Here is a 110388-nt window from a genome sequence, read left to right as displayed (position 1 = left end):
ACAGAAACCTCTGTCCCGTCCACCGTCAAATCCGCCAGTTCAAACCGCGTGTAGGACAGCCCAAACCCGAACGGGAACAGCGGCGGCACCCCGATCAAGTCGGCATGACGATAGCCAATAAACACGCCCTCCTCATAGCGCACGCGGCCATCCAGCCCCGGGTAGATCTCGGGGTCCTGCGTCTGCGTCACGCCATCCGACCAACGGGCGGGGAATGTCTGCGGCAACCGCCCGCCGGGTTCCGTGCCCAGCAGCACATCGGCAATCGCATTGCCCGCTTCCTGCCCGGGATACCACGCCTGCAAAACGGCAGCGACTTCGCCCAGCCAAGGCATCTCGACCGGCCCGCCGGTCTGCAGCACCACCACGATGTTCGGGTTCACCGCCGCCACCGCCGCGATCAACTCCGCCTGCCGCCCCGGCAGGGTTATCCCTGGCAAATCAGCGCCCTCGGTATCCCAAGACGCATCGCGCCCGACGAACAGCACGGCCACGTCGGCGCGCGCCGCCACCGCAACCGCCTCGGCAATCTCGGCATCGCCAGAGGGCAGACCCAGACCCACCGCCAAGGCCGAAAATGCCAGAGTGTCCGAGGCTTTCGAGGCAAATTCGATCACGATGTCATAGCTTTGCCCCGCCAGCATCGGCAGATCGGCCAAAACCTCGTCGCAGCCTTCCTCGAAAAACGTCGTGCCACGGCTCCAGCTTTGCCAAGCCTCAACCACATCAACCCCATCGACAAACACCCGCGCCAGCCCCGCCGCGCGCAGGCCCAACCGCCACACCCCTGTCGCCGTCGCCTCAAACCGCGTCGAAATCCGCGCCGAGAAATGCGCCGCGTCGACGCCGCCCTTCAACGGGCCAAACCAGAATCCAGTCGCCTCGGGCAGTTCATCGACCGCCGCAGGCTGGCCCGCAAGCTCACGATTGAAAAACATTTCCATTTTCAATGGACCCGGCAAGACCGGTTGGAATTTGCCAATGTCGCAGCCATAGGCATACTCCACCGCGACTCCTGCCGCGACCAAGCCATCATAGGGCGTGACCCGGTAATGCGCGTTCAACTGCGCCGAGCCACCGCCCATAATCTGCGCCACCTTGGCATTCGGCCCAATCACTGCCAGTTTGCCGCCGACAAGCGGCAACACTCCGTCATTCTTCAACAAAACCGCCGCTTCCGCCCCAGCACGCCGGATCAAAGCCCGGTGTTCGGGGCGATCATCGGCGCGCTCCGCCCATTCTGAATGATCCTCTAGCGCCCCTGTCCGTGCCATCAAACGCAGCACATTCAAAGCACGTTCGCGCACCAACTCTGCCGAAACCTCGCCCGCCTCAACCGCTGCAATCAGCTTTGCCCCCCGGTCGCGCGTCGGCCCCGGCATCTCTAAATCCAAACCCGCATTGACCGTTTCAACTGTAGAATGGCTGCCAAACCAATCCGACATCACCACCCCGTCAAAGCCCCAATCGCCGCGCAGCACGGTGTTGAGCAGCCATGCATGTTCGCTGGTGAAAATCCCGCCCAAGCGGTTGTAGCTGCTCATCACCGCCCAAGTGTTCGCCCGCTTCACCGCCGCCTCAAACGGCACCAGATAGACCTCGCGTAAGCTGCGTTCGTCAATTTCAGATGAGATCGAGGTGCGCTCAATCTCAGATTCATTGCCGACAAAATGCTTGATCGTTGCCGCCACGCCCTGCGCTTGCAGCCCGGTGATATAGCTGATCGCAAGCTCTGCCGTCAGGATCGGGTCTTCCGAATAACACTCAAAATTCCGACCATTGGTCTGGCTGCGCTGAATGTTCACCGTCGGCGCCAGCAGCACATGCGCACCTTTCGACTTTACCTCCTCGGCCAAAGCACCGCCGATTTCACGCAGCAAATCCGGGTTCCACGTCGCCCCCAGCGCGATCCCAACCGGAAACGCCGCCGATTTCACCCCGCCAATCAGGCTGCCGCCCCCCCGCGCGCCATTCGGCCCATCAGTGACGCGCAGTTTTGGGACGTTCAGCCGCTCGATGGCGGGAAGGCTCCAGAAATCCGCGCCCGACAGCAGGCTGACCTGCTCGGCCAGCGTCATGGCATCGACAAGATTGGTGATGCGCGCGATCTGGGTCATCATATCCTCCGGGTTGCATGCCTAAGGATTGCAGCCGAGGATGCGAGGTTGCAATGTGATTGTGCGGCGTAGTGGCCAGACGTGAAGAAAGTGTAAATGCGCCCTCGCTAACGTATTGATTTTGCTTAGCGGAAAATCTGTCCACGCGTGGACAGTGCCAAGCGTGACGCCGCGTTTTCAATGACAAACCGCCAAATCACCGCCATCCTGCGCCGAACTCGGAGGACCAAGATGCCCTATCCCCACCTGCTCGCCCCGCTTGATCTGGGCCATATCACCCTAAAAAATCGGGTGCTGATGGGCTCGATGCACACCGGGCTGGAAGAGACCGGCGACTGGAACCGCGTCGCGGAATTTTATGCGACGCGGGCGCGGGGCGGGGTCGGATTGATGGTGACGGGCGGCATGGCCCCCAACCGCGAAGGCGGCGTTTTCCCTGGGGCGGCGGGCCTGTTCACCCCGCAAGATATTCAGAACCACCGCATCGTGACGGACCGAGTTCACCAATCCGGCGGACTGATCGCCATGCAAATCCTGCACGCGGGAAGGTATGCCTATTCGAAAGACTGCGTCTCCGCCTCGTCCATCAAATCCCCGATCTCTCCCTTCCCGCCGCGAGAGCTTGATGAAGCAGGCATCGAAAAACAAATCGTCGACATCGTTACCGCCGCCAACCGCGCCCGTGAGGCGGGCTATGACGGGGTCGAGGTGATGGGGTCGGAAGGCTATTTCCTCAATCAGTTCCTCGTCACCCATACCAACCACCGCGAGGATCGCTGGGGCGGCAGCTTTGAGAATCGGATGCGGCTGCCTGTCGAGGTGGTCCGCAGGGTCCGCGAAGCTGTGGGGCCAGATTTCATCCTGATCTACCGCATCAGCCTGATCGACCTGATTCCCAATGGTTCCACTTGGGACGAGATTGTCACCCTCGCCCGTGCCGTCCAAGCAGCTGGGGCCAGTATCCTGAACACCGGCATTGGCTGGCATGAGGCTCGCGTGCCGACCATCGCCACCTCGGTCCCCCGCGCCGCTTTCGCGCCCCTGACCGCCCGGTTACGACCAGAGGTGTCGATCCCAGTGATCACCTCAAACCGGATCAACACGCCGGAAGTGGCCGAAGCTTTACTGGCCGAGGGGGCTGCCGATATGGTCTCGATGGCGCGGCCGTTTCTGGCCGACCCGGATTTCGTTGCCAAAGCGGCGGCGGGGCGGGCGGATCAGATCGCCCCCTGTATTGCCTGCAATCAGGCATGTTTGGACCATACCTTTTCCGGCAAGCTGACCTCTTGTCTGGTCAACCCGCGTGCCTGCCATGAAACCGTGCTGAGCTATGATCTCGCCGATATTTCGAAGCGGGTCGCGGTGGTCGGGGCGGGGCCTGCGGGGCTGATGACGGCACTGGTCGCGGCCAAGCGGGGGCATCGGGTAACGTTGTTTGACCGGGCTGATCGGTTGGGCGGGCAGTTGAACCTCGCGCGCTTGGTGCCGGGGAAAGAGGAGTTCAACGGATTGGTGGACTGGTTCGCGGCGAGCGTGGCTGAGGCCGGGATTGAGGTGAGGTTGGGGCAGGCTGTTGGGGTCGATGATCTGCGCGGCTTTGATGAGGTGGTGGTGGCCACGGGGGTTAGCCCGCGTGATCCGGGGATTGCGGGGCAAGAGCGGGGGTTGAGTTATAGTGAGGTGCTGCGGGGTGCCCCGGTTGGGCGCCGGGTTGCGGTGATCGGGGCGGGGGGGATTGGCTTTGATGTCGCGGAATTTCTGGTGGCGGGGGGCCATTCGGTGACCGAGCATCCCGAGGAATGGCGGCGCGAGTGGGGGGTGGGGGACCCGGGGGTGACTGCGGGCGGGCTGGCGGAGCCTGCGCCTGACGAGCCCGCGCGGGAGGTTTGGTTGTTGCAGAGAAAGGCCGAGAAACCGGGGCGGGGGCTGGGGAAGACGACGGGGTGGATTCATCGCGCGGCCTTGCAGATGAAGGGGGTGAAGATGTGGGGCGGGGTGAGTTATTTGGGGATCGAGGCCGGGGGCCTGCGGATTTCGAGGGATGGCGTGGAGGAAATCTTGGCGGTGGATCAGGTGGTTCTTTGTGCCGGGCAGGTGCCGGAGCGGGGGCTGGCGGATCGGCTCGCAGAGGTCGGCATTGCCGCCCATGTGATCGGGGGGGCGGATGTGGCGGCTGAATTGGATGCCAAGCGGGCGATTGATCAGGGCGCGCGGTTGGCGGCGCGGCTGTAGGTGTCCACGCGTGGACACCTACAGGTGTCGTATGATTTCAATGGCTTAGCTGGAGGCTGTCAACGGCTTGTTAAGCCTTTCCCGCCGGCAGAATAGCGTCGATTGCGTCTTTCATAGCCTCCATCGGCTGCGCGTTGGACCCCCAAGCCTGCACGAAATTGCCATCCGGGCCGATCAGCACTTTGTTGAAATTCCAGCCGGGAACAAAGCCGGTTGTGTCGCTGATCCATGCGTAGAACGGATGCACGTCGCCCGCTGCGACATGGGCGATGGTGGTCATCGGCAGGGTCAGATTGTAGTTCAGTTCGCAGAAGTCTTTCACCTCGGCTTCGGAGGCGAGTTCTTGGTTGAAATCATCCGAGGGCACCGCCAGCACCACGGCTTTATCGCCGTAAAAGTCGGATAAGGCTTGCAGATCGGCATACTGCGGGGTGTAGCCGCAGAGCGAGGCGGTGTTGACCACCAGCACCGGCTTGCCGCGCCATTTGGCGGTGTCGTATTTTCCGCCATCAATCGAGGTGAACTGGAAGCTGGGGGCGGGATCGGCGGCTTGGTCCATGCGGGCTGCTCCGGGTTGGATCGTCAGCAAGGATGCTGCCAAGAGGGTACTGAATGCAAGTGGGCGTTGCGGTGTCATGCGGGCCTCCGGCGCGGTCATAATTGAAATACGTTTGGATGCAGCGATTGGATCAATCTTTGGCAGGCCGGAGTCGAGACGTTGGGGGCAAGGGAACTGGCAAACATTGCCCTTGTCCAGAGGATTGGAGAAACGTTGCTTTGAGCTCGTCTTGTCATTTGCTTTACGGCAGATCAATGTCCGCTAAGCCGTTGCTGAGCTGCCGTTGGCGAATATAGGAAGCATTATGACTGTTGTTGTCTCTGCCTTGGTCATGGTGTTGTTCGCCAATGCCGTCATCGCTTTTTTCATTGCTTTCTTTTGGCAAGTGAAGGTTATTTTGACTATTTTCGGATCGTCCGATTGGAAAAACGCAAACATTCCTTGGAAAGCGTTAGGTGATCAGAACAGCCCGCAAAAAAAATTCGGACGCTTTTTCGCAGGTGAAATTTTTCCTGAGTTGCGACGGCCGTGGCTAAGAGCAATTACTTATGTTGCTATTAGCTTTGTGGCCTTGTTTTTGGTCGCGGGCTTGGTGAAGCTTCTCGCGCCGGAATATCTTATTTGAAGCCCCGAATTCGTCATATTAGCATGGTGACCGGACACTTGTGTCGTCGCCGGAATCGGCTGCATTATCCCGCATAGCTGACCGCCGCCGCCAAGTGTCATCCTATCGGTCCGCGTCGTGGCAGTACCGACACCGCTTTGCGTCGAGTAGGGGTCGCTGTCCAACAAACTTACATCGCAAAATTCGGCCAGAAGACGCCTTAGCCGCGAATCGTGTCGCCTTTTTGCAAGGTTGGGAACAGTTCGATTACTTCGCCGCCGATGGTGCCGGAGGGGTGTTTGCCCGCGATGATTTCGGCGGCAACGCGGCCGATTTCCAGACGGCAGGCGTCCATTGTTGCCAGTTTGCGCGGCAGACCATCGAGCAGTTCGACGCCGTTGAAACCCGCAAGGCCGATCTGTCCCGGTACATCGAGGCCTTTGTGCAGGCAATAGAGCAAGCCGCCCGCGCCGATCATGTCATTGGAATAATACAGGAAATCGACCTGTGGGCTGCGGGTCAGCACGGCCTCGGTCATCTCGCGGCCTTTCAGCAGGGCCGAGCCGCCGGAGTAAAACTCACGGTCCACGAGGCTTAGGCCTGCTTTCGCGAGCGCTTCTTCAAAGCCTTCCAGCCGTTTGCGGGCGCGGTGATCATGCGGCATCATCGTGCCAAGGAAAGCGATATTGCGATAGCCTGCGGCGATGATCGCCTCGGCCATCTGACGCCCGGCGCGGCGGTGCGAGATGCCGACGGCAGAATCGACTGGAGTGCCGTCGATATCCATGATCTCGACGATCGGAATCCCGGCTTGCGCCAGCATGGCTCGGGCGGCATCGGTATGTTCCAGCCCGGCGATAATCACGCCTGAGGGCCGCCATGACAGCATCTCATACAGCACGGATTCTTCGCGGTCTGGCGAATAATTGGTAACGCCAACAACGGGTTGCAGGCCAGTGTCTTCCAGCGTGTCGGAGATACCCGTCATCACTTCGGGGAACACCATATTCGACAGCGACGGGATGATCACCGCCACCAGATTGACGCGCTGGCTGGCCAAAGCCCCGGCGATTTTGTTCGGCACATAGCCCAAGCGGCGGGCGGCTTCCTGTACCCGCTCACGGGTGCTGTCGGACACATCCCCACGATTGCGCAGCACGCGACTGACGGTCATTTCGCTGACGCCTGACGCCTCGGACACATCGCGAAGGGTCAGAGTGCGGCGTGGCTCGGGGATTGGGGGTTTGCTCAAGGGAATGGCCTGTGAAAGGGTTTCTTCCTTGTTATCGTCTATTCCGCATATGTCCAAGCCCCCGTCCAAATCATTGGCAGAACTCTCCGCCGATGGGCGGGACTGCGCGGCAGATCTCCCAAGATAATGCTTGTTCTGGGGGCGGGGCTGCGATATGTTAGCGGTAACAGCATTCGTGCTGGCGATATTCGGCGCGTCCTGCAAGCTCTCAACCCAGACGCGACGGACCCGAGGGGGAGTGGTGGGCCAAAAGTCACTCCCCCTTAATTTCCCCTTCCTGTGCTGCGCCAAGCCTGTTGCATCTGCGCAGGATTTTTCGCATGTAGGGTCGCGTGACTCCGTAGCTCAGCCGGATAGAGCGACGGTTTCCTAAACCGTAGGCCGCGTGTTCGAATCACGCCGGGGTCACCAAATTGGATAAGCAGCACGGCGGGGCAATGGCGGAGATACGGGCAAGAGCACGACTGAGAGAGCTTTACTTTGGGCGTTCAGTGGTGGCGGTACGATTTCGCTACATGTTGCTTGCGTTCGATCTGACCACGATTGTGTTTCTGATTGCCTCGTCGTTTTCCGGCTATGGGCCTTACGTCAAACTGGTGGACGCACTGTTTGGCGTGATTATATTGGCAGACCTTGTCGCGCGGCTGTGGCTAAGCAAGCGTCCACTGCGCGAGATGTTGCGCTTTTTCAACGTGATCGACGTGCTTGTGGTGATTTCGCTGATCATGCCGTTAACCGGTGAGGGGCTGGCCTTCATGCGGGTGGTACGGATGCTGCGGCTGTTGCAGTCGCATCAGATTTTGAAGCAGTTGCGCCGCGATTTCCAGTTTTTCCGCGACCGTGAGGGCACCATCAAGGCTGCGATCAATCTGACCTGCTTTATCTTTTTCACCACGGCGTTGGTGTTTGAAACCCAGTACGGCATAAATTCGGGGATCCGCAACTATGTGGATGCGGCCTATTTCACCATTGCGACGCTGACCACGACCGGGTTTGGCGATGTGACGCTGGTGGGGCCATTCGGCAAGGTGTTGTCGATTGCCATTATGATCTTCGGGGTGCCGCTGTTCTTGCGGTTGGTGCAGGTGGTGTTGCGGCCCGCCAAGGTGGATTACACCTGCACGCATTGCGGGTTTAGTCGCCATGACCGGGACGCGGTGCATTGCAAGGCTTGCGGCAATCTACTGGCGATCAAGGATGAAGGCAGCGACTGAGCGGTGTAATTGCGTTGGCGGCACGGGACGGCTGCCGCGTAATTACTACACGGCAGCATATCTTGGTTACGCGTCGAGGTGTTCCACGTTCAGCGCGTTGGCTTGGATGAATTCGCGCCGAGGCTCAACAACATCGCCCATCAGTTTGGTGAAAATGTCGTCGGCTTCGGCGAGATCGTCAATCTTGACTTGCAGCAGGGTGCGGGCTTCCGGGTCGAGCGTGGTTTCCCAGAGTTGTTCCGGGTTCATCTCTCCCAAGCCCTTATAGCGTTGCAGGGTCAGGCCTTTTTCGCCTTCGGCGAGGATCGACTTCAGCAGATCAATCGGGCCGTGGACGAGTTGTTCGCGGTCTTTGCGGCTCAGGCGGGCCGGGTCGCGGTAGTGATCGCGGGTTTCGCGCGAGATTGCGGCGAGGCGGCGGGCTTCGCCAGAGCGCAGCACGGCACCATCCAGAGTGCGCAGTTCTTCGACGCCGCGCAGCACACGGGACAGGCGGATGCCGTGGTCTTGGGTGATCCGGCCGCTCCAGCCCTTTTCGTATTCCGGCGCGATCAGGTTCAGACGGTTGGCGACGGTGGTGGCAACGGCTTGCAGATCGGCGTCGGCCTGACCTTGGTCGAAAGCCCCTGCGAGGGCGGCCTGTTCCAGAATACCGCGCGGGTAGTTGGTGGGGAAGCTATCAAGCACGCGGCGGAACTGGCGCGCGCCGTCGATAATGCGGCGCAGATCGGCGCCGGCGATTTCCTCGCCCGTCGGCAGGGCCAAGACGGCGCCTTCAACGCCCATGTCGATCAGGTAATCTTCAAGGGCGGCTTGGTCTTTGATGTAAACTTCGGACTTGCCACGCGCGACTTTATAGAGCGGCGGCTGGGCGATATAGAGGAAGCCGCCCTCGATCAGCTGCGGCATTTGCCGGAAGAAGAAGGTCAGGATCAGGGTGCGGATATGCGCGCCATCGACATCGGCGTCGGTCATGATGACGACCTTGTGGTAGCGCAACTTCTTGATATCAAACTCATCCCGGCCAATGCCGGTGCCGAGCGCTGTGATCAGCGTGCCGATTTCTTGGCTTGCCAGCATCCGGTCAAACCGGGCGCGCTCGACGTTGAGGATCTTGCCTTTCAGCGGCAGGACGGCCTGATTGGCGCGGCTACGCCCCTGCTTGGCGGAACCACCAGCCGAATCCCCCTCGACGAGGAAAATCTCGGCCTTGGAGGCGTCTTTTTCCTGACAGTCGGCAAGTTTGCCGGGCAAGTTCGACACATCCAAGGCGGTCTTGCGGCGGGTCAGTTCGCGGGCCTTGCGGGCGGCTTCGCGGGCCATTGCGGCCTCGATGATCTTGCCGACGATGATCTTGGCGTTCTGCGGGTTTTCTTCAAACCATTCAGACAGCTTTTCGTTGACCATGTTTTCGACTGCCGGGCGGACCTCGGAGGACACCAGTTTGTCTTTGGTTTGGCTGGAGAATTTCGGATCGGGCACTTTCACCGACAACACGCAGGTCAGGCCTTCGCGGGCGTCATCACCGGTGAAATCGATCTTCTCGCGCTTGGCGATGCCCGAAGACTGCGCATAGGCGTTGATGGTGCGGGTCAGAGCGCCGCGGAAGCCCGCCATATGGGTGCCGCCGTCGCGCTGCGGGATGTTGTTGGTGAACGGCAGCACCATTTCGTTATAGCTGTCGTTCCACCACATCGCGACTTCGATCACGATGCCATTGCGTTCGCCAATCATATAGATCGGCTCTGCCATGATCGAGGTCTTGGAGCGGTCGATGTATTTCACGAATTCCTTCACGCCGCCGTCATAGTAAAGCTCGGTGTGCAAAGCCTCGGCGGGGCGTTCATCTTCGATGATGATCCGCACACCTGAGTTCAGGAAGGCCAGTTCGCGCAGGCGATGCTCCAGCGTTTTGAAGCTGTATTCCAGATTGGAAAACGTGCCGTCCGGGATGTTGGTTTTGGCAGCGGCCAGAAAGCGGACCTCGGTGCCGCGCATCCCCGGCGCGGGGCCAACCTCGTAGACATGCACCACACATTCGCCGTGTTCAAAGCGAGCGCGGTATTCGATATCGTTGCGCCAAACCGTCAGTTCCAGCCATTCCGACAGGGCGTTGACGACCGAGACGCCGACGCCATGCAGACCGCCGGAGACTTTGTAGGCGTTGCCGGAATCGTCGGTGTTGTTGAATTTACCGCCTGCGTGCAGCTGAGTCATGATGACTTCGGCGGCGGAAACGCCTTCTTCTTTGTGGATGTCCACCGGGATGCCACGGCCATTGTCGCGCACCGAAACCGAGCTGTCGGCGTGTATTTTTACCGTCACCGCCGTGGCATGTCCGGCCAAGGCTTCGTCAATGCCGTTATCGACGACTTCATAGACCATATGGTGCAGGCCCGAGCCATCGTCGGTGTCGCCAATATACATGCCCGGACGCTTGCGAACAGCCTCTAAGCCTTTGAGAACTTTGATAGAATCTGCGCCATAGGATTCAGGCTTCTTGGGCTCTTCGGCCATGTGGTTTTCACCCCTTGAATTACCTGCGCAATATAGCGGTTCAGGGGGGGGATGTCACGCCTTGGGCACAAGATTTAGCGGTTTGACGCCGCAATCACGACGCCGACGCCGATCAGCAAAATGCCCGAGATCAGGTTGAGTTTGCGGATGCTTTCCGGGCTGGACAGCAGGCGGCGGGCGCGGTCGAGAAACAGCGCGAGGCCGAGGTTGCCCAGCATTGGGACGGCTGCGGAAATCAGCAGAATGGCGGCGATGTCGGGGGCTTTGACGCGCGAGAGATCGAAGAACCCCGGCAGCACGCCCATGTAGAACAGGATGGCTTTCGGGTTGCCGATCACCGCCGCCACCCCCACCGCAAAGCCCGCCCACATGCCGGGTTTGGTCATGCGCCCGTCAGTTGTGGGGGCTACGGCGGGTTTGCGGATCAGCAGGATGCCCATGACGATGAACACCACAGCGGCGACCCAGCGCAGGGCGTGCAGGAAATCGGCATAGACTGAGACGATCCATGTCAGGCCGAAGATCGCCGCCATCGGCCAGATCAGATCGCCCAAGGCGACGCCGATGGCGAGCGGCCAGGCGCTGGCAAAGCCGCCCGACAACGCGCGGGCGGTCAGCGCCACCCATACCGGGCCTGGGATCACCCAAAGCAGCGCCATGCCGCCCGCGTAAAGGAGGAGTTCGTAGAATGTCACGGTCATGGCGCTGGCTTTCTGGTGGTTAATGCGGGGCGGCGGGTGGCGCGCTTAGGACCTGCGATATGCCACCCGTCTCGGTCACGGTAAAGCACTGCGCGCGGGGGCCGAGGCTGTCGAACAGCGCGGCTTCGGTGCCGGTCATCAAGGCTTGCGCGCCCAAGGCGCAGAGTTCGTCATAGAGGGCGGCGCGGCGGGCGGTGTCGAGATGCGCGGCGACTTCGTCCAGTAGCAGGATGGGGGCTGCGCCAAGGTCGGCCGCCAGCGCGCGGGCGTTGGCGAGGATCAGGCTGATCAGCAGCGCCTTTTGCTCTCCGGTCGAGCATTGTTCGGCGGGCACAGATTTGGCGGCGAAGATCGCCGACATATCGGCGCGGTGGGGGCCGATCAGGCTGCGGCCAGCCGCCATATCGCGGCGGCGGTTGTCGGATAGGGCTGTGGCCAGATCGTCGGCATCCTCGCCCGTCAGGGTCAGATCGGCGCGGGGGAAAGCGGTTTCGGCGTTTCGTTGGGCTTGCCTCAGGCGGGTCAGGGCGGCTTGGCGGTTGGCGGTGATCTGCGCGCCTGCGGTTGCCATCTGGGATTCCAGCGCGCCGTACCAATGCGGGTCGGTTATCTGGTCTTTCAACAGACGGTTGCGGTCGCGCATGGCTTTTTCATAACCCAGCACCGCCTCGGCATGATCGGGGGCGAAGGAGAGGGTCATACGGTCGAGGAAGCGGCGGCGGCCTTCGGCAGCCTCAATCCACAAGCGATCCATCGCGGGGACCAGCCACAGCACGCGGGCGATGCGGCCTAGTGCGGTTTGGGTGGTGGCCTTGCCGTCAATGCGGACAGATCGCGTGTCGCCACCTTCGGCCCAAGTTTCGACCTGATGATCGGCGCCAAAACCATGCAGATCGGCGGTGACTTTCCAGCCCAAGGCTTCGGGCTTACGGGCGATTTCATCGGCCGTTGCCCGCCGCAAGCCGCGACCGGGCGACAGCAGTGACACCGCCTCTAGGATATTGGTTTTGCCCGCGCCATTGGGGCCGACAATCGCCACCGGACGGCCATCAAACACCAGCCGCACGGTTTTGTGGCTGCGAAAATGCGAGAGGCTCAGCGCGGTAATAGCCAGACCACTCACGCTTTGGTCATCCTCTGTGCTCAAATATCCTAGGGGTTTGGGGGCTAGCCCCCAAGACGTATTTTACACGCGCATCGGCATGACGACATAGACCGCCGACATATCATTGCCTTCGCGCATCAGGGTCGGATCACCGGAGGAGTTGAACAGGAACACGGCGTTTTCGCGATCCACTTGGCTGGCGATTTCCAGCAGGTATTTGGCGTTGAAGCCGATTTCCAGCCGTTCATCGGAATAAGCTACCGCGAGTTCTTCTTCGGCGGCCCCGGAATCGGGCGCGTTCACCGAGAGGATCAGGCGGTCTTCATCAAGCGACAGTTTCACCGCGCGCGAACGTTCCGACGACACCGTAGCGACACGGTCGACGGCTTTGGCGAATTCGCTGGCGTCGACTTCCAAGCGGCGGGTGTTGCCGGTGGGGATGACGCGGGTGTAGTCGGGGAAGGTGCCGTCGATGACTTTCGAGGTCAGGGTGATCAAGGGTGTCGCAAAGCGGACTTTGGTTTCCGACACCGAAACGGCGATGATTGCGGAATCATCATCGAGCAGTTTCTTCAATTCATTCACTGTCTTGCGCGGCACGATCACGCCGGGCATGCCCTGCGCGCCTTCCGGCAGCGGGGCGTCGATGCGGGCCAAACGGTGGCCGTCGGTGGCCACGCAGCGCAGCACGGCACCGACATCGCCGGTTGAGACGTGCATGTAGACGCCGTTCAGGTAGTAGCGGGTTTCCTCGGTGGAAATTGCAAATTTCGCCTTGTCGAACAGGCGGCGCAGCACCGGGGCGGGGGCTGCAAAATTCGAGGAATACTCGGAGGTCGCCATCACTGGGAAATCCTCGCGCGGCAGGGTGGCGAGGCTGAAAGTGGAGCGGCCTGCGGCAATGGTCAGACGGCCTGTAGCGGCATCTTCGGTCAAAGCCACCAGCGCGCCATCGGGCAGTTTGCGGATGATTTCGTGCAGCATCACCGCCGATACCGTGGTGGCCCCGGCGCGTTCTACCATGGCAGGGGCGCGGTCGACCACTTCGATATCCAGATCGGTGGCGCGGAACGACACCGTATCACCCTCGGCCTCGATCAGCACATTGGCGAGGATCGGAATGGTGTTGCGGCGTTCCACCACCGATTGCGCCTGCGCCAGCGCCTTAAGCAGAGTTGCGCGTTCGATGCTGATCTTCATGTCGTTCCCCTTGGTGGCGCCCCCATGCAGGGACGTCGAAACTATCCGGTTTTGGCCGGTTCACAAGCATTTTCGGGACTTTGAGGGCGATTCTGGAGCAGGTCAAGCCCGCCGGGACCGCCTTAAGCCTGCAACTGGCGCCGCAACAGTTGCAGATCGTCGGAAAGCTGCGAATCGGTGCTCATCAACTCTTCGATTTTGCGCACGCCGTGCATGATCGTGGTGTGATCACGCCCGCCAAAGCGACGGCCAATCTCGGGCAGGCTGCGCGAGGTCAACTGCTTGGCGAAATACATCGCCACCTGACGCGGCCGCGCGATGTTGCGCAGGCGTTTCGGGCCGATCATATCCGACAGGCGGATGTTGTAATGCTCGGCGACTTTGCGCTGAATCTCTTCGATGGTCAGCTTGCGATCGGATGCGCGCAGGATGTCGGCCAGGCAATCTTGCACCAGTTCCAGCGTGATTTCGCGGCCAACCAGCGAGGCAAAAGCGAACAGGCGGGTCAAGGCGCCTTCCAGCACGCGGACATTGGTGGTTATGCGATGCGCGAGGAATTCCAGAACCCCGGTCGAGATCGCCAAGCCTTTGTATTGCTGGCGGTAATACTCGGCCTTTTGTTGCAGGATGCCGAGGCGGAGTTCGTAGTCGGTGGGGTGAAGATCGACGACCAAGCCGCATTGCAGGCGGGATTTGATGCGGTCTTCCAGATCTTTGATCTCACCCGGCGCGCGGTCGGCAGAAATCACGATCTGTTTGTTTTGATCAATCAGGGCGTTGAAGGTGTGGAAGAATTCTTCTTGGGTGGAGTCTTTGCCCGCGATGAATTGCACATCATCGACCATCAGCACATCAACCGAGCGGAACAGCTCTTTGAAATCCATGATCTGTTTGTCGCGCAGGGCTTGCACGAAGCGGTACATGAATTGCTCAGCCGAGAGATACAGCACGCGCAGCTGCGGCTGGCGGGCCTGAAGTTCGTGGGCAATGGCGTGCATCAGGTGGGTTTTGCCCAAGCCGACGCCACCATAGAGGAACAACGGGTTGAAGGTGACCGGGCCACCTTCGGCAACGCGGCGGGCAGCGGCGTGGGCGAGTTCGTTGGGTTTGCCGACAACGAAGCTGTCGAAGGTAAAGCGGGAGTCCAAGGTGGCCCCCGGAAGGTCATCATCCGAGCGGTTACGGCTGGGCTTGGCTGCGCGGGCGGGCTTGTCGGCGGCGAGCGGGGCCACCGGCGCGTTGGCGGCCTGCGTCATCGGCACGAAAAACTCGGTGCGGCCCGCCGCATGGCCTTCGGCGTTCAACAGGCCAAGGATATGGTCGGAATAGTTGCGCGACACCCAGTCGCCGAAAAACGTTGTCGGCACTTCGAAACGTGCGACGCCATTGGTCAGACCAGCCCAGCGCAAGGGCTCGATCCAACTGGTGAAATTGTTCTTGCCGATCCGCTTTGCCAGCGTCTCGCGTACCTTGCCCCAGGCCTCTTGCGTCATTGTCTCGTCTTCCCCAAGCGCCTTTCGGAGACCGATGGCGCTTTCTAGTTGTCCCACGTTCCCACGCGGTTCAGCACGACTGTTTCCACCGGAAAAACACTCAGGTTCGGCAGGTGAAACCACCACGCCTGCTTGAGCGTCCCGGCCCGGTGGCGGGGACAAAATTATGACAACCGCAACCGGGTGACCCGGTGGCTGTGTTTGATGCCTCTGTTGGCCGAATCTCGGCGCAAGCAGTGTAACATTCGGACGGCAAAGGATAATATCAGGTTGTTTTACGCTTGGCTTGGCAGCTGCGCCCCTGATTTTTCTACTTTGACGGCGTCATGTCCCCCAGACGAAGTGAATCGCTTGGGCAAGTTAGCAAGCCGCCGCGGGGCCCTGCAACCGATCTTGTCGCTTGACAGGAGTTTGCTTTCGCGAATCCCCCGGACCGTGCAATTCGGCAACGCTGCGGGCGGAAAGCCACGAAAATCAGAAGTTGGAATCGGCAAGCTGCTTGCGTTTTCGGAAATCAGCACAGCGGTGGCGACCGATTCTGCGGCGGGGTTTCTGTGCGGAAATGCGATAGGGCGCGGCCTTTCGGCGCGCGCCCTATCGTGACGTAAGGTCAACTTGGCTGGTCAGCCGAGCGTCTTAGGCCGCCGGGGTTGCCAGCGCTTTGACGCGCGAGGCCAGACGCGAGATTTTGCGCGATACGGTGTTTTTGTGCATGACACCTTTGGAAACGCCACGGGCCAGTTCAGGCTGTGCGTTTTTCAGCGCCAGAGCGGCGGCGTCTTGGTTGCCGGAAGCCAGAGCCTCTTCAACTTTGCGCAGGAAGGTGCGGATGCGCGAGCGGCGGGCTTTGTTGATGTCTTGACGAGCATCAGCTTGGCGTGCGCGTTTTTTGGACTGGGCAGTGTTTGCCATCGGTATGGTATCCTTGGGGTCAACTCAATTATGTCGCGCAAAAGCCCCAAGGCCCCCTCAGGGATGAAGGGATGATTCTGCCTAGAGCGGGCTCACACGCATGTATCGCAGGCCTATAGGGTAAAGGGCTGCGAAAGGGAACAGCAAATCTACTGCGGCGTCGCGGGCCGTTGACCCTAGCACGCCAGCGGGCGATGTTGACCGCAACGATTGCCCGCTTTGACCGAATGGACCCTTGCCGATGGATATGACCCGCCCGCCCGCTCATCTGTCTGCGACGGCTTTGGCGATGATCGCAAGCCCGGATATCTTCACCAATCCGCGCCGCACGCAGGTCACGCGCTCGGTCTATGACGGCGTGCCGATATTCTTCACGGTGGCCGATCGCAAAGACCGGATTCAGGCGCGCCACGTCAAGGGGCGGTTTTATGAGCCGGAGGAGTTGAAGCTGATCGCGCAGTATTTCCCACGCGGTGGGGTGTTTTGCGATGCCGGGGCGAATATTGGCAATCATTCGATCTATGCGCTGAAGCTGCTGGGGGCCTCGGTGAGCATTCCGTTTGAACCGAATCCGGCGGCTTATGAATTGTTCTTGTCGAATATGATCCTGAATGGGGTGCTGGACCGGGTGAACCTGTCGACGCTGGGCTATGGGCTGTCGGACCGCAGCGATGCGCCGTCGATGAGTCTTGAGGCGCGCGAGAAAAATCTGGGGGCGACGCGGCTGGTGGCCTCGGACGAGGGGCAGATCAGCATGGCCTCGGGCGATGCGCTGCTGGATGGCGCGCGGATTGATTTTCTGAAGGTGGATGTCGAGGGGATGGAGTTGGAGGTGTTGCGCGGCTTTGAGCAGAGCATCGCGGCGTCACGGCCACCGATCTTCCTTGAGGTCGATCACAAGAACAGTGACGCGCTGATGGCCTGGGCCGCGGGGCAGGGTTACGGCGTGCTGGTCGAGGGGCGGTCCTTCAAGATGAACCGCAATGTGTTGCTGGGACCATTGGCGTAGCCATAAGGCCGCCACGACGATGCGCGGCGGCCATTAAGTTGTTGAGGATCAGGCGTTTTCTTTGGTCATCAGGGTTTCGGTCGAGGCGAAGAACATCGCCTGACTGACCGACGAGCGCACCTGTTCTTCGGTGTAGGGCTTGTTGATCAGGAAGGCAGGCTCGGGACGGTGCCCGGTCAGCAGGCGTTCGGGGAAAGCGGTGATGAAGATCACTGGGATCTGCTCAAAGCCACCAAGGATTTCGTTCACCGCGTCGATGCCAGAGGAGGCATCGGCCAGATGAATATCGGCCAAAATCAGATCGGGCATATCCGCCTTGGCCAGCGCCACCGCTTCTTTGCGCGTGCGGGCGACGCCGGTGATCTGGTGACCCATGGCCTCAACGATGGCGATGATGTCCATCGCGATGATGGCTTCATCCTCGATCACCATGACCCGACCGCTGACGGTGCCGGTCATCTCATGTAGGGCGCGCGTGATCAGGCCTTGGGCTTCTTCGGTGTCGATCTGCATGATCGCGCTGATTTGGTCCAAGCTGAAGCCTTCAATGAAATGCAGCAACAACGCCTCGCGGCTGTTCGGGGTCAATTCGGCCATATGTGCTTGGGCCGCGGCAGACAGGCGGCTGTCGGCTTGCGCTACAGGGGCGCCAGAACTGGCCCAAACCATGTGGAACACGTTGAACAGCGCCACTTTCGCATCGCTTGCATCCGCAATCAACGCAGGATCCGCCAAAACCGTTTCCAAAGCGGCCAGCGCATACTGATCGCCGCTGGTTTGATTGCCTGTTAAAGCGCGCGCATAGCGGCGCAAGCTGGGCAAATGCAGGGCGACCAGATCGGAAAGATTTGCGGTAGCGTCATTGCTCATTTTTTTACTCCCTCATAGATTTTCTTGGGAACCAAACGCATGGGCGCGCGTTTGGTTCCCTGAGTAGGACGGGAAATTGTGAAAATGCATAATCAGGGATCGAAACCGGAGCAGGATGGTCAGATTGATCAGATCAAGGCTCAAATCGAAGAAAACCTCAAGCGGGTGTACCAATCGGCGCTGGTCGAGGAGGTGCCGGACCGCTTTAAGCTGTTGTTGCAGCAGTTGAAAGATAAAGAGGCGCAGCAGAACGGGGTGCAGAAATGAACCTCGCTGCGGCTTCGGATATTGATCCGCGCGACCAGTTGGTCGAGCATCTGCGCCCGCTGCGCGCTTTTGCGATCAGCCTGACGCGCAATGTCACGGCGGCGGATGATTTGGTGCAGGAAACCATTCTGAAGGCTTGGGCCGGTATCGACAAATTCCAGCGCGGCAGCAATTTGCAGGCCTGGTTGTTCACCATTCTGCGCAACACCTATTATTCGTCCTTGCGCAAATCCCGTCGCGAAGTTGCCGACCCGGATGGTGCCCATGCCGCCACCCTGAGTGTAAAGCCCGATCACGACGGGCGTATGGCCTTCACCGATTTTCTGCGCGCTTTTGATACCTTGTCGGATGAACACCGCGAGGTGTTGATTCTTGTCGGGGCCTCGGGGTTTACCACCGAAGAAGCCGCCGCGATGATGGGTGTGGCGGCGGGCACGGTGAAAAGCCGGGCGTCGCGGGCGCGCAAGCGGTTGGCGCATCTGCTGGGTCTGGCAGAGGGCGAGGGCATGTTCTCGGGCGTCGATGCCGTCACCGATGCGGTGATCGGGCGGGCTGCGGCCGCGATGGGATGACAGAAGCGGCCCCACCACCGCAGTTTTCTGACGCGCGCCCGCCGTTTTACCAACGGCTTGGCGCGCGCTTGGCGTTGATGGCGGCGGTGGCGATGCTGCCACTGGGGTTTTTGGGTCTGGTGCAAACGCAGGCCGCCAACAGCGAATCCGATCAACGGGCCAATCTGGCGATCATGGATGAAACCACCCGCGCGGCGGCACCGGAGATTCGGCTGATCCAATCGGCGCAGGTGATGGTGGCGACTTTGGCGCAGAGCGTGGGGCCGGTTTTGGCCGATACTGCTGCCTGTCGGCGTTTGATGGCGGCGGTGGCGGCACAAGAGCCTGCGCTGTCTTTGGTGGCCTATGTGCCGCTGTCGGGCAAAATGACCTGCGCCTCGACCGGGAAGGACTTTGATTTTTCCACCAATCCGCGGTTTCCAAGGGTGGCCACGCTGGATCACCCCGGCTTTTCGGTCAACCCGAAGGGGCCGGTTTCGGGGGTTTCGGTGTTGGGGGTGTCGCATCCGGTCTATGATGCCACTGGCGCGCGGATCGGGTTTATTTCGGCGTCGATGCCGCATAAGGCGCTTGAGGATGTTGGCATCGTTGTGGCCGATGCCAGCCCGCGCGACCCTTTGGCTTTGCTGACCTTTGATGGCGACGGCACGGTGCTGACCTCCTCCGTCGGTCTGGGGAATGCACCGTTCAGCGTTCCGATTGACAAATCGCTGCAGGATCTGGCCGCAGGCGGGGCGCAGACATTCCTAGCTCGGACTGTGGGCGGTGAGCAGCGGATTTTCTCGGTGGTGCCGATGGCTGACGGGTTATTCGTGCTGGGGTCATGGAGCCGCGCCGAAAGCGTGATCGTGCTGGGCTATAACATCAGCCCCTATCTGTTTCCGCTGTTGATGTGGCTGGCCGCGATGTGCGTGGCGCTGCTGGGGGCTGAGACATTGGTGGCGCGCCACATGCGGCATTTGGGCAGTGCAATGACCGCATTTGCCGGTGGGGATCGCAAGCGGGTGGTGCTGGATCTGAAGGGCAGCCCGGCGGAGATCATCGAACTCGGGCGGTCCTATGCGGTTTTGACAGAGACCATCCTGCACGAAGAAGCCGAGCTCGAGAACATCGTGCGACAAAAAGAAATCCTTTTGCGCGAGGTGCATCACCGCACCGGCAACAGCTTGCAGCTGATTGCGTCGATCATGCGGATTCACATCCGGCAGGAAAAAACAATCGCAGTGCGCAATATCCTAGAGGGGCTGCATGATCGGGTGATGGCCTTGGCGACGGTGCATATGGGGCTCTATGAGACCGCGGGGCAGAAAGACGTTAAGATGGACGCGCTGTTTTCCGGGGTGATCCGGCAGATCAGCGGCATGGGCAAGCCGACCAGCAAAAGAACGCCGATCGCCACGGATTTTGAGCCGATTCAACTGATCCCGGATCAGGCTGTGCCGCTTGCACTGTTGTTGACTGAATTGCTGGCGGGGATGCCTGCGAGTGAAGCACAGATGGGGCAGGTTGAGGTGTCGCTGCGGCTGTTGGAGGGGCAGCAAAAGGCGCGGCTGCATATCAAAGGTCCGGCGAGTTTGGGCACGGCGGCTTCGGATCAACCGACGCCTACTGCGATTGGCACCCAGTTGGTGCGCGGTTTTGCCCAGCAGATCGGCGGCGCGGTCAGTGTCGCCAACACGCCCGAAGCGGTGGATGTGACGGTGGATTTCCCGATCCGCGAAGGCTTTGAGCCTTAGGCCATGTTCAGTTGATAGCAGACAAAAAGAAACGTCGCTGTCTTGCGACAGCGACGCCTTTTCGGGCCTGAAAGGCTCAGTCTGCGCTACGAGGAGTTACGCAGGCTGCGGCTTCCGGCCAGAATGTCCATCGCCTCATTGGCGCGGCGGCGTTCATGCGCGAGCAGACGCCGGGTTTCTGCCAGCAAACGATCGCGTTCTTGCGCCAATTTTCGGTCATACGCAGGGCGGCGCAGCAAAGCTGCCGAAACCGCAGCCCCCAGCGCCAAAGCCGCACCGGTGATGGCGACCGGGTGATCGTTGATCGCCTTGGCGGTCGAAGCGCGCAAGGAAAGCTGCGCCTCATAGGCCGCTTCGCGTGCCGCCAGAATACGATCCTGTGCGGCGGTGGAAAGCTGATCCAAGCCCCGGCGCATGGCTTTGCGCACATCGCGGGCCAGATCGGCCAACACGGCCGCGCGCTGTTTGGCGTATTCAAGACCGTCCAGCGCCAGCGCCTCTAGCTTGTGCAGGCTGGCATTGGCTTGCGCCCGTAGGGCTTCGGCCTCTGCGATCCAGTCGAAATCATCGTCTTCGAGCGGTTGGGTCGGGCCGCCTTCGTCTTCCCAGCGCGCCTGAGCCTCATAAGCGGTGCCACTGAGGCCGTCCGTCTCGGATGTGGCAGCGCTGCGGCGCAGCAGATACCACGCCAGACCGGCCCCTGCCACCGAGACCAGCACCGGGTTGGCGCGGGCGACGTTGCCAAGCGTTTGCGCATGGCTCAGCAGATCACCGCCAACGCCTTGCAGAGTGAAACGGTCGCCAAGGGCTGTCAGCGAGGCTTTCAGCGCCGCACGATCTTTCTGGAGCTGGCGCTCGATCAGATCGGGTTCAAGATTATCCATTCGCATCAGGCTCTCCTATTTCGTTGGGCCTATTCTGTGCAGGCTCATCCGCGACGGTTGCGATTGCGGGCCTGCGATTGGATCAAATGCGCGAACGCAAAGCCAAGCACAGCGGCACCCGCGGCGACGATGCCGGGGTGACGGCGCGCGTAAGCTTTGGTGCTGCTGACCAGATCGCTGAGTGAGTCTGCGCGCAGATGATCGGCCACGTCCGACACAGCCTCAACCACCCGGCCCGAAGCCGCCCGCGTGCCATCCGCCGCGTCGTGCAGCGCTTTGGCCAGACGATCACTGCCATCCGCAAGCTTGGATTTGGCCGAACGGAAGCCCGATTGCGCCGCATCGCTGAGGTCATCGAGACGATCTTCGGCAGCAGCGGCAGCCTCGGCGGCCTGTGCTTTCAGCTTGCGCGCGGCGGTTTGGCCAATGTCTTTCGCGTCATCCAAAGCCTCGGTCGCAGTGTCGCGCGCCTTGCGGCTCATCTGCGATACTTTATCGGTCGCATTGTCGACGGCCTCATCAGCGGCATTTTTTGCGTTTGAGACGGTGTCTTTCAGGGTGTTCGCGTTCATCATTTGTCCTTTGTCTCATAGCGCGGCCCGGCGTCTGGAGAGGCCCCAGACGATCAGGCAGCAGATCCAGTTTGAAACGACAGCAGCAAGGCTGGCCCTGCCACTGGGATACAGGTTGGCTCAGGTTTGGGCACGAAACCCATAGCTGTGCCGTCCACCGTATCTCTGCCGGAACAACGCAGGCGGCTTTGGATTGGTTCCCGAAAAAATCGGGCCAGTTGAAAATTCCACCGTTTGCCAATTTGGCGAGCCGCAAAATAGCCGGGAACCAGAGCCTGCGGCGCGGGTTGGTTCACCATCATATCCACGACAGCCCCTGCAACGCGCCGCTAAATCTTACAGCTGTCAAATCTTACAGGAGAAACACCATGCTGAGCTGGGCCCTTACGTTCCTTGTCATCGCATTGATCGCCGCCGCTTTGGGCTTTGGCGGCATCGCTGGCACCTCTGCCGGTATCGCTAAGATACTGTTCTTCATCTTCATTGCCCTGTTCGTGATTTCGCTGATCGCGCGGCTTTTGAACGGCAAATCGCGACTCTGACTGGGTTTTCGGATCTTCCCTGCCTTCTTGTCCCTGGAGGCCACCTCAGACCGCAGGCGCGCCCTGCGGTCTTTTTTTTGCGTATTTCAGAGTATTTCAGCGAAGTGTGGCCTGCAGACGGAACTCCGCCAAGAGTTGACCTGCGTTATTTCGAAAACCGACGTATGTTATTTGCAAGTGGCAGATTTTATCCCATGTATGCGACAAGACGCGCATGGGAAGCGGCTGTAGATACAAGGTAATCGGGCAATGGCCGGGATCGAAACCCCCTCACAGGTTTGGCCGACTCAAGGCGATGCGCCGCAGGGTATGTTGGCGCGGGTCACCGAGATGACATTGGCCAAACGGAGCCTGTGGTATGAGGTTGCTTTTGCGGCCAGTGGATTTGCGCTGGCTTTGTATGCGCGCTTCCTCTGTGACCCTATTCTGCCACCGGGGTTTCCATTTTTGACATTCTTTCCGGCGGTACTGCTGACCTCGGCGTTCGCTTCGGTGCGGGCCGGGGTGGTGGTGGCGGTGGCCAGCGGTTTGGCCGCGCGCTATTTCTTCATCGCGCCGATGGAAAGCCTTAGCCTGAACGGCGCGTCTGCGGTGGCGATGGGGTTTTACACCTTGGTTGTGCTGACCGAGATTTTGCTGATCAGCGCGGTGAAGCAAGCCTTGCTGCGGCTGAGGGCGGCGCAACAGCGCAGTGATGATCTGGCGACATCCAGTGCGCTGATGTTTTCAGAATTGCAGCATCGGGTGTCAAACAATCTGGCGACCGTGGCGGCGCTTTTGCGCCTTCAGGCGGGGCAGACCAAGGATGCCGAGGCCAAGCAGGTGCTAAAGGTGGCGCAGGTGCGGATTGACACAATTTCGCGGCTGCAACGTCGGTTGCACTCGCCGAATCTCCAATCAGTCGCGGTGGCGGATTTCATTCAGGATATGGCAGCGGATACCATCGACGCGGCGGGCGCTGGGGTCAATGTAACGCTGAAGTTTCAGCTGAACCCGGTGCAGGTGGCGCATGAAAAGGCGATCCCCCTCGGGCTGATCGTCAGCGAATTGCTGATGAACGCGGTGGAGCACAGCGCGGGCCCGGAAGCCGCTGCGGTGGTGATCACGATCTCATTGTCGCAGGAGCCGCGTGAGGGTGGCGGGCATCTGGTGACGCTGGATGTGCATGATTCTGGCAAAGGTGTGCCCGAGGACTTTGATGTGGAAACCTCGAAAAGCCTAGGGATCAGCATTGCGCGGCAGTTTGCCTTGCAGCTTTCGGGCAAGTTGAGCCTGTTCAATGCACCCGATGGTGGCGCGATTTCGCGGCTGCAGTTTGAGAATTAAGGCAGGTTCGCGCAGCTAATCCCTTGTTCCGGTGTTTCCGTGCCATCAACGATGCGCAGTAATACCCCGCATAGAACGCAAGCGCGCCCCGATCCTGCCCGATTTGGCGATCAATAAGGTCACATCTGCCCACTCTGCTCGCTTGGGGAAAACAATGGACCGACTTACTGAAATGGAAGCCTTTGCCACGGTCGTAGACCAAGGCGGCTTTACAGATGCTGCGAAGAAGATGGGGATTTCGAAATCTGCCGTTTCGAAACATGTCTCCGCGCTGGAGGCTCGCCTTGGTGCGAGGCTTCTGAACCGCACCACCCGCCGCGTCTCTCCAACCGAGATCGGCCTTGCTTATTACGACCGCGCCCGGCGGGTCTTGAACGATGCGGGCGAGGCGGATGCCTTGGTGACCTCGATGCAATCGGCGCCTTCGGGCCTGCTGCGGATCTCGGTTGCCACGGATTTTGGCGTTAACCTGTTGTCGCCGATTTTGGGGGATTTCCTGCTGGAATACCCCGACATCACCGTCAACATGGTGCTGAACAACCGCTATGTGGAGCTGATTTCTGAGGGCTTTGATATGGCCATTCGGGTTGGCGACCTAGAGGACAGCAGTCTGCGCGCCCGCAAGCTGACCGACACCACCAAGCGGATGATCGGCAGCCCGTCGTATTTCCAGAAATATGGCCGGCCATTGAAAATTGACGATCTGAACGATCACAAGCTGCTGCATTATTCCAACCAAGCCAACGGCAATGTGTGGAAAGTCTCGGCCCCTTCGGGCGAAAAGCGGCAAGTGCGCACGGCGGGATGGTTGACGGTGAACGACGGTCAAAGCCTGCTGAATGCGGCGATTTCCGGGCTAGGCATCGCCTATCTGCCCAGCTTCCTTTATGCTGATGCGATGAAAAGCGGTCAGGTCGAAGAGGCCATTCCCGGCCTGCCAGTCGAAACTCTTGGCATCTATGCGGTCTATCCGCCGGGGCGTTTCACTCAGCCGAAAGTGCGTGCCTTCATCGACTTCCTGGCGCGCCGCTATCTGGATAAAGGCCCGGATACCTGGTGAGATCAGACCCTTAGCGCCAACACAGGTTTGTAAATGGTGCGATGATTACTCTGGGGTCGAGGTGAGTACCACCTCGACTCTTCGGTTTTGCTGCTGGCCGTCGGGGGTCAGATTGCTGGACCGCGGTGCGAGCGGGCCGACGCCATTGGCGCTGACTTGGCCCGCCGTCACGCCATATTGCGCAATCAGGTTTTGCCGCACGCTGTCCGCGCGTTTTTTCGACAGCGCGATGTTGCTCGAAAGCCCGCCCGAGCCATCGGTATGGCCGACCAGCGTGATCGCTTTGGTCGGATTGGCCTGCAACCAGCCCGCCAGCGCGGTAAGCGACGCATAAGTGCCGTCGCTGAGCGCCGAGGAGCCCGAGCCAAACACAAGATCTTCCAGCACCAGCGACTGACCAAGATCAAGGGTTTTGTCCAGATCGGTGCTGGCTTCGGGCGTAGTCACGGGGGAGGTCGGCTTCAGCGCGAAGGTGGCAGGCTTCGGTGGTTCGGTCGATTTGGTCGAAGCCACCAGTTGCATCGCCGCCGCACCGCCAATCCGGGTCAGTTGCACAAAGCCATTTTCGGGCGATTTGCTGACCATCAGACCGAGATATTCTTTGCCGTCTGGCCCGATGCGTTCTGCCGCCAGATAGCGAAAATCGCCCAGATCGACATGCATATCGGGTTCGGCCACCACCTCGGTGCCATAGCGAAAATCATAGCCGCCGCAGGCTTCGGTCTCACATTCAAAGATCACCTTGAAGCCAGCTGCTGCAATTTGTGCCCGCAGAGTCTGGATCATCTCCAGCGTCGAAGACCCCGGCATCGCGATACGCCACGCGGTTTGATCTAAAGCCCCTTCGGTCAGTTCGGTGGCAATCTCACCACTCTTGTAGGGGCCGACGGCAAGGCGAAACGAGGCTAGGGCTTCGCTGCGTTGCAAGGTTGTCTCGGATGGGCTGGGGAATTGCAGTTTCAACTGCGGTGCCGCCTGTGCAGAAGCGGCTGACAGGAAGGCTGCGAGGTAAGTAGCCACTCGGAACGGGCAAGTTTTCAAGGGTCTGGCCTCTGCTGGGCTCATTTCTGTCGATAGTGATATTGTCCCACAGCCTGCATCCCCAAGGAAGCATAAAGCCTGCGCGCCGGATCATTGGCGACAGTCACCACCAAAGACAGCGTATCCGCCCCATTGGCTTGCGCCCAAGCCGCCGCTGCACGCAAGATATTGTGCGCGGAACCCTGCCGACGCTGGCTGGGTGTGACCTCTAACGCGTGTAGCATGGCGATGTTTTGATGGATCGCGACAAACGCTGTGCCCGCCGCACGGTCCTGCGCGCGCCCAAATATGACGGTTTTTGGCCCCTGTACCCGGTCCATCACCGCAAGTCGCGCCGGGCCGATACCGCCCTCGGCCCACAGATCGGCGGCAATCGCCATCGGCGGCCAATGCGGGAAAGTGGTCATAGGATCGGGTGCCTGCGGCAGTGTCGCAAGCGGGGCGGCATAGGCCACCACCGGATCAACAATGCGATAGCCGCGCGCCATCAGGGCCTGATCAAGTAAGCCATCACCTGCGCGGATTAAAAACAGCGCGGGCTGATTTAGCGCCACCATCGCGGCCTCGGCCTGCGGAATATCGGTGTCTTGCCAATCGCCCTCGGCAGTTGTTGCTGACACACGTTTGCCGCCGCCCAAGCCATTGCGAATGGTCCAAGGCCCCTGCCGGGTGGCAGAGGCTGGGCCCCAAGTGGCTTCCATCACCGACAAAAGCTGTTCTGGCGTCATCCAAACAACTCCGTCAGCCGCAGCATCGCCGCACTGACCTGCCCCGGATCGATGCCCCTGATCACCAGATTGGTGCCATACGCGCCGTTTTGGGTGAACGGATAAGACCCCATCGACAGATTGGGAAATTCGGCGGCCAGTGCGCCAAAATCGGCGGCAATTTCGCCCTCTCCCCGCAAGACCCTCAGGTTCTGGCTGAGCAGTGGCGGACCGCCTGTCAGGGTGGGCAAAACCGAGGCCAGCATCGCCTCGAATATCTTCGGCACCCCGGCCATCACATGCACATTCTCCAGCGTAAACCCCGGCGCAATCGACACCGGATTTTCGATCAGCACCGCGCCATCGGGTATCCGCGCCATGCGCTGCCGCGCCTCGTTGAACGGCAGGCCTTGGCGTTCGTAGTGCGCGCTCATCAACGCCATCGCATCGGCGCGGTGGGTGATCGGGGTCTGAAACGCGGCGGCTATGGCATCAGCGGTAATATCGTCATGTGTCGGGCCAATGCCGCCAGAGGTGAACAGGTGATCATACTTGGCCGACAAAGCCTGCACCGCAGCTATAATCTCGGCATGATCATCCGCCACCACCCGCGCCTCGGCCAAAGTGATGCCGTGCTTGGTCAACTCACAGGCAATGTAATGCAGGTTTGAATCGCGGGTGCGGCCCGACAGGATTTCATCGCCGATTACCAGCATCGCGGCTGTGGGGTTGGGCATTTGGACGCTCCTTCTCTTGCGGCCAAGCATAGGGCAAAGCCGGGGCAACAGGCCAGAGGGCTGTCTTCACAGATTGGGGACCTTCACAGATGAGACACTCGCGTGATCGCAGCGCACTCCACCTCTGGCAAAGCCGCTGCGCATCGCTTATTTAAGGCCAAACCGGAGGATTACCCGTGGAAGATATCCGTGGCCGCGTCACCAAGAATGGCATCCGCATCTATGAAGATGCGGATTTCGCAGGCATGCACGCGGCCGGGCGATGCGCTGCGGAAATCCTTGATATGGTTGCAGAATATATCAAGCCGGGCGTGACCACAGCAGTGATTGACGATTTCATCCGTGAGGAGATTGAGCGGCGTGGCGTGGTTTCGGCGACGATCGGCTACAAGGGCTATCAACACGCTTCGTGTATCAGCGTCAACCATGTGGTCTGCCACGGTATTCCCGGCGCTAAGATCTTGGCGGATGGCGATATTTTGAACGTCGATGTCACGGTGATCGTCGACGGCTGGTTCGGCGATACCTCGCGGATGTATGTGGCGGGCGCTGTGCCGCGCAAGGCCGAGCGGTTGATTGAAGTGACGCACGAGTCGCTGATGCGCGGGATTGCCGCGGTGAAGCCGGGCAATACCTTTGGCGATATTGGCTATGCCATTCAAAGCTATGTCGAAGCCAACCGCATGTCAGTGGTGCGCGATTTCTGCGGTCACGGGCTTGGCCGGGTATTCCACGCGCCGCCGAATGTGCTGCATTATGGACGTCCGGGCACTGGGGCGGTGCTGGAGGAAGGCATGATTTTCACCATCGAGCCGATGGTTAATCTGGGCCGTCCCGAAACCAAAGTGCTGGCCGATGACTGGACGGCGGTGACGCGCGATAAATCGCTGTCAGCGCAGTTTGAGCATTCGGTCGGGGTGACGGCGACGGGGTGCGAGATTTTCACTTTGTCCCCAGCAGGCAAGTTCCATCCGACTTGGGGTTGATCGCCGGGCTAAAGCCCCAACAGCGTTGGTAAGTCTTTCATATCGCTGAAAAGAACCGCACCCTCAGCCGCCAGTGTCGCGCTGCCCTGCGGTGCATAGCCCATACAGCGCATCCCTGCGGCTTGGGCTGCGCGCGCGCCAGTTGGGCTGTCTTCGATCACAATGCAGTCGCTGGGATCAACGCCCAAGGCCGCCGCCGCGTGCAGGTATAGGTCGGGTGCAGGCTTGGGTTTTCCCAAAGTTTGCCCTGAAAACAGCCCCTTAAAGCGCGCAATCAATCCGTGCTGCCCCAAGGTGATCTGCATCTTTTCCGCCGAACCGTTCGAGCCCATCGCATAGGGAATCCTCGCCGCGTCCAGCGCATCCAACACGGCCAAAATCCCCGGCACCAGCGGCGTGCCCAGCGTCAGTTTGGTATAAAGCCGGGCGTAGAAATCATCGCACCAATCGGCGGGCAAGCGCGCGCCCATCGTGTTGGCTTTGTCGCGTAGGCCTTGCAGGGTCATGCCAAGGAAGATGTGGTGCAGGCTCTCCACTGCCATCGGCAGGCCATGCTGCGTAAGATCGGCAGCCAGCAGATCAAACAGCATCGGTTCACTATCGACGACCACGCCATCACAGTCGAAAATCACAGCTTTGGGAGTCATGCAGGCGCTTTCAGCAGGGTGACAAGTGTGTCGCCGTATTTGCGTTGATCAAGGGGTTCAAATCCGGCGGGGGGGATTGGCTTTGTGCTTTCCTCCCAGATAACAAGAGCTTCTGGGGCCAGCCATGGGGCTAAGGCCAGCAAGGCCGCCTCTCCCATCGCTTTGCCATAGGGTGGGTCGAGGAAAATCACCTCGAAGGCTGCACCCGGATTGAGCCCCGGCTTGGTTGCATCGCGGCGCAGGATTTCCGCACGCGTTTCCGCCCGCATCAGCGCGATATTGCGCTTTAGCAGGGCGGTTGCCGCCACGCCGTTTTCGAGAAACACCGCCGAGGATGCCCCCCGCGACAAAGCCTCCAAACCCAGCGCCCCCGTGCCCGCGAACACATCGAGCACGCGGGCATCGCGCAGCGGATTGCCATAACCGCCGTTGATCAGCAGGTTGAAAATCGACTCGCGCACGCGATCCGAGGTGGGGCGCAGATGCGCTTGCGCGTCACCGATCCCCACCGGAGTCAGATGCAGGCCCCGGGCGCTACCGCCGATGATCCTCATGCTTTCAGCAGCGATTTCATCTCGGTCGCGGGGTCTTTCAAAGCGGCTTTAGATGGAGATTTTCCGTTTTCAATCAATCGCTTGCCCACCATATACGCGCGCGGATCATTCATCGCATCGACGGCGAGCAGGGTATCTCCCTGGAAATACCAGAAGCTGACACTGTCGCCATCCGGGCCGCGCGTGACGATGTTATCATAGCCCACATTCAGCCCGGCGATTTGAAGTTTGCAGTCGTATTGATCCGACCAGAACCACGGTGCTGCCTCATAGATCTTGCCCGCGCCCATGATGTTTTCGGCAACGATTTCGGCCTGATCAATCGCATTGCCGACCGATTCCAGCCGCCAACGCCCACCCTTGTGAGGAAAGCTGGCGCAATCGCCTGCCGACCAGATATGCGGGTCCGAGGTGCGGCCGTATTCGTCGGTTTTGATACCGTTCTCAATCGCCAGACCGGCAGCCTCAGCCAGCCCGGTGCCGGGCAAAATCCCAACACCCGCGATGATGAAATCGGCGGGCATCTCCGAACCATCGGTCAGACGCACGCCCGAAACGTGGCCCTCGCCCAAGATCTTCTCAAGCCCCGTCGATTCGAGGATTTTCACCCCGTGTGCTGTATGCAAGGCGCGGAAATAATCGCTGGTTTCGGGTGCCGCCACCCGTTGCAGGATTCGCGGTGCCATCTCGACCACCGTTACATCAAGGCCAAGTTTCGCGCCAACCGCTGCCGCCTCAAGCCCAATATAGCCGCCGCCAATCACCACCAAACGCCGTCCGGCTGCGAATTCGGGCTTCATCGCATCCACGTCGGCCAGACTGCGCACGGTGTAAATTCCGGCCAGATCGCCGCCGATATTGCTGGGCAAGCGCCGGGGATACGATCCAGTGGTCAGCACCAGCTCGTCATAGGGGACCACGTCATTGCCAATCATCACCTTGCGGGTGATCGGTTCAATCGCCGAGACTTTATGCCCCAGTTTCAAGGTGATGCCATGTTCGGTGTAGAAATCCGGGCCGCGCAGCCACAGCCGCTCTTCCTCCATCTCGCCCAGCAGATAGGCCTTGGACAAAGGCGGGCGCTGATAGGGCGGTGCGGTTTCCTCCCCGATCAAAGTGATGCTGCCCTGATGCCCCAATGCGCGCAATTTTGCCACCAATGCGGCCCCGGCCTGCCCGGCCCCGATTACAACCACGTCCGTCATGCGCACTCCCTCTGGTCGAATGTTTGCGCGGACCCTATATCCCGCAGGACAGGTAACGCAACGCGAGAGGGATAGATTATGACGATTTCTGTTGGGGCCAAACTGCCGGATGCATCTGTGCAGGTTATGGGCGGAAATGGGCCGGAGGCGGTGTCACTGGCGTCAAGGCTCGCCGGGCGCAACGTGGTGATCTTCGGGCTTCCCGGCGCGTATACCAGCACCTGCACCACGGCCCATGTGCCCAGTTTCATCCGCACCCGCGAAAAATTGGCAGCCAAAGGCGTGGATGAGGTGATCTGTCTTTCGGTCAACGACGCGTTTGTGATGAAAGCTTGGGGCGATTCGACCGGGGCCAATGCGGCCGGGATCACCATGGCGGCGGACGTCGATGCCAGCTTCACCAAAGCGGTGGGTATGGAGTTTTCCGCCCCGGCGGTAGGGTTCTTTGACCGCTCGAAACGCTATGCGCTTTATGCTGTGGATGGTGTGGTCAAGGTGCTGCATGTCGAACTGCCGGGTGGCGGTTGCGAGATTTCCGGTGGCGAAGCGATGCTGGCAGCGATCTGACACCAATGCGACTCTGCATTCATGCCTATGTGAATGCAGAGCCGCAAACCTTAGACGATACGGTTTGCGCGGGTTTCACACAGGCAGGAAATCGGCTCGGAATGGTTGTGGATTACCTCGGCGCTGCCTGCGATTTTGTCCATTTGTTTGGCCAAGCTGATGTCCAAGGCCGATAGGCCCTTGCAGTCATGGGTGACCAGCGTGACATCGACGATATTGAATTTGTTCGACCATTCCGGGTGATGGTTCAGCTTTTCTGCCGCCAAAGCCGCGCGGGCCATAAAGCCCCAGGCTTCGGAAAAATTCTTGAATTTCCAAACTTTGCGGATCGCATCGCGGTCTGGAACGGCCCCCCATCCGGTTTCGCCCAAAGCGGGCAAAGCGGCGCGGTCTTCGGTGCTTAACAGCTCAGCCATGGTTCTTCCTTTCAATCTTCCGAGTCTACCCGGCGGAATGGGCCGTAAGCGGTCAGCACTTCAATTTCTTCGTCCACCGTGCGGCGTTCTTCCACAAGATACCGCGCCACGGCGTTACGGAAAGACCGATCTGCAATATAGTGCAGCGAATGCACCGGCATCGGCAGATAGCCGCGCGCGAGTTTGTGTTCACCCTGCGCACCCGCTTCAACCCGCGACAGGCCGTGGCTGATCGCCCAGTCGATGGCCTGATAGTAGCAGAGTTCAAAATGCAGGCAGGGGTGATCCTCGATGCAGCCCCAATAGCGGCCATAAAGCGTGTCGCGGCCGATGAAATTCAGCGCGCCCGCCACCGGGGTCTCGCCATTGAACGCCAGCACCAGCAGCACATCGTCGCGCATCGTGGATTGGATTTCATCGAAGAAGGCGCGGGTCAGATAGGGTGTGCCCCATTTGCGGCTGCCGGTGTCTTGATAGAAAATCCAGAACGCATCCCAATGCGCGGCTTCGATCTGATCTCCGGTCAGGGTGCGGATGGTAAGGCCAGAGGCGCGGGCGGTTTCGCGTTCCTTGCGGATCATCTTGCGCTTGCGGCTGGACAGGTCAGCAAGGAAATCACCAAAGCCCGCGTAGCCGCGATTTTCCCAATGAAATTGTTGGGTGATCCGGTGCAGCAAGCCGTGTTTGCCCGCCAGTGATTCCGCCTCATCTTCGGTGCAGAAGGTGATGTGCAGGGAGGATAGGTTGTTCTGATCGGTGAGGCCAATGGCGGCCTCCAGCAGGGTCTCCCGTAGGGCGCGATCACCCAGAAACCGCCGCCCGGACGCTGGCGTGAACGGCACGGCCACTTGCAGTTTCGGGTAGTAGCTGCCGCCAGCGCGCTCCAACGCCTGCGCCCAACCGTGGTCAAAGATATACTCGCCCTGACTGTGGGATTTGACGTAAAGCGGCAGGGCGGCGACGGGGCTTTCATCGCGCAGGATCAGCGGGTGCGGCTGCCAGCCGGTGCCTTTCCCGGTGGAATGCGAGCGGTCCAGCGCGGATAAAAACCGATGCGTGGTGAAGGGGTCAAGCGGGCGGCCCGGTTCGGGGCAGGCGAGCGCATCCCACTCTGCCGCCGTCAGGTCAGACATGCCGTTGAGAAGCTCTGCTTGCATCATCCGCCTGTGTTTACGGTAAGGCTGGGGGCCGTTTGGCCCCAGACCCCCGAGAGTATTGCTGCCGCTGAGAAGATGGGTTGGCAGCGGATTTCGTCAAGCGGGCAGCGCGGCGGCGTAGGTTTCAAAGGTGATATTCTGCGCAATTTTGCGGGCTTCGGCTTCAGCCGCAGGGCTGCGGATCGTCCAGCACAAAATTGCGGCGCCTTGGCATTTCAGATCAGCCACGCGGGGGCGGCTGAGGTCGGCGGCTTCGTGGCTGATGAAGCTGGAGAGGGTGCGGTCGTAATCGGGGATGGCGCGCAGGCGGTCGCAGGTTGTGGCGGCGAGGGGGGCCCAGTCGGCGGGGTCATAGGCCGAGGTGGTGAGGCCGCGCGGGATTTGTGGCGCGAGGCGGGCCATATGGGCGATGGAATGCGGGTTGAACGACATCACGGCGACCGGGCCTTGGTAGGTTGCAAGCAGGGTGGCGGTGGCGGATTCCAAGCGGCCATCGGTGGCTGACATGGTGTCGGTCTGGTCTTTGATCTCGATCAGCAGGGGGGTGCGGCCCGCGACGAGGGCAAGGATTTCGGCCAGCGTGGGGATAGTTTCCTCGCTGTCGCGCAGTTTGATCTGGGCGAGGGCTGCGGCGGTGTTGTGTTTGATCAGGCCAGTGTGGGTGGTGAGACGATCGAGCGCCTCATCATGGAACACCATCGCAACCCCATCGCTGGACAGTTGCAGATCAATCTCGATGCCGTAGCCTGCCGTAATCGCAGCCGTAATCGCCCCCCGAGAGTTTTCGGGGCGACCCAAACTACGATCATGATAGGCGCGGTGGGCGAGGGGGGCGTTTAGGAACGCCGCAGGCAAGGGACCGCGCATCAGTTGATCTCGAAGATGCCTTCGATTTCCACCGCGACGCCGAAGGGGAGCGAGGCGGCGGAGACGGCGGAGCGGGCGTGGCGGCCTGCGTCACCCAAGGCTGCGACGAGGAAATCGGATGCGCCGTTGATCACCTTGGGTTGGTCGGTGAAATCGGCGGTGGAGTTGACGAAGCCTGTCAATTTCACCGCCCGGACCACCCGGGAAAGATCGCCGCCGCAGGCTTTCTTCAGCTGCGCCAGCAGCGAGATCGCGCAGGCTTTCGCGGCTTCGGCCCCGGCTTCGATGGTCACATCAGCGCCGAGTTTGCCTTTGATCAGGCCAGCCGAAGTTTGGCTGATCTGGCCTGAGATATGGACGAGGTTTCCGACCTGCACGAAGGGGACATAGTTCGCGGCCGGGGCGGGGGCGTCGGGGAGGGTGACGTTAAGCTCGGCGAGGCGGGATTCGATGCTGGACATTTTCGGCTCCTGACTGGATTTGCGGCAGGCTACCTGTGGGCGGGGGCGGGGGCAAGGCTTGCTTGGTCCCAACTCGGGACCTTTTTTATGTGTTTTATATCAATGCGTTGATATGGTGCCGTTAAGGGATCTTTAACGATTTACCGTATATTCAGCGCATATCCCAGTCTTTCGGTCATCCTCTGTGCGCAAATATCCCACGGGGGTCCGGGGGTGTGAAACCCCCGGCTTTGATGCAGCAGAGCGCTAGCTCGGAATAAATCAGCCCTCGCGGAACGCCAGTTTGAAGTAATCGGTGAACGGCTTCAGAAGGTAACTCATCGGCGAGCGCGCGCCGGTCTCGATAAAGGCTTCCACCGGCATACCGGGCAGCAGGGTTTGGGTTTTCAGTTTGGCCAACTCGCCATCATCCAGCAGGATCTCGGCGCGGAAATAGCTGGCTTGGGTGCGCTGATCGATCAAAGCATCGGCGGAGATCGTGGCGACATGGCCAAAGATTTCCGGCGTGGTGCGGGCCGAAAACGCCGGAAAGGCGAGGCGGACGCGTTGGCCGACATGGACTTCGTCGATATGGATCGGCTGGATTTGTGCGGTGATCACCAAGGGGCGGTCTTGCGGGATGATGTAAAGCACGGGTTCTGCCGCGCGCAGAACCGAGCGCGGCGAGGTGACTTGCAGGCCCAAAACCAGCCCCGACACCGGGGCGCGAATGTCCAACCGGGCGATGCGCTCGATCAAAGCGCGGCGGCGTTCGACCAGTTCCAGCGCTTGCGGCCCGAGATCGCGCAGCTGGGTGCTGGCTTCTTCGCGACGCACTGCGGCCAAGCGCAAAACTTCCAGATCAATCTCGGTGCCACGACCTTCGGCTTGCGCTTTGGAGGCGATCAACTCACCCATGCTGCCTTGCAGGGAGGCCTTGTTGCGCTCTAGCTCCAGCACGCGGCTGGATTGCGCGAGGCCCTTGTCGAGCAGGGTTTGCTGCGCGATCAGTTCTTGTTCGATCAGGGCAAGCTGTTGTTTCAAAGCGTCAATCTGGGCATTGATGCCTTCGATCTGCGAGGCGATTTGACCGCCGCGCTTGACCAATTGATCGCCTTGCCGCGCGAGGCTTTCTTTGCGGGCGAAAAACAGGTTGCGCTGGCCTTCGATCTGTTCGGCGACATCGGCGCGGGTTTTGGCAAGTTCGAAGATTTCACCCGTAAAGCTGGGCGCGTCTTTGTCGTCACGCTCGGCTTCCAGACGGGCTTTGCGCGCCAGCATTTCAAACAGCTGACCTTCGACGATGGCGAGTTCCGATTGCAGCAGGCTGCCGTCGAGGCGGATCAGAAGATCGTCTGCTTTCACGGCTTGCGCCTCTTTCACTGCGATTTCGGCGACAACGCCGCCATCGGGGTGGTTGACGATCTGTTTGTTCTGCTCGACCTCAAGCTGGCCATTGGCGACGATGGCACCGTCGATTTCGGTGGTCAGCGACCAGCCGCCGAAGCCGAACACCAGAAGCGCTACGGTGGTCAGGCCGATGATCACCGGACGGCGAGCCGACCAAGCCGGGGCAAGGGTGGAGGGCGGGTTTTTCGCGGCTATTTTTTGCAGTTCTGTGCCATGCGGGCGTTCAGCGGGAAGGTGGGTCATGATACGCCTCCGGGTGCTGTCGCTTGGGTGATCTGGCTGTGGTTTTTCACCATCTCACGCAGCACGGCATCGCGGGGGCCGAAGGCGCGGCGCATGCCGTCTTCCAGCACCAAGAGCAGTTCACATTCCTGAATGGCGGCGGGGCGGTGCGCCATGATCAGCACCGCACCGCCTGCCTCTTTGGTGGTGCGGATCGCGGTGTTCAGCGCAATGGTGCCGTCATTGTCGAGGTTGGAGTTCGGCTCGTCCAGCACAAGGATCACCGGGTTGTTGTAGAGGGCACGGGCGAGGCCGATGCGCTGGATTTGGCCACCAGACAGCCGACCGCCGATCTGGCTGATGCGGGTGTCGTAGCCTTCGGGCAGTTTGATGATCATCTCATGTGCTGCGGCGCGTTTGGCGGCATCGACGATCTTGGTGGCATCGGCGTGGTCTTGCAGGCGGGCGATGTTCTCGGCAATCGTGCCGTCAAACAGAGTGATGCGCTGCGGCAGGTAGCCGACATAGCTGCCGAGGATGTCGGGGTCGTATTGATCCAGCGTCGCGCCATCGAGGCGGACTTTGCCGCCTGCGGGCTTCCACACCCCGATCAAAGCCCGGGCAAGGGTGGATTTGCCAGCGCCGGACGGCCCGATCACGCCGAGGGCTTGGCCGGGCTCTAGCCGGAAGTTGATGGCGCGCAGCACGGCTTGCTGCTCGCCCGGCGGAATGACGGTGAGGTTTTGTGCTTCGAGAATGGCCTTAGGGTGCGGCAAAGCGGTGCGCGGCGGTTCTTCGGGCATTTTGGTCAGTAGGTCGGACAGGCGGCGGTTGGCTTCTTGGGCGCGGGTGATGATGGCCCATTGACCGATGACTTGCTCGATCGGCGACAAAGCGCGGCCCATCAGGATGGAGCCTGCGATCATCGCGCCCGAGGAGAGTTGGCCTTGCAGCACCAGGTAAGCGCCAAGGCCCAGCATCGCCGATTGCAGGAAGACGCGGAAGGTTTTGCTGATGCCGCCGAAACTGCCCGCAAGATCACCTGCCTTGATACTGGCGGCAAGGGCCGCGCCGCGGGCTTTTTGCCAGCGGTCAAAGGTGGCGGTGGTCATGCCGAGGGCCTGCACGGTTTCGGATTCGCCCTTGATCAGGTCGGACATCCGCTCGGCCCCGAGGGTAAGGTTATTGGTGCGGGTCAGGGGCGCGAGGGTGAGGCGTTGGTTCAGGATGGTGACGATCACCAAGATGATGCCGCCGACGAGCGAGAGCAGGAACAGATAGGGGTGAAAAATGTAAATCGCGATGAAAAACAGCGGCATGAACGGCAGGTCGAACAGAGCCAGTAGGACGGGCGAGGCCCAGAGCCGTTGGATCGCTTCAAGGTCGCGCTGGGCGGCGATGGCGGTGGGCTCGTTCGGTTGCAGGGTCAGGCGGCGCATCGCGGCGGAGAATACGCGGCGGTCAAGCCGATCCTGCATTTTGGCACCGATGCGGGCCATGACGCGGGCGCGGACGTTGTCGAGGATGCCAAGGGCGAGGAATAGGAAGGTCACCAGCACCGACAGCGCGACGAGGGTGGCCACGGAGCGCGAACCCAGCACGCGGTCGTAGACCTGCAGCATGTAGAGCGAGCCGGTGAGTTGCAAGGCGTTGGCGAAGACCGAGAACAAAGCGACGGCCCACAAGAGGCCGCGTTGATCGGCCCGTGCCGCGCGAAGCTCTGCTTCCCCGCGACGGTTGTCTGTTTGGCTCATCGCCATCTCCGTTCCTGCCCGCAGCCTGCTTCACTTTGCAGCCTGTTTTTGTCCCGCAGCCCATTTTTACAGCCAAAAGGATCGGCGGAAAACATCCAGCGTCACCCCTTGGCCACGTTTGGCCGTTGTCTTAGATCGCTGCGCCGCTTATCGCTTGTCTTTCACAGACAAAATCTATGTTAGGCGCGTAAACCTCGGCGGGAATGTAGAAGTATGGCGCAAGTGATTCCATCTCTTTCTGAAACAATAAGCCGATTTAGCATTGGTTGTGTTGGGATTGCATTAATGCTGGCGGTGGCAGGTTGTGCCAAAGCGCCGGTTTCAGATGCGGTGAACGATCCGGCGGAGGGGTTTAACCGTAAAGTGTTCGCGTTCAACGTCGCGGTCGACAAGGCGGTTTTGCAGCCGGTGTCGGGCGTGGCGGGCAGTGGGCGGGGGCCGATTTTGACGGGGGTGCATAACTTTGCGGCGAACTTGGATACCCCCGGCGATATTGTGAACAACGTGTTGCAGGGGCGGTTGATGCGCGCGGCGCGCAATACCCTACGCTTTGGCGTGAACACCACGGCGGGGATCGGTGGGTTATTTGACCCCTCGACCGCTTTGGGGTTGCCTGCGCAGGAAACCGACTTTGGCGAGACGCTGTATGTCTGGGGCGTGGGCGAGGGCAATTATCAGATGTTGCCGATCCTTGGCCCGTCGACCGAGCGTGACACGGTGGGCATCGCGGTGGATTATGCGATCAATCCGCTGCGCTTCCTGATCAAATCACCGGAAAGTGACTATGTGACCGGCGCGAAGGTGATTGATAAGATTGGATCACGCGCGCGCCATAGCGATACGGTGGATTCGATCCTATATGACAGTGCAGACCCCTATGCGCAGGCCCGCCTGCTGTATCTGCAAAACCGACACTATACGCTGGGCGAAGCCCCATCGGATGCAAGCTTTGAGGACCCCTATGCACAATAACCATTCCATGATGTCACGTCGCCGCTTTGCGGCTGGCTTTGCTTTGGGCTCGGTGGCGCTGGCTTTGCCGCTGCCTTCGCTGGCTTTGACGGTGGATGATGCCAAGGACATGATCGGCAAAGCGGTGGCCGAGATCAACACCACGATTGCCAGCGGCAAATCGCAAACCGCGATGTATGGCGATTTTGAGCGGATTTTCAGCCGTTACGCAGACGTTCCGACGATTGCACGCTCGGCCTTGGGGGTTGCTGCCAAGAAGGCGTCTTCTGCGCAGATGGCCAGCTTTACCAAGGCTTTTCAGGGCTATATCAGCCGCAAATATGGCGCGCGCTTCCGCGAGTTTATTGGCGGCTCGATTGAAGTCACCGACGCCCGTCCGATCAAAAGCTATTACGAGGTGATCTCGGTCGCCCATCTGAAAGGCCAAGCGCCGTTCGATCTGCGCTGGCATGTGTCGGATAAATCGGGCCGCAACCTGTTCTTCAACATCATCATTGAAGGCGTGAATATGCTGGCGTCTGAGCGCACCGAAATCGGCGCGATGCTGGACAAGCGCGGTGGTAATATCGACAAGCTGATCGTCGATTTGAAAACCGCCTGAGCCGGGCATTTTCTGCTAAAAATCAGGCGCATCCCGTGAGGGATGCGCCTGATTTGTTGGCGCGTCTCGCGCGGGCTTAGTCTTGCGGGAGCATCTCGGGGTTCCAAACGATCTCCCATAGATGCCCGTCTGGGTCGCGAAAATAACCAGCATAGCCGCCGTAGAACGTGTCTTGCGCGGGCTTGATGAGTTCGGCACCAGCGCGCTGCGCCGCGGCGAGGATTGCATCAACCTCCTCGCGTTGAAGGACGTTGTGGCCGAGGGTGAAGGCGGTGGGGCTGATCGGCTGCTTGGGCAACCCGGTGTCATGGGCAATGTCATCTTGCGCCCAGATCGCCAGTCTCAGCCCGCTCGACAGATCGAAGAATGCCACTGCGCCATGCTCAAATTCGCGACCGACGATGCCTTCGGTGGCAAGGCCAAGTCCATCGCGATAAAAGCGTAGCGCGCGTTCAAGATCGGCAACGCCCAGTGTGACAACGGAAATGCGTGGTTTCATGTTCATACCCTTCCTATCGGCACGCGCAGGATGCGCGCGCCTTGATAGTCTTGGGCCGTCACGTTTGTGACGGAAGGACCCGGCTGTCGCCGGGGGGCGGGCCAACCTTCCCACGCCTAACCTGTTTCAGACAGGGGCAGGATAAGCCAGCCTGGCGCTCGGGATCAAGCCCGTGCGTCCATCTCTCAGTTGCCGCTTTTCAGGATGTCTTTCAGCAAAGCCTCAACCTGATCATCGCTGGGGTTCATCAGCGGCACAGAGGGTTCTGCGGGCTGTTGCTGATAAGCAGGGTCTTGAAAGGCTGGATCTTGTGGAAATTCGGCGTTCGGATCAATCGGCTGGTTTGACGCATTGCCCGCGTTTGGCGGCGCGCGGTATTCCGGCACGATCAACGGCAGTTCGCTGACAGGCACGCCGTCTTCAACGCGGGTCATCACCTCGTGCCAAATCTCGGCGGGCAGGCCGCCGCCGGTGACACCTTTTAGCGGCGTATTGTCATCATAGCCAATCCAGACGCCGGTGACGTAATCGGCGGTGAAGCCGATGAACCAGGCATCGCGGGCCGCGCTGGTGGTGCCGGTTTTGCCTGCAGCTGGGCGGCCATCAAGGCGGGCGCGCGTGCCGGTGCCACTCTCAACAACCTTGGACATCATGAAGGTGAGCAGTTTGGCAGCGTTTTCTGAAATCACTCGCTCGCCAATACCGCCGCCCGCGCCCATCAGGCTTTCTTCTTCGCCCTTGAGTTTGAGTTCAACCAGTCCGTAGGGCGTCACGGCAGAGCCGCCGTTGAGGATGCCCGCATAGGCCCCGGTCATCTCAATCAGGGTGGATTCCGAGGCCCCGAGTGCCAGCGCCGGGCCGGGAGCGATGTCGTTCAGGATGCCGAAGCCTTTGGCGACCTTTGCAACGGCTTCACGCCCGACCGCTTCCGAGACGCGGACGGCGGGGATGTTGCGGCTTTCTTCCAAGGCTTGGGTCAGGGTGATCAAGCCTTTGAATTTTTTGTCGTAGTTGTCCGGTGTCCAAGCGCCAGAGCCGGGAATATGCAGGGTGAGCGGCACATCCTCGACATAATCCGAAGGCGACCAGCCGAGATCTAGCGCTGCGGCGTAGACGAAGGGTTTGAACGAGGATCCGGTCTGGCGCAGCGCTTGCGTCGCGCGGTTGAACGCGCCTGCGTTTTCGGTTTTGCGCCCGCCGACCATGGCACGCACGGCGCCGTCGGCGCTCATCACCACAATCGCGGCTTGGGCTTTCGAGCCTTTGGCGACCTTGTTGTCGAACACCCAAGCGAGGGCGTCTTCAGCATCCTTTTGCAGTTTCTGATCCAGCGTGGTGCGCATGATCACGTCTTCGGTTGTGGTCGAGGTCAGGAAATCCGGCGCGGTTTCCATCACCCAGTCAGCGAAGAAGCCGCCGGATTTGGTTTGTGCGGCTTCGGACAGCTGGGCCGGATGCGCATGGGCGTTGGCGGCTTCTTCGGCGGTGAGATAACCCTGTTCCAACATCAGGTCGATGATCACATCGGCGCGGTCTTGTGCGCGTTTCAGGCTGTTGGTGGGGGCGTATTTCGACGGGGCTTTCAACAGGCCTGCCAGCATCGCGGCTTGAGCCGGGGTCAGGTCATTGGCCGAGGTGCCGAAATAGCGCTGGGCTGCGGCTTCAAACCCGCGCGCGCCGGCACCCAGATAGGCGCGGTTGAAGTAGATCGTCAGGATTTCTTCTTTGGTGTATTTCGCTTCCATCGCAATGGCATAGGGGATCTCTTTCAGCTTGCGCTTGACGCCGCCTCCGCGACAGTCGGCTTCATAATCAGCCTCTGACTTCCACTGTTTCGGGTCATAGGGCACGCCGAGGCACAGCAGTTTCGCGACCTGTTGGGTGATGGTCGAGCCGCCGTTGCCTTCGAGCGGGCCGCGCCCTGCGGCCAAGTTGATGCTGATCGCCGAGGCGATGCCGCGGGGGCTGACGCCGAAGTGTTGGTAGAAGCGTTTGTCTTCGGTCGCGATGACGGCGTGCAGCAGGTAGGGCGAGACGGTGTCGGCGGTGATCTGGCCGCCGAAGGTTTCACCCCGCCAAGCGAAGACGGTGTCGTTGCGGTCTAAGAGGGTGACCGAGCCTTTGGCGCGGCCGTCGAGCAGCGCGTTCACTGGGGGTAGCTGCTGGTAGAAATAGAACACGATGCCCGCCAGCACCATGCCGCACACCGCGCCAACGCGCCAGAACGTGCCCCAGATGATCCGCCAGATGCCCGAGATGAAGCGGGTGAGCAGATTGCCTGACCGACGCGGCGCTGCCTTGCGCGGCGCGGGTGTGCGCGGCGGCGGGGTGCCGCGCCCGCCTGTGGTAGCCGCTTTTTGCGCGATATACCGCCGGTCTGCCACCAGCGATTTGCCGCCTTTGCCCGATGTCGCCATGCCTGTTTTTGCCCTTTTAAGCGGTTTTTACCACTCTACTCGGTTCACCGGGAAATGCGAAGCGGCGGTACGGGCGATTCGCGGTTCCTTGCCGCTTAAATTTGCATCGCAGGCGTGAAGCAGTGATTAAATATTGGGCAATGACCCCCTGCGCCCAATTTTTACGCCATCTGAAACTTGTGCTGCAGGTGCGAAGGCCGCCTGATCACGAGTGAGGGTCGTCAAGGGCCTTGGGAAACAAAGGGGTGCATCGTGAAAATGATCATAGCTGCCATCAAGCCCTACAAGCTGGACGAGGTCCGCGAAGCGCTGACCGCGATCGGCGTGCAGGGGATGATGGTGACAGAAATCAAGGGTTTCGGCATGCAGTCGGGCCATACTGAAATCTACCGCGGTGCAGAATATGCGGTGAATTTCGTGCCAAAAATGCGGCTGGAGATCGTCGTCACCGATGCGCTGGCCGACGCGGTGGTGGAGGCGATCACCAAGACTGCCCGCACCGGCAAGATCGGCGACGGCAAGATTTTCGTATTGAATGTGGAAAGCGCCCTGCGGGTGCGCACCGGCGATGTCGATGACGATGCGCTGTGAGAGGGGACAGAACATGCTGAAGAAATTAGGACTGAGCGCAGCGGCGATCATGGCGGCCTTGCCCGCTTTGGCGCAGACCGCGACGGATGCCACCGCTCCGGTGGTTGAGGCTGCGGCTCCGGTGATGGACAAGGGCGATGTGGCGTGGATGATGACCTCGACCGCGCTGGTGCTGTTCATGACGATCCCCGGCCTTGCGCTGTTTTACGGCGGCTTGGTGCGCAGCAAGAACATGCTGTCGATCCTGATGCAGACCACTTTGATCGCCTGCATGGTGATGGTGATCTGGGTGCTGTACGGCTATTCGGTGACCTTCGGCGGCGGCACTTCGCCCTATTGGGGCGGCTTCGGCAAGCTGTTCTTGTCGGGTGTGACGGCGGATAGCATGTCGGCGACGTTCTCGGCGGGGTATGTGATCCCGGAATACGTGTTCATCGCCTTCCAGATGACCTTTGCCGCGATCACCCCCGGCCTGATCATCGGTGCCTTTGCCGAGCGGGTGAAATTCACCGCCGTTCTGGCGTTCTGCGCTTTGTGGGTGACGTTTGTCTACTTCCCGATCGCGCATATGGTTTGGGATGCATCGGGCCTGTTGTTCGTGATGGGTGCGATTGACTTTGCAGGCGGCACGGTTGTGCATATCAACGCAGGCATTGCGGCTTTGGTTGGTTGCCTCGTGATCGGCAAGCGGGTTGGCTATGGCAAAGAAAACATGGCGCCGCATTCGATGGTGATGACGATGATCGGCGCGTCGATGCTGTGGTTCGGCTGGTTTGGCTTCAACGTGGGCTCCAATCTGGAAGCCAATGGCGGCGCGACGCTGGCGATGATCAACACCTTCGTCGCCACCGCTGCGGCAACTTTGGCTTGGTCGCTGTTGGAAGGCATCCAGCGCGGCAAAGCGTCGATGCTGGGTGCGGCTTCGGGTATGGTGGCCGGTCTGGTCGCAATCACCCCGGCTTGTGGCACGGTGGGCCCGATGGGTGCGATTGCACTGGGCGTGATTGCGGTGCTGGGCTGCTACTTCTTTGTCACCGTGGTGAAGAACAAGTTCCAGTATGACGACAGCCTTGATGTGTTCGGCATCCACGGCGTCGGCGGGATCATCGGTGCAGTGCTGACCGGGGTGTTCTCGGCGGGTTCGCTGGGTGGCGTCAAAGGCGATGATTACTCCATCGGCGCACAGGTCTGGATCCAGATCGAAGCGGTTGCGATCACCTTGGTGTGGTCGGGCGTGATCTCGTTCATCATCTACAAGCTGATCGACATGACCATCGGGCTGCGGGTTGACGCGGATACCGAGCGTCAGGGCCTTGATCTGGCTTCGCATGGTGAAGCGGCGTATCACGGCTGATAACGACAACACCCGGCGGTCCTCCCCGTCGGGTGTTGACAAGCGAACGGCCCGCAGGATCCTCCCCCTGCGGGCCGTTTCTATTTTGGAGCCGATTTTCTGAGTAGAAAATCGTGTCGGAAAATGGGATTTTCCGGTTACGCGGCGAGGCCAGCGATGGCCTTTGCAAGGATCGGCACGGTTTTGGCGTTCAGGCCTGCGATGTTGATGCGACTGTCGCCGACCATGTAGATGCCGTGCTGGTCGCGCAGGATGTTGACCTGTGTTTCGGTCAGCCCGAGGCGGCTGAACATGCCGCGATGGGAGGCGACGAAATCAAACCGATCCGAGTTGGTGGCGCGGCGCAATTCATCTGCGAGGTTTTGGCGCAGGGTCAGCATGTTGAGGCGGACTTCTTCAAGCTCTGCCTTCCAGTCGGCGCGCAGGGCGTCATCTTCGAGGATCATCGTCACAAGACGTGCGCCGTGATCGGGTGGGAAGCTGTAGTTTTGACGGTTCAGGAAGGCGAGGTTGCCTTGGGTGACGGCGCGGCGGGCTGGGTCGCCGAGGGCGATCAGGATTCCGGTACGCTCGCGGTAGATGCCGAAGTTTTTGCTGCAAGAGGCGGCGATGAGGACTTCGGGGAAGGTTTGGGCGATCATCCTTGTGGCGGCGGCGTCTTGTTCCAGCCCGTCGCCGAAGCCTTGATAGGCCAGGTCAACGAAGGGGGTCGCACCCTTGGCCAGCAGCAGTTTGGCAACCTCGGCCCATTGATCGGCGTTCAGGTTTGCGCCCGTTGGGTTGTGGCAGCAGCCGTGCAGCAGAACGGCATCGCCTGCTTTGACCCCGGCGAGGTCTTCCATCAGCCCGGCAAAGTCGATGCCACGGGTTTCAGCGTCGAAATAGCGATAGTCGGCCATGTTCATGCCGAGGTATTTGATGATCGAGGGGTGGTTCGGCCAAGTGGGATTGGAGAGCCAGACGGTCGCGTTGGGTGCGGCCAGTTTGATCAGTTCCAGCGCCTGCCGGATCGCGCCCGTGCCGCCGGGGGTGGCGACGGAAGCGGCGCGGTCGGTGTAGCCCTCGCCGAGGATCATCTTGACCATCGCGGCGTTATAGGCGGGCTCACCCGCAAGGCCGGTGTAGGTCTTGGTGGTTTCCACCTCCCACAGTTTTTTCTCGGCAGCTTTCACCGCGCGCATCACTGGGGTCAGGCCAGTGGCATCCTTGTAGACGCCGACGCCGAGGTCGATTTTATCGCTCCGGGGGTCGTCTTTATAAAGTTGGATCAGTTGCAGGATTTTGTCCTGCGGCTGCGGGTTCAGTGTCTCAAGCATTACCTTATCCCTTTTCGACCGCGAGGTCGTCATACATGCCCCATTCGGCCCAGGAGCCATCGTAGAGCGCATGGTTGCGGTGGCCGATGCGTTCCAGCGCGAGGCTGAGGATCGCTGCCGTGACGCCTGAGCCGCAAGAGGTGATCGCGGGTTTGGCGAGGTTCACGCCTGCGGCCTCGAACAGGCTGCGCAGGGCATCGGGGGATTTCATCGTGCCATCGGGGTTCAGAAGTGTGCTGTAGGGCACGTTCTTTGCCCCCGGAATATGACCAGAGCGCAGACCGGGACGGGGTTCGGGCACTTCGCCTTTGAAACGCGGTGCGCCACGGGCGTCGATAATCTCGGCCTCACCCAGTTTCGCGGCATGGGCGACTTGCGTCACGTCTTTCACCAGATGGTTCTGGCGGCTGACGGTCATGTGGCGGTCGCGCACGATCGGCGGCATGTCCTCAATCTCACGCCCCTCGGCACGCCATTTCGGCAGGCCACCGTCCAGCACGGCGACATCGGTCTTGCCCATCAGCCGGAAGGTCCACCACACCCGGGCGGCGGAAAACAAGCCGGACCCGTCATAAATCACCACCTGATGGCCGTCGCCGATGCCCATGGCGCGCAGCCGCGAGATGAATTTCTCCGGCGGCGGTGCCATATGCGGCAGGGCAGAGCGTTGGTCGGTGATCTCGTCAATGTCGAAGAACCGCGCGCCGGGGATATGGGCGGCAAGATATTCCGCTTTCGCGTTGCGGCCTGCGTCGGGCAGATACCAGCTGGCATCAATCAGCCGCAGATCAGGGTCGGCGCGGTGCGCGGCCAGCCAAGTGGTGCTGACCAAGGTTTTTGGATCATCGGCGGGAGAGGGGGTCATCTGGGGCCTCGGGATTTCGGCGGGGATACCGATGCAGTTAAACCCAAGGGCGCTGTCAGACAAGAGAGCGCGGGCGCGCAATGGCACGCCCGCGCAATAAAATTAGCTTTTCGCCATGGCGTTTTTGATCGCGCCGACAAGTGCCATCAGCACACCGCCACCCACGCCGCCCGAAAGCACCGAGGTGATGATCGATGTCATATCGGTGCCGCCGGTGGCCGCCGCAGTTGCCCCTGCGCCGCCCACCATGGCAAGGATCTGGCCGCCCAGACCGCCGCCGAGAATCCCGACGATCGAGTTGCCCAAAGTGCCGAGGTTTAGGTTTTTCAGCACCGCACCTGCCGCGTTGCCACCCAGAGCGCCTGCGATCAGCTGGATGATAAAGTTCATATCCATGATACTCATTCCTTCCCTACATGATGCCCGCCGTTGTGGCGTGACATTTCCCGGCCATTTCTGGACCCGGAGGTCTAGGACCGGATAGGGGGAATTATGCCAGAATCTAGGCATTTAGGCAATGTTTTCAGCAGAGTGCTAAAGCTTAGCCTTCATGCCTTCTTTCATAATGCGTGATTTTTGCCGATCCCAATCGCGCTTGGCCGAGGTCGCGCGCTTGTCGGCCAGTTTTTTACCTTTGGCGACGCCGAGCTTCAGTTTCACCATGCCGCGCTCGTTGAAATACATTTTCAACGGAACGATGGTCATGCCTTCACGCCCCACCGCGTTCCACAGGCGAGACAGTTCCTTCTTGTTTACCAGTAGCTTACGGCGGCGGCGCTCATCGTGCGGGAACATCACGGCTTGCAGATAGGGCGCAATATAGCCGTTGATCAACCACAGCTCGCCACCCTCAACATTCGCATAGCTTTCGGCAATGTTCGAGCCGCCCTTGCGCAAGGATTTCACTTCCGAGCCATGCAGCATGATGCCTGCTTCCAGATCCCATTCTATATGGTAATCGAAACGGGCGCGCCGGTTTTCGGCGATCAGTTTGGAATTGGGGTCGGATTTCTCTGCCATGATGCGCCCGAGATAGGCGTTGCGCGCGGCAGAGTCCAGAAGCGGGGCTGAGATGTTCGTTCAGATTGCCATCGGCACCGGCCTATTGCTGGTCAATATCACGCTGGCGGCGGTGGCCGCGATGTTGCTGGAAGGATTGTTGGTGCGGGCGCATCACTGGTTGCTGCGCCCGCCGCATCGGCCCAAGTTGGTGCTGCTGCTCGTCGGCGTCTCGCTTTGGGTGTTGGGCGTGGTCACTGTGGGCGTCTGGGTCTGGGCGCTGGCCTATCAACAGCTGGGGGCGTTCAAGACCTTGGAGGAAGCGGTTTATTTCAGCCTGGTGGCGTATTCCACACTGGGTCTGGGCGATCTGGTGCCAGCGGCGGAATGGCGTTTGCTGGCGGGCATGGAGGCGGCGAACGGGCTTTTGAACTTCGGTCTGCTGACGGCGCTGTTGATCGAAGGGCTGCGGCAGGTGCGGTTGGGTCAAATCGAGCATCGGCTGAAGCGGGGCGGCTGACGCAGAGGGCCGGGGCAGAAGGCCGATGGCGGTGTTTAGCGGCGGCGGCGGTTTTGGCTGAGGATGATCACGCCACAGGCGACGATGATCGCAGCGCCCAGCAGGGTCGCGGCGTCTGGGCGTTCGTGGAACACGGTGACGCCGAGGATCATGGCAAACAGCAGGCGGGTGTAGCGGAACGGGGTGACCACGGCGATCTCGCCGCTGCGCATCGCGGTGGTCAGCGCGGCATAGGCGGCGATGCCGAAGGTGGCGGCTCCGGCGATCAGGCCAAGGGTTTGCGGGTTGGGCGGGGCGGTTTTTCCGGTGACAGCAGTGATAATCATGCCAGACAGTGCCAGCATGATGAAGCCTGTGACGCCGAGTTGTGCGTTTGACAGCGCCGGGGGCGCGGCGCGGGTGGCAAGATCGCGGCCCGCGAAGCCGAGCATGGCGATCAAGGCAAGAAGCGACAAGGCCGAGAAGCCGTCAAGGCCGGGGCGCAGGATGATCAGCACGCCGATGAAGCCCAGCAGGATCAGCAGCCAGCGTTTCAGCCCGACGGTTTCACCAAAGATCACAGCCGCGCCCAGAACTACCACCAAGGGCGTGGCTTGCAGGATGGCCGAGGCGACGGAAATAGGGGTCAGCGCAATGGCGAGGGCGTAGAATAGCCGCCCGGTGATCTCAAAGCCCGAGCGCAGCGCCATGGTGCCGGTGAACATCGCGCGCGGAATCGGCGGATCGCCTGCGCGCATCGCAAGGGCTGCGAACACCGCGATGCCGATCAGCCCCATGATCAAAATCGCCTCGCCGACCGGGATGGCTTGGCTGGCGGCCTTCAGGAAAGCATCCTCTGCCGCAAAGCCCGCCATTGAGGCGGTCATGTAAAGGCTGCCGCGCAGGTTGGGGGTCATCGGGACTTTCTGCCGAATTGCTCTTTTCGAAATACTCCCGCCGGAGGCTCCGTTGGCTGGCAAAAAGAGCCTCCGGCGGGGATATTTAGGCCAAGATGAAAGCTTAGATCAGGCCCGCGTGCTGCATCGCGGCCTTGATGCGGGCTTTGGTGGGATCGGTCAGGCCGACCAGCGGCAGGCGGACATCCTCGGCGCAGAGGTCGAGCAGCGACAGGCCGTATTTTGCGCCGACAAGGCCGGGCTCCAGGAAGATCGCTTCGTGCAGCGGCATCAGTTTGTCTTGGTATGCGAGGGCCTTGGTGTAGTCGCCTGCGAGGGTGGCGGCTTGGAACTCGGCACACAGGCGCGGCGCTACGTTGGCCGTCACCGAGATACAGCCAACACCGCCGTGGGCGTTAAAGCCCAGAGCGGTGGCGTCTTCGCCGGACAGTTGGATGAAATCCGCGCCGCAGGTGGCGCGCTGCATCGAGACGCGCTCAATCTTGCCGGTGGCGTCTTTCACCCCGATGATGCGCGGCAGTTTCGCCAAGGTGCCCATCGTGTCGGGCGACATATCCACCACCGAGCGGCCCGGGATGTTGTAGATAATGATCGGCAGAGTGCAGCACTCATGCAGAGCGGTGAAATGCGCCACTAGCCCGGCTTGGGTCGGGCGGTTGTAATAGGGCGTCACCACAAGTGCCGCATCGGCGCCGACCTTCTCGGCAAAGCGGATCAGGCTGATGCCTTCCGACGTGTTGTTCGACCCAGCCCCGGCGATCACCGGCACCCGGCCAGCGGCGGTTTCCACCACCACTTCGATGACTTTCTGGTGTTCCTCGTGGGAAAGCGTCGGGCTTTCGCCGGTGGTGCCGACTGGGACAAGACCCGTCGAGCCTTCGGCGATGTGCCACTCGACCAGTTTCTTCAGCGTCACCAGATCGAGTTCACCGTTCTTGAACGGCGTAACCAGTGCGGGAATGGACCCTGTGATCATGGTGCGCGTCTCCTCTGTGGGGCGATCTGGAATCGCCGTGATGTCAGCGCTGCCTACCTAACCGGGGATCGGCGTTTTGCCAAGTATGGGCGGCGAATTGCCGGGTTCACGGGGTTTTGGGTTGTGGGAAACCGGGGGGTAGGGCAGAATCCGGGGATGAGCAGAATAAGCAAGATCGCAAAAGCGGTCATACTCGGCATTTCACTGGTGATGTCTCCTATGGCGCGGGCCGATCAGGCCGCGTCGTTCTCAACCGCATTGAAAGCGGCGGAGGCCCGCGATTGGCCTGCGGCGTTGACGGCGGCGCAGGGGGCGGGGGCCATCGGCGGCGATGTGATCTTGTGGCAATGGCTGCGCGACGGTCAGGGCCGCTTGGGTGATTACGAGGGCTTTATCGCGCGCCGCCCGGATTGGCCGGGGCTGGCCCTGCTGCGTGAAAAGGGTGAGGTCGCGGTGGCGCGCTCGACCGACCCAGCGCGGGTGGTGGCGTATTTTGCGGCGGGGGGGCCGAAGACCGGGGCGGGGGCGGTGGCTTTGGTCACGGCCTTGGTGGCGTTGGGACGCTCGGGCGATGCCGAGGCAGAGGCGTTTCGGGCTTGGACGACGCTGAAGTTTGAAGCTGCGGATGAGACGGCGATGCTGGGCATCATGGGTGCGCCGCTGTCGGTGGCGCATGAGGTGCGGCTGGATCGGATCCTGTGGGAGGGTGGGCGTAAAGCCGAAGCCGAGCGGATGCTGCCTCGGGTCTCCAAGGATTGGCGGACCTTGGCGATGGCGCGGATGGCTTTGCGGGCGGATAGTGCGGCGGCGGTGGATTTGGTCGACGCGGTGCCGAAATCCCTGCTGGGCGATCCGGGGCTGGCCTATGAGCGCTTCACCTACCGGATGCGGGCGGATCGCTATGATGATGCAGCGACGCTGATCCTTGAGCGCAGCAAGTCGGTGGCCAGCCTGGGCGACCCCGAGGCTTGGGGCAAGCGGCGGGCGGATTTGGCGCGGGTTTTACTGCGGCAGGGCGAGCCGAAGCTGGCGTTCCGGGTCGCGGCGAACCATCAGATGACCAAGGGCAATGACTATGTCGATCTGGAGTTTCTGGCCGGGTTTATCGCTTTGCGCAAATTGGGCGAGCCGGATGTGGCGATCAAGCATTTCAAGCATTTGAAGGAAGCGGTGGCGACTCCGATTTCCGTCGCGCGGGCCGAATATTGGATGGGTCGGGCGCTGGAGGCCAAGGGCGACAAGGCGGGGGCGGATGCGGCCTATGCGCGGGCGGCGCGCAATCAGACGGCGTATTATGGGATGCTGGCCAGCGAGAAGATCGGGCTGCCGCTTGATCCAGCCTTGGTGAATGTGGGGGAACCTACGCCCGCGTGGCGCAATGCGGGGTTTGCGGGAAGTTCGGTTCTGGCGGCGGGGATGGCGTTGGTGGAGGCTGGCGACCGGACTTTGGCGAAGCGGTTTTTCCTGCAAGTGGCGGAAGGCTTGGATGCTAAGGGATTGGAACAGCTTGCAGATTTAGGGCTGCGGATGAATGAGCCGCATATCGCTTTGCTGGTGGCCAAGCAGGCGGCAGAGCGGGGGGTGATCTTGCCGCGTGCCTATTATCCGGTGCCTGCGATGGTGCCGGATGGGCTTGCGGTCAGCCGGGCTTTGGCCCTGTCGATTTCGCGGCGGGAGAGTGAATTTGACCCCGCGGCGCAGAGTAAAGCCGGGGCGCGTGGGTTGATGCAGGTGATGCCAGCGACCGCCGAGCATGTGGCGAAGGGGTTGGGCGAGACTTCCAGCGCGGGGCGGTTGATTTCCGATCCGCCGTTCAATGTGCGGATGGGGTCGATCTATCTGAGCCATATGATTGAGAAATTCGGGCCCGCAATTGCGCTGATCGCCTCGGGCTATAATGCCGGGCCGGGGCGGCCAGCCAAATGGATTGAGCAGTTTGGCGACCCGCGCAAGGATAGCGTTGATGTGGTGGATTGGGTTGAGATGATCCCATTCTCGGAAACCCGCACCTATGTGATGCGGGTGGCGGAGGGGGTGGTGATCTACCGCGCCAAACTGAAAGGCGTGGCGGGGCCGGTGCGGATTTCTGCGGAATTGACGGGGCGGTGAGGGTTGCGGTTGCAAGTGGTTGAGAATGCTTTGTTCATTGGCAGATTTACGAAAGGGTAATGACCCGGAAAGCGGTCATTTTTGGTATGGGAAGGGGCCAAATGGTCGGTGACGCCAGTCGGAGTGAATTTGGTTGGAGGTCTGTTTGGAGCCGAGGCCTGCCATGGTTATGCCAAATTGATCACTTAAAGCGTGTCTTCAACTAGGGTTGGGGAACGTATGAGTGACGGATCACGCCAAATGAGCAGCCTCGCAAGGTCGTTTGGCTTAGATGGCAAACTTGTAGCGCTCTGCCTTTGCACCGTCCTCGCCGCCGCAGTTGTCTACTCGGCTTGGATGTCAGGCGCTGATCGACCGTTTGCTGAGGCGTTGAGCCGTTTCCCTGCTGGGTTAGCTGCAATGCTGGGATTTGCGGTTCTGTTTAGTCCTCTCATTGTGCCGTGTATGCTGATCGGCTGGGTTGTGGGGTGGATTGCTGGTGGAGTGGTCCGCCTTCCTTTGCCTGCACGCACCGCGATTGCAGCAGGTGTTTTGGGTGCGGCTGCTGTTCTTCCTGTCATGTTTTTCTTTGGCCGTAGCGGATACGCGGCCGAGAATGAGTGGCGGATTTTGGTTCGCCCGCTGCTATGGATAGCGCCAACCTCAGCGATCCTTGTTGCGCTGAGCATATATCGTAAGCGCTAATTTAGTTCTTAGATGATTGAGCCGAATGGCTCCTTCATCCGATTAGCCGTCGCTCCTCCATATATACATACTGGACGCATAACATGCGCACCTCTTGCCCGGAATCAAGGGCGAAGCCCGCCGGGCCGCGCCCGACCTCCCGCCGGGAGGGCGCGATTGCCAAGGGCACCAGCAGAAGTTCTGGGGGAGGGGTTGAGGCATAAAGTGCCTAGAACTGGCGTTGGTGCGCCGTCCCGAGGTCGGGCGCGGCCCTGTGTTGCGCGAGGGTTGAGGCCCCGGATCCGGGGTGGCGTTGTTGTGGGGACGCGGGGGCTTCAGACTTGCGGAGGTTCTTGGTGTTTCACGCGTTGGCGCCAGAGGGTGAACAGGCCGGCGGCGACGACGACGCAGGCTCCGATGGCGACGTTGGGGCGCAGGGTTTCCCCGAACAGGAACACGCCGAGCAAAGCGATGAACATCAGTTGCAGATAGGCGAAGGGTTGGACGGCGGAGGCCTCGGCCACCGCATAGGCTTTGATCAGCAGCCAGTGGCCGATGATCGCGGTGCAGCACAGAGCGCCCATCCAGAGCCAATCTGTGGGCAGCATCGGTTGCCAATGCCACAGGCCAATCGGGGTCATGGCGGAGGCTCCGATCACGCCTGTCCAGAAGAATGACACCGAGGCCGGATCTTTGCGGGCGACAAAGCGGGTGAGCAACCCGTAAAGCGCGAACATGAAGGCGCTGATGAAAGGGATCAGCGCCCAAGGCGAGAACACAGCAAAGCCCGGCTCTAGGATGATCAGCACGCCGACAAAGCCGATGGCGATGGCGGTCCAGCGCCGCCAGCCGACTTTCTCGCCCAGCACCGGGCCGGAAAGGGCGGCGACCAGCAAGGGATAGCAGGCGAAGACCGCGTGGCTTTGGATCAGGCCCAGATTGATGAAGGCGAAGACCATGGCGCAGACCTCGGCCACCAAGATCACGCCTCGGGTGATTTGCTGGGCGGGAAAGCGGGTGCGGGTGGCGGCGCGGATGCCGCCGAGGCTGCGGGCGGCGAGGGTGATCACGAAAGCGGCGAACACCCAGAACCGGATCATCACCACCATGTAGACATTATAATTGCCGCCCAAGTGCCGCGAGATGCCGTCTTGCAGCGCGAACACCACGGTGCTGGCGACCATCAGCCAGATGCCGAGTTTCAGGTTTTGTTCGGTTTTCATGGGGATACCTTGGGGGCAGCGCGGGTTTGCCACAGCGAATAAATTCCGGCGGCGATGATCAGGGCGGCACCGAGGATAACGGGAAGCGCAAGTTCCTCGTCAAAGAAGGTCAGCCCCAAGATCGCGATGAACACGAAATGCAGATAGGCGAAGGGCTGGACGGCAGAGGCCTCGGCCACCTCATAGGTTTTTTGCAACAGCCAGTTCGACAGAATTGAGATGGTGGCATAGGTGGCGAAGATCGGCCAGTCTTGCGGTTGGATCGGTTGCCATTGCGGCAGGCCGAGGACGGTCATCATGATGGCCCCCAAAAAGGCGGGCCAGAAAAAGCTGGGGAAAAACGCCTCGTCTCGCGCGGTGAGGCGGGTCAGCACGCTGTAGGCGGCGAAGAACAGCGCGGTGATCAGCGGCAGCAGGGCGGCCCAGCTGAACACGCCTTGGCCGGGGCGCAGGATGATCAGCACGCCGATCAGGCCAACGCCGACGGTGGCCCAGCGTTGCCAGGTGAGGCGTTCGCCCAAGATCGGGCCGGAGAGCGCGACGACGATCAGCGGGCAGACGGCGAATACCGCATGGGCGTTGATCAGGCCGATCAGGGTATAGGCATAGACCATGACGCAGATTTCCACCACCAGCAGGGTGGCGCGCAGGGCTTGGGCTATGGGGCGGCGAGAGCGCAACGCGACGCGGATGCCCTCGGGGCGGCGCAGCGCAAGGGTGATCACGAAAGCTGCAAACACCCAATAGCGGATCATCACCACCATCAGCGTGTTGTAGTTGCCAGCGAGCAGGCGGGATAAAGCGTCTTGCACCGCGAAGGCCGCGATGGCGGCGATCATCAACAGGATGCCTTTGCGGTTGTTCATGCAAGGGTTCCTGCGGACATGTGTTTTTTGCGGCCGTGGCCGGGGCGGCGGGTGACTTCAAAGCCCGCGTCTTGCAACGCGCGGCGGACATGGCCGGCGGCGGTGTAGGTGGCGAAGCTGCCATTGGGTGTGGTGTGGCGGGCGACTTCGGTCAGGATTTCGGGCGACCAGAGTTCGGGGTTTTTTGCGGGTGAAAAGCCGTCGAGGAACCATGCGTCGGCTTTGTGGGGCCATGCCGTGAGGGTGTCGCGGGCGTCACCCAGTATGATTTCGACGGCGATGGGGCCGAGCTGGAATTTGGTTTGGCCTTGGCTCCATGCCGCCAGAAATGGGTCAGCCACGGCGCGGGCTTGCGGGAAGTGATCCAGCGCGCGGGCAATGTCGGCGGCGGGCAGCGGAAAGGCCTCAAAGCTGGTGAAGCGGGTGGGGGTTTCGGTGATCAGCGACAGGGCCAGCAGGTTCAGCCCGGTGCCAAAGCCGAGTTCGGCTACGTGAAAGCCAGGGATTAGGCGTGCGGGCAGGTCGTTGCCGCTCAGAAAGACGTGGCGAGTTTCGGACAGGCCATCGTTTTTGGAGAAATACGGGTCATCGAAGCGGGTCGAGACAGGGATCACGCCGTCTTGCCAGCTTAGGGCCGATTGTGAGGAGGTGGTCATTGTCATATGCCCTTGGTCGGGCGGACCATGGGCAAGGCGGGACAGAATGGCAAGGGTTGATCTGACGGTGCGGGGGGCGGGAATCTTTGGCCTGTCGGTGGCATGGGAAGCTACGCGTCGGGGCGCGAAGGTGCGGGTGATTGAGGCGGTTGCGGTGGGGGCGGGGTCCTCGGGCGGGGTGGTTGGGGCGTTGAGCCCGCATGTGCCGGAAAGCTGGAATGTGAAGAAGGCGTTTCAGTTGGACAGTTTGCTGATGGCTGCGGGCTGGTGGGCCGGGGTGGAAGCGGCGTCGGGGTTGGTGTCGGGCTATGGAAGGGTTGGGCGGTTGCAGCCTTTGGCGGATTCGGCTGCAGTGGAATTGGCGCGGGCGCGGGGTGTGTCAGCGGAAGGGCTGTGGCGGGGCGAGGCGGTTTGGCGGGTTGTGACTGCGACCGGGGCCGCGTGGGAACCGTGGAGCCCGTCGGGGTGGCTGGTGGAGGATAACTTGAGCGCGCGGCTGCATCCTCGGATGGGCTGTGCGGCTTTGGTGGCGGCGATTGTAGGTGCGGGGGGCGAGGTTGTCGTGGGTGAGGCCGAGGAGGTGGGGCCGGTGGTTTGGGCGACGGGGGTGGCGGGGCTAGAGGCGCTGGGTTTGGATTTGGGGCGGGTGGTTGGCGGTGGGGTGAAGGGGCAGGCGATTTCGCTGCGCTATCCGGGCGAGGGGTTGCCGCAACTGTTTGTGGATGGGCTGCATGTGGTGCCGCATGTCGACGGGACGGTGGCAGTGGGGTCTACGTCTGAGACGGTCTGGACGGATTTGGGCTTGGATCATCAGGTGGAGGCGTTGCACGCGCGGGCGGTGGCGGCTTTGCCGGTGCTGGCGGGAGCGGAGGTGGTGGAGAGATGGGCCGGGGTGCGGCCTCGGGCCAAGTCTCGCGCCCCGTTGTTGGGGGCTTGGCCGGGGCGGGCGGGGCATTTTGTGGCCAATGGGGGGTTTAAGATTGGCTTCGGGATGGCGCCGAAAGTGGCCGAGGTAATGGTGGATTTGGTGTTGGAGGGGCGAGATATGATCCCGGACGGGTTTCGGGTTTGAAGGGTGTCCACACGTGGACGGAGGGTATGTTTATATGAAATCAAAGGGTTATATGGGGGTTGTTTACCTTGCGTTTACCTTTTGGCGCTGCGTTTGCGGCGGTTGGGGAAGCCTCCGGCGGGAGTACTTAGGCCAATGTGAAATCGTGAGAGGCTCCGCTCTTGGTCATCCTCTGTGCTCAAATATCCCCGCCGGAGGCATCGACCTACGTAAAGCAATGCAAGCTGTCAGGAAGGGCGTAGGGTGGGTTTTCAACCCACCGTGCGCTTAGGCCAACAAACGCTCCCCCGTCACCCCACGGATGGTGGCGGTGAGGATTTGGCCTTCGGGGTGGTCGGTGTCGAAGGCGACTTCGGTGAATTGTTCGGTGCGGCCCATGCGGGGGCCTTCGAGCAGGATGCGGTGGGATTGGCCAAGCTGGGCGGTCAGGTGGCGGGATAGGGCCAGATCGCCTGCGGCGCGCAGGCGGGCGGCGCGGGATTTGATCTCAGGGCCTTGCAGTTGCGGCATGCGGGCGGCGGGGGTGCCTTTGCGAGGGCTAAAGGGGAAGACGTGCAGGAAGGTGAGGTTGCAGTCTGTGACCAGTTTCAGCGAGTTGGTGAACATATCTTCGGTTTCGGTCGGGAAACCTGCGATGATGTCAGCGCCGAAGATCATGTCGGGGCGGAGTTTTTTGGCGTCTTCGCAGAAGCGGATGGCGTCGTCGCGCAGGTGGCGGCGTTTCATGCGTTTCAGGATCATGTCATCGCCTGCTTGAAGCGACAGGTGCAGGTGGGGCATCAGGCGGGGCTCGGTGGCGATGGCCCCCATCAGGGCATCGTCGGCCTCGATGGAGTCGATGGACGAGATCCGCAGGCGGGGCAGGTCGGGCACAAGGCGCAGGATACGCCTCACCAGATCGCCCAAGCGTGGGGTGGCGGGGAGGTCTGCGCCCCATGAGGTGAGATCAACTCCAGTCAGGACGACTTCGTTGAAGCCATTGCCCACGAGGCGTTTGATCTGTTCGATGACGACCCCGGCGGGGACGGACCGGGAATTGCCGCGCCCGTAGGGGATGATGCAGAAGGTGCAGCGGTGGTCGCAGCCGTTTTGCACCTGCACATAGGCGCGGTGGCGACCGAAGCCGTCGATCAGGTGGCCTGCTGTTTCCTTGACCGACATGATGTCGTCGACTTGGACCTTTTCGGTGATGCCGATCAGGTCGGGGGCTTTCAGGCTGGCCCAAGTGGCGGCCTGCATTTTCTCGGTGTTGCCGATGACTTTGGTGACTTCGGCCATAGCGGCGAAGGTTTCGGGCTCGGTTTGTGCGGCGCATCCGGTGACGATGATCTGTGCGCCGGGGTTTTCGCGGGCGAGTTTGCGGATTTCTTGTTTGGCCTTGCGGACGGCTTCGGCGGTGACGGCGCAGGTGTTGACCACCACTGCGCCTTCGATCCCGGCGGCAGCGGCGAGTTCTTTCATCGCCTCGGTTTCATAGGCGTTCAGGCGGCAGCCGAGGGTGGCGAAGATTGGGGCGTTCATAGTGCGGCCAGAAAGGCGGGGGTGAGCGTGCCGTTGAAGATATGCGCGGTGGGGCCGGTCAGCCAGACGCCATCCTCGCGCCAATCGACGTGCAGGGTGCCGCCGTCAGCCTCTACCGTCACCGAGCGCCCGGTGAGGCCGCGCAGATGGGCGGCAACCACGGTGGCGCAGGTGCCGGAACCGCAGGCGAGGGTGACACCAGCGCCACGCTCCCACACCCGCATCCGCAGATGGTCGGGGGCGATGACGCTGGCAAATTCGACATTGGTGCGTTGGGGAAAAAGTTCGTGATGCTCGGTGCCGGGGCCTTCGATGATCAAGTTGACCGCCTCGGCGTCGGCGACGAAGAACACGCAATGCGGGTTGCCCATGCCGACGGCGGCAGGGGTGCCGGGGAGAGGGAGGTGCAGGGTATCAACTGCGTGGGAGAGCGGGATTTCGGACCAATCCAGTTGCGGTTGCCCCATGTTGACGGACACGCGGCCATTGGAGAGGCGCAGGGCGTGAAGAAGCCCGCGCTCGGTGGTGAGGGTGAGGGCGTCGCGATCGAGTTCCTGCATCATGTAATCGGACACACAGCGGGTGGCGTTACCGCAAGCCCCGGCACGGCTGCCGTCGCTGTTCCAGAAATCCAAAGCGAAATCGGCGGTTTGCGAATCGCGAATCTCTGCCAATTGGTCAAAGCCGGTGCCGCGGTGGCGGTCGCCCAGGGCTTGCGCCAGTTTGGCCGTGACAACAGCCTCGCGGCCCCGCGAGTCGATGATGACAAAATCATTTCCGGCACCATGCATCTTCATAAAAGCAATGGCGCTTGGGGTTTTCGGGGCGTTTGCGGCGTTTTCCATCGCCTGCATATACGCCGCAGCGCAGCTTTTTGCCAGAGGCGCGCGTTTTGTCTCTTGACCCTATCCGGCCCGCACCCTAATCAGCGCCACAGTTGTGGGCCGGTAGCTCAGTTGGTAGAGCAGCTGACTTTTAATCAGCGGGTCACAGGTTCGAGTCCCGTCCGGCTCACCACCACAACTAAAGGCCCAACCGGAAACGGTTGGGCCTTTGTCATTTCCGGGTTTTGATGATGTTTTGAGCGCTTGCGAATCGGGCGCGTGGGCTTTGATTTGCAGGGAAAAGCGGCGGCGTCTTTGGCGTATCGGCATTGGTCGCAAATGATCTATCGCGACTCAGGAAGCCGTGTTTATTGAAGCGGCAAGGTGCCATTCGCAAGCATGGAGAATTGGGAAGCCGGTGCAGTGCCGGCGCTGCCCCCGCAACGGTGATGAAACTTAACGTGTGACAGGAGGCCACTGGGGTTTATACTCTGGGAAGGTGTCACACGGGGGCGGTTTGGCCCGGTTTTGCAGCCCGGAAACCAGCCTTGCACTGAGACGACCAGCCCGGCCGGAATGCTCCGGTCCGCCAATGCAACTGTCCCCGCGGGAGGCGTGGACCTACGAGGTGCCAGATGTTGAACCCCGCCGAAATCCACGCTGAATTGGGCGCGCGCCGCAAGGATTATGCGCTGAGCCATGCGCTTTATTGCGATGATGGCGTGTATAACGCCGATCTCGCGCAGATCTTTTACCGTGAGTGGTTGTTTGCAGCGCCTGCTGCTGCGATGCCGAAGGCCGGGGCGTTTCTGACCTTGCAGGTCGGCGCGTATCCGGTGGTGCTGACGCGCGGCAATGACGGGATGATCCGGGCGTTTCACAACGTGTGTCGGCATCGCGGGCAAAGGTTGTGCGCCAAGGAGACGGGTTCGGGGCCGAAGCTGGTCTGTCCGTATCACCAGTGGACCTATGATCTGGACGGTAAGCTGCAATATGCGCGCGACATGCAGGAGGGGTTTGACCCCAGCGCGCATGGTCTGAAGAAGGTGCATTGCGTCGATCTGGGCGGGATGGTGTTTATCTGCCTCGCGCAAGTGCCGCCGGCGATTGCGGAATTGGCGAAGACGGCGATGACCTATCTGGCATCTTCGGGATTGAAGGATACCAAGGTGGCGTTTTCCTCGACCATCGTGGAGAACGGCAACTGGAAGCTGGTGATTGAGAACAACCGTGAGTGCTATCATTGTGGCGGCGCGCATCCGTCTTTGTGCCGGACGTTCTCGGACAATCCGAAAATCGGGGCGATGAATGGGCCGAATGAGGCGAGCGATGAGATCCTCGCGCATTGGACGCGGTGTGAGGCTGCAGGGTTGCCGTCGCGCTTTACCCACGACAAAGCGATGCAGTGGCGGTTGGCGCGGGTGCCGTTGTTGAACAACGCCGAAAGCTACACGATGGACACCAAGGCAGCGGTGGCGAAGCGCTTGGGCACCATGCCGTTCAATGATGCGGGCAGCTTGCTGTTTTACCACTATCCGAACACTTGGAATCACTTCCTGGGCGATCATGCGATCACGTTCCGGGTGCTGCCGATCTCGGCCACTGAGACTCAGGTGACGACAACTTGGCTGGTGCATAAGGATGCGGTCGAGGGCGTGGACTATGATCTGAAAAACCTGACCGACGTGTGGATGCACACCAATGACGAGGATCGTCAGGTGGTGGAGGAAAACCAGAAAGGGATTCTCTCGCCTGCTTACGAGCCGGGACCTTATTCGACGATACAGGAAGAAGGCGTGATCCAGTTTGTCGATTGGTATTGCAAAACCATGACCGAGCGGACGGCCCCCAAGTCTGCGATGGCGGCGGAGTAGATCATGGCGAAGAAAAGCCTGAACTGGGACGTCGCCCCGTGGAATGACAGCCAGATGCTGGAATGCGCGATGGTGGTGCCGGAGAATGACGACACCGCCAGCTTCACCTTTCGCGCGCCGAACGGGGCTTGGTTTGATTACCAGCCGGGGCAATTCATCACGCTGGACCTGCCCGTGGACCCGAAGAAGGGGGCCAAGGGCAACGTGCAGCGGACCTATACGATCTCGTCTTCGCCTTCGCGCCCCCTGTCGATTTCGATCACGGTCAAGGCGCAGAGCACCTCGATTGGCACACGCTGGATGCTGGATCATCTGAAGCCGGGGATGCAGATCAAGGCGTTTGGGCCTGCGGGGATTTTCAGCTTTCACCGCCATCCGGCGCAGAAATATCTGATGATCTCGGCAGGATCGGGCATCACGCCGATGATGTCGATGACGACATGGGCGTGGGATTCGGGGCAGATGCCGGACATTGTGTTCGTCCATGCCGCCAAGCGCCCGTCTGAGATCATTTTCCGCGAGCGGTTGGAGCAGTTTTCCAATCGCGTGCCGGGGTTGCAGTTGCGCTTTACCGTGGAAGAAAGCGATCCGTTCCGGGCATGGCCGGGGTTCCGGGGGCGCTTGAGCCAGATCATGCTAGGCCTGATGGCCCCGGATTATCTGGATCGCGAGGTGTTCTGCTGTGGCCCCGAGCCGTTCATGCAGGCGGTGCGCGAGATGTTGCAGAGCCTTGGCTATGACATGGCGCACTATCATCAGGAAAGCTTTGGGCTGGCGGTGTCGACCGAGGCTGAAGCGCCAGTGCTGGATGATATCTCGCCGGTTGATGGGGCGGTGGCCGAGATCACCTTTGCGGACAGCGGCGTGGTGGCAGCTTGTGGCGAGACCGACACCGTGTTGGCGGTGGCGAAACGGTCGGGGCTGAATATTCCGTCCGGTTGCACCTTTGGGCTGTGCGGGACCTGTAAGGTCAAGAAGCTGTCGGGCGATGTGCATATGGTGCACAACGGCGGGATTTCCGATGAGGATATTGCCGACGGCTATATTCTGGCGTGTTGTTCCAACCCGATGGGCAAGATTTCGGTGGCGGTTTAAGGGGGTTCTTGCCCGATTTGTTCGAAAATAAATCGGGCCGCGCCAGCCCAGACAGGCGCGCCCCGATTTCCATAATCATGGTCTGCTGCATGAATCCGCTTGCTCAACGGCGTTCAGCCTTATGAGCAACGAACCGACAAACTCTGCCCCGCAGAGTTTGTTTTCGGTTCGGGGTCCTCTGCCAAGTCGTTTACTCTTTCGGCTTCCCGCCCAGAAACATCCCCAGCAGCGCCGCCCCCAAAGCTGGCCCGAGCAGGGTGAACAGGCTGGCCTCGGCGTTGTGGGCTTTCAACTCGGCCAGCAGGGCTTGGGCTGCGGGCGATTGCAGCGGGCTGGCGGTGCGCAGTTTGGCGCGGGCCAGCAGGCCGAAGATCAGCGCCAGCACAAGGGCTACACCACCGACCAGCAGGGCCGCGCCTATTGGGCCAAGCAGGTGGGCCAGCCAGATCCAGAGGGCTGCGGCAAAGCCAATCAGCGCGATGATCGCAAACACCCCCGCAGCGGCGAACAGGGCAGAGGCTTGCGCCATCCGCCTTGCGGCGTGGGCCAGCGCCAACCGCGCGGCAAGGCTGAGCAGGCCCAGCATTAGCGCCGCCCCCAGAGCAGGCCCAGCAGCAAGCCGATGCCGCCTGCCAGCGCCAAAGCTTGCCACGGATTGCGGCGGGCGTGGTCGGTGAGGTCTGCCAGTTTCGCCTCGGCGGACTCTCCCACATCGGCCAGCCGTGCCGCACCGTTTTGCCGCAGCGCCTCGGCGCGGGCGGCGAGGCTTGCGCGCAGGGTTTCCGCACTGGTCTGGCTGAGATCGCCCAAGGTTGTCACGATATGCGCGATGTCGTCGCGCAGCGCGGCAATTTGGGATTCGAGCCGGGCAAGGTCTTGATCGGTATCGGGGTTTGACATGGCGTCCTCCTTAGGCTGTGGTTTGGCTGCGGCGGCGGGCGACGACACGCGGCGTGGGCTTGTGGGCATCTGGCACCGGCTTGGGGGTGCCGCGCTGCCAGACGGCATCCATTGCGGCCTCAAGACTGATGACGGCGAAATCGGCACCGATGTCTTCGGCCTCGACTAGCTTTGCTGGCGATACCGCGTTCAGATGCCGCAATCCCGAGGCGCTGTCGGCCAGATCGGCGGGCATTTGCAGGATCACCACCCCGACGCGCAGATGCGGGGCGGCGCGTTTGATGCGGCGGATGTGCAGCAGCGAAGCGCGGGCCGGGCGCGGATCAAGATAGCACAGCAGTAGGCAATCGGCGTTGGCGGTGTCCAAAGCCGCCAGCCGCGAGGGCGCAAGATCAAGATGCGGCGAGAACTGCGCCGCCGCGCCTTCGGTTTGCAGCACCTGCGCCAGCACGGCGGCCGCGACATCATCCAGCGGGGACCGCCCACCGATCACCCGCAAGCGCAGGCCCAGACCGGGCAGGGCGGTGTCTGATGGGGCGTCGCGCTCGGCCTCCATCTCGGCTTGCAGGACTGCGACGACCTCTAGCGCGACGGTGGCGAGGCGATCTTGCTGTTCGGGGGTCAAAACGCCACGTTCGCTGTCGTCTTGCGCCAGCAGCAGGGCGGGGATCATCGTGGTTTGGTGGTAATCGACCACGTCCAGTTCTTCGAGGGCTTCGGTCGCGCCAAAGGTGGCCTCCATCGCATCGCCTGCCAATATGCGTTGGTAGAGTTTGGCATGGGGGGCGAGCACGGGCTCATCGCCGAACAGGATGTCAAAGAGGGCAAATTGGGGGATGTGGCGACCTAGCACGACAAGGCAGACGGTGAGCGGGGTGGAGAGGATCAGGCCGAGCGGGCCCCAGAGGAAGGTCCAGAAGATCGCCGCGACGATGATGGCCAGCGGGCTGACCCCGGTGCGCGAGCCGTAAAGCCAAGGCTCGATCACGTTGGAGGTGATCAACTCGACCGATGTGAACAGCGCACCCGTCCACAGCACGGCGGACCAGTCGGGGGATACGGCGAAGGCGAGGAATAGCGGGAAGGCGGCGGCGAGGACGGAGCCGATGTAGGGCACGAAGCGCAGGATCAGCGTCAACATGCCCCAGAGGGCGGCGTTGGGGACGCCGATGAAATACAGGCCGACACCGATGGGAATGGCGTAGATCACGTTGACCAGAAGTTGCACCAGCAGGTAGTTGGCGACACGGCCGCCTGCCTCCTCCAGCACCTGCGTGGTGCGATACAGGTCGTTGGTGCCAACAAGCCGGATGAAACGGTCGCGCAGGTCTTCGCGTTCCAGCAGCATGAAGATCACCACCACGATGACAAGGCCGATGGTGGCGATGGGGCTAATCAGCGGGATGACCAGATTTTCGAGAAACGCCAAGGCGTTGGAGGATTGAATGACCTCGACCGGCAGAGGTTTATCGACGCCCGTGGGCAGGGCTGCGCCGATTTCGGTGTTGATCGCTGTGATCATGTCGGACAGGCGCGAGGCAAGGCCATGTTCGCCGCCTGTCGCCTTCAGGCCCTCAACCTTATGGATGATGTTGGCCTGAAAGATCGGCAGGTTTTGCGCCAGTTGCGCCAGTTGGCTGGCGACGATGAACGAGAATATGGCGATGGCGCTGAAGGCTAAGGCGACGACCAGAAGCACCGTCCACAGCAGCGGCAGGCCGCGACGGCGCAGGGCGGTGACGAGGGGCGACAGCGCGAAGGTGATCAGCATCGCGATGGCGAGCGGCACGAACACATCTTGGGCGACGAACAGCACCGCAGCGACGCCCACGACGGCGGTCAACTGGCCGATGGTGATGCGCGCGGCACTGCCGGCATGGGAGGGAAGTGGCGTCAGATCAGCCCCAGACATATGTGCCCCTTTGCACAGAATTGGCCAAGCCCAGAGGGGCGGCTGGCGGGCATGTTGTCAAGCCCGTTGGGGGAACGATTGCGGGCGGGATTGGTTCCCGGTTAGACCGAAACTTCGGCGCGCAAGTCTTCGCGGCTGAAATCGGTGCGGGCGCCAGATTTGGCGACGGCCCCGCGGCGCAGGACATAGAAGTGGTCGGCGAGGGTGTAGGCGAAGTCGAAGTATTGCTCGACCAAGATGATCGCCATGTCGCCTTTGCCTTTCAGATATTCGATGACGCGGCCAATTTGCTGGATGATGTTGGGCTGGATGCCTTCGGTCGGCTCGTCCAGCAGCAGGACTTTCGGGCGCATGATCATGGCGCGGGCGATGGCGAGTTGTTGTTGCTGGCCGCCGGAGAGGTCGCCACCGCGGCGGGCGGTCATGTCTTTCAGGACCGGGAACAGGTCGTAGATTTCCTGCGGGATTTTATGCTCGGGCTTGGGCAGCAGGGCGAAGGCGGTTTCCAGGTTTTCTTTGACGGTCAGCAGGGGGAAGATCATCCGGCCTTGCGGGACGACGGCGAGGCCACGCTGGGCCATTTCTTGCGGGCGCAGTTTGCCGAGGGTTTCGCCGTCGAGTTCTACGGAGCCAGCGGAGCGCATATGGGTGCCTGCGAGGGCTTTCAGGAATGAGGTCTTACCGACGCCATTGGTGCCCATGATGCAGGTGACTTCGCCTGCTTTGGCTGCGAAATCAATGCCGTGCAGGATTTGCGATCCGCCGTAGTGCAGGGTCAGGCCTTGGGTTTTGATCATCATCCGCGCCCTAAATAAACGTCAATCACATCTTTGTTTTTGGTCACATGGTCTAAGCTGCCTTCGGCAAGAACCGAACCTTCGTGCAGCACGGTCACGCGGCAATTCAGGCGGCGGACGAATTCCATATCGTGTTCCACCACCACCACGGCGCGGGTCTTGGCGATGTCGACCAGCAGTTCGGTGGTCTTTTCACGCTCCGCCAGCGTCATGCCTGCGGCGGGTTCATCGACCAGCAAAAGGCGGGGTTCTTGCGCCAGCAGCATGGCGATTTCCAGCCATTGCTTTTGACCGTGGCTGAGTTCGCCTGCTTTGCGCGGCAGGTGGTCGGACAGGCCGACTTGCTGCGCGAGTTCTGCGATGCGGGTGTGGTCGGCGGGTTTGCTGCGCCATGCCAGCACGCGCCACGGGCTGCGGGCGGCTTTCAGGGCGAGGGTGAGGTTTTCGGTGACGGTTTGATCCTCGAACACGGTTGGGCGTTGGAATTTGCGGCCCACACCTGCGCGGGCGATTTTGGCTTCGGAAAGTTTCAGCAGCGAGGTCGATTTTTCGCCGAAGGTGACGGTGCCCGCGTTGGGTTTGGTCTTGCCCGTCACGATGTCCATGAAGGTGGATTTGCCAGCGCCATTAGGGCCTATGATGGCGCGCAACTCGGCGGGGCCGATCGAGAAGGTCAGGTTGTTGATGGCGCGGAAGCCATCGAAGCTGACGGTGACGCCGGAGACTTCGAGAAGTTGGCTCATTCGATGGCTTCTTTCTCTTGCAGCGATCCTTGGTCGGGGCCGAGGGGGGCACCTTTGCGGTCGGGGGAATGGAGGCCTGCGAAGTGGTCGAACAAGCCGCCGATGCCTTTGGGGGCGAACAGGGTGACGCAGACGAAGGCGGCCCCGAGCAGGACTTGCCACCAATCGACCCAGTTGATTGTCATGAAGCCCAGCGGGATCGAGGGGGCGCGGCCTCCGGTGAACCAGCTTGACAGCAGCGAGACGACGGCCGCCCCGATGACCGCGCCGTAAAGGCGGCCGCGTCCGCCGATGGCGACCCAGACGGCGAGGTAGATTGAGGCGATGGGGGCGAGTTCGGCGGGGTTGATGATGCCGGCTTGTGGGTAATAGAGCGCGCCTGCGAGGGCGACGATGACGGCGGTGAGGGTGAAGACGAACAGTTTGTAGCCTTCGACCGAGTAGCCAAGGAAGCGCACGCGGGCCTCGTCGTCACGGATGGCGCGGATCACCGAGCCGAATTTGCCGGAGACGATCCAGCTTAGGGTCAGGTAGGCAAGCCCTAGGGCGGCGGCGGAGGCCCAGAAGAACCACAGGCTGATGCTGTCTTGGCTGACGGCATCGAGGCCGGGTAGGTTTTGCAGGCCGGAAAGGCCGTTGTTCCCGCGTAGGCCAGAGTCGTTTTGGAACAGGTAAAGGGCGAGGGCGAGGGTCATCGCTTGGGTCAGGATCGAGAGGTAAACCCCGGTGACGCGAGAGCGGAAGGCGAGCCAGCCGAAGATCAGCGCCAGAAGGCCCGGAAGGGCTACGACGAGGATCAGTTGCAGCGGCAGGCTGTGGGCAAAGCTCCAGATGGTTGGCAGGTCAGAGGCGCCTACGACGCCGAAGATTTGGGAGGCGATGCCTTGCTGGATTTCCTCGGGTGTGGCCGGGAGGCCGGAGTTCATCAGGGAAGCGACGACGATTTCCTCGGTGCGGGCATACATCAGCCACATGCCGATCATGTAACCGCCGAGGGCGAAAAACGCCATGTGGCCGAGGGAGAGGATGCCTGCGTAGCCCCAGATCAGATCCATCGCGAGGGCGGCAAGGCAGAGGCAGAGGGTTTTGCCCAAGGTTTTCACGAAGGAGGTCGAGATCAGGCCAGTGTGGGCGGCGAGGGTCACGAAGATGGTGAAGATCGCGAGGCAGGTGATGAAGATTAGCAGCGACGGGGTGCGGGTGAGGAAAGAGCGGGTCATGGGATTTCCTTCGTCACAGGCTGCATTTGCCGACAAAGCCGGGGGCCAGCCCCCGGACCCCCGGGATATTTGAGCACAGAGGATGAGGTGAAGGGATGTTGCATGATCAATCTCCTGCCGCGCGGCCTTTGAGGGTGATGATGCCTCGGGGGCGGAATTGGATGAACAGGATGATGAACAGGATCATGTAGGTTTGGGCGGCGAGGGTGTTCGAGGGGTTGAAGAACTCGATAAGTTTTTGCAGACCGCCGATCATGGTGGCCCCGGCGAGGGCACCCCAGATATTGCCGACGCCGCCGACCACGACGGTCATGAAGCTTTGCACGATGTAGTCGGTGCCGAGTTCCGAGGTGACTTTGGCGAAGAGGCCGATGGCGACGCCTGCGATGCCTGCGATGCCGGAACCAAGGCCGAAGGTCAGCATGTTGATGCGGTCGGGGTTGATGCCCATGCTTGCGGCCATGGTGGGGTTTTGGGTGACGGCGCGGACCTCAAGGCCAAGGCGGGTGCGTTTCATCAGCCAGAGGAAGAAGGTGAGAAATAGCAAGGCGAGGACGAAGATGGCGATGCGGATGTAGCTGATTGAGACCACATCGTTGAAGCTGAGCGCGCCGTCGAGCCATGCGGGTGAGGTCAGCGGCCGGGCTTGGGTGCCGAAGACGTTTTTCAGGATTTGTTGCAGGGCGATCGAGATGCCAAAGGTTGCCAGAAGGGTTTCTAGGGGGCGTTTGTAGAGGTGGCGGATGATTAAGCGCTCCATCGCGACGCCTGCGGCGAAGGTGACGGCGAAGGCGAGCGGCAGGGCGATCAGGATCGAGGCGGTGTAATTGGGGACGTAGAGTTGCACGACATAGCCGGTATAGGCGCCCATGGTGATGAACTCGCCGTGGGCCATGTTGATCACGCCCATCACGCCGAAGGTGATCGCAAGGCCGATGGCGGCGAGGAAGTATATCGAGGCGAGCGAGAGGCCATCAAGGGCAAGGTCGGCGGCCTGCATGGCGGCGACTTTGTGGCCGATGGATTTGAGCGCGGCACTTGCTGCTGTGGTCACGGCGGGGTCGGGTTCGGTGTAGATGTCGTAGAAATGATGGGCTTTCAGGGCGGCGGCGGCTTCGTCATCGGTGGCGGCTTGCGGGACGGTGCCTGCGGCTTCGAGGGCTGTGTAGGCGCGGTCGCGGGCGGCTTGGGTGTTGAGATCCGCGAGGGGGACGCCACCGACTGCGCCATTGGCGAGGTTGGCGATCAGGGCGGTGCGGGCGGCTGCGATGGTGAGGCGGGCGGGGGCGAGGTTGGCGGATACCAGCAGGTCGTAGGCCTCGGATTCTGTCAGGTCGCGGCCGGGTTTTAACTCGCGGGCGATGTTGGCGGTGGGGGGTGTTGCGGCGGCGAGTTTTGTAGTGGCGAGGAGGGGGTTTAGAGCGCCGCGTAGGTCTAACCCTAGGTCTGCGCCGAAACTGTTGATGGCTTGGATGCGGGCGGCTGAATCGGGGTCAAAGCGCAGGGTGAGCAGGCGTTCGAGGCGCTGTTTTTGGGCCTTCAGGGTGGCGTCGGGTTCGTTGGGGATGGCGGCGCGGAGGGGGGCGAGGGCCTCGGGTTTGGGGTCTTTGGCGATGGAGTCCAACGCGGCGGCGCGTTTGGTGGCGTCGGGGTCCGACAGGGTGAATTGCACCAAGGCGGTGGCGATCATGCCGCGCACGCCTGCGTTGGGTTTGAGTTCCGTGATGTCGGATTTGGCGGCTTGGCCGGCGGCGGCTCCGGTAAGGTCGCGCAGGGCGTAGCCACCTTCGTTGGCGGTGATCAGGAAGAAGATGCCGTCGGATTTGCGGATACCGAGGCCTTTATTGCCCCATGATTCCAGCACTTGCGCGGCTGCGGGATCGCCGCTTGCCCCCAGAGCGTCAATCACTGGGGAGATGGTCTGGCGCGAGGCTTTTTCGACCAAGGCGGCATTGGTGGAGAGGATTTCGGCGGCGGTTTCGGCGCGCAGAGGGGCGGCGCAGAGGAGTGCCAGAAGGCAGGCCAGCAGGAAGCGCATGGGGATTCCGTCTATGGGCAGCAGGGGCGCTGGGAGGAGGGGAGGGGCCGGGTGGCCCCTCCGCGCTTCTTAGTAGTTCGACTTCAACTGCACGCAGGTTTTGGTTTCTTTGTTATACATGCCGCATTTCAGGTCTTTCCAATCGGCTTCCAGCACCGCCGATTCCGGCAGGAAATCGGTCCATGCGTCGCCCGGAACTGGCTCGGTTTGGGAGATAATGTCGAACTGGCCATCGGCGCGAATCTCGCCGATCAGCACGGGTTTGGTCAGGTGGTGGTTCGGCAGCATCTCGGCCACGGTTCCGGTCAGGTTGGGGAATTTCTGACCGATCATCGCATCGGACACGGCATCCACGTCGGTGGTGCCAGCGGCAGTGACCGCGTTTACCCACATGTTGAAGCCGATATAGTGGGCTTCCATCGGGTCATTGGTCGGGCGTTTGTCGTCTTTGATATAGGCGTGCCACTGCTCGATAAAGGCTTTGTTTTCCGGGGTATCGGCGGACATGAAGTAGTTCCACGCGGCGAGGTGGCCGACGAGGTTGGAAGTATCCAGGCCCGCGAGTTCTTCTTCGCCGACCGAAAAGGCGCAGACCGGGAGTTTGTCGGCGGTCACACCAGCGGCGGCGAGTTCTTTGTAGAAGCCGATGTTGGCGTCGCCGTTGATGGTGGAAATCACGCCGACTTTTTTGCCATCGGCACCCAAAGCCACCACGTCACCGACGATTTTCGACCAATCGGAATGGCCGAACGGGGTGTAGTTGACGAAGATATCCTCTTTGGCGATGCCTTTCGAGATCAGGTAAGCCTCAAGAATGTTGTTGGTGGTGCGCGGGTAGACGTAGTCGGTGCCAAGCAGGGCGAATTTTTTGACGCCGAGCTCTTCAAGGTAGTAATCCACCGCCGGGATCGCTTGCTGGTTCGGCGCGGCCCCTGTGTAGAACACGTTTTTCGAGGATTCCTCGCCCTCATACTGCACCGGGTAGAACAGCAGGCCGTTGAGTTCTTCGATCACTGGCAGCACGGATTTGCGCGACACGGAAGTCCAGCAGCCGAACATCACATCGACTTTCGACACGGTCAGCAATTCGCGGGCTTTTTCTGCAAACAGCGGCCAGTCGGAGGCGGGATCGACCACGACGGCTTCGAGTTGTTTGCCCAAAAGGCCGCCCTTGGCGTTCTGCGCCTCGATCAGCATCAGCATGGTGTCTTTGAGGGTGGTTTCCGAAATCGCCATCGTGCCCGACAGCGAATGCAGCACGCCGATCTTGATGGTTTCGCCGGCAGCGAAGGCAATGCGCGGCAGGGCAAGCGAGGCAATGCCGGAAGCTAATAGCGCGCGTCTGGTGAGTTTCATATTATGTCCCCTGTTGGGCCCGCTCTGGCGCTTCCATTCAAGGGAAGAACGTCCATACTAAGAGGGCAGCGTTTGTTGCAAACGTGCGGTGGCGAGGCCGTCCAAAACCAATCGCTGCCGCACACCCTTTGCTTGAGCAGACCCAAGCTTTTGCAGCAAAGGCCGGGGGGGCTTATGCGGCAACGGTCTTGCGCGGGAAGCCGCCTACAAAAGCGGATCGGCTGGGCAGATGCCTGATTTATGGGCGTCACGCGATGCTGCGGCGCAGAAAATGGGCAGGGTTTTGTGGAATCGGCGGCGATCTCCGACGCAAAGCTGAAGGAAACCGACATTTGGTGCCGTGGGGCGGGGTGGACGGCGGCTGCGGTCTGCCTATGCTGCGGGAAAATGGGCAGAGGGGATGGCGATGACGGTTCACGGATTTACCACAGCAGAATTTGCGCCGTTGCGCGCGGCGTTTGAGGATTGTTTTGCGCTGGGTCAGCATGGCGGCTCGGTCGCGGTGGTGCATCGGGGCGAGGTGGTGGCCGAGTTGTGGGGTGGGTCGGCCGATGCGGCAGGCACGCGGGATTGGCAGCAGGATACGTTGGTGAATGTGTGGTCTTGCACCAAGGGCATTGCGGCGGTCGCGATGGCGATGTTGGTGGATCGTGGCTTGGTGTCCTATGACGATCCGATGGCGCGGCACTGGCCGGAATTTGCGGCGGGCGGCAAGGGCGATATTACCGTGGGCGAGGCGTTGTCGCATCAGGGCGGCTTGGACGGGCTTTCGGTGCCGATGGATCTGGCGGGGCTGTATGCGGGCGAGCCTTATGCAGAGGCTCTGGCGGCGATGCCACCGCTGTGGTCGCCGCGCAGTCGGTCGGTGTATCATGCGATCTCGTTGGGGGTGCTGGTGGCGGAGCCTTTGCGGCGGGTTTCGGGGCAGGGGTTTGGGGCGTTTTTGGCGTCGCAGATTGCGGGGCCATTGGGGGCGGATATGTTTGTTGGGTTGCCCGAGGCGGAGGAGGCTCGGGTGGCGGAGGTGATCGAAGGGCCGGGGGTGACGGATGGCATCGCGGAGGTGCTGGCCAGTGCGCATCCGAACGCATGGATCAATCCGACGATCCGCCCGACCGAGCCGAACACGCGGGCTTGGCGGGCGGCGGAGATTCCGGGGGCGAATGGGCAGGCGACGGCGAAGGCTTTGGCGCTGATCTATGGGGATTTGGTGTCGGGCGCGTCCAAGTTGCTGTCGGCGCAGGGTTTGGCGGAGGCAACACAGGTGCGGTTTCAGGGTGTGGATGCGGCGCATGGTGGCGAAGTGGCCTATGGCGCGGGCTTTGGGCTGATGCAGCAGGGCGCACGGTCGGGGAGTTTTGGCCATTCGGGCTGGGGCGGCTGCTTTGGTTTTGCTGATCCGGCGGCGGGGTTTGGCATGGGTTACACTACCAACCACATGCTGGGCTTTGATGATGAGATTGATCCGCGCCGCAAGGTGCTTGTCGAATGTGTTTACCGCGTGCTTGATGGGCTGAACTGAGAGGTTGCCATGCAAAAACCCCGCGCCCGCGCTCTTGGCCTGCCGTTTGCGGGCACCACTGGCCCGCTGAATGCGATCACCGATGTTGCGGGGGTGACGGTGGGGTTTACCACTCTGACCGACCCGGCGCTGAACATGCGGACGGGGGTGACGGCCATTCGTCCCCGCGCCGACAAGGGCGTGCCAGTGCCGATTTGGGCCGGGCATTATGCGCTGAATGGCAATGGTGAGATGACTGGCACGCATTGGATTGACGATGCGGGGTATATGATTGGCCCGGTCTGTATCACCAACACCCATGGCGTGGGGGCGGTGCATCATGGGGTGACGCAGTGGATGATTGAGCATTATGCGGAGTTTTTTGCGCAGGATCACGGCTGGGCGATGCCCGTGGTGGCCGAGACTTATGACGGGGTGTTGAACGATATCAATGCGCTGCGTGTCACGCCTGATCATGCGGTGGCGGCGCTGTGGGCGGCGAAGGGCGGCGCTGTGCACGAAGGCTCGGTAGGCGGTGGCAATGGCATGATTGCCTATCAGTTCAAGGCGGGGACGGGGACAGCCTCACGCGTGGTTGAGATTGGCGGGCAGGGCTACACGATGGGCTGTCTGGTGCAGGCCAATCACGGGCGCAGGTCGGATTTTCAGGTGTTGGGGCGGATGGTGGGCCAGTTGATACCGGAAGGGGTGTTTGACCGGGGCTTGCCGCAGAAGGAAATGGGCTCGATCATCGTGGTGCTTATCACCGATGCGCCACTATCAGGGCTGTCGCTGCGGCAAGTGGCGAAGCGCGCGGCTTTGGGGATCGGGCGCGGTGGTACGCCGGGCGGCAATTCTTCGGGCGATATTTTTCTTGCCTTGTCGGTGGCCAATCCGGGGCCGATGCCGCAGCGGGCGGGGACGGTGCTGAGCAAGATGGAAGTGAACGGCGAGGCGATTGATCCGCTGTATATGGCGGCGGTGCAAGCGGTGGAGGAGGCGGTGGTCAATGCCATTGTCGCGGGCGAGGATGTGGCGACGTTTAAGCCCAAGGGCCACATTGTGCCGGGTATCGACACAACAAGATTGGCTGCGCTGTTCTGATGTTTGATCTGGTGATCTTTGACTGCGACGGGGTGCTGATTGATAGCGAGATCATCTCGGCGCAGATGCTGATCGACGCGCTGGCCGAACGCGGCGTGCAGATTGATCTGGCCTACGTGGCGCGGCATTTTCTGGGGCGCAGTTATCCGACTGTGATGAACACCATCCGCGAGCAGTTCAATCTGACGCTGCCGCCGGACTTCGAGGAAGAGTATCGCGCGCGCCTGTTAGAGCGGTTTGAGCGGGATCTGAAGGTCATGCCGGGGGTGGCGGAGGTGATTGCGGAGATGGGCGTACCCTATTGCATCGCGACCTCGTCCAGCCCGATGCGGGCGGCGCGGTCGTTGAACATGGTGGGGTTGGGGCATTTGGCGGGGCCAAAGCTGTTCACCTCGACGCTGGTGGCGCGGGGCAAACCTGCGCCGGATTTGTTCCTTTATGCGGCGCGCGCGATGGCGGCGGACCCGGCGCGCTGTTTGGTGATTGAGGACAGTTTGACGGGTATTCGCGCAGGGCTGGCGGCGGGTATGGTGGTGTGGCGGTTTACGGGGGGCAGTCATCTGAAGGATCGCGCCTTGGACGAGCCTGAGGATGCGCGCCCACACAACAGGTTTGCATCCTTCGCCGCGTTCTACGACATTGCGCCGGAATTGAAGGGGCGAACATGAGCCGGACCGAACCAGAACCGACGCTGAACGATGAAGCTGCCCGCGCGGGCTGGCTGTATTATGTCGGCGGGTTGACGCAGGACCAGATCGCGACCGAGTTGGGGGTTTCGCGCCAGCGCGCGCAACGTCTGGTCAGCCGGGCGATGGCCGAAGGCTTGATCAATGTACGGCTGAACCATCCGATTGGGGCGTGCTTGGATCTGGAGGCCGAGCTGACCCGGCGCTTCGGTCTGCTGCGCTGCCGGGTGGCGCCCAGTCTTGGGCCGGGGGCCGACGGGGTGCGGGCGATCGGGCCAGCGGCGGCGGCGGAGTTGGAGCGATTTTTGCGGATGGCAGCGCCCTCGGTGATCGGTCTGGGCACCGGGCGGGCGATGCGCGGCATGGTCGATGCGGTCTCGCCGATGGATGCCGACCAGCACCGTCTGGTGTCGCTGATCGGCAATATCGCGCCGGATGGATCGGCGTCGTTCTTCGACGTGGTGATGCGGATTTCGGACAAGGTGCGCGCGCCGCACTACCCAATGCTGGTGCCGGTTATCAGCCCGACGCCGCAGGAAAACGCGGCGTTTCATGCTTTGGGTCCGGTGAAAAAGGTGGTCGATCTGGCGCAAGCGGCGGATGTGGTTTTTGTCGGCGTCGGCCAGATGAGCAATGACGCGCCGCTGCTCAAGGATGGATTCGTCACGCGCGCCGAGCTGGACGAGATGCAGGCGGCGGGGGCGGTGGGGGAAGTCGCCGGTTGGGTGTTCGACTCAAAGGGTGTTTACCTTGATGTCGGCACCAATACACGCACAGGTGGAGTTCGAGTCGCGCCTGGGTTGGATAGGCCATCCATCGGAATTGCTGCGGGTGCATCGAAGGTTCCGGCGATTGCGGGAGCATTGAAGTCCCGCATTATCAACGGCTTGGTTACAGATGAGCCGACCGCGCGGGCGTTGCTAAACCGCCTATAATCTTTGCAGATGCGGCGGAAAATGGGGCTTGACGGATTACACCTTTCTGTGAGCATTTACTCAGTAAGCGATGAAATGCTCAATCGCTGATCTGGGAGGATACCAATGAACATGACGCTTCGCGCGCTGCTTGGCGCGACGGCTCTGCTTACCCTTGCGGGTCTTGCATCGGCCGAAACCACGATCACTGTCGCCACCGTGAACAACGGCGACATGATCCGTATGCAAGGGCTGATGGACGATTTCTACGCCAAGAACCCCGACATCAAAGTCGAGTGGGTCACGCTGGAAGAAAACGTCCTGCGCCAGAAAGTCACCACCGACATCGCCACCAAAGGCGGTCAGTTCGACGTGTTGACCATCGGCACCTATGAAGTTCCGATCTGGGGCAAATCGGGCTGGCTGGTCAGCTTGAACGATCTGCCGGAAGCTTGGGACAAAGCCGACCTGCTGCCCGCAATCGCTGGCGGTCTGACGGTGGATGGCGAGCTTTACGCCGCACCGTTCTACGGCGAATCTTCGATGGTGATGTATCGCAAAGACCTGATGGAAGCCGCTGGCCTGACTATGCCGGATGCGCCAACTTGGGCTGATATCGACAAAGCGGCCGCAGCGATGACCGACAAGTCGAAAGAGCAGTATGGCATTTGTCTGCGTGGCAAAGCCGGCTGGGGTGAGAACATGGCTTTCCTGACTGCAATGTCGAATTCGTTCGGCGCCAAGTGGTTCGATATGGATTGGAAGCCGCAGTTCGACCAAAAGCCTTGGGCTGATACCTTGGCCTTCTATCTGCACCTGATGAACGATTACGGCCCGCCCGGTGCATCCAACAACGGCTTTAACGAAAACCTCGCGCTGACCCAGCAAGGTCATTGCGGCATGTGGATCGACGCCACCGTTGCGGCATCGTTTGTAACCGGTAAAGACAGCACCGTTGCGGACAAAATGGGCTTCGCTTTGGCACCTGATAATGGTCTGGGCAAGCGCGGCAACTGGCTGTGGGCTTGGTCTTTGGCCATTCCGGCTGGTTCGGCGAAAGTCGATGCCGCCAAGGCCTTTGTGGCTTGGGCGACCTCGAAGGAATACACCGAACTGGTAGCCTCGAAAGAAGGCTGGGCCAACGTGCCTCCGGGAACCCGCACCTCGCTTTATGCGAATGCGGAATACCAAAAGGTGCCATTCGCCAAGATGACGTTGGACAGCATCAACTCGGCTGACCCGACCCATCCGACCGTCGATCCGGTGCCTTATGTTGGCGTGCAATTCGTCGCTATCCCGGAGTTTGCGGGCATTGCGACCGAAGTCGGCCAGCAGTTCTCGGCAGCGCTTGCAGGCACCACCACGGCGGCTGACGCCTTGGCTGCGGCTCAAGAGTTGACCACGACGGAAATGACCAAAGCCGGTTACATCAAGTAACCAGCGACGAGGGCGGGGCTGCATCTCCCAAGGGTGGCCCCGCTTTTCCGCGCTAGGCTCTGCTTGCAAGCAGCCAGCCGCACCTGACGCACAAGTCGCTTCAAGACGACCGCGCCCTTTCCCAAAATTTGCAACGGAGGAGGTTCAACATGGCCACCCAGCATTCGCGTATTGCCGCACGCTTCATGGTCGCGCCGTCGGTCGTGCTGTTGTTTCTGTGGATGATCGTGCCGCTTGTCACCACGATCTACTTCAGCTTTCTGGACTATAAATTGCTGGTGCCGAAACCATCAACTTGGGCCGGATTTGACAATTATTACTACTTCCTGACCGACCGCACCTTCCTGGCCTCGATCCTGCATACACTGGCCATCGTGCTGGGGGTTTTGTTCATCACTGTGGTGGGCGGCATCCTGCTGGCGCTGCTGATGAACATGCCATTCTGGGGCCAAGGCATTGTGCGGGTTTTGGTGATCGCGCCGTTCTTCGTGATGCCCACCGTGTCGGCGCTGGTCTGGAAAAACATGTTCATGAACCCGGTGAATGGCATGTTTGCCCATATCGCCAAAGGGTTGGGGCTGCAGCCGTTTGATTTCTTGTCCCAAGCCCCGCTGCTCTCGATCATCGGCATCGTGGCCTGGCAGTGGCTGCCGTTTGCGACGCTGATCCTGCTGACCTCGTTGCAATCCTTGGATGGCGAGCAGCAAGAGGCCGCTGAGATGGATGGCGCAAGCGTGCTGAGCCGGTTTTTCTACCTGACCGTGCCGCATCTGACCCGCGCTGTGACGGTGGTGATCCTGATCCAAACCATCTTCCTGCTTGCGGTGTTTGCCGAGATTTTCGTCACCACCAGCGGCGGTCCGGGCACGGCGACCACGACGATTTCCTACCTCGTCTACATCCAGTCGCTGGTCAAATACGACGTCGGCGCTGGCTCTGCAGGCGGCATTATCGCGGTCATTCTGGCCAATATCGTTGCCTTCTTCGCGATGCGAATGATTGGCAAGAACCTGGACGCGTGAGGAAAAATCATGGCACGCAGCACAACAACCAATAGCAAAGTGATCGTTACCATCGGGGCATGGCTGGTTGGTTTTCTGATCTTCTTCCCGATCCTGTGGATCTTCCTGATGAGTTTCCACACCGAGGGCGACGCGATCAAATCGCCGTTCGCGATGTTGGCCTCGCCTTGGACAACCGAAGCCTATCAGGCGGTGCAGACCCAGAACAGCTACGGTAAGTTCTTTATGAACTCGGTGGTGATCTCGGTCGGCTCCACGGTTCTGGCGCTGATCATCGGCATCCCTGCGGCTTGGTCGATGGCCTTTGTTCCCGGCAAAAAGACCAAAGATCTGCTGATGTGGATGCTGTCGACGAAGATGATGCCAGCAGTTGGCGTGTTGATCCCGATGTATCTGGGCTTCAAGGTGACGGGCCTCTTGGACACCCGCACCGGGTTGGTCGCCATCGGAACCCTGATCAACCTGCCGATTGTGATCTGGATGCTGTACACCTACTTCAAGGAAATCCCCGGTGAAATCCTTGAGGCGGCGCGGATGGATGGCGCAAGCCTGACCTCGGAAATCATCCATGTGCTGACCCCAATGGCGCTGCCCGGTATCGCCTCGACGCTGCTGCTCAACGTCATCCTGTCGTGGAATGAAGCGTTCTGGTCGCTGCAACTGACCACTTCGGATGCGGCACCACTGACGCAGTTTATCGCCAGCTTCTCGGCTCCCGAGGGTCTGTTCTACGCAAAACTTTCGGCGGCCTCGACCATGGCCATCGCTCCAATCCTGATCATGGGCTGGTTCAGCCAGAAACAATTGGTCCGCGGCCTGACCTTCGGCGCGGTGAAGTGAGGAAATCATGGGTAAGATCGTTCTAAAATCGGTGCGCAAATCCTTTGGCGACGTGCATGTCATTCCTTCCGTCGATCTGACGATTGAGAATGGTGAGTTCGTAGTGTTCGTCGGCCCTTCGGGCTGCGGCAAATCCACTCTGCTGCGGCTGATCGCGGGGCTGGAGGATACCTCATCTGGCACCATAGAGATTGATGGCAAGGATGCCACGGCACTGCCCCCTGCCAAGCGTGGCTTGGCGATGGTGTTCCAGTCTTATGCCTTGTATCCGCATATGACGGTGCGCAAAAACATCATGTTCCCGCTGAAAATGGCCGGGATGGATATTGAAGCGGCGACCAAAAAGGCCGACGCCGCCGCCAAGGTGCTGAACCTGACCAGTTATATGGAGCGGAAGCCGGGCCAGCTTTCCGGCGGTCAGCGCCAGCGTGTCGCCATCGGCCGCGCGATTGTGCGTGAACCCGCAGCGTTCCTGTTTGATGAGCCGTTGTCGAACTTGGATGCGGCGTTGCGTGGCAATATGCGGTTGGAGATCACCGAACTGCACCATACGCTGAAAACCACGATGATCTATGTGACGCATGATCAGGTCGAAGCCATGACCATGGCCGACAAGATTGTGGTGCTGCAGGCGGGGAATATCGAGCAGGTTGGCTCGCCGTTGGATCTGTACAATCACCCGGCCAATGTGTTCGTCGCCGGCTTTATCGGCTCGCCCCGGATGAACCTTTTGACCGGCGCGGATGCGCAGGCGATGGGAGCCACGACGATTGGCGTGCGTCCCGAGCATATGGATATCTCGACTAGTGCAGGCAAATGGAAGGGAGTTGTTTCGGTGGCGGAACTGCTGGGCTCGGATACCTTCCTGCATGTCAATGTCGAAGGCCATGGCTCGATGACCGTGCGGGCGGGTGGCGATGTTAACCTGCGCCACGGTGACACGGTTTATCTCTCACCGCAGGACGGCAAGGTGCATCGCTTTGGCGCGGATGGAAAGGCAATCGCATGAGGCTGACTGGAAAAACCGCCCTTATCACCGGGTCGGCCCGTGGCATTGGGCTGGAGTTCGCGCGCGCCTATATCGCCGAGGGAGCCACGGTTGCCTTGGCCGATATCAACGCCGAGGCGGTTGCGAAAGCTGCCGCTGCGCTGGGGCCGAAGGCGATTGGGGTGCAGTTGGATGTGACCTCGCAGGCCTCGATTGACGCGGGGTTTGCTTCTGCGATTGAGCAGATGGGTGGGCTTGATATTCTGGTGAACAACGCAGCTTTGTTCACTGCCGCGCCGATTGCCGAAATCACCCGCGCCGATTATGACCGTTTGTTCGCAGTGAATGTATCGGGCACGTTGTTTTGTATGCAGGCTGCGACCAAGCATATGATTGCGCGCGGAAAAGGCGGTAAAATCATCAACATGGCGTCTCAGGCGGGACGTCGGGGCGAGGGGTTGGTGGCGGTTTACTGTGCCACCAAGGCGGCGGTGATCAGCCTGACGCAAAGCGCTGGCTTGGGGTTGATCGAACATAAGATCAACGTCAACGCGATTGCGCCGGGTGTGGTGGATGGCGAGCATTGGGATGGCGTCGATGCGTTCTTTGCCAAATATGAAAATAAACAGCCGGGCCAGAAAAAGCGCGAAGTTGGGGCGGCTGTGCCTTTTGGGCGGATGGGCACTGCAGCGGACCTGACTGGAATGGCGATTTTCCTCGCCACGCCCGAGGCCGAATACATCGTCGCGCAATGCTTCGGCGTTGACGGCGGCAACTGGATGGCATGAACATGAATGACAGTTCACAAACCGCGAAAATGCCTGCCTATGATCGCAGTAAGCTGAACCCCGGTATTGTGCATATCGGTCTGGGCAACTTCCACCGCGCGCATATGGCGGTTTACTTGGATGATCTGTTCGCGATGGGATTGGCGCACGATTGGGCGATCCTTGGCGCGGGCGTGCGCGAGGGTGATGCGCGGATGCGCGAGGCGATGTTGGCGCAGGATTGTCTGTCGTCGATCATCGAGTTGGACCCGAAAGGAAAATCCGCCCGCCGGATCGGGGCGATGATCGGCTTTATCGAAGTGCAGCCGGATAATGCCGCGTTGATTGCCGCAATGGCGAAGCCGGAAATCCGCATTGTCAGCCTGACCGTCACCGAAGGTGGCTATTTTATCGACCCCGCGACGGGGGAATTTGACCCGAAAGCGCCGGAAATCGCCGCAGATGCCGCCAACCCACACCGTACTGCTTTTGGCGCGATCATTGCAGCGCTGAAAGCCCGCCGCGCCGCTGGTATTGTGCCGTTTACCGTAATGTCCTGCGATAACCTGCCCGGTAACGGTCATGTTACCGAAGCCGCCGTCGTGGGCCTTGCGCGTCTGTCCGACCCCGCTTTGGCCGATTGGATCAAGGCCAATGTCGCCTTTCCGAACGGCATGGTTGACCGGATCACCCCCGCTACAGGCCCGCGCGAGCGCGCTATGGCCGCCGCTTTTGGCCTTGGCGATGATCCGGTTCCCGTCACCTGCGAACCCTTCCGCCAATGGGTGCTGGAGGATAATTTCCCTGCTGGTCGTCCGCCCTTGGAAAAGGTCGGCGTCACGCTTTCCAATAACGTGCACACCTATGAGGCGATGAAAATCCGTATCCTGAACGGCGGCCACGCCACCATTGCCTATCCCGGCGGTCTGCTGGATATTGAGTATGTGCATGAGGCGATGGCGCATCCGCTGATCCTCGGCTTCCTGAATAAACTGGAAACCACCGAGATCATCCCCACCGTCGCCCCGGTCCCAAACACCAATCTTGTGGATTACTACGCCAAGATCGTCGAGCGGTTCTCGAACCCCGAAGTTGCTGATACCGAGCGCCGTCTTTGCCTTGACGGTTCCAACCGCCAGCCGAAGTTTATCGTGCCACCGTTGCGTGATCGCTTGGCAGCGGGGCAATCTTGTGATGGCTTGGCCCTCGTCTCAGCGCTTTGGTGCCGTTACTGCACCGGCACTTCGGACAAAGGCACCTACATCCCGCCGAACGATCCGAATTGGGAGGCTTTGCAAGTCACCGCCAAAGCCGCCCAAAGCAACCCGCAGGCTTGGCTGGATCAACGCACGATCTATGGCGATCTGGCCGACAACCCGATCTTCCAAGTGGCCTTTGCCACCCAACTCGCCCGCGTGCGCGACGAAAGTACGGAAGCGGCGCTGCGCGCTTACATCGGCTGATCCCTATCGAACAGCTGATGTGCAGCCGCGCGGACTTCCCCATACGTGCGGCTGCGCCTATCTCTGGCTCAACAGCATGGCCGTGCAGGATCATCCCGCACCGCTCTGGGAGACAGATATGACGATTGAACTTGGCCTTGATACCTTTGGCGACGTGACCATCGACGCCACGGGGGCACAGAAACCGATGGATCAGGTGATCCGCGATGTGGTCGAACAAGCCGTGGTTGCCGATCAGGTGGGGGCGCATTTCATTGGCTTGGGCGAACATCACCGCCCGGATTTCGCGATTTCCTCGCCCGAGGTGATCTTAGCGGCGATTGCCGGACGCACCAGCAAGATCCACTTGGGAACTGCCGTGACGGTGCTGTCGTCGGATGACCCGATCCGGGTGTTCCAGCGGTTTTCCACCCTGAACGCGATTTCGAACGGGCGCGCCGAGGTGATCTTGGGGCGTGGCAGCTTCACAGAAAGCTATCCGTTGTTCGGCTATGCGATGGACGACTACGAACTGCTATTCGAGGAAAAGCTGGATATTTTCGCCAAACTGGTGCGAGAGCCTAGCCTGACGTGGCAAGGGGAAACCCGCACGGCGTTGAAAAACCAGATCGTTTATCCTCCGGTTGGCCCGAAGCAACTGACCACTTGGGTCGGCGTTGGTGGCAGCCCGGAATCGGTGGTGCGGGTGGTGCGGCAGGATTTACAACTGATGCTGGCGATCATCGGCGGCGATCCCCGGCGGTTCCTGCCCTATATCGACCTCTATCATCGCGCGGTGGACCAGTTGGGCAAGACTGTGCGCCCGATCGGCATCCATTCGCCGGGGTTTGTCGCGGAAACCGATGAGGCCGCGCAAGAGGCGCTTTGGCCGCATTACCAAACCATGTTTGGCCGTCTGGGCCGCGAACGTGGCTGGCCACCGACGACCAAAGAGCGGTTCTTGGAGGAAGTTCACCACGGCTCGCTCTATGTCGGCTCGCCGGAAACCGTGGCCAAGAAGATCGCGGCGACGATCCGCGATCTGAAAATCCAGCGGTTTGACATGAAATATGCGACCGGGCCGCAGCCGCATGATCAGCTGATCAGCTGTATCCAGCTTTACGGCGAGAAGGTGATTCCGATGGTGCATGATCTGCTGGCAGCCTAACACCGCGAAGTGATGAATCCTTGAGCAAAAGCTGCGGCGGGTCGCCCCCGTCGCAACTTTTGCCTGCTTATCGCCGCCCTTCATTCTGATCTCGCCATGACAATGCCCAGATTTGCGCGCAAGATCGCACAACTCTAAGCTTAGTCGCCGCTCCGGCGAGGAGACCGCATGCTGGATATATCGCCGGACCGGCTGACCCTTGAACCCATTGAAATCGCCTCGCGCGATGAGATTGAGGCGCTACAACTCAGCCGTCTGAAATGGTCGCTGGCGCATGCCTATCACAACGTGCCGCATATCAACGCCGCCTTCAAAGCCGCAGGTGTGCATCCCGATGATTTACGTCATCTGAGCGATATTTCGCGGTTTCCCTTCACCACCAAAGCCGATCTGCGCGCCAATTATCCGTTTGGATTGTTCGCGGTGCCGCGCGAAAAAGTGGTGCGGCTGCACGCTTCATCGGGCACCACGGGAAAGCCAACGGTGGTGGGCTATACCGCGAAAGACATCGACACTTGGGCGCATCTGATGCGGCGCACGATGCGGGCTTGTGGCACGCGGCCCGGCGAGGTGGTGCATATTTCTTTCGGCTACGGGCTGTTTACCGGTGGCTTGGGCTTTCACTACGGCGCCGAAAAAATGGGCTGCACGGTGGTTCCGGTCTCGGGTGGCATGACGCATCGGCAGGTCAATCTGATTGAGGATTTTGGCGCGACCACGATCTGCTCGACGCCGTCTTACATGTTGTCGATCTTGGATGAATACCGCGCGCAGGGCCGCGATCCGCGCAAAAGTCCGCTGCGGGTGGGGATTTTTGGCGGCGAGCCGTGGACCAACGCGATGCGGGCCGAGATAGAGACGGCGTTCGATATGCACGCGCTGGACAACTACGGGCTGTCCGAGGTGATCGGGCCGGGTGTGGCGGCTGAATGTGTGGAAACCAAGGACGGGTTGACGCTGTGGGAAGATCATTTCCTCGCCGAGATTATTGATGCTGACACAGGTGCTTTGCTGGCAGACGGGGAATATGGCGAGCTGGTTTTGACCTCGCTGACCAAAGAGGCGATGCCGGTTGTGCGCTATCGGACGCGCGATTTGACCCGGATTCTGCCCGGCACGGCGCGGTCGATGCGGCGGTTGGAGCGGATTCGCGGGCGCAGCGATGACATGATGATCCTGCGCGGGGTGAACGTGTTTCCCAGCCAGATTGAAGAGCAGGTGGTGGCGCATCCGGGACTTGCGCCGCATTTCCAGATCGAGCTGCGCCGGGATGGTCGGCTGGATTCGATGCGGGTGCTGGTCGAGGCCGTGGTGGCTGCGGATGCGGCGGAATTGGCGCGGTTGGGGGCTGGCCTGCACAAGCGGATCCGGCAGATGTGGGGGATCAATATTGAGATCGCGGCTGGCCTGCCGGGCTCTGTGCCGCGCAGCGAGGGCAAGGCGGTGCGGATCGTTGATCTTCGGCCTAAGGTGTGAGGCTGGCAAGGGTCCCAACTCGGGACCTTTTTTAGATGTTTGAAATCAATGGGATAGGATTCTGGATTTAAGGATTCTTTAAGGATTTGGCAGTTTACTGGGGTTTGGCGGGATGAATCCCCGTAAGTGCCTGTGCCGAAATGGTCTGTGGGAGTATGTGATGTTCGTGCCGCTTTTGCTCTGTTTGGCCTCGGGGATCGGGCTTGCCCTAGCGGTTGCGCTGCCGGGTTGGCAGGATTTGGGGATGCTGGCGGGGCCGATGCTGCTGGCCAGTGCTTGGCTGTTGCTGCGGGCAGGGCTTGCGCGCGGGGCGGCGGATCGTGGGCGCGCAGCCCATTCCATCCACCGACAGGTGTCTGAGCTTACCGGCCCACCCCGGCGCGGCGTGTTTGCGCGCAAGCAGTCATCGCCGAAATATGTCGTGGTCGATGGCTCTAACGTTATGCATTGGAAGGATAATGTGCCGCAGATCGAATCGGTGCGGGCGGTGGTGGATATGCTGACAGCGGCGGGCTATGCGCCCGGCGTGGTGTTTGATGCCAATGCGGGCCACAAGCTGATGGGCAAGTATAAACACGACCATGCTTTCGGCAAGCTGCTGGGGTTGCCAGATGATCGGGTGATGGTGGTGGCCAAGGGCACGCCCGCCGATCCGGTGATTTTGGCCTCGGCCCGCGAATTGGGCGCGCGGATTGTCAGCAATGATCGGTTTCGCGATTGGGCCGAGACGCATCCCGAAGTGGCCAAACCCGGCCATGTGATCGTGGGCGGCTACCGTGATGGACAGGTTTGGCTGGATATGGCGTGAGCGGGTTGGATGCGGGCGGTGGGTTGCACCCACCCTACGCTGCGGCAACGATGAAGCGGCTGCAATTGGGTGCGCGGGCTGCAACGGGGAGGCCTCCGGCGGGAGTATTTCCGCCAAGATGAAGTGGTAAGGCGGAGCCGTGGCGGGTCGCAGCGGCGGGCGGATGCCAGCGAGGGCGTGGCAGTGATTGCATTTCCGGCCCCCCCGGACTATCTGACGATAGACCGATGTTACCGCAGGACAGGCGATGAACTGGATTTCAAACTACGTCCGCCCGAAGATCAACTCGTTGTTTTCGCGCCGCGAGGTGCCCGAGAATCTTTGGACGAAATGCCCGGAATGCGGGACGATGCTGTTTCACCGCGAACTGGCGGCGAATTTGAACGTCTGCACCTCTTGCGATCACCATATGGCGATTTCTCCGCGCGATCGGTTTATCGGGCTGTTTGATGTCGGCGTGTTCGTCGAAGTGAAAGTGCCGGAACCCGTGGTGGACCCGCTGCATTTTCGCGATCAGAAGAAATACCCGGATCGCTTGAAAGCGGCGCAAAAGGTGACGGGCGAGCGTGAGGCGATGCTGGTGGCCGAAGGCGAAGTTGGCCGCACGCCGATCATCGCCGTGGCGCAGGATTTCAGCTTTATGGCCGGGTCGATGGGCATGTATGTCGGCAACGCCATCATTGCGGCGGCGCAGCGGGCGGTGGCGACCAAGCGGCCGTTGGTGATGTTTTCGGCAGCGGGCGGCGCCCGGATGCAGGAAGGGATTTTGTCCTTGATGCAGATGCCGCGCACGACGGTAGCGGTGCAGATGCTGAAAGAGGCCGGGCTGCCCTATGTGGTGGTTTTGACGCATCCAACCACCGGCGGTGTTACGGCGTCTTATGCCATGCTGGGCGATGTGCAGATTGCCGAGCCGAACGCGCTGATCTGTTTTGCCGGGCCTAGGGTGATTGAGCAAACCATTCGCGAGAAGCTGCCTGAGGGTTTTCAGCGCGCCGAGTATCTGTTGGATCACGGGATGTTAGACCGGGTGACGCACCGCAAAGCGCTGCGCGAGGAATTGGTCACGATCCTGCGGATGCTGATGAACCAGTCCCCTGCGGTGAAGGGCGATTTGCCGCCACCGGGCGATATTCTTGAGTCGGCTGAGGTTAAAGCGTGAGTTCTGACGCCGTTCTTGAGCGGATGATGACGCTGCATCCCAAGGTGATCGACCTTGTGATGGACCGGGTGGAGCGGTTGTTGGCGGCTTTGGGCAATCCCGAACGCTCGGTGCCTCCGGTGATCCATATCGCCGGGACCAATGGCAAGGGCTCGACCCAAGCGATGATTCGGGCGGGGCTGGAGGCGGGCGGGTCACAGGTGCATGCCTATACCTCGCCACATCTGGCGCGGTTTCACGAGCGGATCAGGCTGGCTGGCGAGTTGATTTCTGAGGATGCACTGACGGCGTTGCTGGATGAATGTGTGGTTGCCAACGGACCCGACGAGATCACATTTTTTGAGATCACCACCTGCGCGGCGTTTCTGGCGTTCAGCCGGGTGAGGGCGGATTATACCTTGTTGGAGGTCGGCTTGGGCGGGCGTCTGGATGCCACGAACGTGGTGGCAAAGCCTGTGCTGACGGTGATCACTCCGGTGTCGATCGACCATCAGCAGTATCTGGGTGAGACTTTGGCCGAGATTGCCGGGGAAAAGGCCGGGATTTTGAAGCGCGGCGTGCCTTGTGTGGTGGGGCCGCAAGAGGACGCCGGCATGGCGGTGATTGAAGCCCGCGCGGCGCGGTTGGGGTGCCCGGTGCTGGCGTTTGGACAGCAATGGAGCGTTTGGGAAGAACGCGGGCGGCTGGTCTATCAGGATGAAAACGGGTTGTTGGACCTGCCGTTGCCGAATCTGCCGGGGTCGTTTCAAATCCAAAACGCCGGAGCCGCGATTGCGGCGCTGCGGGCTTTGGGCAAGGATCAGGCGGCTTGTGAGGCCGCGGTGACGAAAGCCTATTGGCCCGCGCGGATGCAACGGTTGCGGGTGGGGCCTTTGGTCGAGAGTGCTCCGGGTGTCGAGTTGTGGCTGGACGGTGGGCATAATCCGGCGGGCGGAGCGGCGGTGGCAGCGACCTTGGCGCGGATGCCTGCGCGGGAAACGCATCTGATCTGCGGCATGCTGAACACCAAGGATGTGCGCGGCTATATGGAACCGCTGGTGCCGCATGTGACGCGGTTGCATGCGGTGTCTATTCCGGGTGAGAAGAATACTTTGCCCGCCGAAGTGACGCGGGATGCGGCCTTGAGTGTCGGGATGGATGCCGGAGTGGCGGGCTCGGTGGCCGAGGCTTTGGCCGCGATTGCGGCGGTGTCGCCGGGCGCTCGGGTGCTGATCTGCGGGTCTTTATATCTGGCGGGCGGGATTTTGCGCGAGAACGGCTAGGGTTTTGCGCCGTAGCGCGCCATGAACATCGACACAGCCCCCTCGATCACGCGGGTGGCGTCGGCGGCGGTGCAGCAGGGCATTGGCGTGAAAATCATCCGATCTTGGATATCTACTTTGCACAGCTGCGCGAATTGCGCGGCGGCGAAGGGGATGTCTTCGATGATCAACTCGCCCCGTTCGGTGGCGCAGCGCAGGATTTCGGCGATGCGGTCTTGCACCAGTTTCGGGCCAGAGTGGTAGAATTGATGCGCCACGGCCGGGAAATTTTCTGATTCCGCCACGGCGATACGGTAGATGCGCTGGCCGAAATCAGACAGCATGAAGGCCGTGATCTTTTGCGCGGCCAACCGCAAGACATCGGCGACGGGCGCGTTCGGATCAATATGAGATTCAGCATCATCGGCCTGACGGCGACATTCGGTGCTGGCGATTTCCAAGAAAAGCAGGCGTTTGTCGGGGAAATAGGCGTAAAGCGTGGCTTTCGACACCCCGGCCTCGCGCGCGATGTCATCGACCGAGGCGCGTTCAAAGCCGTCACGCATGAACACAATGCGCGCGCCTTCCAGCACCTGATCGAACTTGCGACCCTTAACGATTAGTTGTGGCTTGGCACCCATGCTGTCCCCCTTACCACAGTCTATAGCGGCGGCGGGGGGACGGGCAAGCGGTTGGTCACTTGCCGGGCTGCGCAGCATTTTGCGCCGAGACGGTGGTGGTGGTCGGCGGGAAGGTCAGGTCGGGGAGATTGACGCTCATTGAGAAGGCCGAAGCTTGGCTGGCGGCGGCCAGGGTGAGCAGCAGAGCGGTGGCGAAGGGTTTCATAACGGCATCCTTTATCTGAACTCATCGGTTCAGAAGTGAAAATGAACTGATTCGTTCAGTTTGGCAAGTGAAATCTGAACTTGACGGTTCAGATTGTGATTTGGGCTTGTCAACCTCTACGGCGCGCGCTTATTTAGAATCATTCCAAACTAAGTCGAGATGAGTCTGACATGGGTTTCAACATTTCTAACCGCAGGCGTTTTGCCGATCTGACCGAACAAGAGGTGTTGGCGCTGGCGATTTCGTCCGAGGAGGATGATGCGCGGATTTATCGGACCTATGCCCAAGGGTTGCGGGCGGAATATCCGGCTTCGGCGGCGGTGTTTGATGAAATGGCTGTCGAGGAAGACGGGCATCGGCAGATGCTGATAGACCTGCATGTCAGCCGCTTTGGCACGGTTATTCCGCTGTTGCGGCGCGAGCATGTGGCGGGGTTCTATGCGCGGCGTCCGGTTTGGCTGACCGAGAATCTGGGGCTGGAGCGGATACGCGATGAGGCCCGCGCGATGGAACATGGTGCCGCGGAGTTTTACCAGCGGGCGGCGGCGCGGACTAAGGATGCGGCGACGCGGAAATTGTTGGGCGATCTCGCGGCGGCAGAGGCGGGGCACGCGCAGCACGCTGAGGGGTTGGAGGCTGATCTGCTGGGGCCGGAGGTGCGCGACGGTGAGGATAAAGTGGCGCGGCGGCAGTTTATTCTGACTTGGGTGCAGCCGGGGTTGGCGGGGCTGATGGATGGTTCGGTGTCCACCTTGGCGCCGATCTTTGCGACGGCGTTTGCGACCCAGAATACTTGGACAACGTTTCTGGTGGGGTTGGCGGCCAGCGTGGGGGCGGGGATCTCGATGGGGTTCACCGAGGCCGCGCATGATGATGGGGTGCTGTCGGGGCGTGGCTCACCTTACAAACGCGGGTTGGCCTCGGGGGTGATGACGGCTTTGGGCGGACTTGGGCACGCGCTGCCCTATCTGATCCCGGATTTCTGGACCGCGACCAGCATCGCGATGGTGGTGGTGTTTGTGGAATTGTGGGCGATTGCTTGGATTCAGAACAAGTTTATGGAGACTCCGTTCCTAAGGGCCGCCCTTCAGGTGGTGCTGGGGGGGGCTTTGGTGTTCGCGGCGGGGGTGTTGATTGGTGGTGGTTGAGGGGTGTCCACGCGTGGACAGGTTATCCATTTAAGCAATATCAATGTGTTAGCTTGGTGTCGTTAACGCACTATTAGGGTTTCTCGCGGCGAGTGCTGGGCTTGACCCCTGCAAAAATCTTGCCCGAAACCCCTTGGCCTTGTATCTGCCAGCGCGGCGTGAAACTCTGACCCCATGCTGGCGATCTTGCTGAAAACTCTGCCGTTCTTTGCGGTGATTGGCCTTGGCTATGGCGCGGGGCGGGGGCGGTTTTTCAGCGCTGAGGCCACGGCGTATCTGACGAAATTCGTGTTCTACTTCGCGCTGTCGGCGATGCTGTTTGGCTTTGCCGCCAATCTGGACCTGAGCGATGTGTTCTCTTGGGCGTTTGTCTGGGCGTATTTCCTCGCCTCGGCTTTGGTCTGGTCCATCGTGGCCGGGGTGGCGCTGCTGCGCGGGGCGAAGCCCGAAGTCGCGGTGTTTGAGGCGCACACGGGTATTATCGGCAATGTCGGCTTTCTGGGGATTCCGATGCTGACGCTGCTGCTGGGTCCGGCGGCGGTGGGGCCGGTTTTGCTGGTGCTGGCGGTCGATCTGCTGGTGTTTACCTCGGTGTTGACGCTGGTGGTGACGGGGCTGCGCGAAGGCCGGATGTCTTGGGGCATCTTCCGGGTGCTGGGCTTGGGCGTGCTGAAAAACCCAATGATCGTCTCGGTGGTGTTGGGCATGGCTTGGGGGGCGACCGGATGGGCGCTGCCCGTGCCGGTGAATGAATTCATGACCATGCTGGGGGCGGCGGCGACGCCTTGCGCACTGTTTGCGATTGGCGCCAGCCTTGCAGGGCGCAGTGCGGAACGGCTGGAGGTTGCGGCTTGGCTGAGTTTTGCCAAATTGGTGCTGCATCCGGCGGCGGTGGCGCTGGCGGCACTGGTGATTTTCCCGGTGGAGCGGTATGCGGCAGGGGTGATGGTGGCGGCGGCGTCTTTGCCTGTGGCGGGGAATGTCTTTATTCTGGCGCAGCATTTCGGGGTGGCGCCGCAACGGGTCTCGACCGCTATCCTGATCTCGACCGCCGCTTCGGTGCTGACCGTGACGGCAGTGATTGCATTTGTGACGGGCTGAAATCTGACGGGCTAAAAAGCAAAAGGCTTAAGGGGGCATTATGAAAACCATTTCTGAAAACCGGGCTTATGGCGGCGTGCAGGGGGTTTACAGCCATGTGTCGGCGGTGACGGGCACCGAGATGACCTTCGGGCTGTTCCTGCCGGTCGAGGCCGAAGAAGGGCTGGTGCCGGTGTTGTGGTATCTGTCCGGGCTGACCTGCACGCATGAAAACGCGATGGTGAAGGCGGGTGCGCAGCGTTGGGCGGCTGAGGTCGGGATTGCACTGGTGTTCCCGGATACCTCGCCGCGCGGCGAAGATGTGCCAAACGATGCGGCCTATGATCTGGGGCAGGGCGCGGGGTTCTATGTCAACGCGACGCAAAGCCCGTGGGACAAGAATTTCCGCATGTGGGATTATGTGACGGAAGAGCTGCCGCGTGAGCTGTTCAAGGCGTTTCCGATTGCCGAAGCCGCGCAGTCGATCACCGGGCATTCGATGGGCGGCCATGGCGCGTTGACGATTGCGATGAGCTTTCCGGGGCGGTTCCGCTCGGTTTCGGCGTTTGCGCCGATTTGCAATCCGACGCAAAGCGACTGGGGCCGCAAGCAGTTTGGCGCCTATCTGGGGCCGGATGAGACGACTTGGGCGGCGCATGACGCCACACTGTTGATGAAAAAGCGCGGCTTTGACGGGCCGATTTTGATTGACCAAGGCACCTCGGATCAGTTTCTTGATTTGTTGAAGCCCGAAGCTTTGGCGGGGGCTATGGTCGAGCGGCGGCAGGGCGGCAGTTTTCGGATGCAGAAAGGCTACGACCACAGCTATTTCTTCGTGAGCACCTTCATGGAGGAACATGTGGCGTTTCATGCGGGGGCACTGAATGCTTAAACTTGGCATGTTGAAAGCGGCGGCTTTACTGGCTTTGTTGGCGCAGCCGGTTTGGGCGGGCGCGGCGGACGATCAGGTGTTGGCGGCAGTGAATAAAGCGCGCGCCGGGGCGGGCTGTTCTGCGTTGACGGTGAATGCCAAGCTGGTGGCTGCGGCGCAGGGCCATGCTCAGGCTATGGCAGAGCAGAATTTTTTCGGCCATGCCAGCAAGAATGGCGCGAAGTTTTCCAGCCGGATCAAGGCGCAGGGTTACCGGTTTAGCAAGGTGGCCGAGAATATCGGCGCGGGGCAATCCTCGGCTGCGGGGATTTTGAAGGATTGGCTGGGCAGTGCGGGGCATCGCAAGAATATCCTCGATTGTGCTTTGACCGAAACCGGGATCGCGGTGGTCTATCAGCCGGAGGATAAACCGCTGAAGGGGCAGAAATACGCGATGAAATACTATTGGGTTGAGGTTTTCGCGCGGCCATGAGTGGTCGGATTTTTATCGACGCCGATGCCTGCCCGGTGAAGGCCGAGGCGGAGCGGGTGGCGACGCGGCATGGCATGCGGATGATACTGGTGTCTAATGGCGGGATCAGGCCTTCGGCGAACCCGCTGGTGGAAAGCGTGTTTGTGGCGGCGGGGCCGGATGAGGCGGATAAGTGGATCGCAGAGGCCTGTGGGCCGGGCGATGTGGTGGTGACCGGGGATATTCCGCTGGCGGCGAAATGCGTGGCGGCGGGTGCGAAGGTGGTCAAGCACAATGGCGAGGAATTGACAGGTGCCAATATCGGCAATGTGCTGGCGACGCGGGATCTGATGCAGGATCTGCGCAGTGCGGACCCGTTTCGGCAAGGCGGCGGGCGGCCATTTTCCAAGGCGGATCGCTCGCGGTTTCTGGAAGTTTTAGAGCGGGTTGTGCGGCAAGCGAAGCTTTGATGTCGCCTCTGGGCTAGATTTGCCCGCCGGGACGCGGTGAGTTGCATTATGTCAGACAATTCCAAAAAATCCGCCACTGGTATCCTGTTTGCATTGGGCGGCGGCGTGGTGCTTTCGGTCAATGATCTTGCGATCAAGGCTTTGTCGGGAACCTATGCGCTGCATCAGGTGATCTTGCTGCGGGCGTTTGTTGGCATGGCGATCGTGCTGGCGGTGATTTGGTTTTCGGGCGGCGGGTTTCGGCAGTTGCTGACCAAGCGGCCGCTGGATCATCTGTTCCGGGTTTGCATCGTGATGTGCTCGAACGTGACCTATTTCGTCGGGCTGTCGCTGATGCCGCTCGCAGATGCGGTGGCGACGGCGTTTGTGGCACCGTTGTTCGTGACGCTGATGTCGGCGGTGATCTTGCGCGAACAGGTCGGGCCACGGCGCTGGGCGGCGGTGGCGGTCGGGATGCTGGGCGTGGTGGTGATGACAAGGCCGGGGGCCGGGGTTATTCAACCAGCGGCGATTTTGGTGCTGATCTCGGCGTTCTGCTATGCCTCCAGCCATATGATGACGCGGCGGATGCGCTTGACCGAAAGCGCTATGACGTTGAATTTCTTCGTGCAATGCGGGTTTATCGTGGTCAGCCTATGCTTTGGCTTTGTGGCGGGCGATGGCCATCTGGCGCAGGCACCCGGCAGCACTTGGGAGTTTTTGTTCCGGCCTTGGCATACGCCTCCGATGGGGGATTGGTGGGCGTTTATCGCGACGGGTGTGGCCGTTGGCGTGGGTGGTTTGATGATGTCGCAGGCCTATCGCACCACCGAAGCGGCGCTGATTGCGCCGTTTGAATATATCGGGATGCCGATGGCGATTTTCTGGGGGGCGGTGGTGTTTGGAACCTTCCCCGATGGCACGGCTTGGGTTGGGATTGCGTTGATCTGCGGCGCGGGGCTTTATACCCTGTGGCGCGAGACGGTGCGGAAGGTAAAGGATCTGGATGTTGCAGCCCCAAGCGGTGATCTTTGATATTGGCAATGTGCTGACGCGTTGGCAGCCAGAGGTGTTTTACGACCGGGTGATTGGCGAGGACCGCCGCCGCGCGCTGTTTGACGCGGTTGATCTGCATGGCATGAATGACCGGGTGGACGAGGGCGCGTTGTTTCGCGAGACGATCTATGATTGGGCGGAACGGCACCCGGAATGGAGCGCCGAAGTGCGGCTGTGGTATGATCGCTGGATTGAACTCGCCTCGCCCCGGATTGAGGGCAGCATTGCCTTGCAGCGGGCGTTGCGGGCCAAGGGGGTTCCGGTGTTCGCGCTGACTAATTTCGGGCGGTATTCGTTTGAAGAAGCCCTGCCGAAGATGGATTTCTTGCAGGATTTCGACCGCAGATATGTCTCGGGCGTGATGGGGGTGATCAAGCCTGATCCGCTGATTTATCAGATGGTTGAGCAGGATTGCGGTATCGCGGCGGATCGGCTGTTGTTCACCGACGATAAGGCCGAGAATATCACGGCGGCGGCCCGCAGGGGCTGGCGTACACATCAGTTTGAAAGCTGGCAGGGCTGGGCGCAACGGTTGGTTGCCGAAGGTCTGCTGAGCAAGCAAGAGGCAGGGTTATGAGCATTGAAATCGTAGGGCCAGAGGCCGAGGCACTGTTGTCATGGGCAGGGCTGTGTGAAGCGTTTGAGGCCGGCCACCGCCTGCCGCGCGCGGAAATCAACGATCTGTTTTTGTATCGCGGCGCGGATACGCTGTTGGATCGGGCGGCATGGATTGATGGTTTGGGCAGCTTGGTCAAGGTCGCCACTGTGGTTCCGGGCAATGCGGCGCGGGGTTTGCCCAGCATCCACGGCGCGGTCAATCTGTTCAACGATCAGACCGGGGTGCTGGAGGCTTTGGTGGATTTCCATCTGGTGACCAAGTGGAAAACTGCCGGCGACAGCCTGCTTTCGGCCAGCAAACTGGCGCGCAAAGACAGCCGGAATATCCTGCTGGTGGGGGCGGGGACGGTGGCACGATCCATGATTCAAGCCTATTCGGCGCTGTTTCCCGACGCCAAGTTCAGCATCTGGAACCGCTCGCCTGCCGGGGCTGAAGCGATGGCAGCAGCGGATGCTCGGGTGACGGCGGTGGGGGATCTTGAGGCGGCGGTGCGCGCGGCGGATGTGATCTGCACCGCCACAATGAGCCGCGAGCCGCTGTTGAAAGGCGCGTGGCTGCAACCGGGGCAGCATATCGACCTGATCGGGGCCTATACCCCGGCGATGCGCGAGGCCGATGACGAGGTGATGCGGCGCGCTTCGGTGTTCGTCGATTCGCGCGCGACAACGGTGCATCACATCGGCGAGTTGAAAGACCCGATTGCGCGCGGCGTGGTCACGGAAGCCGACATCAAAGCCGATTTCTATGACATGGCGCAGGGGATGTATCGACGGAGTTCCGACGATGAAATCACCGTCGCCAAGAACGGCGGCGGCGCGCATCTGGATCTGATGACCTCGGCCTATATTCTGGCGATGTGGCGGCAGCGTTGAAGGATTGCTAAACAAAAAGCGCCCTTTGGGGGCGCTTGGTACTTCGTGAGATTATCGGGATAATTTGGTCGGAGCGAGAGGATTCGAACCTCCGACCCCCTGCTCCCGAAGCAGGTGCGCTACCAGACTGCGCTACGCTCCGACCGTGGCGCGGGGTTAAACCGTTGTGCGCGGCTTTGCAAGAGGGCGGCGCAGGATTTATGCGTCGCCATCGGTGCCAGAAAGGCCTTCGGTTTTGTTGCGCAAGCGGCGGCGGTCGAACAGGCGCAGCCAGAGGCCGATGCGGGGGATCGCGCCGAAATCAAAGCGTGAGCGGGTTTCCAGCACCGGGCGGTTGATGGAGACTGAGGGTTTGTCTTCGCGCAGCACGATATAGACTCCGGCGGCGATGATGACGCCAGTGCCGACGGCGGTCCAGAAATCCACCTTTTCTCTGAAGATGAAAAAACCGTAAAGAATCGCCCAGATGATCTGGCTGTATTGCATCGGGGCGACGATGATCGCGGGCGCGCGGCGGTAGGCGGCGATTGTCAGCATCCCGGCCAGTAGGCTGAGCAGGGCCATCGCGCCCATCATGCCCATATGTTCAATCGGAACAGGCACATAGACGAAAGGCAGTGCCAAGGCCATCACCACGAAGTTCGCCACCATCGGATAAAGCATCAGCACAACCGAGCGTTCATCATGACCGATCTTGCGCACGATCACCGAGGTCATCGCGCCCAACAGGGCTGCCGCCAGCGCTGAAAGATGGCCGAGGCTGAGCGGTTCTTGCCCCGGGCGCAGCACGATCATCACGCCTGCGAGGCCGATGACGATGGCCAAGCCGCGGTGCAGGCCGACCTTTTCGCCCAGGATCGGGATCGCCAAAAGGGTGATCAGAATCGGCATCGCGAAGAAGATCGCGTAGCATTGCGCGAGCGGCAGTACCGAAAACGCATAGAACCCGGTGATGCCGTTGACCACGGCGGAAGCGGTGCGCAGGGCGGTCCAGTACGGGTGTTTTGGGATCAGGTTGCCGTCGGTGCGGTCGCTCATCAGCAGGATGGTGATCAGCGGGAAGGTCAGCAGGCCTGAGAAGAAGATCAGCTGAAACGGGCTGTAGCTGGCCCCGAGGAATTTCACCAACACGTCATGGGTGGCATAAATCGCGAAAGCGGCCAGCGCCAAAAGCGCCCCGCGCAGGTTCGATTGAGCAACGGGCATGGTGGGTATCCGGGGCGAAAGAGTGCAGCTTTGGCGATGCGCCTAGCTGTCGGGCCTTCGCGGGTGAACATCAAGAGGGAAGCTGCAACGCGCGGGGTTTCTTGCCGGTTTTTCGTCAAAGGTCGTTGCCCTTGAGGGACGGGCTCAAGGGCAACGATAGGGTATTACAGGCTGGCTTCCATCGCGGCGATGATCGCGTCGCCCATTTGGGTGGTGCTGACCGGTGAGCCGCCTTCGGGGCCCATCAGATCGGCAGTGCGGACGCCATCGGCGAGGACTTTCTCAACGGCTTTTTCGACACGGGTGGCTTCAGCGCCCATGTCGAACGAATAGCGCAGCGCCATCGCGAAAGACAGGATACAGGCGATCGGGTTGGCTTTGCCCTGCCCTGTGATGTCGGGGGCCGAGCCGTGGACGGGCTCATACAGCGCTTTCGGGCGGCCATTGGCTTGCGGCAGACCCAAAGACGCCGACGGCAACATGCCAAGGCTGCCTGTCAGCATCGCGGCCATGTCTGACAGCACATCGCCAAACAGGTTGTCGGTGACGATGACGTCGAATTGCTTGGGCCAACGGCAAAGTTGCATCGCGCCGTTGTCGGCATACATATGGGTCAGCGCCACGTCGGGATATTCTTTGTCGTGGATTTCCTGCACCACATCGCGCCACAGGATGCCGGATTCCATCACATTGGCCTTCTCCATCGAACACAGCTTGTTGCTGCGCTTGCGGGCCAGTTCGAACGCCGAACGCGCGACGCGGGCGATTTCGGATTCGGTATAGCGCTGGGTGTTGATGCCGACGCGCTCATTGCCTTCCATGAAGATGCCGCGCGGCTCGCCGAAATAGACGCCGGAGGTCAGTTCGCGGACGATGACGATATCGAGGCCCGCGACAACTTCACGTTTCAGGCTGGAGAAATCAGCGAGGGCGTCAAAGCACTGGGCGGGGCGCAGGTTGGAGAACAGGTCCATCTCTTTGCGCAGGCGCAGCAGGCCACGCTCGGGCTTCACCGAGAAATCGAGTTTGTCATATTTCGGGCCACCAACGGCCCCCAGCAGCACGGCGTCAGCCTCTTGCGCGCGGGCCATGGTTTCATCGGTCAGGGGCGTGCCATGGGCGTCGTAGGAGCAGCCGCCGACCAAGCCTTCGGAGACATCAAACGTCACGATGCCTTTGGCGTCGAGCCAGCTGATGAGTTTTTTCACCTCGGCCATCACTTCAGGACCGATGCCGTCGCCGGCGAGGATAAGCAGGGAGGGATTTGCCATCATAGGCTCCACGTTTGAAGGGTTGTGGGTGGCCTAGCCAATGGGGGGGGCAGGGTCAAGGTTTAGCGCCCGGAATTGGGCGGCTAAAGCATCAAACACGCGGCGGATGCGGGGGGTGTGGCGCAAAGCCTCGGGTGCGGTCAGCCAGATCGGCAGGGGGGCTAGGTGCATGAAGGCGGCCACGCGGGTGACGGAGGGGTCGGCATCGCCGATTACGGTTTGCATCCCGCCTAAACCTAGGCCCGCGCGTACCAGTGCCCAATAGACAATTTGATCATCGCAGCGGGTCGGAAAATCTTCGCGCCTGGCTTGGATGCCTTGCGCGGCCATCATCCGCAGCATCAGGTCGGAGCGGTCAAAGCCGACGAAATCATGGTGCAGGATGGTTTCGGGGGTGATCGGATCGGGGTGGCGGGCGAGATAGCTGTGGGCGGCATAGATCGCCATCGGGATGTCGCAGAGATGGGCGGTGATCAGGTCGGGTTGCGTCGGGCGATACATCCGCAGCGCGATGTCAGCCTCGCGGAACAGCAGGTTATCCGAGGCATCGGTGGGGGAAAGTTCAATCTCAATGCCGGGTTCCTCGCGGCGCAGTTCGGCTAGCATCGGTGGCAACAGATAGTGCGAGACGATGCGGCTGGCGGTGATCCTGACCGGGCCGTGCAGGCTGGTGTCGCGGCCCGCCACCGCCAGCGCCAGCTTGGCCGCCGCGTCGCGCATGCTGCGGGCGTGGGGGATCAGGGCTGCGGCCTCGGCGGTTGGGGATAGGCCGCGTGGTTGGCGGGTGAACAGCGGCAGGCCGAAAGCCGCCTCCAGATCGGCGATATGGCGACCAAGCGTGGGTTGGCTGAGGCCCAACTGGCGCGCGGCTGCGGAAAGCGAGCCAGTTTCGGCCACGGCGAGGAAGGAACGGGTGAGGGTCCAGTCAAGATTATCCATACAGATATGAATAGCATATCTGCGATTGCTGCCAATGTTGTGTATGGGTAACGGCTGCTAATTTCATCCTGCAACATAAGGAGACTGAACATGGCAGTGGTTTTGGTGGCAGGGGCGTCGGGGCTGTTTGGCTCTCATGCGGCGCAGGCTTTTGCGGCGGCGGGCTGGGAGGTGCGGCTTTATCAGCGCGGCACCGATATGACGGCGGCGGCACAGGGGGCGGATGTGATCGTCAACGCGATGAACCCGCCAATGTATCACGACTGGCAGCGTTTGGTTCCGGCGATTACCGCGCAGGCGATTGCGGCGGCGCGGGCCAGCGGGGCGACGCTGATCGTGCCCGCGAGTGTGTATAATTACGGCAGCCAGCCACGGCCTTGGGGGCCCTCGACGCCGCAAAAGCCCAACACCCGCAAGGGGGCGGTGCGGGTGCAGATGGAGGCGGAGTATCGTGCCTCAGGTCTGCCAGCGATCTTGCTGCGCGGCGGCGATTTTATCGACGCGGCGGGCAAGACGCAGGGCATGGGGATGGCGTTGCGTGGGCTGGCCAAGGGCAAGATCATGGCGTTTGGCGGGGCGGATGTGCCGCGCGCCTATGCCTATCTGCCGGATATGGCGCGGGCGGCGGTGGCTTTGGCCGAGGTCCGCAGCACTTTGCCGCGCTATGCCGATATTCCGTTTGCGGGGCTGACGTTTACCATGCAGGAGTTGGCGGACAGCTTTCAGCAGCAGAGCGGGCGGGTGTTTCGGATCGCGAAATTTCCGTGGTGGCTGCTGGGTTTGGCAGCACCATTCTGGGAGTTGGCGCGGGAAATGCGCGAGATGCGCTATCTCTATGAGCTGCCGCATCGCTTGGATGGGGCGACTATGCAAGCCGTGTTGCCGCAATTTCAGACCGCCGGATTGGCCGAGGTGGCGGCGGCGCAACTGCGCTGGGCGGGTCTAGGGCGCAAGATCGACCCAGAGCGGGTGATGGCGTGAGGCGGTTGTCAGACTTGCAGCAGCGGGGTCGCTGTCGGCGGGCCATTCGACCCCTGCCGTTTGGACGTGCAGGCCTTTTGAGGGCAGAATAATCTCAACCCGGAGGCCGCCGATTACTGGATAAAGCGCTGTATCGAGGGCCGGATCGCCGGTTTGGCCGGGATCATGCCGGGATGAGTCGCTGCGCGGCTGAGGGTCTTGCAGGGCAGGGTGGTGCAACAGTGCCGTGATCGCCTGCTTGCGGCCCGCGCCATCGGCGGGGTCAAGGTTGCTTTGACCCAAGATCACAAAGGGTGCTTCGGGCGGTTTGAACGGCAGATCGCCCGCCAAAAGCCGTAGCCAGAACGCAGTTTCATCATGGTTGCGCCGACCATTGCGGTCTTCTGGGCCATCGAAAATCGGCGGGCTGGCGTAATAGGCCAAAAGGCGCAGGGTTTTACCATCGGGCAGGGTGATCGGCACCTCATAGGCACCGGTGGTGGAGAGAAGTTGGCCGGGCGGCGTGTCAGGGGGCATCAGGGTCCCGGGCAGATCAGCCCAGAGGAAGTCACTGAAATCACGCATATTTTCTCTGTCGATCGGCAGGCGCGACAGTATCGCCATACCGCCTTCGCCCGCCCAGCGGCCATAGGCCATCGCGTCGCGCGGCTCTCCCAATATGCCGTTGCCATCGAGATCGAGGCCGGTTGGCACTCCGGTATTCGGGCGTAGGGGAAGGCGATAAGGGTAGGGCGTGCCTGCTTCGGCCAGACGTTTTTCCAAGGCGGCAAGCGTGTCGCCGTGCAGATCATAGTCGATGCCGGTCAGCAGCAGCACATCGGCGTCAAGCTTTGCGATCACCTGAACGGCGGCGAGTTGTGCGGGATTGTCGCCGCGTTGCAAAGATTGCAGCGCCAGACCGGGGCCTTTGGCCCAAAGGTCGATGTTATAGGTGGCGATCCGCAGATCGGCCAAAGCAGGCCAAGCGCACAGCCAGATCTGAAGCCAAATCAGGCTGGCACATAGCGCTTGCCATCGCCGCCCAAGCTGTTCGCCGCGCGGGTTTCGGTGATCATGTCGGCGATGCGACCCATCGCAATGCCGCGCATGAACAGGCTGGCGGGTAGAAAGGCCCATGCCGTCATCGTCCAGATCAAGGTTTGTGGCGAGGTCAGCGTCAGGGGCTCGAATCCCGTCGACGCAATCTTCACCACGGCTGGTGTTAAGAATGGCAGCAAAAACCCTAACGCAATGTTAATGCGCGCGTCACGGGTGAGGCGGGTGACCACATCTGCCCCGGCGGTGGGGTCAAAGGTGGGCAGATTGACCCAGACGTTGAACGCACGGCTGCGTGACGGCCAGCGGCCCGCTTTCAGGATCACAACATAAACCGATAAGGAAATCAAAGAGATCAGGTAAGCCATCCCCGCAGCCGTCCGCACGGCGGCGATCTGCTCGAGCGTGGCATCATTTGCGACCATCAAGGTGGCCAGCCGCACCGGGCTATAGGGGAAATCCATCGAAATCCCGATCAACGTGCCGACCGCATCGGTGAAATCGGTCAAGGTTGAGGGCATGATCCGGCCGCGCGCGATCATCGACAGCGACACGACGGTGGCCAGCAGCATCAGGTATCGCACCCGGTTGAACGGCGGTGCGTCACGAAACTCGACGAGGCTGGGATAGGTGGCGTTGTATTCAACAAAGGTCAAAAGGCCAATGAACAGCGCCACAAGGGCGACCATCTGTTTGGCATCTGCTGTCACGTCGACCAAAAGCACGGAAGGCGTGGCGACCAGCACCATCACCAAAACCATGCGAACAATCGCGCCTGTTAGCCGCGAAACCACTGCCCTGCCACCCTTCAATCGGTCTTGTCTGGAGTTTTGCCAGCCAAGGGTCCCGAAGATTTCCCGCACTTTAAGGCGGGTTGCCTCAATATTGCCCAATTCTTGCCTTCTTTCCCCATGATCGGCAACAGCTGGGTTAATGATCGGTAAGCACTGTGGCAATTCCGTGTTCAAGGTGTTGCAGGATTGAATCAAACTGGCGGTAAGAAAAAGGCCACCCTGCAGGGTGGCCCTAGATGTAGTGGTTTTGGTTTGCTTAGGCCCAAGGATGCAGGGCGGCGTTCTTTTTCTCAAAAGAATCAATGGCTGCGGCTTTTTCCAGCGTCAGGCCAATATCGTCCAATCCATTGATCAGACAGTGCTTGCGGTGGCCGTCGACTTCAAACGGGAACACCTGACCGTCTGAGGTGGTGACGGTCTGACCGATCAGGTCAATGGTCTGCCGCGCATTGGCGCCCTTTTTGGCATCGGCCATCAGGATGTCGACAACCTCTTGCGGCATCACGATCGGCAGGATGCCGTTCTTGAAGCAGTTGTTGTAGAAGATATCGGCGAAAGAGGTGGCGATGACGCAGCGGATGCCGAAATCCAGCAAAGCCCAAGGCGCATGTTCGCGCGAAGAGCCGCAACCGAAGTTATCGCCCGCCACGATGATCTCGGCCTTACGATAGGCGGGCTGGTTCAGCACGAAATCGGCGATCTCGCTGCCGTCGAGATTGTAGCGCATCTCGTCGAACAGATTGACGCCAAGGCCCGAGCGCTTGATGGTTTTCAGGAACTGCTTGGGGATGATCATATCGGTGTCGATATTAACCAAGGGCATCGGTGCCGCGATCCCGGTGAGGGTGGTGAATTTATCCATCTTTATAGCTCCTTAAACCGTCTCTGCCATCATCTCGCGCACATCGGTCAGATGACCGGTGATTGCGGCGGCGGCGGCCATGCCGGGGGAGAGCAGGTGGGTGCGGCCTCCGCGACCCTGACGGCCTTCGAAGTTGCGGTTGGAGGTGGCGGCACACCGCTCGCCCGGTGCCAGTTGGTCGGGGTTCATCGCGAGGCACATTGAGCAGCCCGCCAGACGCCATTCAAAGCCCGCGTCGATGAAAATCTGCGCCAGACCTTCGGCCTCTGCCTGCGCCCGCACAAGGCCCGAACCCGGAACGACCATCGCGCGGAGGCCGTCTTTCTTCTTCTTGCCCTTCAGGATCGCCGCAGCCGCCCGAAGATCTTCGATCCGGCCATTGGTGCAAGAGCCGATGAACACGGTGTCGATCTTGATGTCCGACAGTTTTTGGCCGGGAACGAGGCCCATATAGTCCAAGGCGCGCTGGACGGCTTCGACCTTGCCGCCGGTGAAATCGCTGGGCGAGGGCACCACGGCTGTGATCGGCAGCACGTCTTCGGGCGAGGTGCCCCACGTCACCAAGGGCGCAATATCTTCGGCCTTGATCGTCACCACCTTGTCGAAAAACGCGCCTTCGTCGGTGAAAAGCGTCTTCCAATAGGCCAAAGCCGCCTCCCACGCAGCGCCTTTCGGCGCGTGCGGGCGGCCCATGCAATAGGCGTAGGTTTTCTCATCCGGCGCGATCAGGCCAGCGCGCGCGCCGCCCTCAATCGCCATGTTACAGACCGTCATGCGGCCTTCCATTGACAGCTCGCGGATGGCTTGGCCACAGTATTCAATGACATAGCCAGTGCCGCCTGCGGTGCCAGTTTCCCCGATCACCGCCATGGTGATGTCTTTGGCGGTGACGCCGGGGCGCAGGGATCCGGTGATTTCGACCTTGAAGTTCTTGGCCTTGCGCTGGATCAGCGTTTGCGTCGCCAGCACGTGCTCGACTTCCGAAGTGCCGATGCCATGCGCCAACGAGCCGAACGCGCCATGGGTGGCGGTGTGCGAATCGCCACAGACCACGGTCATACCGGGCAGCGTCCAACCCTGCTCCGGTCCGACGATATGCACGATGCCTTGGCGCACGTCTGACACCGGGTAGTAGTGAATGCCGAAATCCTTGGCATTCTGGTCCAAAGCTTGCACCTGAATCCGGCTGTCTTCGGTCATCGTCGCGGCATTGGCGCGGTCCAAAGTGGTCGGCACGTTATGGTCCGGCACGGCAATGGTTTTTTCCGGCGCGCGCACTTTGCGACCCGTCATCCGCAGGCCTTCAAAGGCTTGCGGCGAGGTGACTTCATGCACCAGATGGCGGTCGATATACAGCAGACAGGTGCCGTCATCGGCCTGATGGACGACGTGATCGTCCCAGATTTTGTCATAGAGCGTGCGAGCGGTCATGGCTGGCTCATCCTCGGGTTTGGAAAGGGGGAATGCGTGAGGCGGGGGCGCGTGCCCCTCAAAACCGATCAGACGTGCGCAAGAATGGCGCGGGTGGCCCCGTAAAACCGCCACGGCAGGCGGTCATGGTCAGCGATGTCAAAAAACCGGATCATGTGGGGCATATACGCCCATCGCGCCTTGCAAGCAAGGGTCGAGGCAGAGACATATATAGGGGTGTAGCCGAGATTGAGCGGCCAACTCGGGCATCCGGGGGCGGGTGCGCCCCCGATGCAGATTTAGCTTGTCGTCGGTAGCGTCGGTCAGAATGGGGCGATCAGAACTGCGCGAAACGGCCGCGTTCGATCTCGCGCTCACGGCATTCCAGATCATAGATGCTGACAGCGTCGTTTAGGTATTCAAGTTCTGCCTCATGGCGGGTTTTGCGACGCGGCAGCAGTTTAAGGAACTTATTCATGGTGTTTACTCCGTTGTTCCCTCCCTGACGGTAATATGCTGCATCGCAGCATGGATGTGTAGGTATGCGAGAAGTATTGCCGTCATGCGTTACGCGCATGGCTCACTGCTTGTTTTTTGGTCAGCTCTGCTGCCCTAATGCCAAGCCAAGCCCTTGCGAAACGTCGTTTGGCAGGATAGACGCGCGCCTTCGCCTGCCGTTGAGATTGTTGCCCTGCAATGATAGGTTGGCATTAGCCCTGTGCCGGGGCCGCATCGGCGCGCTATTTGGAGGACGTTGTCCTGTCGCATTCTGATCCTGCCACCGGCCTTCCGGTTGGCCCGCGCGCCACCCGCGCCTCTGATGATTACACCGCCGAAGATCTGCTGGCATCCGTGCTGGCCTCGGTCGATGACGATAAAGCCGAAGACATCGTGCAGATTGATCTGCGCGGCCGCTCGGATGTGGCCGATTACATGGTGATCTGCTCGGGTCGCTCGTCGCGGCAAGTGGCGTCGATTTCTGAAAAGCTGGCGGATCGCTTGAAAGAGCAGTTCCACCTGTCGGCCAAGATGGAAGGCAAGGAAACCGGCGATTGGGTGCTGATTGATGCGGGCGATGTGATCGTCCATGTCTTCCGCCCCGAAGTGCGCGAGTTCTATGATCTTGAAAAGATGTGGCTTCCGGGAAGCGCGCATCGCGGGGCATAAGCCTTGCGGCTGCATGTTTGTGCTGTGGGGCGGCTGAGGGCTGGGCCTGAGCGCGATCTGGTGGATGATTATTACACGCGGCTGGACCGCACCGGGCGGCCCTTGGGGCTTGGCCCGGTGGCGGAGCTTGAGGTTGAGGATAAGAAGAACCTTGGCATGGCGGCAGAGGCGGTTTTGCTGGAGCGCGCTATTCCGAGCGGCGCGCTGATTGTGACGCTTGATGAGCGGGGACGGGTTTTGTCGTCGCCGGAGTTTGCCGAAATGCTCGCAGGCTGGCGTGATGGCGGGCGGCAAGATGTGGCCTTTGTGATCGGCGGCGCGGATGGGATTGATCCCAGCCTGCGCGCGAAGGCGGGGTTTTCCCTTAGCTTTGGGCGGATGGTTTGGCCGCATATGCTGGTGCGGGTTATGCTGGCAGAGCAGTTGTATCGGGCTGCAACGATTCTCGGCGGCGGGCCGTATCATCGGGCATAGGGGGCGGGGATGAGCGACAGTTTTCGCACCATGCAGGCGGTCAGCGATCTTGTGCATCATGTGAAACCTTTGCTGGCGCAGCATTTGGCTGTTGTCGCCGAGGCTTCGGGTTTGGGTCTGCGCGAGACGGGTGAGGCATTTGCACGGCTGCGGGATGATGGGTTTCGGTTTCAGTGTGATGAGACTTTGGCTTTGCTGGATGGGCTTGAGACGATTGCGATCTCCCAAGCCGAGGGGTTTGATCTGGCGGTTGTGGTCCTGCTGACGGATATTTTGCAACGGCGGCGAGTGTCGGGATTGTTGACCGAGGCTTGGGAAGACGCCTGCAACCGCTTGCGCGATTGGCCTGCGACTTTACGGGCGGCGGTGGCGAATGGACTGAGGCGGGCCGTCGAACTGAGCGCTATCAAGTTGCAAATGCCGCCAACTGATGCGGACTGCCAGACCCACCAACCTGCGGAGATTGCCGAGTCGTTGCTACGCATCGCGCGATCCATGCGGCGGGATGAATTGCATGCGGTGGCGGGGGCTGATCATGGGTGTGATATTGAAAAGCACTTTGCTGCGCTGATGGATGTAATCGGCAAGCGTGACGGGATATTTCCCGAAGGCGAAGTCTGGTATCCGTCTGAGGTCATCGAACTTACTGCAAATGTCCCAAATTCCCCCGGTTTTGAGGGCTGCACTGCGATTTTGTTGCTGAACGCTATGGCGCATGGCGATCGCACAGGCTGGTTTGATTTTCGCTGGCCGCTTCATGGCGCGGCTTATTGCGCGCTGCGGCCTTCAACCCGCGACCCTATTCTTGCGGGAATCAGGCATATCTATGAAACCGATGCTAATTTCTTGTGCATGGAAGTGGTCAATCTGTCGGGGCGACTTGGCGAAGGTGCCACGATCCCCGTCGTTGACGATCTCTTGTAATCGGAAAGCGCGCAACCGTTGCTCTGCGCCAATCGCAGCGCTAGAAGCGTTTGACGCATTGGAAAGGCCGCCTCATGTCTCGCAAACCCGTTGTTCTGTGCATTTTGGATGGCTGGGGGATCAATGCTGACCCGACCTCTAGCGCGCCTGCGCAGGCCAATGTGCCGAACTTCAACCGGATTTGGGCGACGTGTCCGCACTCGACGCTGATCACTTTTGGCCCGGATGTGGGCTTGCCGACCGGGCAGATGGGGAATTCGGAAGTCGGGCACACCAATATCGGCGCGGGGCGGGTGGTGGCGATGGATCTGGGCGCGATTGATCTGGCGGTGGAGGATGGCACGTTTGCCACCAATCCTTCGCTGTTGGAGTTTGTTGCCAAGCTGAAAGCCAGCGGGGGGACAGCGCATCTGATCGGGATGGTGTCGGATGGCGGCGTGCATGGCCACATCACCCATGTGATTGCGGCCTGCCGCACGATCACGGCTTTGGGCGTGCCTGTCGCGCTGCATGCGATCACCGATGGCCGCGATGTGTCGCCTTCGTCGGCTGCGGAATTCATCGACATGCTGATGGTGCAACTGCCAGCGGGCGCCAAGGTTGCCACGGTGATCGGGCGCTATTGGGCTATGGACCGCGACAATCGCTGGGAACGGGTGCAGCGCGCCTATGATGCGATGGTGATGGCCAATGGCGAACGGGCTGAAACCCCGGCGCAGGCGGTGGCGCAGTCTTATGCCAAGGGTGAGATGGACGAGTTTATCGCGCCCACGGTGATCGACGGCTACGAAGGCGCGATTGATGGCGATGGGGTGTTTTGCCTGAACTTCCGCTCGGACCGCTCGCGTGAGATTTTGGGGGCGCTGGCGGCTCCGGGGTTTGCGGGCTTTGCCACTGGCGACAGGCCTGAATGGGCGGCGATGCTGGGGATGGTGGAGTATTCCGAAGACCATAATGCTTATATGGCAACGGCCTATCCGAAGCGCAGTATTTCCAACACCTTGGGCGAATGGGTGGCCAAGCAGGGGCTGACGCAGTTTCGCCTCGCTGAGACCGAGAAATACCCGCATGTCACCTTCTTTCTGAACGGCGGTCGCGAGGTGCCGTTTGAGGGCGAAGACCGCGCGATGCCGAAATCGCCGAAGGTGGCAACCTATGATTTGCAGCCGGAAATGTCCTCGGTTGAGGTGTCCGATAACCTCGTGATGGCGATTGAGAAGGGCTATGATCTGATCGTGGTCAACTTCGCCAACCCGGATATGGTCGGGCATACCGGCAGTTTGACGGCAGCCATCAAGGCTTGCGAGGCGGTGGATATTGGGCTGGGTCGCGCGCTGGTGGCGCTTGAAGCCAAGGGTGGGGCCATGATCGTCACCGCCGATCATGGCAACTGCGAGATGATGGTTGATCCGGTGACGGGCGGCCCGCACACCTCGCACACCGTCAATCCGGTGCCGGTTGTGCTGGTTGGCGGCCCTGCGGGGGCGGTGTTGCGTGATGGCGGACGGTTGGGCGATCTGGCCCCGACGATTCTGGCGTTGATGGAACTGCCGCAGCCGCCTGAGATGACCGGGCGGAGCCTTATGCTGGCATGATCCGGATCGCTGCCCTGCTGGTGATGCTGACCGCCTCGGCGGCAGCGGGCGGCGTGGCCGAGGATGCGGCTGAGGCGAGTGCAGAGCTGCAGCAAGCGGTGGCGGCGTTGCAAGCGGCAGAAGGCGCGAAGGATCGGGTTGCGGCGCTGACCCAAACCATCAAGGCTTATGAGGAGGGGCTGGCGGCATTGCGCGAAGCTTTGCGGCAGGCGGAACTGCGCGAAACCGCGCTGACCCTACAATTTCAGACCAAACGCGACCGGATTGCGCAGCTTTTGGGGGTGCTTTCCCGCATTGATGCCGAACCGGGGCCGCTGCTGTTGCTGCACCCGACTGGGCCGCTGGGCACGGTGCGCTCTGGCATGATGCTGGCCGATGTCACCCCGGCGTTGCAGGCAGAGGTCAATGGTCTGAAAGGGCAATTACAAGAACTCTCCGATCTGCGCCGCTTGCAGAAGGCGGCGGGGGAAACCTTGGGGCAGGGGCTGGCTGCGGCACAGGTGGCGCGATCAGACCTGAGCCAAGCCATGTCAGACCGCACCAAATTGCCCAAGCGTTTCACCGAAGACCCCAATGTGCTGCGGGGCCTGCTGGAATCGGCGGATACGCTAGAGGCCTTCGCGGCGGGCCTTGCGCTGGATGATACCGGCAACGCCAGCTTTGCCGATCAGCAGGGTAAACTCGATCTGCCCGCGCTGGGCACTTTGCTTTTGAAACCCAATGAAACCGATGTGCGCGGCGTGACCCGCCCCGGCATGACGCTGGCCACCCGGCCCGCAGCCCTAGTCACCAGCCCTTGGGCGGCGACCATCCGCTACCGCGGTCCGCTGCTCGACTACGGAAACGTGATGATCATTGAACCCGGCGGCGGCTATCTTATGGTTATGGGCGGGCTCGATCAGGTGTATGGCGAAGTGGGCGAAGTGATCGCAAAAGGTGCTGCGCTGGGCCTGATGGGCGGAGCGGCGGCGGGAAGTGGTGATCTTCTCGCGCCTGCGAAAGAAGGCAGTGGCGGACGCGAGACGGAAACGCTTTACATAGAGTTGAGGCAAGGTGCGAAACCAGTGGACCCAATGCAGTGGTTCGCGGCAACCGCCAAAGCAGAGGAATAGGACGAGCCGATGAAGAAGATGATTATCGCGGCACTGTGCGGCTCGATTGCTGGCGGCGTTATAACAACGCAGGTGGCGGGCCCGTTGATCGCGCAGGATGCGACGAAAAACGCCTCGGTCTATGAACAGCTGGATCTGTTCGGCGATGTGTTTGAACGGATCCGCGCGCAATATGTCGAGGATGTCGACAGCAAAAAGCTCGTCGAGGCGGCGATCAACGGCATGCTCACCTCGCTGGACCCGCATTCCAGCTATATGGATGCCAAGGCGTTTGACGATATGAACACCCAAACGCGGGGCGAGTTCGGCGGCTTGGGCATCGAAGTGACGATGGAAGAAGGCTATATCAAGGTCGTGTCGCCGATGGATGGCACGCCTGCCGATAAAGCGGGCATCAAGCCGGGTGATTTCATCACCACGGTCGATGGCGAAGCGGTGCAGGGCCTGACGCTGGATGAGGCGGTCGATAAGATGCGCGGCCCGATTGGGTCAGAAATCGTGATCACCGTGGTGCGTGAAGGCGTGAAAGAGCCGTTCGATGTCTCCATCATCCGCGACACCATCAAAGTCGCAGCGGTGAAAGCGCGGTTGGTCGGCAATATCGGCGTGCTGCGGGTGTCGTCGTTCAACGATCAAACCTATCCGGGCATCCAAGACGGTATCAAGAAGCTGACCGAAGAAGCGGGCGGCGCGGACAAGCTGAAAGGCTTCGTGATTGATCTGCGCAACAACCCCGGCGGTTTGCTGAAACAGGCGATCCTGACCTCAGACGCGTTTCTGAACGAAGGTGAGATCGTCTCGACCCGTGGCCGCAATGCGCAAGACAGCTCACGCGAGAATGCAACGCCGGGCGATCTGGCCGATGGCAAGCCGATTGTGGTGCTGATCAACGGTGGCTCGGCTTCGGCCTCGGAAATCGTCGCAGGTGCGTTGCAAGATCACCGCCGCGCGATTGTGGTGGGGACCAAGAGCTTCGGCAAAGGCTCGGTGCAAACGCTGATCCCGCTGAAGGGTGAGGGCGCGATGCGGCTGACCACGGCGCGGTATTACACCCCGTCGGGGCGCTCGATCCAATCTTTGGGCGTGATGCCGGATATCGTGGTGAACCAACCTGTCGTTGATCCAGCGGCAGAAGGCACCGAGGCGAAAGCGGCGGAGGATCAAACCAAACAGCGCACCGAAGCCAGCTTGCGGGGTGCTATCACCAATGATTCGATGACCGACGATGAGAAAAAATTGTTGGAAGACGAGCGGGCGCGCACCGAAGAAGCCGCCAAGCTGCGCGATGAGGATTATCAACTGGCCTATGCGGTGGATATTCTGCGCGGATTGAACGCTGTGGCGACCAAGCCGTAAGTGCAAAGCTAACCAACTGCCGCGCCTTGGGTTTTGGGCGCGGCAGTTCTTATTTGAGGCGCATATGACCGTCGATCCTGAAAGCCTGCCGTATCGTCCCTGCGTTGGCGTTGTGTTGATCAACGCCGAGGGCTTGATCTTTGCGGGTCAGCGGTTGGACAACCCGGTGCCGGCTTGGCAGATGCCGCAGGGTGGCATTGACGATGGCGAAAAGCCTCGTGCTGCGGCTTTGCGTGAGTTGTGGGAAGAAACCGGCGTCACCGCCGATCTGGTGGAGTTTGTCGGCAAAACCCACCATTGGGTGACCTATGATCTGCCGCCCGAGTTGTTGGGTAAAGTCTGGGGCGGCAAGTTTCGCGGCCAGCGGCAGAAGTGGTTCTTGTTCCGGTTTTTGGGGACAGATGCGCAGGTCAATATCGCTTCCGACCATCCCGAATTCTCAAAATGGCGCTGGATCGGTGCCGAGGAGATGGTGGCCTCGATCGTGCCGTTCAAGCGTAAGGTTTATCAGGAAGTCGTGCAGGCCTTCCGCGCCTATCTGGCCTAAACCGGTTTGCGAAAGGTGATCGAGGTCGGCTGCACATAGCCGGGATGGGCGGTACGGTTGATTTCCTGAAAGCCCATGGCCTGAAAGATGGCGTGGTTCTCCACAAGTTCCACTCGCGTTTCCAACTCCACCGCCGCCAGCCCCAAAGCCCGCGCCCGCGCCTCAGCCACACCGACCAACGCCCGCGCCAAGCCCTTGCCACGCTGGCTGGCACTGACCGCCAGCTTGCCAAGGTACAGCGACTCCGCCTGCAAGGTCAGGAACATGCAGGCAACGGGCGGGCTGCCGATCACCCATACCTCACCGCTTTCGGCCTTTGTGGCGATGTCGGCTTCGGTCAGCCGCTGCATCGAAGATGGCGGATCAATCCGCGCCTCCATATAGGCGAATTCAGCGCGGATCAGGCGCAGGATGGCG

General features: G+C 60.9%; 109 protein-coding genes, 3 tRNA genes and 1 riboswitch (2 of these 113 cut by a window edge). Of the genes, 55 read left to right on the top strand and 57 right to left on the bottom strand.

Annotation, left to right across the window (positions count from 1 at the left end; translation table 11 throughout):
- On the bottom strand, positions 1–2117 hold the 5' portion of the coding sequence (locus AKV04_RS20490; RefSeq protein ID WP_202905664.1) for a beta-glucosidase H. The gene continues 304 nt to the left of window position 1, outside the view; the window shows 2117 of its 2421 coding nt (coding positions 1–2117); the start codon lies at positions 2115–2117; the stop codon falls past the left edge of the window.
- Positions 2118–2348: 231 nt separating this feature from the next.
- Here AKV04_RS20490 and AKV04_RS20485 point away from each other — a divergent pair, with 231 nt between their 5' ends.
- Positions 2349–4349: an NADPH-dependent 2,4-dienoyl-CoA reductase gene (locus AKV04_RS20485; protein WP_054008246.1), complete on the top strand. Its 2001-nt coding sequence runs from the start codon at positions 2349–2351 to the stop codon at positions 4347–4349.
- Between the two features lie 70 nt (positions 4350–4419).
- Here AKV04_RS20485 and AKV04_RS20480 read toward each other — a convergent pair whose 3' ends face one another.
- The gene (locus tag AKV04_RS20480; protein ID WP_235815721.1) at positions 4420–4986 is read right to left on the bottom strand and encodes a glutathione peroxidase; all 567 of its coding nucleotides are present in this window, start codon (positions 4984–4986) and stop codon (positions 4420–4422) included.
- Between the two features lie 226 nt (positions 4987–5212).
- Between AKV04_RS20480 and AKV04_RS20475 the strand changes: the two genes are divergently transcribed.
- Positions 5213–5533 (top strand): hypothetical protein, encoded by a 321-nt coding sequence (locus AKV04_RS20475; protein ID WP_054008245.1) that lies wholly within the window; start codon positions 5213–5215, stop codon positions 5531–5533.
- A 199-nt stretch (positions 5534–5732) separates the two neighbouring features.
- On the opposite strand, the gene AKV04_RS20470 is transcribed toward AKV04_RS20475, so the two are convergent.
- Positions 5733–6764 carry a LacI family DNA-binding transcriptional regulator gene (locus tag AKV04_RS20470; RefSeq protein WP_054008244.1) on the bottom strand — a complete coding sequence of 344 codons (1032 nt, stop codon included), beginning with the start codon at positions 6762–6764 and terminating at the stop codon, positions 5733–5735.
- A 334-nt stretch (positions 6765–7098) separates the two neighbouring features.
- On the opposite strand from AKV04_RS20470, the gene AKV04_RS20465 reads away from it, so the two are divergent.
- A tRNA-Arg gene (locus tag AKV04_RS20465) sits at positions 7099–7175 on the top strand.
- A gap of 104 nt (positions 7176–7279) precedes the next feature.
- The gene (locus AKV04_RS20460) at positions 7280–7978 is read left to right on the top strand and encodes a potassium channel family protein (protein WP_235815720.1); all 699 of its coding nucleotides are present in this window, start codon (positions 7280–7282) and stop codon (positions 7976–7978) included.
- A 66-nt stretch (positions 7979–8044) separates the two neighbouring features.
- On the opposite strand, the gene gyrB is transcribed toward AKV04_RS20460, so the two are convergent.
- From gyrB to rpsT, 6 genes are all read right to left on the bottom strand, one after another.
- Positions 8045–10495, bottom strand: a complete 2451-nt coding sequence (gene gyrB / locus AKV04_RS20455; RefSeq protein WP_054008243.1) for a DNA topoisomerase (ATP-hydrolyzing) subunit B — start codon at positions 10493–10495, stop codon at positions 8045–8047.
- Positions 10496–10569: 74 nt separating this feature from the next.
- Positions 10570–11196, bottom strand: a complete 627-nt coding sequence (locus AKV04_RS20450; protein WP_054008242.1) for a LysE family translocator — start codon at positions 11194–11196, stop codon at positions 10570–10572.
- A gap of 19 nt (positions 11197–11215) precedes the next feature.
- On the bottom strand, positions 11216–12319 hold the full coding sequence (gene recF / locus AKV04_RS20445; protein ID WP_054008515.1) for a DNA replication/repair protein RecF: 1104 nt from the start codon (positions 12317–12319) through the stop codon (positions 11216–11218).
- A gap of 63 nt (positions 12320–12382) precedes the next feature.
- Positions 12383–13501, bottom strand: a complete 1119-nt coding sequence (dnaN, locus tag AKV04_RS20440; RefSeq protein ID WP_054008241.1) for a DNA polymerase III subunit beta — start codon at positions 13499–13501, stop codon at positions 12383–12385.
- 122 nt (positions 13502–13623) lie between these two features.
- Positions 13624–14994, bottom strand: a complete 1371-nt coding sequence (dnaA, locus tag AKV04_RS20435) for a chromosomal replication initiator protein DnaA (RefSeq protein ID WP_054008240.1) — start codon at positions 14992–14994, stop codon at positions 13624–13626.
- 636 nt (positions 14995–15630) lie between these two features.
- Complete coding sequence (gene rpsT / locus AKV04_RS20425; protein WP_054008238.1) at positions 15631–15906, bottom strand: 30S ribosomal protein S20; 276 nt, start codon at positions 15904–15906, stop codon at positions 15631–15633.
- A 241-nt stretch (positions 15907–16147) separates the two neighbouring features.
- Here rpsT and AKV04_RS20420 point away from each other — a divergent pair, with 241 nt between their 5' ends.
- Positions 16148–16915 carry an FkbM family methyltransferase gene (locus AKV04_RS20420; RefSeq protein WP_054008237.1) on the top strand — a complete coding sequence of 256 codons (768 nt, stop codon included), beginning with the start codon at positions 16148–16150 and terminating at the stop codon, positions 16913–16915.
- A gap of 48 nt (positions 16916–16963) precedes the next feature.
- Here AKV04_RS20420 and AKV04_RS20415 read toward each other — a convergent pair whose 3' ends face one another.
- Entirely contained in the window at positions 16964–17785 is an 822-nt protein-coding gene (locus AKV04_RS20415) for a response regulator (RefSeq protein WP_054008236.1), read from the bottom strand.
- An 84-nt stretch (positions 17786–17869) separates the two neighbouring features.
- Between AKV04_RS20415 and AKV04_RS20410 the strand changes: the two genes are divergently transcribed.
- From AKV04_RS20410 to AKV04_RS20400, 3 genes are read left to right on the top strand one after another with little or no spacing between them, the layout of a single operon-like run.
- Positions 17870–18052, top strand: coding sequence for a NepR family anti-sigma factor (locus tag AKV04_RS20410; protein WP_054008235.1), 183 nt, complete (start codon positions 17870–17872; stop codon positions 18050–18052).
- Positions 18049–18624: an RNA polymerase sigma factor gene (locus tag AKV04_RS20405; protein ID WP_054008234.1), complete on the top strand. Its 576-nt coding sequence runs from the start codon at positions 18049–18051 to the stop codon at positions 18622–18624. Before AKV04_RS20410 ends, AKV04_RS20405 begins: the two co-directional genes overlap by 4 nt.
- A complete protein-coding gene (locus tag AKV04_RS20400) occupies positions 18621–20360 on the top strand; it encodes a sensor histidine kinase (protein WP_054008233.1) in 1740 nt (579 codons plus the stop codon). Before AKV04_RS20405 ends, AKV04_RS20400 begins: the two co-directional genes overlap by 4 nt.
- 86 nt (positions 20361–20446) lie before the next feature.
- On the opposite strand, the gene AKV04_RS20395 is transcribed toward AKV04_RS20400, so the two are convergent.
- The gene (locus tag AKV04_RS20395; protein WP_156317715.1) at positions 20447–21250 is read right to left on the bottom strand and encodes a hypothetical protein; all 804 of its coding nucleotides are present in this window, start codon (positions 21248–21250) and stop codon (positions 20447–20449) included.
- A 38-nt stretch (positions 21251–21288) separates the two neighbouring features.
- The gene (locus tag AKV04_RS20390) at positions 21289–21816 is read right to left on the bottom strand and encodes a hypothetical protein (RefSeq protein ID WP_156317713.1); all 528 of its coding nucleotides are present in this window, start codon (positions 21814–21816) and stop codon (positions 21289–21291) included.
- 368 nt (positions 21817–22184) lie between these two features.
- On the opposite strand from AKV04_RS20390, the gene AKV04_RS25780 reads away from it, so the two are divergent.
- From AKV04_RS25780 to AKV04_RS20375, 3 genes are all read left to right on the top strand, one after another.
- A complete protein-coding gene (locus AKV04_RS25780; RefSeq protein WP_082351770.1) occupies positions 22185–22358 on the top strand; it encodes a DUF1328 domain-containing protein in 174 nt (57 codons plus the stop codon).
- A gap of 249 nt (positions 22359–22607) precedes the next feature.
- Positions 22608–23684 (top strand): sensor histidine kinase, encoded by a 1077-nt coding sequence (locus AKV04_RS20380; RefSeq protein ID WP_054008229.1) that lies wholly within the window; start codon positions 22608–22610, stop codon positions 23682–23684.
- 154 nt (positions 23685–23838) lie between these two features.
- Positions 23839–24744: a LysR family transcriptional regulator gene (locus tag AKV04_RS20375; protein ID WP_054008228.1), complete on the top strand. Its 906-nt coding sequence runs from the start codon at positions 23839–23841 to the stop codon at positions 24742–24744.
- Positions 24745–24789: 45 nt separating this feature from the next.
- Here the strand turns inward: AKV04_RS20375 and AKV04_RS20370 are convergent, their stop codons facing one another.
- The 3 genes from AKV04_RS20370 to AKV04_RS20360 are packed head-to-tail and all read right to left on the bottom strand — an operon-like array spanning position 24790 to position 27229.
- Positions 24790–25785, bottom strand: coding sequence for an OmpA family protein (locus AKV04_RS20370; protein WP_162232920.1), 996 nt, complete (start codon positions 25783–25785; stop codon positions 24790–24792).
- 20 nt (positions 25786–25805) lie between these two features.
- Positions 25806–26513 (bottom strand): GNAT family N-acetyltransferase, encoded by a 708-nt coding sequence (locus AKV04_RS20365; RefSeq protein WP_054008226.1) that lies wholly within the window; start codon positions 26511–26513, stop codon positions 25806–25808.
- Positions 26510–27229: a competence/damage-inducible protein A gene (locus tag AKV04_RS20360; protein WP_054008225.1), complete on the bottom strand. Its 720-nt coding sequence runs from the start codon at positions 27227–27229 to the stop codon at positions 26510–26512. The genes AKV04_RS20365 and AKV04_RS20360 overlap by 4 nt, the downstream gene beginning before the upstream one ends.
- Positions 27230–27405: 176 nt before the next feature.
- Between AKV04_RS20360 and map the strand changes: the two genes are divergently transcribed.
- Positions 27406–28215 carry a type I methionyl aminopeptidase gene (gene map / locus AKV04_RS20355; RefSeq protein ID WP_054008224.1) on the top strand — a complete coding sequence of 270 codons (810 nt, stop codon included), beginning with the start codon at positions 27406–27408 and terminating at the stop codon, positions 28213–28215.
- Between the two features lie 8 nt (positions 28216–28223).
- Here the strand turns inward: map and AKV04_RS20350 are convergent, their stop codons facing one another.
- From AKV04_RS20350 to AKV04_RS20340, 3 genes are read right to left on the bottom strand one after another with little or no spacing between them, the layout of a single operon-like run.
- A complete protein-coding gene (locus AKV04_RS20350) occupies positions 28224–28862 on the bottom strand; it encodes an HAD family hydrolase (RefSeq protein ID WP_054008223.1) in 639 nt (212 codons plus the stop codon).
- On the bottom strand, positions 28859–29416 hold the full coding sequence (gene rsmD, locus AKV04_RS20345) for a 16S rRNA (guanine(966)-N(2))-methyltransferase RsmD (protein WP_054008222.1): 558 nt from the start codon (positions 29414–29416) through the stop codon (positions 28859–28861). Before rsmD ends, AKV04_RS20350 begins: the two co-directional genes overlap by 4 nt.
- The gene (locus AKV04_RS20340) at positions 29413–30621 is read right to left on the bottom strand and encodes an NAD(P)/FAD-dependent oxidoreductase (RefSeq protein ID WP_054008221.1); all 1209 of its coding nucleotides are present in this window, start codon (positions 30619–30621) and stop codon (positions 29413–29415) included. The genes rsmD and AKV04_RS20340 overlap by 4 nt, the downstream gene beginning before the upstream one ends.
- 78 nt (positions 30622–30699) lie before the next feature.
- Here AKV04_RS20340 and AKV04_RS20335 point away from each other — a divergent pair, with 78 nt between their 5' ends.
- Positions 30700–31188 (top strand): peroxiredoxin, encoded by a 489-nt coding sequence (locus AKV04_RS20335; RefSeq protein ID WP_054008220.1) that lies wholly within the window; start codon positions 30700–30702, stop codon positions 31186–31188.
- Positions 31189–31238: 50 nt separating this feature from the next.
- On the opposite strand, the gene AKV04_RS20330 is transcribed toward AKV04_RS20335, so the two are convergent.
- The 6 genes from AKV04_RS20330 to AKV04_RS20305 all read right to left on the bottom strand — a co-directional run bounded on the left by AKV04_RS20330 (position 31239) and on the right by AKV04_RS20305 (position 37454).
- The gene (locus tag AKV04_RS20330; protein WP_082351768.1) at positions 31239–31604 is read right to left on the bottom strand and encodes a 4a-hydroxytetrahydrobiopterin dehydratase; all 366 of its coding nucleotides are present in this window, start codon (positions 31602–31604) and stop codon (positions 31239–31241) included.
- Between the two features lie 11 nt (positions 31605–31615).
- Positions 31616–32764 carry a GNAT family N-acetyltransferase gene (locus tag AKV04_RS20325; RefSeq protein WP_054008219.1) on the bottom strand — a complete coding sequence of 383 codons (1149 nt, stop codon included), beginning with the start codon at positions 32762–32764 and terminating at the stop codon, positions 31616–31618.
- 93 nt (positions 32765–32857) lie between these two features.
- Positions 32858–33628, bottom strand: a complete 771-nt coding sequence (locus tag AKV04_RS20320) for a glycerophosphodiester phosphodiesterase family protein (RefSeq protein ID WP_054008218.1) — start codon at positions 33626–33628, stop codon at positions 32858–32860.
- The gene (locus tag AKV04_RS20315; protein WP_054008217.1) at positions 33628–34089 is read right to left on the bottom strand and encodes a RidA family protein; all 462 of its coding nucleotides are present in this window, start codon (positions 34087–34089) and stop codon (positions 33628–33630) included. Before AKV04_RS20315 ends, AKV04_RS20320 begins: the two co-directional genes overlap by 1 nt.
- 261 nt (positions 34090–34350) lie before the next feature.
- Positions 34351–35721 carry an HlyD family type I secretion periplasmic adaptor subunit gene (locus AKV04_RS20310; RefSeq protein ID WP_082351767.1) on the bottom strand — a complete coding sequence of 457 codons (1371 nt, stop codon included), beginning with the start codon at positions 35719–35721 and terminating at the stop codon, positions 34351–34353.
- Positions 35718–37454: a type I secretion system permease/ATPase gene (locus tag AKV04_RS20305; protein WP_054008513.1), complete on the bottom strand. Its 1737-nt coding sequence runs from the start codon at positions 37452–37454 to the stop codon at positions 35718–35720. The genes AKV04_RS20310 and AKV04_RS20305 overlap by 4 nt, the downstream gene beginning before the upstream one ends.
- Before the next feature lie 285 nt (positions 37455–37739).
- On the opposite strand from AKV04_RS20305, the gene AKV04_RS20300 reads away from it, so the two are divergent.
- Positions 37740–38426 carry an MlaA family lipoprotein gene (locus tag AKV04_RS20300; RefSeq protein WP_235815719.1) on the top strand — a complete coding sequence of 229 codons (687 nt, stop codon included), beginning with the start codon at positions 37740–37742 and terminating at the stop codon, positions 38424–38426.
- Positions 38416–39027 (top strand): MlaC/ttg2D family ABC transporter substrate-binding protein, encoded by a 612-nt coding sequence (locus AKV04_RS20295; protein WP_054008215.1) that lies wholly within the window; start codon positions 38416–38418, stop codon positions 39025–39027. Before AKV04_RS20300 ends, AKV04_RS20295 begins: the two co-directional genes overlap by 11 nt.
- Before the next feature lie 76 nt (positions 39028–39103).
- Here AKV04_RS20295 and AKV04_RS20290 read toward each other — a convergent pair whose 3' ends face one another.
- Together AKV04_RS20290 and AKV04_RS20285 are read right to left on the bottom strand one after the other, a co-directional pair.
- Positions 39104–39526 (bottom strand): VOC family protein, encoded by a 423-nt coding sequence (locus AKV04_RS20290; RefSeq protein ID WP_054008512.1) that lies wholly within the window; start codon positions 39524–39526, stop codon positions 39104–39106.
- 185 nt (positions 39527–39711) lie between these two features.
- On the bottom strand, positions 39712–41943 hold the full coding sequence (locus AKV04_RS20285) for a transglycosylase domain-containing protein (protein ID WP_054008214.1): 2232 nt from the start codon (positions 41941–41943) through the stop codon (positions 39712–39714).
- Positions 41944–42195: 252 nt separating this feature from the next.
- Between AKV04_RS20285 and AKV04_RS20280 the strand changes: the two genes are divergently transcribed.
- Complete coding sequence (locus AKV04_RS20280) at positions 42196–42534, top strand: P-II family nitrogen regulator (protein ID WP_054008213.1); 339 nt, start codon at positions 42196–42198, stop codon at positions 42532–42534.
- Between the two features lie 13 nt (positions 42535–42547).
- On the top strand, positions 42548–43888 hold the full coding sequence (locus AKV04_RS20275) for an ammonium transporter (RefSeq protein WP_202905662.1): 1341 nt from the start codon (positions 42548–42550) through the stop codon (positions 43886–43888).
- Positions 43889–44025: 137 nt separating this feature from the next.
- On the opposite strand, the gene AKV04_RS20270 is transcribed toward AKV04_RS20275, so the two are convergent.
- The 4 genes from AKV04_RS20270 to smpB form a co-directional block, all read right to left on the bottom strand.
- Positions 44026–45204, bottom strand: coding sequence for an amino acid aminotransferase (locus AKV04_RS20270; RefSeq protein ID WP_054008212.1), 1179 nt, complete (start codon positions 45202–45204; stop codon positions 44026–44028).
- 4 nt (positions 45205–45208) lie between these two features.
- Entirely contained in the window at positions 45209–46069 is an 861-nt protein-coding gene (sseA, locus tag AKV04_RS20265; RefSeq protein WP_054008211.1) for a 3-mercaptopyruvate sulfurtransferase, read from the bottom strand.
- A 102-nt stretch (positions 46070–46171) separates the two neighbouring features.
- Positions 46172–46465, bottom strand: coding sequence for a hypothetical protein (locus AKV04_RS20260; protein WP_054008210.1), 294 nt, complete (start codon positions 46463–46465; stop codon positions 46172–46174).
- A 138-nt stretch (positions 46466–46603) separates the two neighbouring features.
- On the bottom strand, positions 46604–47089 hold the full coding sequence (gene smpB / locus AKV04_RS20255; RefSeq protein WP_054008209.1) for an SsrA-binding protein SmpB: 486 nt from the start codon (positions 47087–47089) through the stop codon (positions 46604–46606).
- A 52-nt stretch (positions 47090–47141) separates the two neighbouring features.
- Between smpB and AKV04_RS20250 the strand changes: the two genes are divergently transcribed.
- Entirely contained in the window at positions 47142–47588 is a 447-nt protein-coding gene (locus AKV04_RS20250; protein ID WP_054008208.1) for a potassium channel family protein, read from the top strand.
- Positions 47589–47623: 35 nt separating this feature from the next.
- Here the strand turns inward: AKV04_RS20250 and AKV04_RS20245 are convergent, their stop codons facing one another.
- Together AKV04_RS20245 and dapA are read right to left on the bottom strand one after the other, a co-directional pair.
- A complete protein-coding gene (locus AKV04_RS20245; protein WP_054008207.1) occupies positions 47624–48484 on the bottom strand; it encodes a DMT family transporter in 861 nt (286 codons plus the stop codon).
- A 103-nt stretch (positions 48485–48587) separates the two neighbouring features.
- On the bottom strand, positions 48588–49460 hold the full coding sequence (gene dapA, locus AKV04_RS20240; protein ID WP_054008206.1) for a 4-hydroxy-tetrahydrodipicolinate synthase: 873 nt from the start codon (positions 49458–49460) through the stop codon (positions 48588–48590).
- 156 nt (positions 49461–49616) lie between these two features.
- On the opposite strand from dapA, the gene AKV04_RS20235 reads away from it, so the two are divergent.
- Positions 49617–51569: a lytic transglycosylase domain-containing protein gene (locus AKV04_RS20235; protein ID WP_054008205.1), complete on the top strand. Its 1953-nt coding sequence runs from the start codon at positions 49617–49619 to the stop codon at positions 51567–51569.
- A 219-nt stretch (positions 51570–51788) separates the two neighbouring features.
- Positions 51789–52253: a hypothetical protein gene (locus AKV04_RS26335; RefSeq protein ID WP_156317712.1), complete on the top strand. Its 465-nt coding sequence runs from the start codon at positions 51789–51791 to the stop codon at positions 52251–52253.
- 314 nt (positions 52254–52567) lie between these two features.
- On the opposite strand, the gene AKV04_RS20230 is transcribed toward AKV04_RS26335, so the two are convergent.
- From AKV04_RS20230 to mnmD, 3 genes are read right to left on the bottom strand one after another with little or no spacing between them, the layout of a single operon-like run.
- Complete coding sequence (locus AKV04_RS20230) at positions 52568–53455, bottom strand: DMT family transporter (protein WP_054008204.1); 888 nt, start codon at positions 53453–53455, stop codon at positions 52568–52570.
- Positions 53452–54321, bottom strand: coding sequence for a DMT family transporter (locus AKV04_RS20225; RefSeq protein ID WP_054008203.1), 870 nt, complete (start codon positions 54319–54321; stop codon positions 53452–53454). Before AKV04_RS20225 ends, AKV04_RS20230 begins: the two co-directional genes overlap by 4 nt.
- On the bottom strand, positions 54318–54983 hold the full coding sequence (gene mnmD / locus AKV04_RS20220; RefSeq protein ID WP_054008202.1) for a tRNA (5-methylaminomethyl-2-thiouridine)(34)-methyltransferase MnmD: 666 nt from the start codon (positions 54981–54983) through the stop codon (positions 54318–54320). Before mnmD ends, AKV04_RS20225 begins: the two co-directional genes overlap by 4 nt.
- A 40-nt stretch (positions 54984–55023) precedes the next feature.
- Between mnmD and AKV04_RS20215 the strand changes: the two genes are divergently transcribed.
- On the top strand, positions 55024–56049 hold the full coding sequence (locus AKV04_RS20215) for an NAD(P)/FAD-dependent oxidoreductase (protein WP_054008201.1): 1026 nt from the start codon (positions 55024–55026) through the stop codon (positions 56047–56049).
- Positions 56050–56316: 267 nt separating this feature from the next.
- Here AKV04_RS20215 and mtaB read toward each other — a convergent pair whose 3' ends face one another.
- Both mtaB and dapF read right to left on the bottom strand, forming a co-directional pair.
- A complete protein-coding gene (gene mtaB / locus AKV04_RS20210) occupies positions 56317–57570 on the bottom strand; it encodes a tRNA (N(6)-L-threonylcarbamoyladenosine(37)-C(2))-methylthiotransferase MtaB (RefSeq protein ID WP_054008200.1) in 1254 nt (417 codons plus the stop codon).
- Entirely contained in the window at positions 57567–58424 is an 858-nt protein-coding gene (gene dapF, locus AKV04_RS20205) for a diaminopimelate epimerase (protein WP_162232919.1), read from the bottom strand. Before dapF ends, mtaB begins: the two co-directional genes overlap by 4 nt.
- Positions 58425–58511: 87 nt before the next feature.
- On the opposite strand from dapF, the gene AKV04_RS20200 reads away from it, so the two are divergent.
- The 3 genes from AKV04_RS20200 (at position 58512) to AKV04_RS20190 (ending at position 61363) form a co-directional block, all read left to right on the top strand.
- Positions 58512–58587, top strand: a tRNA-Lys gene (locus AKV04_RS20200).
- A 172-nt stretch (positions 58588–58759) separates the two neighbouring features.
- Positions 58760–58959, top strand: a riboswitch (cobalamin riboswitch).
- A 70-nt stretch (positions 58960–59029) separates the two neighbouring features.
- Complete coding sequence (locus AKV04_RS20195) at positions 59030–60268, top strand: aromatic ring-hydroxylating oxygenase subunit alpha (protein WP_054008199.1); 1239 nt, start codon at positions 59030–59032, stop codon at positions 60266–60268.
- A 3-nt stretch (positions 60269–60271) separates the two neighbouring features.
- Positions 60272–61363, top strand: a complete 1092-nt coding sequence (locus AKV04_RS20190) for a hybrid-cluster NAD(P)-dependent oxidoreductase (protein ID WP_054008198.1) — start codon at positions 60272–60274, stop codon at positions 61361–61363.
- Positions 61364–61553: 190 nt separating this feature from the next.
- Here AKV04_RS20190 and AKV04_RS20185 read toward each other — a convergent pair whose 3' ends face one another.
- The 8 genes from AKV04_RS20185 to urtA form a co-directional block, all read right to left on the bottom strand.
- Positions 61554–61949, bottom strand: coding sequence for a phage holin family protein (locus AKV04_RS20185; protein WP_054008197.1), 396 nt, complete (start codon positions 61947–61949; stop codon positions 61554–61556).
- A complete protein-coding gene (locus AKV04_RS20180; RefSeq protein ID WP_054008196.1) occupies positions 61949–62263 on the bottom strand; it encodes a glycine zipper domain-containing protein in 315 nt (104 codons plus the stop codon). The genes AKV04_RS20185 and AKV04_RS20180 overlap by 1 nt, the downstream gene beginning before the upstream one ends.
- 10 nt (positions 62264–62273) lie before the next feature.
- Positions 62274–64175 carry an AI-2E family transporter gene (locus AKV04_RS20175; RefSeq protein ID WP_054008195.1) on the bottom strand — a complete coding sequence of 634 codons (1902 nt, stop codon included), beginning with the start codon at positions 64173–64175 and terminating at the stop codon, positions 62274–62276.
- A 101-nt stretch (positions 64176–64276) separates the two neighbouring features.
- Entirely contained in the window at positions 64277–64975 is a 699-nt protein-coding gene (gene urtE, locus AKV04_RS20170; protein ID WP_054008194.1) for an urea ABC transporter ATP-binding subunit UrtE, read from the bottom strand.
- Positions 64972–65715 carry an urea ABC transporter ATP-binding protein UrtD gene (urtD, locus tag AKV04_RS20165; protein ID WP_054008193.1) on the bottom strand — a complete coding sequence of 248 codons (744 nt, stop codon included), beginning with the start codon at positions 65713–65715 and terminating at the stop codon, positions 64972–64974. The genes urtE and urtD overlap by 4 nt, the downstream gene beginning before the upstream one ends.
- A complete protein-coding gene (gene urtC, locus AKV04_RS20160; protein ID WP_054008192.1) occupies positions 65712–66935 on the bottom strand; it encodes an urea ABC transporter permease subunit UrtC in 1224 nt (407 codons plus the stop codon). Before urtC ends, urtD begins: the two co-directional genes overlap by 4 nt.
- A gap of 106 nt (positions 66936–67041) precedes the next feature.
- Positions 67042–68973, bottom strand: coding sequence for an urea ABC transporter permease subunit UrtB (gene urtB, locus AKV04_RS20155; RefSeq protein ID WP_054008191.1), 1932 nt, complete (start codon positions 68971–68973; stop codon positions 67042–67044).
- A gap of 69 nt (positions 68974–69042) precedes the next feature.
- Complete coding sequence (gene urtA, locus AKV04_RS20150; protein ID WP_054008190.1) at positions 69043–70329, bottom strand: urea ABC transporter substrate-binding protein; 1287 nt, start codon at positions 70327–70329, stop codon at positions 69043–69045.
- Between the two features lie 406 nt (positions 70330–70735).
- Between urtA and AKV04_RS20145 the strand changes: the two genes are divergently transcribed.
- The 15 genes from AKV04_RS20145 to AKV04_RS20075 all read left to right on the top strand — a co-directional run bounded on the left by AKV04_RS20145 (position 70736) and on the right by AKV04_RS20075 (position 86906).
- The gene (locus AKV04_RS20145; RefSeq protein WP_054008509.1) at positions 70736–71851 is read left to right on the top strand and encodes a serine hydrolase domain-containing protein; all 1116 of its coding nucleotides are present in this window, start codon (positions 70736–70738) and stop codon (positions 71849–71851) included.
- 9 nt (positions 71852–71860) lie between these two features.
- Entirely contained in the window at positions 71861–72934 is a 1074-nt protein-coding gene (locus tag AKV04_RS20140; protein WP_054008189.1) for a DmpA family aminopeptidase, read from the top strand.
- Positions 72934–73602 (top strand): HAD family hydrolase, encoded by a 669-nt coding sequence (locus AKV04_RS20135; protein ID WP_054008188.1) that lies wholly within the window; start codon positions 72934–72936, stop codon positions 73600–73602. Before AKV04_RS20140 ends, AKV04_RS20135 begins: the two co-directional genes overlap by 1 nt.
- Positions 73599–74555: a sugar-binding transcriptional regulator gene (locus AKV04_RS20130; protein ID WP_054008187.1), complete on the top strand. Its 957-nt coding sequence runs from the start codon at positions 73599–73601 to the stop codon at positions 74553–74555. The genes AKV04_RS20135 and AKV04_RS20130 overlap by 4 nt, the downstream gene beginning before the upstream one ends.
- A gap of 105 nt (positions 74556–74660) precedes the next feature.
- Positions 74661–75971 carry an ABC transporter substrate-binding protein gene (locus AKV04_RS20125; protein ID WP_054008186.1) on the top strand — a complete coding sequence of 437 codons (1311 nt, stop codon included), beginning with the start codon at positions 74661–74663 and terminating at the stop codon, positions 75969–75971.
- A 149-nt stretch (positions 75972–76120) separates the two neighbouring features.
- The gene (locus AKV04_RS20120) at positions 76121–76993 is read left to right on the top strand and encodes a carbohydrate ABC transporter permease (protein ID WP_054008185.1); all 873 of its coding nucleotides are present in this window, start codon (positions 76121–76123) and stop codon (positions 76991–76993) included.
- Positions 76994–77002: 9 nt separating this feature from the next.
- A complete protein-coding gene (locus AKV04_RS20115; RefSeq protein ID WP_054008184.1) occupies positions 77003–77833 on the top strand; it encodes a carbohydrate ABC transporter permease in 831 nt (276 codons plus the stop codon).
- 7 nt (positions 77834–77840) lie between these two features.
- Positions 77841–78842, top strand: coding sequence for an ABC transporter ATP-binding protein (locus AKV04_RS20110; protein WP_054008183.1), 1002 nt, complete (start codon positions 77841–77843; stop codon positions 78840–78842).
- Positions 78839–79609: an L-iditol 2-dehydrogenase gene (locus AKV04_RS20105; protein ID WP_054008182.1), complete on the top strand. Its 771-nt coding sequence runs from the start codon at positions 78839–78841 to the stop codon at positions 79607–79609. The genes AKV04_RS20110 and AKV04_RS20105 overlap by 4 nt, the downstream gene beginning before the upstream one ends.
- 2 nt (positions 79610–79611) lie before the next feature.
- Complete coding sequence (locus tag AKV04_RS20100) at positions 79612–81051, top strand: mannitol dehydrogenase family protein (RefSeq protein WP_054008508.1); 1440 nt, start codon at positions 79612–79614, stop codon at positions 81049–81051.
- Between the two features lie 118 nt (positions 81052–81169).
- Positions 81170–82198, top strand: coding sequence for an LLM class flavin-dependent oxidoreductase (locus tag AKV04_RS20095; protein WP_054008507.1), 1029 nt, complete (start codon positions 81170–81172; stop codon positions 82196–82198).
- A 168-nt stretch (positions 82199–82366) separates the two neighbouring features.
- The gene (locus AKV04_RS20090; protein ID WP_054008181.1) at positions 82367–83674 is read left to right on the top strand and encodes an AMP-binding protein; all 1308 of its coding nucleotides are present in this window, start codon (positions 82367–82369) and stop codon (positions 83672–83674) included.
- Between the two features lie 160 nt (positions 83675–83834).
- Positions 83835–84482, top strand: a complete 648-nt coding sequence (locus AKV04_RS20085; protein WP_054008180.1) for an NYN domain-containing protein — start codon at positions 83835–83837, stop codon at positions 84480–84482.
- A gap of 247 nt (positions 84483–84729) precedes the next feature.
- Entirely contained in the window at positions 84730–85644 is a 915-nt protein-coding gene (gene accD, locus AKV04_RS20080; protein ID WP_054008179.1) for an acetyl-CoA carboxylase, carboxyltransferase subunit beta, read from the top strand.
- Positions 85645–85667: 23 nt separating this feature from the next.
- Entirely contained in the window at positions 85668–86906 is a 1239-nt protein-coding gene (locus AKV04_RS20075) for a bifunctional folylpolyglutamate synthase/dihydrofolate synthase (RefSeq protein ID WP_054008506.1), read from the top strand.
- Here the strand turns inward: AKV04_RS20075 and AKV04_RS20070 are convergent.
- Positions 86903–87526 carry a TetR/AcrR family transcriptional regulator gene (locus AKV04_RS20070; protein WP_054008178.1) on the bottom strand — a complete coding sequence of 208 codons (624 nt, stop codon included), beginning with the start codon at positions 87524–87526 and terminating at the stop codon, positions 86903–86905. The two genes, AKV04_RS20075 and AKV04_RS20070, sit on opposite strands and share 4 nt — an antisense overlap.
- A 55-nt stretch (positions 87527–87581) precedes the next feature.
- Positions 87582–87731, bottom strand: a complete 150-nt coding sequence (locus AKV04_RS26330; RefSeq protein ID WP_156317710.1) for a hypothetical protein — start codon at positions 87729–87731, stop codon at positions 87582–87584.
- 170 nt (positions 87732–87901) lie between these two features.
- Here AKV04_RS26330 and mbfA point away from each other — a divergent pair, with 170 nt between their 5' ends.
- From mbfA to AKV04_RS20030, 8 genes are all read left to right on the top strand, one after another.
- Positions 87902–88879, top strand: coding sequence for an iron exporter MbfA (gene mbfA / locus AKV04_RS20065; RefSeq protein WP_054008177.1), 978 nt, complete (start codon positions 87902–87904; stop codon positions 88877–88879).
- Between the two features lie 174 nt (positions 88880–89053).
- Entirely contained in the window at positions 89054–89980 is a 927-nt protein-coding gene (locus AKV04_RS20060) for an AEC family transporter (RefSeq protein WP_054008176.1), read from the top strand.
- A gap of 40 nt (positions 89981–90020) precedes the next feature.
- Positions 90021–90851, top strand: a complete 831-nt coding sequence (gene fghA, locus AKV04_RS20055; protein WP_054008175.1) for an S-formylglutathione hydrolase — start codon at positions 90021–90023, stop codon at positions 90849–90851.
- Complete coding sequence (locus AKV04_RS20050; RefSeq protein ID WP_054008174.1) at positions 90844–91323, top strand: CAP domain-containing protein; 480 nt, start codon at positions 90844–90846, stop codon at positions 91321–91323. Before fghA ends, AKV04_RS20050 begins: the two co-directional genes overlap by 8 nt.
- Positions 91320–91772 (top strand): YaiI/YqxD family protein, encoded by a 453-nt coding sequence (locus AKV04_RS20045; protein WP_054008173.1) that lies wholly within the window; start codon positions 91320–91322, stop codon positions 91770–91772. Before AKV04_RS20050 ends, AKV04_RS20045 begins: the two co-directional genes overlap by 4 nt.
- Positions 91773–91820: 48 nt before the next feature.
- Positions 91821–92786, top strand: a complete 966-nt coding sequence (locus AKV04_RS20040) for a DMT family transporter (protein WP_054008172.1) — start codon at positions 91821–91823, stop codon at positions 92784–92786.
- Positions 92758–93384, top strand: coding sequence for an HAD-IA family hydrolase (locus AKV04_RS20035; protein ID WP_054008171.1), 627 nt, complete (start codon positions 92758–92760; stop codon positions 93382–93384). Before AKV04_RS20040 ends, AKV04_RS20035 begins: the two co-directional genes overlap by 29 nt.
- Positions 93381–94298, top strand: a complete 918-nt coding sequence (locus AKV04_RS20030) for an ornithine cyclodeaminase family protein (RefSeq protein WP_054008170.1) — start codon at positions 93381–93383, stop codon at positions 94296–94298. The genes AKV04_RS20035 and AKV04_RS20030 overlap by 4 nt, the downstream gene beginning before the upstream one ends.
- A 65-nt stretch (positions 94299–94363) precedes the next feature.
- On the opposite strand, the gene AKV04_RS20025 is transcribed toward AKV04_RS20030, so the two are convergent.
- The 4 genes from AKV04_RS20025 to AKV04_RS20010 all read right to left on the bottom strand — a co-directional run bounded on the left by AKV04_RS20025 (position 94364) and on the right by AKV04_RS20010 (position 97714).
- Positions 94364–94440: transfer RNA gene (locus tag AKV04_RS20025), tRNA-Pro, on the bottom strand.
- Between the two features lie 56 nt (positions 94441–94496).
- Positions 94497–95504 (bottom strand): DMT family transporter, encoded by a 1008-nt coding sequence (locus tag AKV04_RS20020; RefSeq protein WP_054008169.1) that lies wholly within the window; start codon positions 95502–95504, stop codon positions 94497–94499.
- Positions 95505–95668: 164 nt separating this feature from the next.
- Entirely contained in the window at positions 95669–96775 is a 1107-nt protein-coding gene (gene leuB, locus AKV04_RS20015; protein WP_054008505.1) for a 3-isopropylmalate dehydrogenase, read from the bottom strand.
- A gap of 33 nt (positions 96776–96808) precedes the next feature.
- Positions 96809–97714, bottom strand: a complete 906-nt coding sequence (locus AKV04_RS20010) for a LysR family transcriptional regulator (protein ID WP_054008168.1) — start codon at positions 97712–97714, stop codon at positions 96809–96811.
- Positions 97715–97804: 90 nt separating this feature from the next.
- Between AKV04_RS20010 and AKV04_RS20005 the strand changes: the two genes are divergently transcribed.
- A complete protein-coding gene (locus AKV04_RS20005) occupies positions 97805–98695 on the top strand; it encodes a Rossmann-fold NAD(P)-binding domain-containing protein (protein WP_054008167.1) in 891 nt (296 codons plus the stop codon).
- Here AKV04_RS20005 and AKV04_RS20000 read toward each other — a convergent pair.
- The 5 genes from AKV04_RS20000 to AKV04_RS26325 form a co-directional block, all read right to left on the bottom strand.
- On the bottom strand, positions 98657–99619 hold the full coding sequence (locus AKV04_RS20000; protein WP_054008504.1) for an endonuclease/exonuclease/phosphatase family protein: 963 nt from the start codon (positions 99617–99619) through the stop codon (positions 98657–98659). The genes AKV04_RS20005 and AKV04_RS20000 overlap by 39 nt on opposite strands.
- Positions 99620–99684: 65 nt before the next feature.
- Positions 99685–100491: a hypothetical protein gene (locus tag AKV04_RS19995; RefSeq protein WP_054008503.1), complete on the bottom strand. Its 807-nt coding sequence runs from the start codon at positions 100489–100491 to the stop codon at positions 99685–99687.
- Between the two features lie 289 nt (positions 100492–100780).
- Positions 100781–101386, bottom strand: a complete 606-nt coding sequence (leuD, locus tag AKV04_RS19990; protein WP_054008166.1) for a 3-isopropylmalate dehydratase small subunit — start codon at positions 101384–101386, stop codon at positions 100781–100783.
- Positions 101387–101398: 12 nt separating this feature from the next.
- Positions 101399–102817, bottom strand: coding sequence for a 3-isopropylmalate dehydratase large subunit (leuC, locus tag AKV04_RS19985; protein ID WP_054008165.1), 1419 nt, complete (start codon positions 102815–102817; stop codon positions 101399–101401).
- 316 nt (positions 102818–103133) lie between these two features.
- Positions 103134–103274, bottom strand: a complete 141-nt coding sequence (locus AKV04_RS26325; RefSeq protein WP_156317704.1) for a DUF3563 domain-containing protein — start codon at positions 103272–103274, stop codon at positions 103134–103136.
- A gap of 266 nt (positions 103275–103540) precedes the next feature.
- On the opposite strand from AKV04_RS26325, the gene rsfS reads away from it, so the two are divergent.
- The 7 genes from rsfS (at position 103541) to AKV04_RS19950 (ending at position 109971) form a co-directional block, all read left to right on the top strand.
- Complete coding sequence (rsfS, locus tag AKV04_RS19980; protein ID WP_082351763.1) at positions 103541–103963, top strand: ribosome silencing factor; 423 nt, start codon at positions 103541–103543, stop codon at positions 103961–103963.
- A gap of 3 nt (positions 103964–103966) precedes the next feature.
- Positions 103967–104437, top strand: a complete 471-nt coding sequence (gene rlmH, locus AKV04_RS19975) for a 23S rRNA (pseudouridine(1915)-N(3))-methyltransferase RlmH (protein ID WP_054008164.1) — start codon at positions 103967–103969, stop codon at positions 104435–104437.
- Between the two features lie 9 nt (positions 104438–104446).
- A complete protein-coding gene (locus AKV04_RS19970; protein ID WP_054008163.1) occupies positions 104447–105361 on the top strand; it encodes a hypothetical protein in 915 nt (304 codons plus the stop codon).
- A 74-nt stretch (positions 105362–105435) separates the two neighbouring features.
- Complete coding sequence (gene gpmI / locus AKV04_RS19965) at positions 105436–106956, top strand: 2,3-bisphosphoglycerate-independent phosphoglycerate mutase (RefSeq protein WP_054008162.1); 1521 nt, start codon at positions 105436–105438, stop codon at positions 106954–106956.
- Complete coding sequence (locus tag AKV04_RS19960) at positions 106953–108068, top strand: murein hydrolase activator EnvC family protein (RefSeq protein WP_054008161.1); 1116 nt, start codon at positions 106953–106955, stop codon at positions 108066–108068. The genes gpmI and AKV04_RS19960 overlap by 4 nt, the downstream gene beginning before the upstream one ends.
- A 9-nt stretch (positions 108069–108077) precedes the next feature.
- A complete protein-coding gene (locus AKV04_RS19955; RefSeq protein WP_054008160.1) occupies positions 108078–109424 on the top strand; it encodes a S41 family peptidase in 1347 nt (448 codons plus the stop codon).
- A gap of 64 nt (positions 109425–109488) precedes the next feature.
- Positions 109489–109971: an RNA pyrophosphohydrolase gene (locus AKV04_RS19950; RefSeq protein ID WP_054008159.1), complete on the top strand. Its 483-nt coding sequence runs from the start codon at positions 109489–109491 to the stop codon at positions 109969–109971.
- Here AKV04_RS19950 and AKV04_RS19945 read toward each other — a convergent pair.
- Positions 109968–110388, bottom strand: the 3' portion of a protein-coding gene (locus tag AKV04_RS19945) for a GNAT family N-acetyltransferase (protein ID WP_054008158.1). 38 nt of this gene lie beyond the right edge of the window; only the last 421 of its 459 coding nucleotides appear in the window; the start codon falls outside the window, past its right edge; the stop codon is at positions 109968–109970. The genes AKV04_RS19950 and AKV04_RS19945 overlap by 4 nt on opposite strands.

Origin of the sequence: Cypionkella psychrotolerans (assembly GCF_001294535.1) — a bacterium.
Classification (GTDB): domain Bacteria; phylum Pseudomonadota; class Alphaproteobacteria; order Rhodobacterales; family Rhodobacteraceae; genus Cypionkella; species Cypionkella psychrotolerans.
This window is presented reverse-complemented; position numbering and strand designations above follow the sequence as displayed.

Bases quoted from the DNA above. Each gene is read 5' to 3' on its own strand.
- AKV04_RS20485 (WP_054008246.1), top strand. From the start codon at position 2,349: ATGCCCTATCCCCACCTGCTCGCCCCGCTTGATCTGGGCCATATCACC.
- AKV04_RS20480 (WP_235815721.1), bottom strand. From the start codon at position 4,986: ATGACACCGCAACGCCCACTTGCATTCAGTACCCTCTTGGCAGCATCC.
- AKV04_RS20475 (WP_054008245.1), top strand. From the start codon at position 5,213: ATGACTGTTGTTGTCTCTGCCTTGGTCATGGTGTTGTTCGCCAATGCC.
- AKV04_RS20460 (WP_235815720.1), top strand. From the start codon at position 7,280: ATGTTGCTTGCGTTCGATCTGACCACGATTGTGTTTCTGATTGCCTCG.
- gyrB (WP_054008243.1), bottom strand. From the start codon at position 10,495: ATGGCCGAAGAGCCCAAGAAGCCTGAATCCTATGGCGCAGATTCTATC.
- AKV04_RS20450 (WP_054008242.1), bottom strand. From the start codon at position 11,196: ATGACCGTGACATTCTACGAACTCCTCCTTTACGCGGGCGGCATGGCG.
- dnaN (WP_054008241.1), bottom strand. From the start codon at position 13,501: ATGAAGATCAGCATCGAACGCGCAACTCTGCTTAAGGCGCTGGCGCAG.
- dnaA (WP_054008240.1), bottom strand. From the start codon at position 14,994: ATGACGCAAGAGGCCTGGGGCAAGGTACGCGAGACGCTGGCAAAGCGG.
- rpsT (WP_054008238.1), bottom strand. From the start codon at position 15,906: ATGGCAAACACTGCCCAGTCCAAAAAACGCGCACGCCAAGCTGATGCT.
- AKV04_RS20420 (WP_054008237.1), top strand. From the start codon at position 16,148: ATGGATATGACCCGCCCGCCCGCTCATCTGTCTGCGACGGCTTTGGCG.
- AKV04_RS20415 (WP_054008236.1), bottom strand. From the start codon at position 17,785: ATGAGCAATGACGCTACCGCAAATCTTTCCGATCTGGTCGCCCTGCAT.
- AKV04_RS20410 (WP_054008235.1), top strand. From the start codon at position 17,870: ATGCATAATCAGGGATCGAAACCGGAGCAGGATGGTCAGATTGATCAG.
- AKV04_RS20405 (WP_054008234.1), top strand. From the start codon at position 18,049: ATGAACCTCGCTGCGGCTTCGGATATTGATCCGCGCGACCAGTTGGTC.
- AKV04_RS20400 (WP_054008233.1), top strand. From the start codon at position 18,621: ATGACAGAAGCGGCCCCACCACCGCAGTTTTCTGACGCGCGCCCGCCG.
- AKV04_RS20395 (WP_156317715.1), bottom strand. From the start codon at position 21,250: ATGCGAATGGATAATCTTGAACCCGATCTGATCGAGCGCCAGCTCCAG.
- AKV04_RS20390 (WP_156317713.1), bottom strand. From the start codon at position 21,816: ATGAACGCGAACACCCTGAAAGACACCGTCTCAAACGCAAAAAATGCC.
- AKV04_RS25780 (WP_082351770.1), top strand. From the start codon at position 22,185: ATGCTGAGCTGGGCCCTTACGTTCCTTGTCATCGCATTGATCGCCGCC.
- AKV04_RS20380 (WP_054008229.1), top strand. From the start codon at position 22,608: ATGGCCGGGATCGAAACCCCCTCACAGGTTTGGCCGACTCAAGGCGAT.
- AKV04_RS20375 (WP_054008228.1), top strand. From the start codon at position 23,839: ATGGACCGACTTACTGAAATGGAAGCCTTTGCCACGGTCGTAGACCAA.
- AKV04_RS20365 (WP_054008226.1), bottom strand. From the start codon at position 26,513: ATGACGCCAGAACAGCTTTTGTCGGTGATGGAAGCCACTTGGGGCCCA.
- AKV04_RS20360 (WP_054008225.1), bottom strand. From the start codon at position 27,229: ATGCCCAACCCCACAGCCGCGATGCTGGTAATCGGCGATGAAATCCTG.
- AKV04_RS20350 (WP_054008223.1), bottom strand. From the start codon at position 28,862: ATGACTCCCAAAGCTGTGATTTTCGACTGTGATGGCGTGGTCGTCGAT.
- rsmD (WP_054008222.1), bottom strand. From the start codon at position 29,416: ATGAGGATCATCGGCGGTAGCGCCCGGGGCCTGCATCTGACTCCGGTG.
- AKV04_RS20340 (WP_054008221.1), bottom strand. From the start codon at position 30,621: ATGACGGACGTGGTTGTAATCGGGGCCGGGCAGGCCGGGGCCGCATTG.
- AKV04_RS20335 (WP_054008220.1), top strand. From the start codon at position 30,700: ATGACGATTTCTGTTGGGGCCAAACTGCCGGATGCATCTGTGCAGGTT.
- AKV04_RS20330 (WP_082351768.1), bottom strand. From the start codon at position 31,604: ATGGCTGAGCTGTTAAGCACCGAAGACCGCGCCGCTTTGCCCGCTTTG.
- AKV04_RS20325 (WP_054008219.1), bottom strand. From the start codon at position 32,764: ATGATGCAAGCAGAGCTTCTCAACGGCATGTCTGACCTGACGGCGGCA.
- AKV04_RS20320 (WP_054008218.1), bottom strand. From the start codon at position 33,628: ATGCGCGGTCCCTTGCCTGCGGCGTTCCTAAACGCCCCCCTCGCCCAC.
- AKV04_RS20315 (WP_054008217.1), bottom strand. From the start codon at position 34,089: ATGTCCAGCATCGAATCCCGCCTCGCCGAGCTTAACGTCACCCTCCCC.
- AKV04_RS20310 (WP_082351767.1), bottom strand. From the start codon at position 35,721: ATGACCCACCTTCCCGCTGAACGCCCGCATGGCACAGAACTGCAAAAA.
- AKV04_RS20305 (WP_054008513.1), bottom strand. From the start codon at position 37,454: ATGAGCCAAACAGACAACCGTCGCGGGGAAGCAGAGCTTCGCGCGGCA.
- AKV04_RS20300 (WP_235815719.1), top strand. From the start codon at position 37,740: ATGCTGGCGGTGGCAGGTTGTGCCAAAGCGCCGGTTTCAGATGCGGTG.
- AKV04_RS20295 (WP_054008215.1), top strand. From the start codon at position 38,416: ATGCACAATAACCATTCCATGATGTCACGTCGCCGCTTTGCGGCTGGC.
- AKV04_RS20290 (WP_054008512.1), bottom strand. From the start codon at position 39,526: ATGAAACCACGCATTTCCGTTGTCACACTGGGCGTTGCCGATCTTGAA.
- AKV04_RS20285 (WP_054008214.1), bottom strand. From the start codon at position 41,943: ATGGCGACATCGGGCAAAGGCGGCAAATCGCTGGTGGCAGACCGGCGG.
- AKV04_RS20275 (WP_202905662.1), top strand. From the start codon at position 42,548: ATGCTGAAGAAATTAGGACTGAGCGCAGCGGCGATCATGGCGGCCTTG.
- AKV04_RS20270 (WP_054008212.1), bottom strand. From the start codon at position 45,204: ATGCTTGAGACACTGAACCCGCAGCCGCAGGACAAAATCCTGCAACTG.
- sseA (WP_054008211.1), bottom strand. From the start codon at position 46,069: ATGACCCCCTCTCCCGCCGATGATCCAAAAACCTTGGTCAGCACCACT.
- AKV04_RS20260 (WP_054008210.1), bottom strand. From the start codon at position 46,465: ATGGATATGAACTTTATCATCCAGCTGATCGCAGGCGCTCTGGGTGGC.
- smpB (WP_054008209.1), bottom strand. From the start codon at position 47,089: ATGGCAGAGAAATCCGACCCCAATTCCAAACTGATCGCCGAAAACCGG.
- AKV04_RS20250 (WP_054008208.1), top strand. From the start codon at position 47,142: ATGTTCGTTCAGATTGCCATCGGCACCGGCCTATTGCTGGTCAATATC.
- AKV04_RS20245 (WP_054008207.1), bottom strand. From the start codon at position 48,484: ATGACCCCCAACCTGCGCGGCAGCCTTTACATGACCGCCTCAATGGCG.
- dapA (WP_054008206.1), bottom strand. From the start codon at position 49,460: ATGATCACAGGGTCCATTCCCGCACTGGTTACGCCGTTCAAGAACGGT.
- AKV04_RS20235 (WP_054008205.1), top strand. From the start codon at position 49,617: ATGAGCAGAATAAGCAAGATCGCAAAAGCGGTCATACTCGGCATTTCA.
- AKV04_RS26335 (WP_156317712.1), top strand. From the start codon at position 51,789: ATGAGTGACGGATCACGCCAAATGAGCAGCCTCGCAAGGTCGTTTGGC.
- AKV04_RS20230 (WP_054008204.1), bottom strand. From the start codon at position 53,455: ATGAAAACCGAACAAAACCTGAAACTCGGCATCTGGCTGATGGTCGCC.
- AKV04_RS20225 (WP_054008203.1), bottom strand. From the start codon at position 54,321: ATGAACAACCGCAAAGGCATCCTGTTGATGATCGCCGCCATCGCGGCC.
- mnmD (WP_054008202.1), bottom strand. From the start codon at position 54,983: ATGACAATGACCACCTCCTCACAATCGGCCCTAAGCTGGCAAGACGGC.
- AKV04_RS20215 (WP_054008201.1), top strand. From the start codon at position 55,024: ATGGCAAGGGTTGATCTGACGGTGCGGGGGGCGGGAATCTTTGGCCTG.
- mtaB (WP_054008200.1), bottom strand. From the start codon at position 57,570: ATGAACGCCCCAATCTTCGCCACCCTCGGCTGCCGCCTGAACGCCTAT.
- dapF (WP_162232919.1), bottom strand. From the start codon at position 58,424: ATGCAGGCGATGGAAAACGCCGCAAACGCCCCGAAAACCCCAAGCGCC.
- AKV04_RS20195 (WP_054008199.1), top strand. From the start codon at position 59,030: ATGTTGAACCCCGCCGAAATCCACGCTGAATTGGGCGCGCGCCGCAAG.
- AKV04_RS20190 (WP_054008198.1), top strand. From the start codon at position 60,272: ATGGCGAAGAAAAGCCTGAACTGGGACGTCGCCCCGTGGAATGACAGC.
- AKV04_RS20185 (WP_054008197.1), bottom strand. From the start codon at position 61,949: ATGCTGGGCCTGCTCAGCCTTGCCGCGCGGTTGGCGCTGGCCCACGCC.
- AKV04_RS20180 (WP_054008196.1), bottom strand. From the start codon at position 62,263: ATGTCAAACCCCGATACCGATCAAGACCTTGCCCGGCTCGAATCCCAA.
- AKV04_RS20175 (WP_054008195.1), bottom strand. From the start codon at position 64,175: ATGTCTGGGGCTGATCTGACGCCACTTCCCTCCCATGCCGGCAGTGCC.
- urtE (WP_054008194.1), bottom strand. From the start codon at position 64,975: ATGATGATCAAAACCCAAGGCCTGACCCTGCACTACGGCGGATCGCAA.
- urtD (WP_054008193.1), bottom strand. From the start codon at position 65,715: ATGAGCCAACTTCTCGAAGTCTCCGGCGTCACCGTCAGCTTCGATGGC.
- urtC (WP_054008192.1), bottom strand. From the start codon at position 66,935: ATGACCCGCTCTTTCCTCACCCGCACCCCGTCGCTGCTAATCTTCATC.
- urtB (WP_054008191.1), bottom strand. From the start codon at position 68,973: ATGCGCTTCCTGCTGGCCTGCCTTCTGGCACTCCTCTGCGCCGCCCCT.
- urtA (WP_054008190.1), bottom strand. From the start codon at position 70,329: ATGAAACTCACCAGACGCGCGCTATTAGCTTCCGGCATTGCCTCGCTT.
- AKV04_RS20145 (WP_054008509.1), top strand. From the start codon at position 70,736: ATGACGGTTCACGGATTTACCACAGCAGAATTTGCGCCGTTGCGCGCG.
- AKV04_RS20140 (WP_054008189.1), top strand. From the start codon at position 71,861: ATGCAAAAACCCCGCGCCCGCGCTCTTGGCCTGCCGTTTGCGGGCACC.
- AKV04_RS20135 (WP_054008188.1), top strand. From the start codon at position 72,934: ATGTTTGATCTGGTGATCTTTGACTGCGACGGGGTGCTGATTGATAGC.
- AKV04_RS20130 (WP_054008187.1), top strand. From the start codon at position 73,599: ATGAGCCGGACCGAACCAGAACCGACGCTGAACGATGAAGCTGCCCGC.
- AKV04_RS20125 (WP_054008186.1), top strand. From the start codon at position 74,661: ATGAACATGACGCTTCGCGCGCTGCTTGGCGCGACGGCTCTGCTTACC.
- AKV04_RS20120 (WP_054008185.1), top strand. From the start codon at position 76,121: ATGGCCACCCAGCATTCGCGTATTGCCGCACGCTTCATGGTCGCGCCG.
- AKV04_RS20115 (WP_054008184.1), top strand. From the start codon at position 77,003: ATGGCACGCAGCACAACAACCAATAGCAAAGTGATCGTTACCATCGGG.
- AKV04_RS20110 (WP_054008183.1), top strand. From the start codon at position 77,841: ATGGGTAAGATCGTTCTAAAATCGGTGCGCAAATCCTTTGGCGACGTG.
- AKV04_RS20105 (WP_054008182.1), top strand. From the start codon at position 78,839: ATGAGGCTGACTGGAAAAACCGCCCTTATCACCGGGTCGGCCCGTGGC.
- AKV04_RS20100 (WP_054008508.1), top strand. From the start codon at position 79,612: ATGAATGACAGTTCACAAACCGCGAAAATGCCTGCCTATGATCGCAGT.
- AKV04_RS20095 (WP_054008507.1), top strand. From the start codon at position 81,170: ATGACGATTGAACTTGGCCTTGATACCTTTGGCGACGTGACCATCGAC.
- AKV04_RS20090 (WP_054008181.1), top strand. From the start codon at position 82,367: ATGCTGGATATATCGCCGGACCGGCTGACCCTTGAACCCATTGAAATC.
- AKV04_RS20085 (WP_054008180.1), top strand. From the start codon at position 83,835: ATGTTCGTGCCGCTTTTGCTCTGTTTGGCCTCGGGGATCGGGCTTGCC.
- accD (WP_054008179.1), top strand. From the start codon at position 84,730: ATGAACTGGATTTCAAACTACGTCCGCCCGAAGATCAACTCGTTGTTT.
- AKV04_RS20075 (WP_054008506.1), top strand. From the start codon at position 85,668: ATGATGACGCTGCATCCCAAGGTGATCGACCTTGTGATGGACCGGGTG.
- AKV04_RS20070 (WP_054008178.1), bottom strand. From the start codon at position 87,526: ATGGGTGCCAAGCCACAACTAATCGTTAAGGGTCGCAAGTTCGATCAG.
- AKV04_RS26330 (WP_156317710.1), bottom strand. From the start codon at position 87,731: ATGAAACCCTTCGCCACCGCTCTGCTGCTCACCCTGGCCGCCGCCAGC.
- mbfA (WP_054008177.1), top strand. From the start codon at position 87,902: ATGGGTTTCAACATTTCTAACCGCAGGCGTTTTGCCGATCTGACCGAA.
- AKV04_RS20060 (WP_054008176.1), top strand. From the start codon at position 89,054: ATGCTGGCGATCTTGCTGAAAACTCTGCCGTTCTTTGCGGTGATTGGC.
- fghA (WP_054008175.1), top strand. From the start codon at position 90,021: ATGAAAACCATTTCTGAAAACCGGGCTTATGGCGGCGTGCAGGGGGTT.
- AKV04_RS20050 (WP_054008174.1), top strand. From the start codon at position 90,844: ATGCTTAAACTTGGCATGTTGAAAGCGGCGGCTTTACTGGCTTTGTTG.
- AKV04_RS20045 (WP_054008173.1), top strand. From the start codon at position 91,320: ATGAGTGGTCGGATTTTTATCGACGCCGATGCCTGCCCGGTGAAGGCC.
- AKV04_RS20040 (WP_054008172.1), top strand. From the start codon at position 91,821: ATGTCAGACAATTCCAAAAAATCCGCCACTGGTATCCTGTTTGCATTG.
- AKV04_RS20035 (WP_054008171.1), top strand. From the start codon at position 92,758: ATGTTGCAGCCCCAAGCGGTGATCTTTGATATTGGCAATGTGCTGACG.
- AKV04_RS20030 (WP_054008170.1), top strand. From the start codon at position 93,381: ATGAGCATTGAAATCGTAGGGCCAGAGGCCGAGGCACTGTTGTCATGG.
- AKV04_RS20020 (WP_054008169.1), bottom strand. From the start codon at position 95,504: ATGCCCGTTGCTCAATCGAACCTGCGCGGGGCGCTTTTGGCGCTGGCC.
- leuB (WP_054008505.1), bottom strand. From the start codon at position 96,775: ATGGCAAATCCCTCCCTGCTTATCCTCGCCGGCGACGGCATCGGTCCT.
- AKV04_RS20010 (WP_054008168.1), bottom strand. From the start codon at position 97,714: ATGGATAATCTTGACTGGACCCTCACCCGTTCCTTCCTCGCCGTGGCC.
- AKV04_RS20005 (WP_054008167.1), top strand. From the start codon at position 97,805: ATGGCAGTGGTTTTGGTGGCAGGGGCGTCGGGGCTGTTTGGCTCTCAT.
- AKV04_RS19995 (WP_054008503.1), bottom strand. From the start codon at position 100,491: ATGGTTTTGGTGATGGTGCTGGTCGCCACGCCTTCCGTGCTTTTGGTC.
- leuD (WP_054008166.1), bottom strand. From the start codon at position 101,386: ATGGATAAATTCACCACCCTCACCGGGATCGCGGCACCGATGCCCTTG.
- leuC (WP_054008165.1), bottom strand. From the start codon at position 102,817: ATGACCGCTCGCACGCTCTATGACAAAATCTGGGACGATCACGTCGTC.
- AKV04_RS26325 (WP_156317704.1), bottom strand. From the start codon at position 103,274: ATGAATAAGTTCCTTAAACTGCTGCCGCGTCGCAAAACCCGCCATGAG.
- AKV04_RS19970 (WP_054008163.1), top strand. From the start codon at position 104,447: ATGAGCGACAGTTTTCGCACCATGCAGGCGGTCAGCGATCTTGTGCAT.
- gpmI (WP_054008162.1), top strand. From the start codon at position 105,436: ATGTCTCGCAAACCCGTTGTTCTGTGCATTTTGGATGGCTGGGGGATC.
- AKV04_RS19960 (WP_054008161.1), top strand. From the start codon at position 106,953: ATGATCCGGATCGCTGCCCTGCTGGTGATGCTGACCGCCTCGGCGGCA.
- AKV04_RS19955 (WP_054008160.1), top strand. From the start codon at position 108,078: ATGAAGAAGATGATTATCGCGGCACTGTGCGGCTCGATTGCTGGCGGC.
- AKV04_RS19950 (WP_054008159.1), top strand. From the start codon at position 109,489: ATGACCGTCGATCCTGAAAGCCTGCCGTATCGTCCCTGCGTTGGCGTT.